This window comes from Cohnella rhizosphaerae, from assembly GCF_029525575.1.
GTDB lineage: Bacteria > Bacillota > Bacilli > Paenibacillales > Paenibacillaceae > Cohnella > Cohnella rhizosphaerae.
The window spans coordinates 288,358-403,700 of the sequence record NZ_JAPDIA010000009.1 but is presented as its reverse complement, the minus strand read 5'-3'; the positions used below and the strand labels follow the sequence as shown (position 1 = coordinate 403,700).

The following is a 115,343-nucleotide window of genomic DNA, read 5'->3' as shown; positions in this document are numbered from 1 at the left end:
GCAGCCTGGGCGGCCTTCATCTTCTGGTCCCAGGCGTCGCCCGGCACGATCGTCAGCTTGATCTGTACGTTATTTTGCGATTTGTTGTACGCGTCCACGTACTTCTTGAACCAGGCGTCTGTCGTGTCCTCGAACTTCTGCGCCCAGAAATCGATCGTCACCTTCTCGGCAGGCTCCGCGCTCTCGCTCGGAGAGGCGCTGGCGGAAGCGCTTGCTCCAGCGCTTGCAGAAGGGCTGTTGCCGCCCGAGGCGCTGGGGCTCGCGTTGCCGTCTCCGTTCGATCCGCCGCAGGCAGTCGCAGCCAGGGACAGCGTCAGAAGCGCGGAAGACAGGACCGTCAGGGATTTGAGCTTTTTGCCGTTTTGAAGTTGCATGGGTGAATCCTCCCTTTTATTTGTGTAAGGCTGCTATTTAAACGCAATTTGCGCTTAAACCGAAGGCGCTTTCATTTTTCCAGCGAAGCCTTGAACCAAAAAACATTGTACGGGTCCCACAGCGACAACGCAAAGTAGATCGTCTTTCCGTCCTGCGCGTTGTACCGGTCGTTCATGAACGGACCGTACAAGCCGGGCTGCTGCTCCTTCGTCACCAGGTCGAGCGGCTCGCCCCAAGGCCCCCAGGGCGACAGTCCTTCCCGCATGACGACGCCGCGCCCTTCCTTCAGATAGGTCATGAGCCACCGTTTCACGTACGGGTTCCACACGACGGACAGCTCGCCGACGGTGTCGTCCACGACCGTCTCCGCCTCGTTCATGTCCGCGCTCCAGCGCGGCTTTCCCTTGTCGTCCTTGCCCGTATAATAACGGTAGGCATCCTGCCGCTCGATGTCGGTCTCGGCGACCTTCATCAGCTTGACGCCGCCGAAGCGCCCTGCTGGGATGCACCAGAGGTAAATATCCGGCGTACCGTCTTCGTTTTTCACTTTGTAGGGACTCACTTGAACGAACGCGCTGTCCCCGGGCCACTTCGGCGCATCGAGCAGCGTCCAGTTCTGCGCGTCGTCCGTCGACTTCGCGATGCCGGCATAGCCCGCATCCCACTTGCCGGGGTCTCCCCAATGACTGACCGACATGTAATACAAATAAAGCGCGCCGTTCGCCTCGACGCCATGCGTCGGGATCTTGGTCATCTCATCATAGTCGATCTTCTTGGACGGCAACAGCTCCTTGGCGGTTCCAATTTCGTCCACGATCATGCCGTCGAGCGCGATGCCGTCCTCGGGCGTCTTGTCTGTCGTGTAGCCGATCGTATTGGACCGCCAGTAGCTCCCGCCTCCGCCGATCTGATCGGCCGGCCGTTCGCCGAACGTATCGCCGAAGACGAAGTACGTCCGATCGCGCGCGTTCATCATCGAGCCGAGATCGGTGCCGTAGACGGCGTAGCGATCCGTCTTGTTCGGCGACTCCGCCCCGGTGATCTGCCCCACCTGCGCAAGTCCCGAGATCCCCTTGAGCACGAAAGGCTCGCCGGAAACGCCCAGCATCGGATTCTCCTTCGCGCCGCCCGCGCAGCCGCTTGCCGCGAACAGAAGAATTGCCGCGGCTGCCGCGGCCAGGCCCGCTTTGGGCTTCACGCTACCACCTCCTTCAAAAAATAGGGACGACTCAAGGGTTCTGATGTCCGAAAATGCGCGACAGCGTGGCCGGGTTCATCGGCTTGAGATCCGGCAGCGGCAGGCGTCCCTGGACCTTGGGCAGCGCCGGGAACGATTGATGCGGCTCCGACTGGTACCAATAAGCGGTCGAGGACACGTCGTCGCTCCGATGGTTGTTGTGTCCGTGCTCGATCGTGACCTTGATGCTCCGGTCGAACATGATCGGATCGAGAATATGATAGCGGTACGTCGAGATTTTGCCGCTCCAGTTCGGACCGCCGCCCAGAATGATGCCGTGGTAAGGCGTGCATACCTCCTGCTGCGGACACCACGCGGTATTGAAGTAATCCTCCATGCCCGTGCCATGCAGCGTCGGCGGCCAAGGCTCGCCGTCGATGAAAATCATGTCGTCGCCTTCGCCGTACCAGTTCCACTCCCGCGTCTCGCGCAGGTTGTGGACGTTGAAGTTGCAGCCGACGTAGTGACCTTGGCCGACCGCGTCCAGGATGACGTAGTTGCCGTCGCCCGTCGTGTTTTTGCCGCCGAATTCGAACTCCGCGTTGTCCACGCCCTCATCGGGGATGCCGTCCGTCGGGCATTCGCGGCGCCACTGCGCATGGAAACGGAGTTCGTCCGCGGGCAGGCTGTCGTACGCCTCGTAGTCGACGTAGAAGTAAAATTTGATCGGCTGCTCCGCTTCGCTCTCGACGGCGATGCGCGCCCCCTGCGCGAACGGCATCCGGAAAAAGCTGTTGAACGCCTTGCCATCCTCTGGACTCATCATGAGCGCCGCCGACGTATAGTTTTTGGTGATGCCGTGGCCCATCCCGAAGAAGTCCCCGATCGGCGCCTCAACGCTCGGCTCGGTCTCCCCGTCCCAATACATGCGGAGCACGATCTTGCGGGGCAGGTACGCCTCTTCCGCGGGCGCGTCCGTCGCCATCGTCATCCAGATGTGGGTGATGGCGCCCGCGCCTGGAATGTCGCAGACGACCGCGTTGTCTCCCGGCCCGATCGAGAAGTAGTCCTTGTTTCCCCCCGGTGCGGTCATAGCTGGATTCGCGTTTTCTTTTTGCCGGTTCTCTGTTGGCTGAGAGAGGTCAAGCTTTGCTGCATTTCCATGGGTGAATGCGCTCCTTTATGTCTGGATTTCTTCTGCCCGGCTGTATTTCGGCGGATTTCGGCAATCGATTGCAGTCGGCGGGTAAAAAAAGGAGCGAGCGGCTGTGGGGCGGGCCGCGCAAGGCCAGGTTGCCGGATCGGCTAGCGGTCGGCTACGGGCTCGGCTTGCGCTCTTATAGCCCTTCGCACATCATCGATATAGGGGCTACCGCGCAAAAGTGCACGATAGAGATCCGCACCCGTTCGTCGCTCCGCCTACCGTGCAAAAGTGCACGATTTTGACCCGTAGCCTCCCGATTTCTCGCTGAAAGAGACGTGCTATCGCGCACTTTTGCACGATAGACCGCAAAAACGCTCCATACCCGCCTTGGATGGTGCACTTTTGCACGGTAGCTTTAGGCTGGTGTGTCGGGCGTGACGAGCGTCGGCGGCTGCATCGAGTACGGCTATCGTACAACCTACCGCTGTCGTCGCGACCATTGGTTCATTCGGTTAGCGGTTGGCTACCGTATCGAGTACAGCTAGCGTCGTTACTGCAACCGGCGCGGCCAGCGTCAGCTACCCTCGGGCGCGGCTAGCGTCTGCTACCCTCGAGCGCGGCCAGCGTCGGCTACCCTCGAGCGCGGCCAGCGTCGGCTGCCGCATCAGGCGCGGCTAGCGTCGGCTTGCCGCTTCTCGCTTCCCGCTTCCCCCCCATCCCGCAATCGATTGCAGTTTTGGCGAGAAAGCACATCCGTCAATGCGGATGGCTTTTTTAACGCCTTTAATCTTTTCATGACGCCGCTCTCGCGGCCGAAATAATCGTGCAGCTCCTTGTAGTCGCGGTATAGCTGCTCGTAAACTTCGACGCTCGCCGGGTTCGGCTTGAACGTCTCCTCGCGGATGCGGGCCATGCGGACCGCGGCCTCCGCGACCGAATCGAAGCCGCCCGCTTCGGCGCCTGCCGCGACCGCGCCGAACATCGCCGCGCCGAGCGCGGCCGTCTGCGTCGAATCCGCGATCCGGATCTCGCGGGCCGTCACGTCCGCATAGATCTGCATAAGCAGCCGGTTGCGCTGCGGCAGTCCGCCGCAGGCGTACAGCTCGTCGATGGCCACGCCGCCCGCTTCGAACGCCTCGATGATTCTGCGCGTGCCGAACGCGGTCGCCTCGAGCAGCGCGCGGTAGATCTCGGCCGGCTTCGTCGCCAGCGTCAGCCCGACGATAAGCCCCGTCAGATCCGCGTCCATCAGCACCGAGCGGTTGCCGTTCCACCAATCGAGCGCGAGCAATCCGCTCTCGCCGGGAAGGGCTGTGGCGGCCTGCCGCTCCAGCCACTGATGGACGCCCATGCCGGCGGACTCGGCCTCTTGCTTCACGTAGGCGGGCACCGCTTCTTCCACGTACCAGGCGAAAATGTCGCCCACGGCGGACTGTCCGGCTTCGTAGCCGTAGTACCCCGCCACGATGCCGTCCTCGACGACGCCGCTGACGCCTTCCGCCAATACTTCGTCTTGGGTCAGCAGCAGGTGGCAGGTCGACGTTCCCATCGTCAGCACGAGCTTGCCCGGCGTCACGACGCCGACGGCCGGCACCATCGCGTGCGCGTCGATATTGCCGACCGCGACCGCGGTGCCCGGCGCCAGTCCCATCGCCTCCGCCATCTCCGCCGACAGGCCGCCCGCCCTGGCGCCGAGCGGGAGGATCGGCCCTCTTAGCTTCGTATCGGGCAGGTCCGCGAGCCGGGGATCCAGCGCTTCGAGGAACGCCGCCGAGGGGAAGCCGTCCCGCTTGTGCCAGAGCGCCTTGTAGCCCGCCGTGCAGCTGTTCCTGGCAAGATTGCCCGTCATCTGCATGACGACCCAATCGGCCGCTTCCATGAACAGATCCGCGCTGTCGAATACGTCCGGCGCCTCGTCGAGAATTTGCCAGATTTTCGCCAGCATCCATTCGGAGGAGGTCCGGCCGCCGTAGCGGGCGAGGAACGCTTCGCCACGCGCCGACGCCGTCTCGTTGATCTTGTTCGCCTCGTCCTGCGCGGCATGGTGCTTCCACAGCTTCGTCCAGCTATGGGGATTGTCCCGCCATTCGGGTTTCAGACACAGCGGCGTGCCCGACGCGTCGAGCGGCATCATCGTACAGGCCGTAAAGTCGATGCCGATGCCAATCACGCTGTCTGCGCTCGCACCCGCTTCCCGCAGCACGGCGGGCACGGATTGTCGGAGCACCTCCATATAATCCTCGGGGTGCTGCAGCGCCCAGTCCGGCTCGAGCTTAAGCCCGGCGCCCGGCAGCGCCTCGTCGATCACGCCGTGACGGTAAGGCGTCACGTGCGTCGCGACTTCTTCGCCCGTCGCGATATCGACGAGCAGCGCCCGCCCCGATTCGGTGCCGTAGTCGACGCCGACCGCATACCGCTTGCTCATTTTCAAGCGCCCCCTTACTTGTAGAGCGGCCCGAGCGCCGCGCAAGCGCGATAATCCGCGCCGACCGGCTCGAGACCCCCCGAAAGCCGTCCAGTAGCTGGGCCGGAATACTTGATCGTCCGCGACGTTGTGCATGCTGACCGGAATCCGCAGCATCGAGGCCAGCGTGATCAGATCGGCGCCGACATGACCGTAGCTAATGGACGCGTGGTTGGAGCCCCAGTTGTTCATGACAGTATACACGTCCCTGAACAGCCCCTCGCCGGTCAGTCTCGGCACGAACCAGGTCGTCGGCCACGTCGGATTGCTCCGCTGGTCCAGCTTGTCGTGCACCTCGTCCGGCAGTTCGACCGTGAAGCCTTCGGCCAGCTGCAGCACCGGGCCTGCGCCTGCGACCAGGTTGACGCGGGCGATCGTGACGGGCATGCCGGCACGCGTCGTGAAGTCGGTCGAGAAGCCGCCGCCGCGGAAGAAGTCCACCGCCGGACACCATTCCGTCGCCTCCAGACAATCGCGCACCTCCTGGTCCGTAATCTCCCAGAACGGCTTCATGACCGGCTCGCCGTCGCGCGTCTGGCGTCCCGTGCCATCAAGCGCGGCAGGGCCCGAATTGATCAGGTGAATGACGCCGCCGGCAGCGGGGCCTTCCAGCTCGTAGCCAGTCACGCGCTTCACCGCTTCAGGGCTCCAGTACGTGCGCACGTCGGCGAAAATCTGCGCCGCGTTCGTGAGCAGGTGGCCGAAAAGCATCGTCACGGCGTTCAGCGTATCGTTTTCGGTAGCCAGCATGTACGGCTCGCGAATGCCGTTCCAGTCGAAGGAGGAAGACAGGATCGCCTCCATGAAGTCGCCGGTCGGGAAGTAGTCCGTCCAGGAGCGCTGCCCTTGGAAGCCGGCCGCGATCGCGTTGCGGCCGAGCGCTTCTTCGCCGAAGCCGAGCTCGGCGAGCCGCGGATTGCCGACCATCAGGTCGCGTGCGATCAGCGTCATTTTGACGACCGTCTCCCAGTCCTTCTCCTTCTGCTCCTCGGAGCGCTTGAGGTGCGCCGGATTGACGTCCGCGCCGGGGCGGCAATTCTCCTTGACCCAGGCGAGCGCCCGTTCGAACTCCTCTTTGTCGTAGATGCCAAGCTCCATCCGCTTGACGAACTCCGTCATGTCGGCGTATTCGTTGCGCAGACCGAGGTAGCGCTGGAAAAACGGCTCATCCACGATGCAGCCCGCGATGCCCATCGAGACGTTGCCCATCGACAGATACGACTTGCCCCGCATCGTCGCGACCGCAAGCCCCGCCTTCGCGAACCGCAGCAGCTTGGCCTGTACGTCCGGCGTAATCTCGGTATCTCCGATATCCTGAACGTCCTGTCCGTAGATGGAGAAGGCCGGCAGGCCCTTCTGATTGTGCGCGCCCAGCACCGCGGCCAGATACACCGCGCCCGGACGTTCCGTGCCGTTGAAGCCCCAGATCGCCTTCGGTCGCGTCGGATGGGTATCCATCGTCTCCGTCGGATAGCACCAGCTCGGCGTCACGGATATCGACAGGCCCACGTTTTCGCGCTCGAACTTCTCCTCCGTCCGCGCGGCCTCGGCCACGCCGCCGATGCAGGTGTCGGCGATGACGCATTCGACCGGCTGGCCGCCGCTATGGCGCAGATTTTCCGACAGAAATGCCGCCACGCTGCGCGCCATGTCCATCGTGACATCCTCAAGAGATTCCCGGATCCCGCCGCGCCTGCCGTCGACGATCGGACGAATGCCGATTTTCGGAAGGCTTCCCTGCAATCGATTGCAGTACGCTCCGCTTTGATTCATTTCCAAGCCCATCCTCTCATTCAATTGTATTAATCTCGTTGCGAAATATTTCTTGTATCGGCGCTTGCCCTTCCCCGTCCTTGCCGAGGCGCCGCAGGAGAATCTCTCCCGCCCGCTGGCCCATATCGTAGGGATGCTGGTCGATGTAATAGAGCTTAGGCGCCTTCAGCAGCGAGCCCGCTTCGACCTCCCCGAACGAGGCCACGGCGATATCGTCCGGAATGCGCAAGCCCTGGCGCACGATCTCGAGCAGCACGCCGAGACTCATGCGGTTATTGAGCGAGACGATGGCCGTCGGCTTCGGCTCGGCTTCGAGAAACGTGCGGACGGCCCGAATGCCGTCTTCGGTCGAGAAGTCTCCGTTGTAAACGATCGGTTCCCGCTCGATCTCGCGCTCCCGCATCGCCGCGATCACGCCTTCGTAGCGTTCGCGTCCCGTGCTGACTCTCGCCGGCCCGTTCACGACGCCGATGACGCGGTGCCCGTCTTCGAGCAGCCTGCTCATCAGACGCTTCGCGCCGTCCTCATTGTCCTCGGCGACCAGATCCAGATCCGCTTCTCCCGACAGCTTGCGGTCGATCAGCACGACCGGCAGACCGGATTCGGCGAGCGCGGATACCGTCTGCTCGTTGCCGCCGGCGGTCGCGAGCACGATCGCGTCGACGCGCTTTTCCTGAAGCAAGCCGAAGCAGTCTCGCTTCCTTGCCGGGATTCTCGTCCGAGCTGCAGAACATGAGCTGGAATCCGTCCCGGCCCACGACATCCTCGATCCCCCCGCGAGATGCCTGCGAAGTACGAGTTGGAAATATCGGGTACGATCACGCCGATCATATACGTCTTGTCTTGCTTGAGGCTGCGGGCGATGGCGCTCGGCTGATAGTTCAGCCGCTCCACCGCCGTCATCACGCGCGCGCGAATCTCGTCGCTCACGTACCCGCTATCGTTCAGCACCCTGGATACGGTCGCCGTCGATACGTCCGCTTCCGCCGCCACCTGCTTGATCGTTGCCTTCGGCACTGCCTTCACTCCTGCCGCTTGCTATGACTGTCAATGGAATCGTTTACGTAATCGATTACACACACATCGTAAAACAAATCGCAACCGTCGTCAAGCGGATTTTAACGAGGCTGTCGGATTTTAAAAAAAGCGCTTCGATACTCGTTACGGATGCCAGCCTAAGCCTGGAGCGAATACATCCCTGTCGATCCGAAAGCTGCGCCATCCGCAACGACTCTATTTTCCGACTGTATAAAAAGCCGACTGCGGCCTTTGGCTGGCGCATTCCTATTCAAGCGTAAATGACGGACTGGGTGGCCGTTATTGTTGGTCAAATCCCTGTTTGCAGCCCCTCCGCGGACACAGGGGCCGTTAGTTCGGAATCGCCGGCATTGTTTAGACTTGATCCGAGTAAATAACATCCGTCCAGTCCGCTACGACCCCCATCTGGACCGATTTTTACGAAATAGCGCCTCCTGAGTCCTGTGCCCAATGCCTGGTTCTTCAGTGATTCCTCCGTCCTTTTATACTTTTCTGAATCGTTAAAAAAGCTTGCCCGGCCTCACCTTTCTTTGAGGCGATGCGGACAAGCTTCGTTCACCGCCGCCCGTTGATCATCCGCAGCAGCGTCTTGCGGCCCGGACGGATCTCGTCCGCTTCGCGCAGCGACCGCGCGACCAGCTCGCCCTCGATGCCGAGCGCTTCCGGCAACGCCGGCCCGCCCGCAGTCCGCAGCAGCTCGCGGATGCGCGGCGCGTCGGGCAGCTCGCCAAGCCATCCCGCGACTTCTGGCAGCCGGTCGCCTAGCTGGGCGGCCAGCGCCGCGGCCGGACCCGAGGCGTCGGCCGCCGCGGCTTGCCCGAGCCAACGGCGGTAATGCTCGACAATGACGGCGCATGCCGCGCCGACCTTCGCCCCGTGGAGCACCTGCCGGCGACCTGTCCGCAGCAGCTCCATCTCCCAATAATGCGACAAATGATGCTCGGCGCCCGACGCGGAGTGCGACTGGCCGAAGATGAGCATCGCGAGTCCAGACACGATCAGCGCCCGCGTCAGCGTCTCGATGCCCGCCGGAGTCCGGGCGCCGATCGCTTCGACGCTCGCAACGCATTCATTAAGCGCCATAGCGGTCAGCTCGGCGACATAGGGGTCGTAGTCCTCGCCGCCGAGCGCATGTCCGACCTTCCAATCGAACAAGGACGTGTACTTGCCGAGCATGTCGCCGAAGCCGGCCGCAACCATCGCGCCCGGCGCCTGCACCAAAATGTCCGTATCCGCGAAAATCGCCGCAGGACCGATCGCGGGAACGGTAATCTTATCGCCGCGGATGAGCAGCGGCGCGCCCTTCGAGGTGAAGCCGTCGACCGACGGCGCCGTCGGCACCGAGACGAACGGCAAGCCTGCCGTATAGGCGGCATATCGCGTGATGTCGTGCAGTGTCCCCGCGCCGACTGCTATAGCGACGTCTGCTCCGTGCTGCTGTATGTCCAGCAGCGTCTGCACGATCGTCGCTTCGTCCGCCACGACGTCGCCCGCCGCGTTCGGCTTCACGAGCGTCGCCTCGGCGGCGATCCCCAGCTCGCGGAGCGCATCGGCCAGCTCGTCGCCGTTAGCGGCAGCCATCGTAAGGGGGTCGCCGACCAGCAGTGCCCGACGATGGCCTTTCTCCTTCAAGTAGGCCGGCAATCGCTCAGACGCACCAGGCGCTAGGACGATCTCGTCCGGAAATGCCACTTCGGACAAGCGAATGCCCCTAGTCTCGGCCCCATGCTTGACGAAAGCAACAATATCGGTATGTGAGTTCACGGTGCCGCCTCTCCTCCTCCAAATCCATCGAACTTCCTCCACCTAGTAAACGCCTATTCGCTCTTCGGCGCAAGCGCAAGCTTGCCTCACGGCCGGCCGACGTCCATGTACGATCTGAATTTCGGAAAATGAATCGTAAGCCGCGTGCCCGCACCCTGCTCGGAGCTGACGGACAGCCGGTGCCCGAGCTTGCGCGCCATCTGCCGCGCCAGGTAGAGGCCGAGGCCCGTGGACTTCGCATGGACGCGGCCGTTCGTTCCCGTGAAGCCTTTGTCGAAGACGCGGCCAAGCTCCTCGGGCGGAATGCCGATCCCGTCGTCCTCAATCCACAGCCGCTTTTCCGCCGCATCCTCGTCCCAGCCGACCGCGATTCTTCCTTGTTCCGGCGTATATTTAAGCGCGTTCGCCATAATCTGTTCGACGATGAAGGCCAGCCACTTGCCGTCGCTGTGCGCCCTGATTTCTCCTTCCTGTATGTCGAAGGCGATCCGTTTGTTGATGAACAGCTTGGCGTATTTGCGCACGCTCGCCTTGACGACCGTCTGCAGCGGCAGCTCGGCGATGAAGTAGTCTTTGGAAAAGGAATCGATGCGCGAAAAATACAACGCCTGCTCCACATAGCTGTCGATCTTGGCGATCTCGTCCTCCAGCTTGTCCGCGAGCGGCTCGGGCAGCGTCTCCTCTCGCTCGAGCAGCAGCCGCACGGCGGAGATCGGCAGCTTCACCTCGTGAATCCAGGACATGACGAAGTCCTGATGCTCGCGCATCTCGGCCCGCAGACTGCTCAGCCGTTCTTCGTGCTCGTCCTGCCGATGTCGGACGAAGGACAGCAGCCGCGCCTGACCCCGCGTCTGCGGCTTCGGCAGGTGATCGACCTTGACGTCCTTAACCTTCGTGCTTAGCTCGATCTCCCGGTAGAATCCTCTCCGGTACAGATAACCCGCGCAGGCATACGCGATCGTATAAACGATGCAGGCGGATGCAGCGTACAGGACGGTGCCCGAATCGACGCCGCTGACTGACATCATCAAGGCGGCGAATGCCGTCAAGCCTGTCGCGAACGCAAAAAAAAGGCACTTTGTCTCTGGCGTATTCCGCGAATGTCATGGCACCACGTACCCCTGCCCTTTGCGCGTCGCGATGAAGTCCTCCCGGCCCAGCTCCGCCAGCTTCCGCCGCAAGCGTCCGATATTGACGGTGAGCGTATTCTCGTCCACGAAGCTCTCGTCCTCCCAAAGCGCGCGCATGATCTTTGTTCGGCTGACGATGGCGCCTTTGTTCCGCATGAGCAGGCTCAGGATGGCGAACTCGGTCTTGGTCAGCTCGGCCCTACTGTCGCCTCGGACGACCGTCCCGTCCTTCAGGTCGAGCACGATGCCATCGTGCTCGATGACGCTGGGCTGCGCGTCCAGATAAGTATACGTCCGCCTGAGCAGCGCCTGGATCTTCGCGACAAGCACGTCCATATGAAACGGCTTCTGCACGAAGTCGTCCCCGCCCATATTCATGGACATGACCATGTCCATCGGCGTGTCCCGCGAGGAAAGGAAGAGAATGGGCACCTTCGACACCTCCCGGATCCGACCGCACCAGTAGAAGCCGTCGAACGAGGGCAGGTTGATGTCCATGAGCACCAAATGCGGCGCTTCCCGGACGAACGCCGCCAGCACCTGGCCGAAATCTTCCGCGAGACAGGTCTTGAAGCCCCACTTGCCGAGCGCTTCCGCGATCAACTCCCTGATCGTAGGATCGTCCTCGACGATCATGATTTTCATGCTCATACCGTGCCTCCCCCTGGCCGCTCGCCTTTTCGCTTGAGTCATTCATACCATCCCCGCCTGTCCCGCGCAACACGCCGTATGTGACAATATTGTTAGTTTGCGCGCCCCGGCTGTTCGGTTGAACGCATAACGGTTCCTGTACAATAAGTATCGCAGGCCTGACGCTCTTGAACGACCGAGATGGAGGAATCGACGATGAAAACGATCGTGGAAGCGAGAAATGTGCAAAAAACGTACGGCGCGAGAGGCAATCTGTTCACGGCGCTGCAGCGGATCGACCTGACCGTCGCGGAAGGCGAGTTCGTCGGCATCATGGGGCCGTCCGGCTCGGGCAAATCGACGCTGCTCAACCTGCTGTCGACGATCGACAGACCTACCGCGGGCGAGATCGAAGTGGACGGCGTCAGCATTTTAAATATGGATGAGGCTCGGATGTCGGCATTCCGCAGAGATCGGCTGGGCTTTATTTTCCAGGATTTCAATCTGCTCGATACGCTGACGGTCCGGGAAAACATCGTTCTGCCGCTGGCGCTGGCTCGCGCCAATATCAAGGAGCTCGAATGCCGCGCGATCGAGATCGCCGAGCGCTTCGGCATTCGGGACATTCTGGACAAGTACCCGTACCAGATCTCCGGCGGGCAAAAGCAGCGCACGGCGGCCTCCCGCGCCATCGTGGCGAAGCCGAGCCTCGTCCTGGCCGACGAACCGACCGGCGCGCTAGATTCGAAGTCCGCAACGGACCTGCTCGAGTGCCTGCAGGAGCTCAACCTGCGCGAACGCGCAACCATCCTCATGGTTACGCACGATCCGTTCGCGGCCAGCTATTGCTCCCGCGTGCTGTTCATCAAGGACGGCAGCGTCTTCACCGAGATCGGCAGAGGCGAGACGGCGCGGTCGCTATTTTTCAAAAAAAATCATGGACGCGCTGTCGGTCCTCAGCAGCGGCGCGCCGGTCGTCGAATGATCCGCCGCCCGATTGCGGAAAGGAGAGGCTCGCCATGACGCCATGGGATTTAGCCAAGAAAAACATGAAAGGCAACGCCCGGAACTACGGGATTTATTTCTTGTCGATGCTGATCAGCGTCGTCATCTACTTCACGTTCGTCAGCCTTCAATACAACAAGGACATCGAAGCGGGGATGGCCTCTTCGCAAAACCTGCGCACCGTATTCATGGGCTCGTCGTTCGTACTGGCTTTGTTCGCCGCCGTATTCATCGGCTACTCCAACGCCTTCTTCACGCGCAACCGCAAAAAAGGAAATCGGACTGTATGCGCTGCTCGGCGTGCGCCGCAAGACGATCGGACGCATGTTGCTCTACGAAAACCTGATCCTGAGCGCCGTCGTGCTGGCCGCAGGCATCGGGGTCGGCACGCTGCTGTCCAAGCTGTTCGGCATGATTCTGGTTCGGCTGCTCGGGATGGGCGCGTCGACGTCCGTCGGCTTGGGGCTCTCGCTCGAGGCCGCGGGGAATACGATCGCCGTGTTCGCACTGATCGTCCTGGCAACCTCGCTCCACAGTTACCGGATTATCTATAAGTTCTCGCTGATCGAGCTGTTCAGAGCGGATAAACAGGGCGAGCCGGCGCCCCGCGTCTCGGTATGGGCCGCGCTCGCAGCAGCGCTACTGATCGCAGGAGGCTATGTCTCGGCGCTTCAGGAGATTCATACGACCGAGCAGTTCGCATTGAATATGGGCATCGCGCTCGTCTGCATCCTGCTCGGCACCTGGCTGCTGTTCCGCGCGGCCGTGCCGGCGCTGCTCGCCGCCTGGCGCAGCAACAAATCCCGTTATTACCGGGGCACCGCCATGATCGGGGTATCGCAGCTGTTGTTCCGCGTGCGCAGCCATGTCCGTACCTTTTCGATGATCGCGCTGCTAAGCGGCATCACACTCGGCATTTTCAGCATCGTGTACATCCAATACTACTTCGCAGAACGCAGCACCACCGAGAGCCGGCCGTTCAGCTACGAGCATGCGTCCGTCGATCCCGCGTTCGACGAAGCCGTCAGACATGTCATCGACGCAGACAAGGGCCACCCGGTCGTCTCGCATCTCTCGATTCCCGTCGTCGAGCTGGACGCGAGCCTGACCAACCTGCGCGATATTCCGATACACTACTATTCGTTCGCCGAGCCAGGGAAGACGGTATCGATCCTGTCCGCGAGCGCCTATAATGAGGCGTCCAAGGCGCTCGGGAGGCGCGAGACGGTCCGGCTGGCCGCAGGAGAAGCGGCAGCGATCCGTCCGATGCTGGACGATCAAACCTATGCGGAATATGCCGGGCAATCGCTTGAACTGCGCATGGAAGACGAGAATAGAGCGCTGCCCTTTGTGGCCTTGCTGGAAGGCCGTGTGTTGAGCTGGCGGTTCCCCGATTTGTTCGCGGTCGTGGACGACGTCACCTGGTCAGAGCTCGCGAAGACAGCCGCGCCTACCGTATTCGAGGTCTACAGGGTCGAAGGCCAGGAAAAGGCCGGCGTGACCGCGGACCGGCTAAACGCGCTGGCCGCGGACCGTGAAGACGTCCGCCTGAGCACCTTCTACGCGGAATACAAGCGCACGCAGGAAGAGTCGGGACTGTTCCTTTTTATCGTCGGCTTCCTCGGTCTCGTCTTCCTCGCGGCCACGGGCAGCATGATCTACTTCAAGCAAATGACGGAGGCGCAAGCCGACATCGGGCGGTACGCGGTGCTGCGCAAGCTCGGTGTCAGCCGCCGGGAGCTCCGACGGACGATCGCCTGGCAGACGCTGTTCGTCTTCGTTATGCCGCTCGCGGTAGGCACCGCGCACGGCTACGTAATCATGAAGGTGTTCACGGCCGGACTCGTCGGCATGAACTTCACGATCCCGATCCTGCTGTCGATGGGCGCTTATATCGCGGTGTACTCCGTTTATTATGCGGTATGCGTCTATTCGAACGACCGGATGCTGAATCCGGCGTGAATTAAAGGCGCTTCACTTCGCCCGGCCCGACACGGACTGGCTGTCCGTCCGCTTCGAGCCACACCTCGCGTGCGGACGGATTGTGCACGATCGAGCAGTCCGCGGAAAAACGCAGCCGGTCGATCGCCTGCTTGTACGCGACGATCTCGGCATTGGTCGCCTTCCATACGTCGTCCGCGCCGGCGAGCATCTCGCCGACGGCATCGACGAGATCCCAGTTGTCGTCCGAATCGAACTCGTAGCTGTGCCCCCACACGTAAAGCAGCGACATTCTGCCGAAGCGATCCCGGCGGCTCAGAAAGTCCTCCGTTCGTTCGACCATCTGCTTGTGGTGACAGGTCGGATGCCAGCGCAAAAAATCCGCGGGCAGCTCGAAGCCGCCGTGGCTCTTCGTCGTGCGGGCGTATTCGATGCCAAAGGCGGGCAGCGCCGCGACGACCCGATCGTCGTACGTGCCGAACGGATAGCTCATGCCGCGAACGGGATACCCGGTCAAGCGCTCCAGCGCCATGCGGTCCTGCCAGATCTCCCCGGCCAACGCGTCGGTCGGATACAGGTCCAGGAACGGATGGTTGATCGTATGGGCCGACACTTCATGCCCCGTGAAAAGGCCGGCGACCTCATCGGAACCGATATAGCCATCCAAGCCAAGCTTGCCTGCGTTCAGGTGAAAGGTCCCCTTGAGGCCATACCGGTTCATCGTCTCGACCAGCCTGCGGTCCTGCGTCCTGCCGTCGTCGAAGCTGAACGTGACAGCCTTGCGCCGGCCTCCCGGAAAACACTTGAATTGAACGCTCACGCGCTCCATCTCCTTTGCGCCATTAACGGCTTTAATCCTTCACCGCCTTAATATATAAGCGCATGAATCTGCATGTCAAACGGTTTGCCCGCCCGTTAACCGCCCGCGAGCAAACGGCCGATCTGTTCCTCCGCGAACAGTTCGCTTAAGGCGAACGAGATGCACGGCAGCTTGTCAGACACGACGTGGTCTTCGCCTTCGAACAGCTCGGTCAGCGCGAGCCGATCCCCTTCCTGCTCATAGCGATCCAGCGTGCGGGCGTCGGGATCGAGGATCCAATACTCTTGCATGCCATGCTTCCCGTAGATGTCCAGCTTGCGAACCTTATCCCTGTGCCTGGAGCCCGGCGACAACACCTCCACGACGAGATCGGGCGCGCCTTCGATACCGCGCATCGTCATGATGCCGGTCCGGCTCCGGTGGATGAAGATGACGTCCGGCTGTGCGACATTCCGCGGGCTTAAGATGACGTCGAGCGGGGCGGTTAAAATAAAATAATCAGAGCCGCAGCTTTGCGTCGTGAGATAGGTCAGCTTGGCGCCGAGCATCTGATGCACGAGCGACGGACCCGACATCAGCTCAAGCGCTCCGTCCAGCACCTCGTAACGCTGTCCGTCCTCCGGCAGCTCCGCGTAAATGTCGTACGTCACGCGCTTTTCTCTGATCGCCGCTTCCCATTCCTTTTTTTTATCCATGGCAAGTCTCCTCCTTAGCAAAAAAAGCCCCGTCAAAGCGACACGTAACGTGTTCGGCTCTGACGGGGCGCTTCCCCGCGTTCATTCTGCATTTATTATGGACAAGACTGGATAATCTGTCAACGAGTTTTTATGCGGTTATCCCGCGGCTATTGTTAGCGCTGAATCGGTTCGATCAGGTAGACGCCGCGCTCTGCGCCTGAATCTTCAGACGCCCCGGCCTCTTCCTCGCGAACGCGCCAACCGAACGACAATACGGACGCAAGCCGCGCTTTCTCGTCGGCAGTGAGCGAAACGCGGACCGCCTCGGCTCCCGCTTCCAGCAGCAGCTCCGGTTCAAGGCCAAGCGCGACCCCGATCCAGCTATGGATGCCGCGCACCGTGTTGTACTTGATCCGATAGCCTTGTTTGACGGCTGTCTCGAACGTCTCGGACTCCTCCGCCGCGAACGCGGAGAGCGCCTCGTACTTGAATTGGAACGGACTCTCGTCGACCGGCAGCTCGCCCGACCGGACGCGCGCGATCAGCTCCTCGTTCGTCCATCCTATCGCCCTTAAAGATTCCAACAGCAATGCGTCCCATTGAGACAGCTTCGCCTGATTCGTCGTGCTCATGCTCATCCGCTCCTTTAATGATGCTATGATGATGCTGTGAAAAGCTCGGCTCGCTTTATTCGCATCCGCGCAGCAAGCCGCGCTTTCCGCGCCTACAGCGCGCGCTATCGCGGCTTGCGCGATCTGCCGCTTGCTATGTTGCTTGCCGGGAAAATGCTGTAATGCTGTAGAGTAACTTTGCCCTTACTGCAACATTTCGACCATACCGCGAGATTGGAGAGTAACTTTTTGCCCGTACACCACCGTTTAGACCGGTCCGCGAGGATGTAGAGTAACTTTTTGCCTTTACACCACCGTTTAGACCGGTTCGCGAGGCTGTAGAGTAACTTTTTGCCCGTACAACACCGTTTAGACCGGTCCGCGAGGCTGTAGAGTAACTTTTTGCCTTTACACCACCGTTTAGACCGGTCCGCGAAGCTGTAGAGTAACTTTTTGCCTTTACACCACCGTTTAGACCGGTCCGTTAGACTGTAGAGTAACTTTTTGCCTTTACACCACCGTTATCGTATCACGAGGCTGCAACCGCGCTTTTTCGCTTGCACGCGCATTCCTTCGCCTTGCCAAGCTCCCTCGCCGGTCAGCGATTCACGGAATCGCGGCAAAATGCCCCGGCCCCACCTCGCGCAGCGGGGCGCCTTCGCCGGTCCATGCCGCCCGGTCCCAGGCGATCCGCTTGGACGCGGCCCGCGGGTCCGGCACCGGGATCGCCGACAGCAGCGCTTGCGTGTACGGGTGCAGCGGATTTTCGTACAGCTCGTCGCTATCCGCGACTTCGACGAGACGTCCGGCATACATGACGCCGATCCGGTCGGAGATGTGCCGGACCATCGACAGGTCGTGCGCGATGAACAGGTACGTCAGGCCGAATTCGGCCTGCAGATCTTCAAGCATGTTGACGACCTGCGCCTGCACCGACACGTCGAGCGCGGAGATCGGCTCGTCGCAGACGACGAACTCCGGCCGGACCGAGAGCGCGCGCGCGATCGAGAGCCGCTGCCGCTGCCCGCCGCTGAATTCGTGCGGGTAACGGGTCAGATGCGCCGTCTTGAGCCCGACTTTCACCAGCAGGTCCGCGACCGCCTCCTTGCGGGCGCTGCCGGCATGGACGCCGTGAATGTCCATCGGCTCGCCGATCAGCTCGAGCACGTTCATGCCCGGATTCAGCGACGAGTACGGGTCCTGGAAAATGCTCTGGATTCGCCGCCGAAACGGCCGAAGCGCTTTGTCGTCCAACGCGGACAGGGGCTGACCATCGTAGAGAACCTCGCCCTCCGTATAATCGTACAGCCGCAGCAGGCAGCGCCCTACCGTCGACTTGCCGCTGCCCGACTCACCGACGAGGCCGAACGTCTCGCCCTTGCGAATGCCGAAGCTCACGCCGTCGACCGCCTTCAGCACCTGCGTCGTTCTGCCCCAGACATCCTTGTCCTTGGCGAAATGCTTTTTGAGCCCCCCGAACGTCGACGAGCGTCTTGGCCGCCTTATCCATCCGAATCCCTCCCCGCGTTCTCGCCGGCGCCGTTCTCCGCGATACCTGCTCCGCCGGCACGCTCATCATCGATTGCGGCTCCGTCCGCATTCGGCTTGTTCCCGCTCGATTCGCCTTCCGCCGCCGCATGCTCCGCATCGTGCAGCCAGCACAGCGCGCGGTGACCGTCGCCGAGCTCGAACAACGGCGGCCGCTCCGCGCATTTGCCGAAAGCGTGCGGGCAGCGCTCGATGAACGGACAGCCCAGCGGCGGATCCAGCAGATCCGGCGGCGTGCCCTCGATCGGCACCAGCCGCTCGCGCGTGCCGCCTCCGCGCTTCGGCACCGATTTGAGCAGCCCTTGCGTGTACGGATGGCCCGGGCGGTAGAAGATATCTTCCACGGTCCCTTCCTCCATCACCATGCCGCCGTACATGACGATGACCCGCGTGCACACCTGGGCGACCACGCCGAGATCGTGCGTGATCAGCACGACGCCCATGTTCGACTTCGCCTTGATATCCTTCAGCAGATCGAGGATCTGCGCCTGAATCGTCACGTCGAGCGCCGTCGTCGGTTCGTCCGCGAGCAGCAGCTCCGGCTCGCAGGAGAGCGCCATCGCGATCATGACCCGCTGCCGCATGCCGCCGCTGAACTCGTGCGGATATTGCTCCAGCCGGCGTTCGGGTTCGGCGATGCCGACCTCGCGCAGCTTGGCGGCCGCCTCCTGCCTCGCGGCCTCTTTGCCGAGCCCGCGGTGCCTGCGGATGACTTCGATCATCTGCGCGCCGATCTTTTTCACCGGATTAAGCGCCGTCATCGGATCCTGGAATACCATCGCGATCCGATTGCCCCGAAGCTTGCGCCAGCGGCTGTCCGACCAGCCCAGCAGACGCTCGCCGCGGTAGCGGATGTCCCCGCCGATCACGCGGCCCGGCGGACCGATCAGACCGAGCGCCGCCTTCGCCGTCACGCTTTTGCCGCTGCCGGACTCGCCGACGATCCCCACCGTCTCCCCCCGCGTCGACGTGAAGGCTCACGCCCCGCACCGCCTGATTCTCTCCGCTCCGGGAGTAGAACGACACGCGAAGATCCTCCATTTCTAGCAGCCGTTCCGTCATGTCCCGTTCCCTCCTTTTACATTGGATGATGTCTAGCATTTCACTGCATCGCTATGCCAAGTTCCTATTGCAGCTCCATACGGACCCAGCATCCGCTATTTCACTTTTGGTCGACCAAATTCAGCCCATCGCGGACTCAGGATCACTAGCGTTGCATAAACGCTGACGTACATTAATCATTTCCCTCAAAAAGTTTCTTAGCGTAAAATTTTACATCCCCTTTTCGCTCCACTTTCCAAAAAGAGAAGAGGTGAGATAAAGTAGGTTGCGAAATCCAAAAATTGGGTTTTATCGTCTTTTTCTTTTCGACGGCTTCGTTAGCGCCACATCGCAGTGTTGCGGCTGTAACGGCGGAGCTGGTGTTTTACGAGCTTGGCGACCTTTGGTCCTTCCTCTTGGCACCTTGCTTGCGGCTTCCAGGAAGCCACGCCAACTTCGAAACGCATAGACACGTATCAGCCGCAACAGTTGCCACGGTGTTTGGTTCGCCTTGGTTTGCATCTTCAGCAGAAAGATCAAGCTATACGCAATCATGGCCAGCAAGATGTGGTTCCAAACCGCTTGCGGCTTGTAGCTGTAGAGCTTGGCGAACTTCAGATGCTGCTTCATCCAGCGAAAGAAAAGCTCAACCTGCCATCGCTGCCGGTATAAATCTGCGATTTCCCGAGCGGATAAATCAAACCGGGAAGTTGCGATTCGGTACAAGCGTCCCTTTTCATCACGAAACTCGACGAGCCGCACGGGATGCTCCATCCATCGAAAAGTGCCGCCCAGATAGACAATGGCATCCCGGCAGAGTCCCGGATCACTTGCATCGGTCGGATACGCTTCGAGCACTTGTTTAACCAAGTGGTGCGTGTTGATCCGCAGAACAAAGTGGCAATCTCGTTCGAGCCACTGATCCATCCGTTTGTAGGAGACGTAGCCACGATCCAGCAGGTAAGTGGCATCGGGATCGACGACAAGCAGATCCGAGCCCTCATAGTCGCTTACATTGCCCGTCGACGGTACAATGCGATCTGGGAAGCAGTTCCCATCCGGCAAAATGGCTAGGCGTGTGTGCACCTTAACGCCGCTGCGGCTTCGAGTCACATAGGTCCAGTCGGCCAATTGCTGCGGCAACCGCAGGTTGGTTGAATCGACAGCGTAGAGCTTAGCCGAAGGCCATTTCTTTTGCCGCACCGTGTGGTGATGAATACGGGAAAGCAAGGCATGAAAGAGGGCCTCAAGCACGCAGCTGAGAAAATCGTCGATGCGCCGGCAAAGTTGAGAAGCTGAGATTGCACAACCAAATTCCTGCTGCAGCAAAGGGTCCGCCGCGATTTCCAGCTCGATTCGGCGAAGCGAGTCCCACCCGCAGATTTGGGCAGCGATAAACACTTTAAGCAAGTTCGCACATCGGAGTTTGCGAACGCGATAATCCAAACAGGGAGCCGAGAAATCGGCCAGTGGCAACATAGACAAGCATTGACGCATTGTTGTAGAATCCGTTACACTCAAGGACGCAGGTCTCCTTTGTATTGGTGTACGGATTGCAACCTACACACCTCTACAATAGGAGATTTTTTCATGCCTATCCACGAAAAAGTAACACGGAATGGAAAATATAGTAATTAATTGGAGCTAAATTTAATGCGTTAGTTTTAATGCAACGCTAGTGACTCAGGATACGCTATTTGCTCCAAACGTAACGAATTGTGTGTACAAATCCGCGTTTAACGGCTCTACAGTCCGCCAATCGCGAGAAAGCGGCATTTTCGACAAAATAACGGATCGTGTGTCCGAAACTTGGCCTTGTCCTGCCTTCTACCACGCCTTCGCCCGCGCCTTACCCTGTACCCCGCCCTACCGCTTCACCAGCTTCGGCTCGAAGCCGACGCGCAGGATGTCGCCCAGCACGTTGAAGCTGAGCACCGTGAGCAGGATGAACAAGCCGGGGAACAACGCCAGATAAGGCGCCTGCGCGATCAGGCCCTGCGCGTTGTTCAGCATGCTGCCCCATGTCGCGTTCGGCGCCTGGACGCCGAAGCCGAGAAAGCTGAGCGACGACTCCATCATGATCGCGGACGCGATATTGTTCGTCGCCCCGACGATGACGACCGGCATCAGATTGGGCAGGATGTGTCTGCGGACGATGCCGAAGGTACCTTGGCCCGACGCGCGCGCGTACAGCACGTACTCCCGCTCCTTGAGCGACATCGTCTCCGCCCGGACGATCCGGGCCATGTTCATCCACATGAGGAGCGAGATGATGACGATCAGATTGCCGACGCTGGGCTTCAGGAATACGCTCAGCAGCAGCAGGATAAGAAAAGACGGGATCGACATGACGACTTCGACGAGCCGCATGAGCAGGTTGTCGATCCATCCGCCGAAATAGCCGCTTACGACCCCGACGACGACGCCGATGCCCGTCGCGAGGATCATCGACGCAAAGCCGACGGTCAGCGAGACGCGGCCGCCGTACAGCGCTCTCGTGAAGTAGTCGCGCCCGTAGTCGTCCGTCCCGAACCAATGCGCGCCGCTCGGCGGCTTCAGGCGCTCGAGCGCGTTCAAGGCGTTCGGGTCGTGCGGGGACAAGAAAGCCAGCGCGGCCGCAACCGTAAATAGGATAAGAATAACGATGCCTGCGATGCCGAATGCGCTCGAACGCAGCTCCTCCGCGACGCTTCGCCATTTGCTCCGGTTCATAGGTTCACCTCTTCGAATTGATTCTGGGGTCCGCTGCGCCGTACAGCAGATCCGCGGCCAGATTGCCCAGGATGAGCATCATGGAGGAGAACAGCGTAATGCCCATGATGACGGGATAATCCATGCCCCGGACCGCCGTCATGCCGAGCGAGCCGATGCCCGGCCAGGAGAACACCGTCTCCGTCACGATGGCGCCCGCGACCAGCTCGCCCATCGACATGCCGAGCAGCGTGATGATCGGCAGCAGCACGTGCTTCAGCACATGGCGCACCAGCACGATGCGCTTGGTCGAGCCGTACGCATATTGAATTTGCACGTAATCCTCGCGCAGCTGGCCGATCGTGCTGGATCGGATGTATCGGACGTAGATCGCGAGAAAGCTGAACGCGAGCACGACGCAAGGCATGATGCCGTGCTTCAGCACGTCGAGGGCGCTATGGACGCCGATCGTGCGCATGCCCATGCTCGGGAGCCAGTGCAGGTGGATGGAGAAATAGTAAATCAGCAAAATGGCGAGCCAGAACAGCGGGACCGAGATACCGACGTAGGCGACCAGGTTGACGAGCTTGTCGATCCAGCGCCCGCGGTTCGCGCCGGCCAGCAGGCCGAGCGGAATCGCCAACAGCACGGCGAGCGCAAGCGCGGCGCCCATCAGCCCTGCAGTCGCCGGCAAGCGGTCCAGAATCTGGTCCATGACCGGCTGGTGATTGACGAGCGAGTAGCCGAGATTGCCGGTCACCGCTTCCTTGATCCACAAAAAAGTACTGGATATAGGCCGGCTTGTCCAAGCCGAGATTGTGGCGAATCCGCGCGATGTCCTCCGCGTGCATGTTCGGCGTGACGAACGACAGCACCGGATCGCCCGGCGCCAGCTTGATCATCGCGAAGCAGACGATCGAGACGAATATCAGCAGCGGTATCGTCTGCAAGAGCCTTCTAATTAAGAGTTGTCTCATTCGGTACGCTCCCCCGGGACGGACGTACAAAAAAATAAGCTGGCGAACCAGCTTATTTTCTTGAACGCCCGGTATTCAACAGCGCTTATTTGAGGTAGAGCTTGGACGGATCTTCGAAAATGACGACCGGCTTCAGCACGGCTTCGTCAAGACCGCCGTAACGCTTGTCGACGGCGACGATCGTCTTGGTGTAAGCGATCGGGTAGATCGCCGCGTCTTCCGCGATGATCTTCTGAACGTTCTTGTAGATCGCTTCGCGCTTCGTCGCGTCGCCTTCGCCGGCGCCTTGCTTGAACAGAGCGTCTACTTCGGCGTTTTTGTAGTGCGAGTAATTGGACGAGCCGTCGGACGTAAACAGCATGCTGTACGCATCCGGATCGAAGCCCATGATGTAGCCGGTGATCGCCAGTTCATAGTCGGTCGCCTTCGGATCGATGAACTTCGCGACCCAAGCCGAGGAATCCATGCTGTTCAACTCGATCGTGATGCCGATGTCCTTCAGCTTCTGCTGCACGTACAGGGAGATCGCTTCCTGCACCTTGTTGCCGCTTTGCACGATAAAGCGCAGCTTCAGGTTGCTCACGCCGGCCGTCTTCAGCAGTTCCTTTGCCTTGGCGACGTCGTTGTCGTAGGTCGGTACGTCGTTCGTCTGGTACAGCACGTCCGGCGTCAGGAACGAATGGGCCGGATCGGCATACTCGGCGGACGTATACGCAACTTGGATCAGCTCTTCGCGATTGAGCGCGTAGGCGATCGCTTGGCGAACTTCCTTCTTGTTCAGGACGCCCGTGTCGCTATTTTGGTTAAACATTATATATGCCAGACGGCCTTCGCTATATGGCTGAATGTCGAAGTTGCCCGTGGCTTCGATCGTGGACACGTCCTGCGGATCGAGATACTTCACGTTGATCTCGCCGTTTTGAAGCGCGAGGTTCGCGGCGTTCGTATCTTTCGCGATCCGGTACGTGATCGAATCAAGGTGCGGCTTGCCGCCGAAGTAGCCGTCGAAGCGTTCGAGCGTCAAGTACTCGCCGGTCTTGTACGCTTTGAACTTGAACGCGCCGGAGCCGACAGGTTTTTTTGTTCTTGTCGCTCTTCTCGATGTTGGCTTCGTTCTCGAAGATGTGCTTCGGAATAGGGGACACCTGTACAAGCGTCGCTTCGAAGCCTGGCGCGACCTGCGGCAGCTTGAGCTCTACCGTCGTGTCGTCGACCTTCACCGCTTGAATCGGCTTGCCGCCGATGATGAAGTTGCCGCGCAGGAAGCTGTTCTGGGACTCGTCGAGGATCTTGTCGATCGTGAACACGACGTCGTCCGCCGTCAGCGGCTGGCCGTCATGCCAGGTGAGGCCGCTCTTCAGCTTCAGCGTATAAGTAAGCTTGTCCTCGGACAGATCGAGGCTGTCTGCCAGGTAAAACGTCTTCTTGCCCTCGTTCACTTGAAAAAGCGGCGCGTAGAGCGCTTGGTCGATCGTCAGGCTGACGCGGTCGCCGGCGTAGTTCGGGTTCAGCACGACCGGGTCCGAAGCGACGGCGACGATCAAGCTTCCGCCGTCCTTGGCCTCGCCGCTCGCCGCCGGCTGCGAGCCGGAAGCCGAAGCGCCGGCGGACGCGGTGCCTGAGGCGCTTGGCGAAGCGTTGTTCGCGTTGTTGCCGGAGCACGCGCTGGCGAGCATGGCGAGCAGCGTAAGAACGACGATGCCGGTAAATCGTTTTTTGTTGCGGTTTAGCATAGGTTCACCCTCCACGAAATCTCTGTATCTGTTTTTGTAACAGTTTGATTATATTACATCGGGTTAGTCGGATTTGCAAGTTTTATTTCAAAACAATTTGTCGAATCTGATAGAATATGCCGAAAGAATTGTATTTTATCGATCGTGCCGCTATCGATCGTGCCGCGCTTCGGCAATCGAATCGGCGAAATGCGCCTACGAATGATGGTATCCCACAAATCGGATGGAAGTATGCGCGCGATGAAGGCCGCAAAGCGAAGAAGACCCTCTCCCGTACCGGCGGGAGGGGTCCTCTTCAAGGGAAGTTTGATCGCTGAAATCGCGGATAGGAACAAACGTGTCCGTTCTCTCGGCATTGCGCCTCGCAGGTCTCAACCAGGAACAGCCCTGTCCGTTCGCGCTGCCGTGCCTCCTCGCCGGTCCCGGTTAGGAACAAAACTCGCCAGTTGCGCAGTCCGTTCCACCGCTGAAGTTCCGTGTAAGAACAACTTCGGTGCCTGTTCCTTTACGATATAGTCTCAATCAGCAGCAACCTGTCAGCTTCGCATTTCGTTCCCGCCCAAGCGAGGGAAGTCAATTTAACGCAGCCGAATAAGGAACGTCTTGATCTCGTCAGGGCGCCAGCTCGAAACGCAGCGGCTTGTCTCCGTCATGACGATCGCCGATCGGACGCTCCAGCAGGTCGCATTCCTGCCAGGAAGCGATCTCGCAGCCCGGCGTCAGCGTCGTCAAGCCGCGGCCGCCCGCGTATTCGTGCAGCCGGACGACCAGCGCGTCCTCGTCCTCCGCTTTTTTTGATCGCGTCGAAGGCGATATGCGCGCCGTCCGCGCGCAGCAGCGACTTGCCCGCGAACGCGCTCGCGCCCGGGACCGCCAGCAGCGGATCGTTGAGCGCCCACGCCGCCGTCGCCGTTCCGCCGGACGCCCAGTCTCCCGCGTGCGGATAGAGCGAATACGTAAACAGATGCTCGCCCTGGTCGGCGTTCGGATCGGGATCGATCGCGGATTTGATGAGCGACAGGCGGATGACGTTGTCCTTGATGTCGTGGCCGTATTTGCAATCGTTGAGCAAGCTGACGCCGTAGCCGCGCTCGGACAGATCGACCCACTGGTGGCCGACCGTCTCGAACCGGGCATGGTCCCAGCTCGTGTTCCAATGCGTCGGACGTTTCACGTTGCCGAACTGGATGTCGTAGGTCGCTTCCGTAGCGCGAATCTCCACGGGGAACGCGACCTTCAGCAGCTGTTGATGCTCCCGCCAGTCCACGCGCGTGACGAAGTCGATTCGCCGGTCGTCCGCATAAACGACAAGACGCTGCTCGATAACGGAAGCCCCGTACGCCCATTCCAAGCGCAGAACGGCGCGCAGCGCGCCGCATTCGACGAGCTCGAGCTTCCTCAGGTCCGTCACTTCGCGCCGCTTTTCCTGATAGAACAAATCGATATCCCACGCTTCGAACATTTTCGGCTTGTCCTCGAATACTTGCAGCTCGTTCGCGCGCGCTCCCCGGGGCAGCACCTCGCGGGACAAACCGCGGTCGTACAGGCGGACAAGTCGGCCGGCTTCGTCGAACGCGAGCTCGTAATGCGGCGTCCGGAGCACGCCGTCCGCCCATTCGAACGCTTTGACCGACGTCTGCTGCCCGGCGGACGGATCGAAGCGCAGCGTCGCCGCGCCGGTCGCCGGCACGTCCTCCGCCAGCACGAGCCAGCGGCTGCCGTCGAATTCCGCCCGAAGGGGCCGCCCTGCTTCGCCGAGCCATCCGCCTTGCGAGCCGATGCCGGCCTGCACGGGAATCTCGACCAGCTCGGTCCGGTCGAAGGCGGCTCCGTTATATACGCTGACGACGGCGCCTTCCGCTTGCCCGGCCAGCCGCTCGGCCGCCGCCTGGATCGCCTCCTTGCCCAGGCGCTCCGCTTCGGCATACTCCGCTCTCGCATCCTGATAGACGGCGCCGATCGAAGAGCCGGGGATGATATCGTGGAACTGGTTGCGCAGTATCGTCGTCCAGCCTTCGTACAGCGCCTCTTTCGGATATCCGGACCAATCCCCGCCGCCCGCGACGGCGCCGAGCGAATGCAGCCATTCCGCTTCGCGGTACATCAATTCAAGCTTGCGGTTCATTCTTTTATTGTAGGCTTGGCTCGTATACGTCCCGCGGTGGTACTCCAGGTACAGCTCGCCGTCCCACGTGTGGACGTACCGGTCCGTGCCCGCTACCGTTTCGTGCAGCTTGTCGAAAAAGTCTCCGGCCCGCCCCGGCACGACCTTGGGCAATCCGGGCATCTCGTCGAGCCGCCGCCGCATCTCCAGCATATGCCGGTTAACGCCGCCGCCCCCGTCTCCGTAACCGTATGAGAGCAGGAGTTCGCGGTTGATATCCTTGTCGCGGTACGTGTCCCAGATCCCCTTAACGGTGAACGGTTCGATCTGGCCGTTGTAGGTGTACCACCAGACGTTCGGATCCGCGACCTCGGGCGTCGTGATGAAGTGCGTCAATATTTCCGAGCCGTCGATGCCCCTCCACTTGAACGTATCGTGCGGCATCCGGTTGTACTGGTTCCAGCTGATCTTGGTCGTCATGAACGTCTTGATGCCGGACTTGCGCAAAATCTGAGGCAGCGCCCAGCTGTAGCCGAATACGTCGGGCAGCCACAGGTAGTCGCATTCGACGCCGAACTCGTCGCGGAAAAAACGCGTGCCGTGCAGGATCTGCCGCACGAGCGACTCGCCGCTCGTCAGGTTGCAGTCCGCCTCGAGCCACATCGCGCCGCCGGCCTCCCAGCGCCCTTCCTTGACCCGCTCGCGAATTTGCTCGTAGATCTCGGGATAGTCCTTTTTCAAATAAGCGTAAAGCTGGGGCTGCGTCTGGAGGAAGAGGTACTCCGGATACTTCTCCATCAGTCTCAGCACCGTGGAAAAGGAACGGGCGGACTTCTCCCGCGTATGCTTGAGCTGCCATAGCCAGGCGACGTCGATGTGGGTGTGTCCGATGGCGCGGACGGTCACCGGATGTTTGTTGTCCAGCTCGGATAACGCCGTGCGGAGCGCGTCCGCAGCCAGGCCGACCGAGACGTAAAATTCGTCCGAGCCCGGACGGGACCAATCGAGCAGCTTAAAAGCTCGGTCCGCAGCCGTCAACAGGTCGTGCTTGGACGGGTTGGATTCCTCCAGAATCTTGGCCGTCTCAAGCGCAGCGCGCCCGGTAAAGTACAGATCGTCGGCCGCCGCGTCCAGCACGGCGAGCTCGGCGCGCTTGAACTGATGCTCCTGATCGCGCGGACCGCCGCCGCCTTCGAGTCCCGACCAGAGCCGGAAGACGAGCTCGATCTCGCTGCCGGCGAGCTCCGCCGGAACAAACACTTCCTGATGGTTCGTGTCGACGCCTTGAAAGGGACGGCCGTTCAGATAGAGCAGCGACTCGAAGGCCGCGTTGTTGCCCGCCCCGGTCAGGCCGAAGTCGAACAGGCCGACGACCTCCCGGCCCTTCCAGTCTTCCGGTACGCGCACCTTGCGCCGCAGCCAGACGTACCGGTCGTAACCGACCCAGCGCTCTCCCTTGCGCATGCGAAGCTCGCCCGTCAACTCCGGCGGACGGCTGACGCCGTTCGCGCCCGCCTCGTCCTCCTGCATCTCCCACTCGTCCAGCGGCAAAGCGTGGCGGTAACGGTACGCGGCCAATTCTTCGATTCGTTTCTGAAGCTTCTCCACGATCCAAAACATGAATGAAGACCTCCTCCAATAAGTTATGACACGTGTTATGCACTTCCGTAAAAAAAGCGGCGTCGTCATCCGCGTGAGCGCTCGGGAGCGCTGTCCCCGGGTCTGATCGACGCACGCAGCCAGCGCTTGGCGGCAGGCTCGTCCTGCGGGGACTCCAACAGCAAGCGCACCGCTTCCTCCCCCCATCTCGGCATACGGGATCTCCACCGAGGCAAGCGACGGCGTCATGTACGCGTTGCTCCGGCGGGTGTTGTCTCCCGCCATGAGAACAAGCTGGTCGCCGATCCGAATGCCCTTCTCCCAAGCCGCCTTGTACAGCGGCACGGCGCCCACGGACCAGTTGATCAGAATCGGCGGCAATTCGTTGCCGCCGGCGGCCGCTTCTTCCAGGTACCGGCCGAGCCACGCTTCGTCGCCCACGTGAAAGCTGCGGATGACGGGCGCAAAGCCTCTCTCCCGGCACCATGCTTCGTATGCCGCCTTGCGGTCGCGCTCCGCCCAGTTCAGCCCGGGCCCCTCTTCGTACGCTTCGAGGTACGCGGGATAACGGTCCGCCGTGCCCCCCAAATAATCCAACGCCTCACGAATGCTGTCGCGGTAGTCGGCGAGCACGGAAGCGACGCCATCCGTCTTCGCATAACCTTCTACGGACACGTAAGGGACGCAGGACTCTCGGACCCGCTCGATCCATGCGGCGCTCTCGTATTCCGTCACGTCGAGCGTCACGATCCCGTCGATTCTGCGCTGGCGGTACAAGTCGAGCATGTTCAGCCTGTCCTGGTCGTCCTCGCTCTCACCGCTGATCAGCACGTGGTAGCCGCGCTCCGCGCAAGCCTTCTGCATGCCCTCGAGCACCTGCAGGAAAAGCGGATTTTTCATGTCGCCGAACGCGGCCACGCACCGGCTGAGCCCGGTCTTCATCGCCCGCGCCTGCGCGTCGACCTGGTAGTTCAGCTCCTTGATCGCTTTAAGCACCTTCGCTCTTGTCTCAGGTCCGACGCCAATGCCCGGCGTGCCGTTGATGACGGCGGACACGAGGCTTCGCGATACGCCCGCGGCTTTGGCCACGTCGAAGCTCGTCGTTCGCTTGCCGATATTCGGCGTCTTGCCTTTGCCTGTCATAAGTCGCACCTCACCGTGAATATAACACGTATTATAACCGCGCGCAATCGGCTGTTTTTTCGCCGTTTGAACGGTATCCCCTTCGATCAGGAACGCGCCCTTTTTCGCCGTTTGAACGGTATCCCCTTCGATCAGGAGGGCGCGCGTTGGCCGAAGCCCGGACCTACTCGAACAGCGACAGTCCGAGAAAGATCGCCGCCCCCCCACATGATCAGGGCGGAGATTTTATTCAGCGCGAGGAGGAAACGGCCCGAGGGATCGGCTTGGCCCGCGATTCTGCCCGCGAGCGCCAGACCGTGGAACCACAGCCACGAGACGGCGATGCAGGTGACGGCAAAAACGAACTTCTCCCAGCCGTCGTAGCGCAGCGCGCTCGTGCCGATGACGCCGACCGTATCCATGATCGCATGCGGATTAAGCAGCGACAGCGAGGCGGTCAGCGCGATCTGGCGCCACGCGCCGAGCCGGTCAGCCTGTCCGCCGTTCGCGGCCCTTGGCTTGCTCCGCCAGATGACCCAACCCATATACAGCATAAACAGCACGCCGACGGAAACGAGCGACGTCTTGATCCAGCCGATGCCGAGCGCGACTGCAGACAAGCCGAATACGGCGAGCGAGACGAGCAGCGTGTCGCAGACCGAAGCCGTTAGCGTGATCGGCAACGCGCGGACGTAACGAGGCTGCAGCGCTCCTTGGCTGAAGACGAATACGTTTTGCGCCCCGAGCGGGAGAATGAGTCCGAGCGCGAGGAGAAAGGCGTTGATGACGACGTGCGGCATGATGCGGTTTCTCTCCGTTCTGTATGAGGCAATACGATCCCGGCAAAGAGAAAGAGGCCGATCCGCGTCGCGTTATGCGACGGCATGATCGCCTCCGGCTCTTGCCGATCGGATGCTCGAATGGCTTCAGGGAACTTCCCTCGATAGCGCAGCCTCGTAGATCAGCTTAAGGATCGTCGTCTTCGTAATCCGGCCCACGACTTCGGCGACCGGCGTTCCGCCGTGCGGATGCGCTTGGACGACCGGAAGACCGTCTACCTCGTGCGTAATCATCTTCCGCATCGCGTCGAGGATCGTATCTTCCGGCGCGACGGTGACGATATTGGGGAACCGGGTCATCACCATGCCCAGGACGACGGCGTCCGCGTGCGCGTTGCCGACGGCGACCTTAAGCAGATCCTTGCGGGAGACGATGCCGGTCAGCGAGCCCGACGCATCGACGACGATCAGGCTGCCGACGTTTTCGAGGAAAAGCGAGACGACGGCGTCGCCGACGGTCGCCGTCTCGCGGAGGACGACGGGCACGCCCATCACTTCCTTCACGCGCATCCGCAGGACGGCATCCTGCCCGGACGAGCCGGCATCGCCGGACGCGGCGGCCGGGAAGTAGCCGACCTTGGGCTTGGCGTCGATGTATCCCAGCATCGCCAGCAGGCCGAGATCCGAGCGGATCGAAGGGCGGGTAACGCCGAGCGCCTCCGCGATCTGTTCGCCGGTGATCGGCGCGCGCTTGCGAACCAGATCGACGATCTCAAGCTGGCGCGTTGATAGTTCGAGCATGGCAACCTCCAGGCTGGACGACTCTTTTCCCCCATTGTAACCGATCCGCGTCCCGCATCACACCCCTCCGCGCAAAGGCGCCCGATCTCGACGATTTTCCTTTACGGCCCGGTTGCCCGCCTCTCTTCCATATCTATTCAGATCGCCTGAACGGTCCGGCTCTTCTTCTCCTCGGCCGCGCTTTCGATCGCCGCCTGCGCGGCCGCGATCCGCGCCATCGGAATGCGGTACGGCGAGCAGCTTACATAATCGAGTCCCGTGCGATGGCAGAACGCGATCGAATCTTTGTCTCCGCCATGCTCCCCGCAAATGCCCGTCTTCAAGCCCGGCTTGCGCGAGCGCCCTTTCGTCGCCGCAATTTCGATGAGCTGCCCGACGCCGTCCGGATCGAGCACCTGGAACGGGTTGTGCGGCAGCAGCTTCTGCTCAAGGTAGTGCGACATGAAGCCGCCCTCCGCGTCGTCTCTGCTGTAGCCATAGGTCATCTGCGTCAGGTCGTTCGTGCCGAAGGAAAAGAAGTCCGCATGGGCCGCGATGCGATCCGCCGTCAGCGCGGCGCGCGGCACTTCGATCATCGTACCGACCTTGTACCCGCAAGCGCTCATGCCAGCCTCGCCGAGCACGCGATCCGCGGCACGTTCGACCCGTTCGCGCAGCAGGCTCAGCTCGCTCGCGTCGCCGACAAGCGGAATCATAATCTCGGGATGCACGGAGATTCCACCGTCCATGCATGCAGCAGCAGCCCGGAAGACAGCCTCGGCTTGCATGTCGTAAATCTCGGGATAAACGATACCCAGCCTGCAGCCCCGCTGACCGAGCATCGGGTTGGCCTCGTGCAGCGCATGTACCTTGCGAATCATTCGCCGCAGTTGCTCCTGCTCCTCCTCCGTTCCGGCCGCCTGCAGCTTCTGCTGCAATTCACCCGCATTCGGCAGAAACTCGTGCAGCGGCGGATCGAGCAGCCGAATCGTAACGGGCAATCCGTCCATCTCCCGGAACAGCCCTTCGAAGTCTGCCTGCTGCATCGGCAGCAGCAGCTCGAGCGCCGCCAGCCGCTCCTCGCGCGACTCCGCCATGATCATCGCCTGCATGACGGTCAGCCGCTCCGGCGCAAAAAACATATGCTCCGTCCGGCACAGCCCGATGCCTTCCGCGCCGAAGCCGCGCGCGATTCCAGCGTCGGCCGGCGTATCCGCGTTGGCGTAAACGCGCAGCCTGCGAATGTCGTCCGCCCAGCGCAGCACCTGCTGCAGCTCATCCGTCACCGCCGCTTCCTTAAGCGGAATGCTGCCCGCGTAAATGCGGCCGCTCGTACCGTCGAGCGTCAGCCAGTCCCCTTCGGCGATCGTCCGTCCGCCCGCCTCCGCCTGCCGCAGCGCCTGATCGATCCGCATTTCCTCGCAGCCGCATACGCACGGCTTGCCCATGCCTCGCGCCACGACCGCCGCATGGCTGGTCATGCCGCCACGGCTGGTGAGCACGCCCTCCGCGGCGAGCACGCCGTGAATGTCCTCCGGCGTCGTCTCGGCCCGCACAAGGATGACGGGCTTGCCCGCCTGCGCCCACGCCGCGGCCGTATCCGCGTCGAACACGGCCAAGCCGACGGCCGCGCCCGGAGACGCGGGCAGACCGGAAGCGATCGGCTCTCCCGCCGCTTGCTCGTCAATGCCGCGGTGGAGCAGCTGCTCCAGATGCGATACCTCGATCCGCATCAGCGCTTCCTCGCGCGAGACGACGCCTTCGGCCGCGAGGTCCACGGCGATCCGCAGCGCCGCCTGGGCATTGCGCTTGCCGCCGCGCGTCTGGAGCACGTAGAGCTCGCCGCGCTCCACCGTGAACTCGATGTCCTGCATGTCGGCGTAGTGCAGCTCCAGTCTATCGCACAGCTCGGCCAGTTCCTCGTAGACCCGCGGCATGACGTCCTTCAGGGTCGCGATCGATTGCGGCGTGCGCACGCCCGCGACGACATCCTCGCCCTGCGCGTTGGTCAGATACTCGCCGAACAGCGCGCGCTCGCCGGTGGACGGATTGCGCGTGAACACGACGCCGGTGCCGCAGTCGTCCCCTTTGTTGCCGAACACCATGCTCTGAACGTTGACCGCCGTGCCCTGCTCGTCGGGAATGCGGTTGATCTTGCGGTACACCTGCGCCCGCTGGTTGTGCCAGGACTTGAACACGGCTTCGGTCGCAAGCGTGAGCTGCTCGTGCACGTCCTGGGGAAAATCAATGCCCGAGAACGTCTTCACGCATTCCTTGTATTCGCCGATCAGCTTCATCCAGCCCTCGGCCGACACTTCCTGGTCCTGCTCGATGCCGAGCTCGCGCTTCAGGCGGCGCAGCAGCTTTTCGAAACGGATCGATTCGATGCCGAGCACCACCTGGCCGAACATCTGGATGAGCCGCCGGTAGCAATCGTAGGCGAAGCGGTCATTGCCCGTGACCGCGGCCAGGCCCTTCACGGTCTCGTCGTTCAATCCCAGATTGAGGATCGTGTCCATCATCCCGGGCATCGAGTCGACAGAGCCCGACCGGACGGAGACCAGCAGCGGGTCGGCGGCATCGCCGAGCCGCTGACCTTTCTTCTCCTCCAGCCGGGCGACGGCTTCCCTCATTTGAAGCTGAAGCTCGCCCGAGATCCGATTGCCCGCCCGGAAAAAAGCGCGGCACGCCTCGGTCGTAATCGTAAACCCGGGAGGCACCGGAAGTCCGACGCGCGTCATTTCCGCCAGATTGGCGCCTTTCCCGCCCAGCAGCGTTCGCATGCCGGCATTTCCTTCTTCAAAGCTATAAACCCAGGATTGCATACTCATCAATCTTCGCCCTCGCTCGCCTCGACCGTCTCCAGGCAGCCTTCCTGCCCGCACACGCCGTATATTTTTTTCACACCGTTGGTCGGAATCGTATACATGAGCTGCTGACAGTGCTTGCAGATGACCATACCCAGTTCAAGAGCCGGAGCGGTTCCCTGTAAAGCGTTCGTCGCGTTCGACATGCTGCTTCTCCTCCCGGCGGTTCGGAATAATGCCGCCTTTTAAAATTTATTGTGTGTCACAATTATATATATGCGTCATTAATATTGCAATAAGCTACACGAAAATAATAAAAAATGATTAATGAGACCTGTAATCAGGGTAAATGAGTCACAATAAATCGCGAGTTAGAAGTAAACCGTGCAACTGGGGCCGTTAGCGCGGCGAGTGGGGAGAATTAAACGGAAAAACCGTGCAACTGGGGCCGTTGGCCCGGTTGAGGGGCGAGTTGGCCGGGAGACGGAAAACGTGCAATTAACAAGCAAAAAAGGTACAGCCCCGCGTTTTCGCGGGACTGTACCTTTTTACGTTATCGCGCCGCTTCGCGGGCGAACTTATTTGCCCTTGATGCCCAGCGCCTGCTTCAGCTTCGTGAACACTTCGGTATTCTCGTAGATGCCGGTGAAGAGCTGCGCATTGCGACCCATGGCCGTGATCGGAACGTCGACGGCCGTGTGGCCCGACGTCGTCCAGTCGACGACGAAGTTTTGCTTCGTGCCCACGATCTGGAACGGTCCGTCTTCCTTGGAGATACCGTCGCCGGATTCGTCTTCCGCGTTCGCTTCCTCGATCGAGAAGCCGCCGGTCTCGTGATCGGCGAGCACGAGCACGAGCGTCTCCGGATGCTTCTTGGCGTAGCTCTTGGCGACCTGGACGGCCTGGTCCAGCTGTTGGCCGGCCTTGATCGTCATTTTGGCGTTGTTCTGGTGCGCGAACTCGTCCGTGCCTTCTTCCTCGACCATCAGGAAGAAGCCTTTTTTTGTTCTTGGACAGCGTATCGATCGCTTTTTTGGGTCATTTCGGGCAGAGAGACGACCGGGTTGTAGATGTCGCCTTCGCCTTCGGGCTTTTGCTGGAACATCTCTTCGTTGGAGAAAAGCCCGAGCAGCTTGCCGCCCTTCGCCTTTTGCAGGTCCGCCTTCGTGGAAACGTAGCTGTAGCCAAGCGATTTGGCTTTGTCGACCAGGTTGCCCTGCGTGCCCTTGCTCTTCTCCGAAGGATCCTCGGCAGGCTCGTCCTTGAACTTGCCGGGGTTGCCCGCCGGATACCAGAAATCTTCCCCGCCGCCGAGGATGACGTCGATCTTGCTCTTGGTCAAATATTGCAGCGCGATGTCGCTCTGCTTGGAGCGGTCTTCGACATGCGCGCCGAAGGCTGCGCCGGTGGCGTCGGTGACTTGGCTGGTCGTGACCACGCCGGTCGATTTTCCTTTTTCCTTCGCGTATTCCATGATCGTCTTGACCGGCTTCTTGTCGGCATCCATGCCGATTGCGCCGTTGTAAGTCTTAACGCCGCTGGCATAGGCGGTCGCCGAGGCCGCCGAATCCGTGACCGGCACCGTGGAGCTCGTATGAATCAATCCGACGTACGGCATCGCGTCCATCGCCAGATTGCCCTTCTCGCCGACCGTCGCCAGGCGGATGGCGTCGCGCTGCGCGGCGCCCATGCCGTCGCCGACGAACAGGATGACATTTTGCGTTTGAGGGGATGCGGCGTCCGCGCGGTCGTTCGGCTGAGCGGTGACTGCGCTGGCTGTCAGAATAGCTGCCGTCATCGTACCGGCCAGCGTGGCTTTGAACACTTTCTTGTCTCGAAGTTTCATCGTTTCCCCTCCACATTTGGTATACAATCCTATACTAGAACGGCTTCGTTAAGCGCGTGTTTAGATTTTGTGTGCCGCACGTAAAATGCAGACGATTTTCGGTTTACAACAAGCCGGCACCTGTTACAGTAGAGAGTGCGCTTGCGGCGAACGGCCGCAACCGATAGGAAGCCATGAACTGAGGGACTGGCAAGTTGATACGAAAACGATGGAAATGGGCGGGCATGATCGCCGGCGGCGCGGCCATTGCCGTCGCCGCGACCTTGTACGCCCTGACGTATACGGGTACGAATATTTATCCGAACAAGGACAAACGTCACGCCATACTGCGGCTCGAGGATATCGGTCCCGGCGGCGAATACGGCACGCCAGAAAATCTGGGCAAGCTGCGCGCGGTGCTGGATTATATCGAATCCGAAGGCATCCCTTTTCAAATGGCCGTCATCCCGCGGAGCATCCGCCTTGGAAGCGACGGCGTCTGGCAAGAGCGCGGCATCGACGATCCGCAGCCCGACGCCCTTACGCAATCGCTGATCCGACTGCTCAGACAGGCCGAAGACAACGGCGGCGTGCTGGGCATGCACGGCTATACCCACCAATACGGGGATACCGTCATGAAGGGCGACGGCCAGAATTCCGGCACCGGTTACGAATTCAAAGTTCCGGGCGCGTCCGAGACCAAGGATGCCGGCTATGCCGCCGCCCGCATCGAACGCAGCCTGGCGGCCTTCGAACGGGCCGGGCTACGTCCCGCATTCTGGGAATCGCCGCATTACCGGGATACGCGAGCGCAGGAAAAGGTGTTCCGCTCGTACGTCGGCATCCTTTATCAGCCAGACCTGTTCTCCCTTCGGTCTTTCAAGGACATGAACGTATACGAGAGCCGCAATACGTACGGGCAGGACAGTCTCGGTTCGGTCTACGTGCCCGCTCCGCTCGACTATATTACGGACGATGCTTCGGTCGACAAGCTGCTGAGAAAGGCGAAAACGTTCGACGGGCTAGCCTCGCTCTTTTTCCACCCGTTCCTCGAGTTCCCCGCGCTCGAGGCGGTGACGGGCGCGGACGGACGGACGCAAATGTCGGACGGTCTGCCGGTCTATCGTTACAAAGAAGACGGCGCGTCATCCAAGCTGCACCGGCTTGTGGAAGGGCTTGAAAGGGAGGGCTACCGGTGGATGTCGCTGAACGAGGTCGTCCCCTTCACGCCCGCTCACCGGGTGACGCTCCCGCTCGGCACGACCGCGGAAGACGTGCTGTCGGGAGACGTGACCGGGAGCGGCCATGCGGACGTCGTCGTACGCGAGGCGCATCGGATCTCGGTCATTCTCGGCGACTACGGCACCCCCCGCAACCGGCCGCAGGCGGCGGCGCAGGTTTGGCTCAAAGCCGCGTTTCCGCCGCAGGAGCGGCTGCTGCTGGCCGATATGAACGCCGACGGCAGACAGGATCTCGTCGCGTACGATCCCGTGACGGGAGCGGTGCGCGTCAGCATGGCCGAAGACGGCCGGTTCGCCGATCCCGCGCCCGCGGGCAAGCTGCCGACAGGTCTTGACCGGCTGCTGCCGATTCGGACGCAGGACGGCAGCGTTGCTTTTGCGGCGAGCAGCGACGGCAAGCTCGTTTCCGATTCGTACAGGGACGGCCGCTTGGCCTCCTCCGCCGAACAGTTGACCGCTCTCCCCGCAGACGCCGTGCTCTATGCGGGCCGCTTCTTGAGCATGGAGAGCGACGACGCGCTCTATTCGTCGCTGTCCGAAGGCGGCTTGTCCATCGCGCCGGCGGACGCGCGAGATTCGACCAGGGGCCCCGTTATCGCCGTAAAGGGAGTTCCCTTGAAAAAGGGCGAACAGTTGCTCGTCGGCGACACGGACGGTGACGGTCTCGACGACTTGATCTCGTATACCGCTAAAACCGGCGTCTGGCGCGTCTACGCAAACGAAGGCGCCGGCCGATTCAAGCCGATAGACAACGCCTACGGTCCCTGGGCCGCGGGACGCGGCCGCATCGGAATCGCCGCCGACTTCGACGGCAACGGCAAGACCGATATCGCCGCATACGACGCCAGATCGCGCGCGCTTGATCTTTCTCTTTCATTTCGCAAGCATGTGTCGGAACCTTAACCCGAGAGGAAATGCTCGGGCGCACCTATTATAGACTGCGCAGGAACGGCGGAGATTCAGTTCGAGGAAAGCAACCGCCGCAGGGTCGGATCGTCGAACAGTCCGGCGACCGTGAACGACACGCAGGGCAGCCTGTCCGACGAGACTGTATCTTCGCCTTCGTATACGCGGCTGAGCTCGAAGCGGTCGCCCTGCAACAGATGCTGCTCCAGGGTCTGGGCGCCAGGGTCGAGGATCCAATACTCAGGCACGCCATGCTTTTCATAGATTCGAAGCTTGCGGACGCGGTCCCGGTGACGCGAGCCGGGCGACAGAATCTCGACGACCAGGTCCGGCGGCCCCTCGATGCCCCGCTTGGTCACGATATCGGCGCGCTCCGGACGAATGAAGATCAGGTCGGGCTGCACGACGTTGGTAGGACTGAGGATGACATCGAGCGGCGCGCTTAAAATGAGATATTCCGCTCTGCAACTGCCAGCTAGCGTAAACTGCAAATTGTAACTCAGTATCTGATGCGAAGTGTTCGGTCCCGGCGACATGAGCTCCAGCGAACCGTCCAGTACTTCGTAGCGCAAGCCGTCGTCCGGCATCGCAGCATAAACGTCGTACGTCACCTGCTGCTCGCCGACCCGATCCTCCGGTCTTTTTTTTGTCTTCCGGTCGTTTTTTTGTCATCCATCCCAGGCATCCTCCTGACAGAAAAACCCCGTCAAAGCGACACGGTTCGTGTTCGGCTCTGACGGGGCGCTTCCCCGTTTCTTTCTTTGATTCGATTATGCTCAAAAATGGAAGATCTGTCAACGGAAAATCAGCTGACCCCGTTTACAAGGCAGCCGACGCTTGCCGAAGCAAGTCCGCCAGCGCCTCCTTGTCCACGTCCTGCGCCTTCCCGATCTTGATCGTCTTGCGTTCCGGCGGACCGCTCCAGGCGCCTTCGGGGAACGCGACGCCCGCTGCGTTAAAGACCGTGTAGCTTACCGCGTCCTTCGACGTCGAAATGACGGCGGCGTACTTGCCGTTTTTGAGGTAATGGGGCTTCTTGTACTGCATGCGCTCCAACGCGTCCGGAATGACCGCAAGCGTAAGCTCCCGCAGCGCATTGCAGCGCTCGGCCTGCCAAGGCTCTTTGAGATCGGCGATAAATTGCGCGACTTCAGGGTTCATGTCAACAGCTCCTATCGTGTGCTTATTCGTGCGAATTCCTTAAAGCGCCGATCTGGTCGCGCAGGTCGGCCTCGATCGGGTTCAAGCTTGCGGCGAACGGCGGCACGGCCGTATCGCGAAGCCGGCGCAGCTCGATCCCGCCTTCTCCGAAGCCATAGGGGTCGGGCATTCCCGCCGCCCAGGCGTATGCCTCCCGTTCCGAGTCGGCCTCCAGCAGCATGTACCCCGCGACCTGTCCTTCCGCGTCGCAGAACGGTCCCGCCGTCATCGCCGGCGGACCTTCCGCTTGCGAATACGTCAACCGGAGCCCGTCGGCGCTGGGCAGCAGGCTGGCGGACTCGATGAGGACGCCAGCCGCCTTCATTTCCCGGAGGTAAGCCGCAAAAGCCGCGGCCCGTTCGCCAGCCGGCCCGATGCCAGCCTCGAAGCGCGCGTTCGCCCTGATCAGGATCATAAATCGCATATGCATCGCCTCCTTGAGTGAATTTCAAGCGACGGCTCAGGCGAGGAAGAACGACTTCAGCACCGGCGCGAGCGCGTCCATCGACCGACCGCATCGTAGGCGATCCGCGTTCCGTCTTGGATATCGCCAAACCGTTCCGTACGGTTCGAGTCGCTCTTCACCGTTCGTCCAATCCTCGCTTCTATATGGTTATTGTCGCTCCGCGCATTCCGCCGCGCGCCTTCGCATCAGCTCTTGCTCCGGCACATTCTGCGTCATGGAGGCGGCCCGCTCGAACGCCGCGCGCGCCTCCTCCATGCGCCCGAGCTTCGCGAGCAAATCCCCGCGAACGCTCGGCAGCAAGTAATAGTCACGCAAGGCGGGCTCGTCGTTCAGCTCGTCGACGATCCGCAGCCCGATGGCCGGTCCGAACGCCATCGCGATCGCGACGGCGCGGTTCAGCTCGACGACGGGCGAAGGCGCGACGCGCGACAGCGCTTCGTAGAGCGCCGCGATTCGGGCCCAGTCGGTGTCCCCCGGCGCCTTTGCCTGCGCATGGCAGGCGGCGATCGCGGCTTGGAGCGCGTACGGCCCGAGCGGACGGCCCAGGCTGCGTGCGCGCTCGAGCGCAGCCAGACCTCGCCGAATCAGCAGCCGGTCCCAAAGCGCGCGATTCTGATCCATGAGCAAGACCGGCTCGCCCGACGGACCGATGCGCGTCTTAAAGCGCGACGACTGGATCTCCATCAGGGCGACAAGACCGTGCACCTCCGGCTCCCCTTGCACCGCCTCCGCCAGCATCCGGCCGAGACGCAGCGCCTCCTGGCAGAGCGTCGGACGAATCCAGTTTCCGCCCGACGTTGCCGAATATCCTTCGTTGTACATCAGATAGACAACCTCGAGCACCGAGGAGAGACGTTCCTCCAGCGCCTTCCCCTCGGGCGCGTCAAACGTCGCGCGCGCCGCGCCTAGCGTCTTCTTCGCGCGGACGATCCGCTGCGCGACCGTCGGCTCGGGGACGAGATACGCATGCGCGATCTCTTCCGTCGTAAGCCCCCCCCAGCAGGCGTAAAGTCAGCGCCACGCGCGATTCGCGCGAGAGCGACGGATGGCAGGCGGCGAAGATAAGTCGGAGCAGCTCGTCGCCGATCTCCCCCGACTCCTTTTCCACATCGTCCTCCGTATACAAGGGGCTGGCGCGCCCGTATTCCTCGTACTTGCGTTCCCGCAGCTTGTTCCTCCGCAGCAAGTCGATCGCCCGTCGCTTCGCCGTCGTCATAAGCCATGCCCCCGGGTTGTCCGGAATGCCCGTCTCCGGCCACCGTTCGAGCGCGATCAAGAGCGCGTCCTGCGCCAGGTCCTCCGCCAGGCCGACATCGCGAACCATCGTCGCCAGGCGTGCGATCAGCTTGGCCGACTCGATTCGCCAGACAGCGTCGATCGCGCGGTGCGCGGCCCGGTCGCTCACGTCCGGCGCGGTCCTTCAAGCCGCTCGCGCAGCGCATGTTCCTTGGCCAGCATCCCCGGATCCTGCGTCAAATCGCTCATGTCGAAAATCTGCCGAAGCTCGATTTGACCTTGCCCGAACCCGTGCGGATCCGGCATCCGGAGCGCCCACTCGAGCGCTTCTTCCTTCGACTTCACCTCGATCATCGTAAATCCGGCGATAATCTCCTTGGCTTCGGTGAACGGTCCGTCCGTAATCTTGGGCTTGCCTCCCGCCTCCGGGTAGGAGATCCGAATGGCCGACGAAGTGGGATGGAGCCCGTCGGCGGCCACCAGGACGCCTGCCTTGGCAAGCTCTTCGTTGTACCGCTGCATCGCCGCGACCAGCTCCTCGCTCGGCATGACGCCCGCTTCCGAATCCGACGTTCCCTTGACGATCATCATAAAACGCATTTTGTTTTCCTCCTTTGGATGGGAACCGGCAGCTTCATCGGCTGGCGTTTCCTTCGCTTACATAAACACGACGAACGCCTGGCGGCCGAATCGACATGCATTCAAAAAATTTTTTTTGCCGGACCGCCCGGACGTCCGTTCACAGCCGCAACGCCATAAAATCCTCGTCGAAGTATCGCCCGCCGTACTTCAACGCGCGCCGTTCCACGCCGTACGGCTCGAAGCCGACGGAGGCGTACAGCCGCTTGGCCGCCAAGTTGTCCGACATGACGGCCAGATTGAGCTGCTCCAGTCCGTCGAGCGCGCGCGCTTGGCCGATGAGATCGAGCATCAGCGCTCTGCCGACGCCCGCGCCTCGCATCTCCGGCGCCACGTACACGCCGTACACGTTGCCTTTATGCGAGGTCTTTAAGCTCTCCTCCCGGACGAACGACGCGATGCCGGCCAGCGTCCCGCCGCCTCCGTCGCCGACAGCGCCCAGCGTGAACCGTGCGGCGCCGGGCTTGATCCGTTCGGCGAACGTTTCCAACGCGAACCGCGCCTCCCGCTCATAGGTCGATCCGTACGCGTCCGGATCGGTCCTGAGCGCGGTTAAACGAATTTGCCGATAGACGCTTGCATCTTCCTCTTCGAGTACGCGAATAAGCAAGCCGTTCCCTCCTCGGGAGCTCCGATTCCTTATGAGTAAAATGATAGCATAGAACGCTCCTTTCGACGCGCTTTGCGCGATTCCGGTTTTCAGGCAAGGAGTGCTATAATCGTATAAACGAGCATCAAGTCAGACACATATTCGAGCGAGAATCGGAGGAGAGCGCATGGCCGACCGCACCAGGCTTGACCGCAAGCGTCACGTTTCCCTGAAGGATTTCGATCCCCGCGATACGGGCGATATCGAGAGCAAGGAACAGGCTGAAGCGGAGATGGAGGTTCTTCGCGACAGACTGCAGGAAGCGCAGGAAAAGCTGTATGCCAGCCGTTCGCACGGCGTGCTGATCGTGTTCCAGGGGATGGACTGCAGCGGTAAGGACGGCACGGTAAAAAAAGGTGTTGTCCGCGCTCAATCCGCAGGGCTACCGAGCCGAGAGCTTCAAGACGCCGACCGCGGAGGAAGCGGCCCACGACTTCCTGTGGCGAACGCACAAGCTGGTCCCCCAAAAGGGATACATCGCCTCCTTCAACCGCTCCTATTACGAGGAAGTGTTAATCACCCGGGTTCACGGCCTCATCGATAAAAAAAGAAACCGAACGGCGCCTGGCCCATATCAAGCACTTCGAAAAGCTGCTCGCGGACAGCGGCGTGCTGGTCATCAAAATTTTTCTCCATATCTCCAAGGAATTTCAGCTGGAAAAGCTGCAGGATCGGCTGACCCGGCCCGACAAACTGTGGAAGTTCGATCCGAACGACCTCAAGGAGCGGCGGCATTGGGACGAATACGTCCGCGCTTACGAAGACGTCTTCGAGGCGACCGGCACGAAGCGCAACCCTTGGCATATCGTCCCTGCCGACAAGCGCTGGTACCGCGATTACCGCGTGCTGAAAATTATAACCGAGGCGTTCGAGTCGCTGGACCTCGCGTATCCGGAGATCGATATCGAGCATTTCGGAGAGCTGGATCTGGACGAGGAAACGCGGGCCAAGCTGTTAGCCGCCAAGCGCAAGGATGCCAAGGGCGGCGAGCGGCGGGATGCCGAGGGCGATGGCCTGCAGGATGCCAAGGGCGATGAGCGGCGGGATGCCAAAAGCGATGGCCTGCAGGATGCCGAGAGCGATGAGCGGCGGGATGTTCCGGAGGCAGCGGCTGCGGAAGCCCTGGCGACCGGGGCCGGCGGCGAAGCGGCGGGCGAGCGGGAAGCGAGCGGCGGGAACGAAAAAGCCGCCGTCGACGGGGAAGCCTTGCACAGCGAACCGGCGGACGCTGGCTCGGAGACGGCCGAAGGCGTGCCTGCGGATGTCGGCCCGAAGACTGCAAAGGGCAGAGCGCCCCGCGGCGGCAGGAAACCCGCCGCCGACAAAGCGCCGAACACCGGCCGTCAAGCGGCGAGCAAAAAAAACGGCGGCGGCAGGCGAGACGGCGGCTGGTGGAAAACCGGCAAAGACTGGCGAAGCGGCGCCGCGTGGAAAATCCGCGGAAGCTGGCGAGACAGCGACGGGCGAAAAATCGGCAGCGGCGGGCGCGACAGCGGCTTTGGGAACGCGGAAGACTGCCGGGAGAACGCGGGGTACAAGGAAGCAGGCCGCCGCCGAAGCCGAGGCACCGGTACAAGCCGCGACCGAGGATGTGCCCAGCGAGCCGACCGCGCCGAAGCCGCCGAGCAGACGCGGCCGGAGGCCGAAGGAAGTTTAGCATACTTAAGAACCTGCCGTCGTGCCCGGCAGGTTCTTTGTTTTTCGCGGCACACACTCGCCCCCCTTCAACCCCGCCGGCCCGCCAACTGTCGATCTACGTGCATACTTGCGGTACTTTAACCCCATCGACCGGCAAACTGTCGATCTCGATCGACGATGTACGCCGTGTTGTACAAGCCTCCGAAAATATTGTTCGCCCACCGCTTGTCCACCCTGTTATTTCCAATTGCAACGTGGTGAAGTATCAGTATTCAGCTGGCGCGGCCAGCAAAAAACACAATGGAGGCGATTGCGATGCATACACCGGTCGTTGGAACGTTTAGAAACGAACAGGACGTCATCGGCGCGATCGAGGCGCTGAAGGCGGCAGGCTGGAACAAGGACGATATCTCCGTCGTCAGCCATAAACGCGAAGCCGTCCATCGCGTAGACACGGTCACCGGCACGAACAGCGCGGAAGGCATGGTCACGGGCGGCGTGGCGGGCGCCTTTCTCGGCGGAACCGCCGGACTCCTGGCCACGGCTGGCCTGCTGTTCATACCGGGTCTCGGTCCGCTGCTCGCGGCCGGTCCGATCGCGACCGTCATCGCCGGCGCGGCCGTCGGCGGCAGCACGGGCACGCTCATCGGCGGCCTGGTCGGTCTCGGCATCCCCGATCGCGAGGCGGAGATCTACAAGACGCTGGTCGAGCAGGATCATCTGCTCGTCATCGTGAAGGCGAACGCCGAGGATCGGGCGCACGCAGAGCGCATCTTCCAGACCTTCGGCGCCGTCGGGCCCCGTTCAACGGCCGTCTCGTACGTGCAGTCTCCGCTGCCGGCAGCAGCCGCTCACGAGCCTGCCGACGAGATGCGCGTCTATATCAATGCCAAGGACGGCGACGTACAGACGCCCGTGAAGGAACTCGTCATTCCCCACGATTCCAGGGAGGTCTGACCGATGCGCGGCAAAAGCGCGGCGCTCGCTTCGATCTCCCTGTCGGTCTTCGTCGTCTACGCCGTCAAGACGATGAAAAAGACGATGGCGACGCTCGACGAAGCGAATCGCACGCTCGTCGACGTCAAGACGTCCGCCCTTCAGGCTACGCATGAGGCGACTGCGTTAATTCATACCGTTAACCGAACCGTTAGGGACGTTAAAGGGCGCATCGATACCGTCGATCCGCTGCTCGAGACGACGCAAGAGGTGGGCGACGTCTTGCACACGATCGCGCACTCGGTGAAGGAAGCGCTCAGTCCCGGCGAAAATGAACGCAGGGGCGTCGACGCCCCCGTCCGCGCGCGGGATATTGCCGTTCGCATCGGGGGAAGGGTCAGTGCCGCAAGCCGGCGGCGCACCCTCCCTTTATCATAAATAGATTCACCTCGTTAAATGAGGCCATGCGCCGCCGCGTCAGAGCTTGGTCGACGCGACCAAAAGGAACATCGGGCGGCGCGCCTCCTCCGCCCATGCCGGATGCCGCTCCAGCATGTCTGCCGTCGGCTTCAGCTCGGACAGCTTGTCGACGTGGAAGCCCGTTTCGATTAAAGGATTCAGATAGCCGGCTACGGTCCTGTGGTACTTCACGACGTCATGCCCCAAAAATCTCGCGAGCCGCGGTCCTTCCTCATGGTAGCGGTCAAGCGGCCAATGCAGCTTCTCCCCGTTCGGACCGTAGTGCCAATCCTGCCCTTCCAAAGCCGTAAACGTCGGATGCTCGACGGTGAACACGAAGGCTCCGCCGGGCGAGAGGCAAGCGCGTACGCCCTCGCAGATCTCGCCGAAGTCCGCCACGTAATGCAGCGCCAGCGAGCTGACCACGACGTCGAACGCACCAATGGGAAATTCGAAATCCTCGATGCCGCTTCGCACATACGCGATCGCGGGATCATCGGTCATCTCCCGCGCCCGCTCCAGCATCTTCTCGGACAGGTCGACGCCGACCGCGGACCTTGCTCCCTGCTCCCGGGCGTACCGGCAATGCCAGCCGTAGCCGCAGCCCAAATCCAGCATCCGCTTGCCCGCCAGATCCGGCAGCATCGTACGCAGCTCGTCCCACTCGCCTGCCGCCTCCAAGCCGCCGACCGATCGCGGCATGCGGCTGTAATTTTCAAAAAAACGCGGGTCGTCGTACTTGTTCTCCTTCATGCTCCAGCGCCTCCTCATCCGTTGACGATGTTCATCTGGTTTAAGTATAGCAATCCGACGCGCAGCGCAAAAAGCCCCTGCAGCCGGCGACCGCCGGAGGACAGGGGCTTACGTTTTTTAAGTGACGCGCCTAGCGGCCCCGCACGGCCTCGAATTCCGCCCACTGCGCGGCATCCAGGCGAGCGCGAGCTGGGCCAGCGACAAGCCGAAGTCGGAATCAGATCAGTCCAGCGATCCGCCCCGTTCGGGCCAGCGCGTCCAGCGCGAAGTCGAGATCCTCGCGCGTATGCGACGCCGTCACGATCAGTCTCACTCTCCCCTTGTCCATCGCGACCGTCGGATAGACGATGCCCTGCGCATACACGCCTTCGGCGAGCAGCGCATCGGAGAACCGCATCGTATCCGCGGGCGAGCCGACGATGATCGGGATGATCGGCGTCTCGCTCATCCCCGTGTCGAAGCCGAGCGCGAGCAGCTTTTCCCTGCAATAATTCGCGTTGCTCCACAGCCGCTCGATCAGCTCGGGGCTGCGTCCGAGCACCTTCACCGCGGCCAGGCAAGAAGCGGCGACGGCCGGCGTCTGCGACGTGCTGAACAGAAACGAGCGCGCCTTGTGAATCAAATAATCCTTGAGCAGCGCGGAGCCCGCCATATATCCGCCGGATACGCCGATCGCCTTGGACAGCGTGCCGACCTGGATGTGCACCCGCCCGTGGAGGCCGAAGTGATCCGTCGAGCCTTTGCCGTTGCGTCCGAGGACGCCGCTCGCATGCGCATCGTCGACATACACGACGGCATCGTACCGCTCCGCGAGCTCGACGATGGCCGGCAGCGGCGCAATGTCCCCGTCCATGCTGAACACGCCGTCGGTGACGACGACGCGGGCGCGGTAGGACGCGCTCTCCTTCAGCGCCTGCTCCAATTGGTCGAGATCCTTGTGGGCGAACACCTTGCGGCTCGCCTTGGTCAGCCGGATGCCGTCGATGATGCTGGCATGGTTGAGCTCGTCGCTGATGACGACATCGTCCGGCCCCAGGATCGACCCGAGGATCCCCTGATTCGTCGTGAATCCGGATTGGAACACCAGCGTCGCCTCGGTGCCCTTGAACGCGGCCAGCTCTCGTTCCAGCTTCCCATGAATGTCGAGCGTGCCGGCGATCGTGCGGACGGAGCCGCTGCCGACGCCGTATTTTTCGATCGCTTCGATCGCGGCTCGCTTCAGCTCCGGATGCGCGGTCAAGCCCAAGTAGTTGTTGGAGGACATCTGCAGCACCCGGCGTCCGCCGAGCGTCATCCAGCTGCCCGATCCGCCCTCCCATTCCGTCAGCGGCCGGTATCGGCCGTCCGCCTTGAGCTGCTCCAGTTCCTTCGATAAAAAGTCCAGGTTTGCCATCGTTGATCTGTCGGCCCCTCTCTTATCGTTCGTTTCCATGCGCGACTAATGCGTAAATACGACCTTGCCGCAATTGCCCGACTTCACCAGCTCGAACGCCTCTTCGTAACGGTCCAGCGTGAACGTATGCGTGACCAGTCCGTCAAGCCGCAAAGCCCCCGAATCGAGCAGCCCTTTCATTTGGTACCATGTCTCATACATGCGGCGGCCGGTAATGCCGTGAACGCTGATGCCTTTGAAAATCAAGTGACGCGCCAGGTCGATCGGCACGTCGTCCGTCGGGATGCCGAGCAGCGAGATGCGGCCCGCGTTCGCCGCCGCCTCGAACCCGCCCCGGATGGCCGCCGGGTGGCCGGACATCTCGAGCACGACCTCGGCCCCTTCGCCGTCGGTGAACGCGCGAACCGCTTCGGCCATCGGCGTCTCCGCGCTGTTGACGAGCGCGTCGGCGCCCATCTGCCTGGCCATCTCCAGTCGGTTGGCGCGGACGTCGACGGCGATGATCTTGCCCGCGCCGCATGCGCGCGCCACGGCGATCGCCATCAAGCCGATGGCGCCCGTGCCGATGACGGCGACGGACCTGCCGACGATGTCGCCGGCGAGCACGGTCTGCACGGCATTGCCCAGCGGATCCTGCAAACATGCCAGCTCGAACGGCATCTCGGGGCGATTGTGAATGACGTTGCCGGCGGGCAGCACCGCATACTTGGCGAAGCAGCCCGGCGCCGAGATGCCGAAGCTGCGCGTGTTGGCGCATACATGCCCGTTCCCCGTCCGGCAGGCCTTGCAGTGGCCGCACACGATGTGTCCTTCGCCGGACACGCGGTCTCCGACCTTGACGTTGGTCACCCGCTCGCCGACGGCTTCGACGACGCCCGCGAATTCGTGTCCGAAGACGTTCGGCGTCACGACGGCGCGCTCGGCCCAGGCGTCCCAATTGTAAATATGCAGATCCGTGCCGCAGATGGAAGACGCCTTTACCCGTACCAATACCTCTTCGGGACCGGGCACCGGTACCGGCACCTCCATCAGCGCCGCGCCCGGCCCCCGGTCCTTTTTCACCAGGCCGAGCATCGTTTTCTCCCGCATGGTCATCACCCTCGTATCGAGTTAATTCCGCTTTATACAACATATTATACAATTGTATTATATATTGCACAATGAAATTATTATGGGGTTTATATTCGCGTGGCGTTCGGTATAATGGAGAGAAAATAAAGGGACTTAGGTGGATATAATGGACGCCATTCATAAGAAAGTCGGCAAAAACCTGCAAGCCGTGCGCAAATCCCGCGGTCTCAGCCTGGACCAGGTAGCCGAGCTGACGGGCGTCAGCAAGGCGATGATCGGCCAGATCGAGCGGGGCGACTCCAATCCGACGATCTCCGTGCTATGGAAAATCGTCAACGGCTTAAAAATTTCATTTACGTCGCTCATTGAAGAGACGAAGGCGGAAGTCACGTTCGTCGACATGGCCGGGATCGAGCCGTTTTTAGAGGAGGACGGCGCCTATCGCTCGTTCCCGATGTTTCCTTACGACCAGCGAAAAGGCTTCGAAATCTACGCGGTCCGCATGGATCCCGGCTGCAGCCACGAATCGGAACCGCACAACGAAGCGGTCGAGGAATACATCGTCGTGACGGACGGCTCGCTCGACGTCGAAGTCGGCGGCGATACGTACGCGGTGGCCGCGGGCAACGCCGTGCGCTTCCCCGCCGACCAGCCGCACGCGTACCGGAACAATACCGGCCAGGTCACTACCTATATTACGCTCATCCATTACCCCTCATGATGCGCAAAGGCCCGCTCTCCCGGAATTTCCGGGGAGCGGGCCTTTTCTTCGGGCTTCGCTGCCGTTATAACTCGCCTCATGCTCCGGTACCTAGACCTCCATCCGCCTCCACATCATAAGCGCGGCGCCCGTGGCGACGGCGTCCTCGCGCAGCTCGCCCTTGGTGAATGCCGGCTGGTACGCCGGATAGTAGTATACGTGCCGGCGCGCGGTCTCGATGGCTGCTTTGTAAAAGCGTTCATCCGAGTAGATAAGCGCCCCGCCCAGAATGACCGTCTCCGGATGGAACATGTTGATCATATTGGCGAGGCCGATGCCGAGGTATACTGCCGCGCCGTCGAACAGCTCGACGGCCGGCGGATGCCCCTCTCTCAGCGCCTGAAGCAGATCGTCGTAACGGATCTGCTCCGGCGCGATCCGCAGCCGCTCCGTCCAGCCGCCGCGTCCCAGCTCGGCCTGCGATTGCGCCTGCTTCTCAAGCGCCTGAATGGAGGCGTACGCCTCCAGGGCGCCGAAGTTGCCTCCCTCGTGCAGCCGCGTGCCGTCCGCCTGAACGATCATCTGTCCGACGGCGCCCTCCAGATCGATCGAGCCGTGGACGATCCGGCCGTTCGACATCATCGCGGAGCGCAGCCCGATCCCGGCATGCACGTACAGCATATGCTGGGGATTGGAACGCCGCAGCGCCCAGCGCTCGCCCATGAGCGCCGCGTTCGCGCCGTTTTCGAGGCGCGCCGCGAACCCGGTCGCTTCCTCGGCCATTCGGCGGATCGGGACGTCCTGCCAGCCCGGCGCCGCGAAGTGGAGCGGCCGAAGCACGATGCCGCGCTCGCGGTCCAGCGGTCCGACGGCGCCGATGCCAAAGCCTCTCACCTGGCCGGGCTCGATCTTGTGATCGAACAGGATGGCCTTGACCGATTGCTCGGCATGCGCGATCAGCCTGTCCGGCGTCATCGCCTCGTCCATGCGCCAGCGGGTGAACGACATCGGATTCATGCGGACGTCGAAGAAGCCGAGCGAAGCATGGGAACGTGAAATCTCGAGACCGAAAAAATAACCGAATGCCGGGTTCGTCTCGTATACGATCGGCCTTCTGCCGCCGCTGGACGGGCCGAGACCCGATGCCTGAATTAGCCGGTCCGCGATCATCTCTTCAAGCGTCCGCGTCAGCGTGCTGCTCGGAATCCGAAAACGATCCAGCAGCTCGGCCTTGGAAACGGCGCCCTGCTCGGCGATATGGCGGTAGATCAATTCCTTAGACGTAAGCACTCGATTCGCGCGATCCATCGATGGGGCACATCCTCACTCGTTCGTTCGGCTCTCATCATTTCTATCATTATAACGAAACGCCCTGCGGCGAGCCATACGAAGACCCCATACTTTATTCCATTTTGGTTTTAAGATGCTATACTATTGAAGACGGGAGGCTCTGCCATGACCGACAAAAGAAAGCTCCATCTCTCACTCTTCCTCGTATTTTTGAAAATGAGCCCTTTAACGTTCGGAGGCGGATACGCGCTGATTCCCGCCATCGAACGCGAGGTCGTCGAAAAGAAAAGCTGGCTGCGCCGGGAGGAAGTCGCCGATTTATTCGCGGTATCCGGCACCGTGCCGGGCGCCGTCGCGGCGAATTCCGCCGCCTTCATCGGCTATCGCATCGCCGGCGTCTCCGGCGCGATCGCGGCGCTGCTCGGCATCTGCCTGCCCACCTTCGTCCTCATGATCGTCTTGTCGGTCTTCTACGTTCAATTCAAGGACAATCCGAAAATCGAGGCGGCGTTTACCGCTATACGAGCCACGGTCGCCGCGCTTATCGCCTTCGCGGCGATCAAGGTCGCCCGCTCCTCGATCGTGGATTTCGCCTCCGGCGCGCTCGCGACGGGGGCCGCGCTCCTGCTTTTTACCGGCATTCATCCGCTATGGGTCATCGCCTTGGGCGCAGCCGCAGGCATGCTTTGGGTCCATTTCCGAGCGTTAAGGGGAAAGGAAACGAAAATCAAGGACAAAGAGCCCGTGTACGATTACATGATATAATCTGAGCAAATGAGGTGGAGGGCATGCTGATCCATCTGTTCGCCATGTTTTTCCTGGTCGGGCTCGTCTCGTTCGGCGGCGGCTATGCGATGATCCCGCTCATTCAGGAAGAGATTCTAAACCGCTATCGCTGGATGGAGGCGGGCCAGTTCGCGGACATCGTAGCCGTCGCGGGCATGTCTCCAGGTCCGATCGCCACGAATATCGCGGTCGCCGTAGGCTACCGGCAGGCCGGATGGCTCGGAGCGGCTTTGGCGGCGCTGGCCGTCGTGCTGCCTTCGTTCGCGCTCATTCTCGCGGCGGGCAAGCTTTTTTTCCGCTATCGCGACAACCCAAGGGTGGCGGCGGCCTTCTACGGCTTGCGGGCCGTCGTCGTCGGACTCGTCGCGTATGCGGCCGTATCGTTCGCGCGGCACGCCGGCATGGTGACGGCAGCGCCGGATTGGCGGACCTGGTGCCAGCTCGCGATATTCGTCGGCTCCCTGTTCGCGCTCATCTATTTGCACAAGCATCCGTTCGTCGTCATTCTCCTATCCGGCCTGGTCGGCATCGCGCTGTACGGCTAGCCGCATTTAAGCGCAACCTTCAAATCCCCGAACGACGAAAAGGTGAAAGGCGTAGGACCCGCCGAAGCGCTCCGCCTCGGAGACGTAGCCCGTCGCTACAACAGAAGCTTTGAATTGGACGTTGGTAACCGACCGAGGCCGAGTGGGAGTATGCCGCCAGTGGCGGACTGGCCCGCAAGACTTGTCCTTGGGGGGGGACTTACTTACCCTTCCCTTGCTATACCAGTGCCGCTTACCGGGTCAAGCCGCTTCGATATTCGTGCGGCGAGCGTCCCTTCTGCTTTTTAAACGCCAGATAAAACGTCTTGTAATCCGCATACCCGACGTCCAGGGCGATCTTCGCCATCTTTTTTGTCCGGGTCCTGCATCATCCTGCATGCCTCTTCGATACGCACCTGCTGCACATATTGCATCGCGGTCATGCCGGTCGTTTCCTTAAACAGCTGGCTGAAGTAGTTTTTACTGAAAAAGGTCCGCTTGGCCAATTCCGCGAGGCGGAACGGCTCGCGGTAATGGGTATCGAGATATCGGAGCACCGCCTCGATCTCGGATTTACGCCTGGGCTGCCGCTCATCGGCCGCGCTTCTCCGCTGGTAGCCCCGCATCATTTTGACGATCAGCTCGATCATATAAGCCCGCAGCACCGCGTTGTACCCCTCAAGCTGACCGTTGTACTCCCGCTCCATCTTGCCGATCAGCTCGTCGAACTCCCGCTGCTCCTCGGCATTCAGGCGAAGATTCTCCCGTACGCGTCCCTCGGTCCAGCTGTCCTTGAACAGATAGGACATCGTCAGACTCGTGAAGTCCTGGAACGGCAGCAGGCTGTCGTCCATGAAGCCCGGAAGAAACAAAAGGTTGTAGGTAATGAGCTCTTCGTCCTCCGGATCGCGGTAAAAGGCGTGCTTGACCTCATAGTTGATCAGGAACAGGTCTCCCTTGGCCACCCGGTAGATCTCTTCGCCGACCTCGTGATAGCCCGCACCCGCATAGACGTAGCAAATCTCGACAAAGTCGTGGGCGTGAGGCCGCTGCCCGCCGATGACCGCTTCCGAGTGTTTGACGATACGAAACGATTCTCCCGGCCTGAAAAACTGCTCTCCCAGGTACACGGCGCCCAGCGTCATGCTCACCCCTCCTCTGCCCTCTTTGTTTTCTTGTACGATATCGGTATATCGGTATATCCGCCATCCGAGTCTGAATAATTGCCATCGCGATTTGCCCGGTAGGGGGCTACGATAACAACGTACAGCTTCATTATAACGAAAGGCGGCTGGAAAGCGATGAAAGCATTGGCAGTAACGGAGCTCGGCAAGCGGGCGGAAATCATGGAGATGCCGGACCCTGTGATCGACGACGATTCGATTATGATCCGGACCGCCTATTCCGGGATCAGCATCGGTACGGAGATGTGGATCGCCGAAGGAAGACGGCAGGATTATGGCCCGCCGCCCTTCGTCAACGGGTATCAGGCCAGCGGCACGGTCGTCGAGGTCGGGGCGAATGCGGCCGACACGGTCAAGATCGGCGACTTCGTGACGGTATTCTGCAACGGCGCGCATGCGCAGTATGTGAAGGCGAGCAGACATCATGTGCACGCGCTCGCTTCGGAGGCTTCGCTGCGGGATTGCGCGATGTTCGTCCAGCCCTGCGTCGCCGCCAACGCCTGGAACCTGGCCAAGGTCAATACGGGCGACACCGTGTACGTCGTCGGGCAAGGGCTGATCGGCCAGTGCGCGGCTATGCTCGCCCGTCTGCGCGGCGCCTATGTCGTGGTCTCCGACATCTCGGCCGATCGCCTGGCGCGGTCCCGGGCGTACTGCGCGGACTGGGCAATCGACGCCTCGGTGCAGTCCGTGCCGTCGGCGATCCGCGCCCGGTTCCCCGAGGGAATCGACATCGTCGCCGAATCGACCGGCTTTGAGGCACTGCTGGACGATGCGCTGGACGCCTCTCGGCGCAAGGGAACGTTCGTCTTCCTCGGCTGGTATCCGGACCGGGTCGGATTCCGCTACGACGTGCCGCACAGCAAGCAGCTGAACGCAATCTTCCCCCTGCTTCATCGGCGACCGCCCCTCGCGCGAAGGCGTGATCCGGCTCATCGAATCCGGCAGTCTGAACCTGGCGGGCCTGATCTCGCATGAAGTGCGGTGGGACGCTTCGCCTGAACTGTATAACCAACTGTTCACGAAGCAGCGCAACGCATACAACGGCATCGTTATTAACTGGGAGCAGGTGAATTAGCATGGCGATCCTGATTACCGGAGCGACCGGGTTCATCGGCCGCGAGCTGGCCCCGCGTCTGGCCGGCAGCCATGAAGTCGTCTGTCTGTCGCGCGGCGGCAAGGCGTTGGAACGGGACGATGCCGGGTGCGTCCATGTGCGGGGTTCGTTCGATCGGTTCGAGGACTTGCGGCAGTTGGATGCCTATCGAATCGATACCGTTATTCATCTGGCTGCGGTGACGGGCGGCTGCAGCGAGGAGGACGGCTTATCCGTAAACGTACTGGGTACGAGGCGGCTGTTCCGTTACTTGCTCGACAGGGGCGCCGAAAGGTTCGTCTCGGCCAGCTCGGTCGCCGCTCCCGGTTGTCTCGGCAGCGGTTTCCTGCCGGAGCGGCTGCCGATCCCGGACGAGCACCCCTGTCTGGCGACGGACGCCTACGGCCTCAGCAAGGCGATGGCCGAGCAGGTAACGCACTATTTCCATCGCCTGCATCCGGACACGCGCTTCGTCAATCTGCGATTAGGCGCAGTCGTGGGTGCAGACTGGACGCCGCAGCCGGTAGACGCCGGAACGAAGTTGACGATCCCCTTCGTGCGCCTGAGCCATGTGTACGTCAGCGACATCGTCGCGGGTATCGTTCGCACGGCCGAAGCTGAGCTGCCGCCCGGCGTCCATACGTGGAACCTGGTCGGCCCCGACAGCAGCTGCAGCATTCCTACGGCCGACATGCTCCGCTCGGTGCTGGGGGACCGTGCGGCGGACTACGACCTGTCCTACTACGAACAGCCTGGCCACGCGCACAAGCCCGTGTTCGACATGCGCGCCATCGCAGACGCGATTGGATTCTACCCGCAGCGCTCTATGCGTGCGCAACCGGCTTCCCGATGAGCTTGGGCGCACGCATAGGAAAAGAGCCGTACCCGCATCGATATCAGGTGTCTGCACGGCGAAAGTTGGAGTTGCGTCCCGTGTCCAAACTGCGAGCTCGGCCTGATCTTCGCATTTTGGACATCGTGCAATAATTTACGCGTCTTAGGATCACTCCTCCCTATCAACCGTCTTCGTCGTCGAACAGCTCGTCCAGCACCTTGTCCCGGTTTTCCAAAAACCGCTTGGTTACGATATAGTGCAGCGTGTCCTCGTACCGGACCTCCCGGATCGGCGCCTCGTCGAAGCTCAGGATTCGGGCCCCCCGGATAGCCGAGGAGTATCGGGGAATGCGTGGCCACGATGAACTGCGCATCCTTTTCCAGGTCCTTGATGATTCGCATAAGCGCCAACTGCCTGGCCGGGGATAACGCCGCTTCGGGCTCGTCGAGCAAATAAACGGCCCTGCGGCCGAACCGGTGCTTGAACAGCGACAAGAACGCCTCGCCATGCGACTGCCGGTGCAGCGAGCGTCCGCCGTAGGCGCCCAAGCTCTCGGGCATCGTATCCAGATGGGAGGCAAAGTGGTAAAACGTCTCGGCGCGCAGAAAAAAGCCGTTCGTCACCTTGGGCATCCAGGACAGCCGAATCGCGTCGCCAAGCGCAGAACCGGCAGCCTCCACCTCGTACAGGTTGTTTCTGCTGCCGCCTGCCTGGTTGAACCCGCATTGGTAAGCGATCGCTTCCAGCAGCGTCGATTTGCCCGATCCGTTTTCTCCGACGAAGAAGGTGACGTTTGACTCAAAAGCGAGCGAAACGAGTCCGCGTATCGCCGGGATGTCGAACGGGTAACCTTCCCGATTCGCTTCGCCTGCACCGATCACCGACAGACTGCGCAAAAACATCCGATCCTCTCCCGCCGTGCGATCTGTTTGTATACGATAAACGTAACGATTGTTCGCGCCCGGGTCAACCGTCCCGGGGATCGATATAAGGGCATCCGCGGGAATCATCGAAGCACTCGCATAATTTCGGCCCGACGCCGATCTCAGCCGTAAAAAGAAAAGCGCCTGTACCGGGCGGTACGGGCGCTTCTTCTCGTTGTCGCATGCCCTTCGCCGCATTTGAACGATATCCCCTTCGAACAGGAGGCATCCATGCGCAGCATCGAGGACGTTCCTGAACGAAGGGGATACTGTGCAAATGAATAAAAGCATCATGCCTGATCGAAAGGGATACCGTTAAAACATGAAAAAGAGGCTTGTGCTATAGCCCGTACTTGCGGATCAAATAAGTCGGCGTGCAGCTCCACGCGTGACAGTAGCTGTTGATGAGGTGGCTGCCGTACGGAGAGAAGCTCTTGTCCTGCGGATCGTACAGCTCCCAGAACGTGTCTGCGCCGTCTTCAAGCATTCCGCCCCAGTACTGCTTAAGCATCGCAACCGCATCGTCCCGGCAACCCGTCAGCAGCAGCGCCTCGACGATGTGATGGTACATGTACGGCGTGGTCGGGCCGATGTCCGGCGACTCGGCGAGCAGCCGCAGCATCAGCGCTTTATTCTCCGCGGGGGGCAGCACCTCCGCCAGCGCCATCCAAGCCTGCGACGCCCAGGACACCTGCCGGTCCGCGCCGCTGACGAAAAAGCCGCGTTCCGCATCCCACAGCCGCGCCAGCGTCGCGGACTCGACTTCGGCGAGCCGCGCCGACAGTCCGGCCGCCGAATCGCAGCCCACCCGCTTAGCCATGGCGATCGCGCGCTTCAGCGTATAGATTAGCACCCCCTGCGCGGGCGCCTGCTTGTTAAGCGACTGGTGCCAGTCGATGAACGCCCACCAGGATTCATCGTCCCGTACCATGTCCGACTCGTCGAGCCGCTCGAGTCCCAGCTCGACCTGCCGGCGCGCGAGCGGCCACAGCTCCCGCAGCGTCTCTTCATCGCCCGTTGCCTCCACATAGTCGTGCAAGGTTGCGGCGAAAAACAGCGAGTAGTCGTACAAGTACGTATCGTCCGCGATCAAATCCGGCTCGACGAACAGATTCGCCGTCACCCGTCCCAGCTCGTCGGGCACGGCCGCGAACAGGAAGAGGCAGCGCTTGACCAGGTCGTCGCCGCGGAACGTCTCGTAGTTCGCCAGCGCCTGAAGCCTCAGGTCGCCCAGCCACAGCCTGCGGTCCCGCTTCGGCCCGTCCTCGAATACGTCCTGCATGCAATCCTGCAGCGTCTTGACGCTCACGCGGTCGATCTCCCGAAGGACGGGATCGGGATGCGCCAGCTCGCTCACTGCGGAAGCGTCGCCGGATGTGACGGTGCGAACCGCCGCATCGCCGAAGGCGATACGATACTTTTGAGACGTATCCAGCACCTCCAGCTTCAGATAGCGAAAGCTGTATCTTCGCGGCAGCGAGATCCGCGCCGGCAGCACGTCGACGATCAAGATCTCCTCCTGCAGCCAGGAGCTGCTGATCCAGCCGTTATAAGAGGAGAACGGCTCCGCCATCTCGACCGGCATCTCGCCGAACGTCAACTTCAGCTTCAGCGGTGCGTCCGGCGGACTGCCGACCGGGCGGACGCCGAGCGAGACGAAGCCGACTCGATGATCCCCGAAGTCGAGCACGACTGCATCGCCTTTTTTGAATTCGCGGATCTCGAGCGCCTCAATCGGTGCGGCCTCCCTCGCGCGCCAGCCGTGCATGGCCTCGGCGTCCGCGACGACCTCGACGATGCGCGCCGCCTTGACCGCCTCCTCGAGCAATACCGGCTTTAGCGCCTCCGCCTTGCTAACGTAAGCTTCGCTGCGTACGATTCTTACCTGCGCCGTTTGCATTTTGATCGTATCCGACATTTCCAGGCTCCTCCTTCAATCGCTTGTACGATCCGCTGTATCAGTCAACCTTGACTCGCTTATAGAACCGTAAATAGCGCGCGCCTACCTCATTTGACGCGACACCTACCGCCCCTCCGTAGCGCGATCCGCCTCCAACTGCCGCTGCAGCTCGCCAAGATAGTCCTTCGGCGAATACCCCGCACTGGTGACGAGCAACTGCGCATTGTCCCAGGCCAGAAGCTGCGCCTTGGTGCTGAAGCGGGCCTCGAACCACAGCGCTCCCTTGGTGACCTCGCCGATCTTGCTCTGAACCATTTTTGTGAGCGGCGGCGCGTCCTCGGGCACGTCCTTCACGTTAAATCCCGTCACCATGCCGAGCTCCGACATGGCACGGTCTCCGTACCGCTCGAACACGTACTTCATCCAATCGCCGACCTCGGGCGTATACGAAGATTTGGAAAAGGAAGTGGTCAGTCCGGCATTCACCGGATATTCGTCAAGCGAGCCCCTTCCGTCCCGAACTAGCGGGATGCTGAAAAAGCCGACGTTGTCCGCCCCGATCTTGTTCTGCGTCGAGTCGTTAAAAGCGCGCAGCTGCCAGCTGCCCATGTAGAACATGGCCGCCTTGCCCTGCAGGAACAAATTAACCGACGTGCCCATGTCGATCGTGTTCACGCGGGAGCCGAAGTATCCCTGGAGCCCCATCCGCTGCACGGCATCCGCCGCCTCGACGAAGCCGGAATTCGCGAGCGACAGATCTCCCTTATCCACTTTTTCCATTGCGTCGACGCCGAGCTTGCGTATCGCGTACGCGTTGATCAACCGGGTGATCGGCCACTTCTCCTTGCCGGCCACGGCAAACGGCTGGATGCCCTCGCGCTTGAACGTCTCCGCCGCCGCCAGCATCTCGTCCCAGGTCCGGGGCTCTTGCAGGCCGTATTTTGCGAAAAGCGCCTTGTTGTACCAGAAGCCTTCGATGTTCATCTCCAGCGGCAGGGCGTACAGTCCTTTTCCTTCCGCGTACGCCTTGAGCAGCTCGACGGCCGCGGGATTCAGGCTGTCGGCCATGCCGAGCTCCGCGAACGTCCGCTCCAGGTCGAGCGCCGCGTTGCTGGCGATGAGGTCGAGCAGCGGCTTGCCCGATTGATAGCTGAACAGCACGGGCAGGTCGTTGCTCGCCGCAAGCAGCTGCACCCGCTGGCTCAGGTCGCTCTCCGACACGTTCTCGAACTTGTAGCGGACCGACGGATGCGCGTTCTGATATTCGCGAGCGAGCTCGCTGATGATTCTGGAGCTGCCTTCGTTTTCTTTATTGGAGGAAAGGTACAGTATCGTCGTCGCATCGTCGGAAGGGACGAGTGCTGGCGTCGGCGTGCCGCCGCAGGACGTCAACAGGAGCGCGGATATCGCCGGCAGCGTCAGGAGGAAAACCGGCAGCCTGATCAAGCGCTTCCATCCCTTTTGCCGCATGCCGCTCACCTGCCTCTCCCGGTTGAACGGTATTGTCCTGGCGTCATGCCGGTCTGCTTTTTGAACACCTCGGCAAAGTGCCGCGCGTGATAGTACCCCACCCGTTCGCTGATCTCCTGCGTCGGCATGCCTTCCTCCAGCAGCGTCTTCGCTTTTTCCATGCGCAGCTTGGTCAAATATTTGATATAAGAGAGTCCCATCTGCTCCTTGAAAAGCAGGCTGAAATACGCGGCATTCATCTCTACGTGGGCCGCGACCTCCTGCTGGGTCAGATCCCTGCCATAATGCAGCTCCATGTAGGCAAGCGCTTTCTCCACTGCCGAATGCTTCGTGCGCTGTCGCACGCCGCGTATCCAGTCCGCGATCCGTTCGATCTCCTCGCGAAGCCAGGCGGCCTGCGCCGACCTCGTCTCAAGCTGACGCAGTGTCAGCTGCGGCGGCTCGCCGGCGCCGTCAATCTCGGAGGCGTCGCCTCCCGTTTCCCTGGCCGCTTCGAAGGCGTGAAGCAGCAGCTTCAGCAGCTCGAGCTCGGCGATCTCCGGATCGACCTTGCCCTGCTTGAATGATGCCAGGTAGTCGTCCAGCTTTTGCATAAGGCTGTCCTTGTCTCCGAGCCGCAGATCAAAGAGAATGCCTTCCTCCAGATCGGACAACGCCGGCGCAGGCGAATGTCCGTCGCCGAGATCCTCGTACCGGGTCCAGCCGGTGCCCTCGAGGTATTTACCGTATCGGAGCGCCCGAAGCGCCTCGCGGCAGCTGACGGCCGCTTCGCCGACATCGGCATGCGTCGCTCCCGAGCCGACGGCCGTCCGGTCCCATGCCTGCAGGGCGTTCGTCCAATCGCTGCCGACCGCGCCCAGGTGGAACACGGCCTGCAGAAATTCGGCGCCGTTGCGCACCGTAACCACGCGGAAGCCGGGCCCCTCCGGCAGCTCGAACGCCGAATCCGCGCCGGCGACGACCGTGACGCCCCGTACGTCCTCCGCTTCCGGACCGAATTGCGTTCGCCACTCCGCTTCGGCGTCGCGCCCGTAGAGGAGCAGATCGAGCGTCGCTTTTTCCAGCAGCCCCTCCTGCCATCTTCGCTTTAGACTCGACATCTCGCTTCGCTCGCCGATACGCGCGACCGCCTTCTCGATCCCTTCCCGGATCTTCGAGATCGTGATCGGCTTCTCCAGATAGTCGACGACGCCGAGCTTGATCGCGCGCTTGACGTAGTCGAACTCGTTGTAGCCGCTGAACACGATGCACACCGTATCGGGGGCTTCCTCGCGGATGCGTTCGATCAGCTGGAGTCCGTCCATGCCCGGCATGCGGATGTCGGTCATGACGATATCGGGCCGCAGCGCCTTGAACAGCTCCAGCGCGGACAGCCCGTCCTTCGCCGTCCCCGCCAGCTCGACGCCGTGCTCGCGCCAGTCGATGAGCCGCTCCAGCCCCTTCAGCACGATGAATTCGTCGTCGAACACGACCGCCTTCAGCATGTCTACTCCTCCTTGTATAGCTTGTGCGGGAAGCGCAGCTCGATCGAGGTGCCCTCGCCGGGCCGGCTGCGAATCGTAAACGAGCTCGTCGGCCCATAGTAGATCTCCAGCCGTTCGCGCACGTTGCGCATGCCGTATCCTTCCTCCGTTTTCCGGATATCCGCCATGCCGACCCCGTCGTCGATCACCGTGAACGACAGGAACTCTCCGTCCATTCTCCCGGTCAGCCGCACCGTTCCTTCGCCGACCTTCGGTTCGAGCCCGTGATAGATCGCGTTCTCGACGAGCGGCTGCAGCATCAGCTTCATGATCTCATAGCTCATGATGTCCGAATCGACCTCTTGCTCGTACTTGAAGCGGTTGTCATAGCGCAGATTCTGGATGATCATATAATGCTCGATGTGCTTGAGCTCCTTGTAGACCGGGATCGTCTCCTTGCCCTTGTTCAGGCTCAGCTTGAAGCTCTCGGACAGCGACAGCGCCATCTGGGCGATATCGTGCTGCTCCTCAAGCATCGACATCCAGTAGATCGAATCGAGCGTATTGTATAAAAAGTGCGGCTTGATCTGCGCCTGCAGCGAGCGCAGCTCGGCCTCCCGCTCCTTGAGCTGCGCTTGCAGCAAGCCGCTCGCTCAGCACCTGATAATCCGCCGTCACCCGATGGAACGTCTGCCCGATGACGCCGACCTCGTCCGCGAGAAACGCCTCGCCCGCGTCGGCAGACGAATGGCCCTTGGCCCAGTCGCCGATCATTTTTTTCAGCTGCAACAGCGGCTTCGTGATCGTCCCCGAGACAAAGTAAGACACCGCGAGCGCGATGCCGGCCATGAGCGCGGCGAGCAGTCCCGTCGTCAGCGTGATGCGCTGGGACTGCTGAAGCAGCGCCTTCGCTTCAACGAAGTGAACGAACATCCAACCGCTCGTCGCGTTCCGATATTGGCTGTACAGGTAACCGGCCTCGCGCATGTTCGCGAACGTCGCGTCCAGGCTGCCGCCGACGCCGACGCCGGCCGTGAGCTCGGGACGCAGATCGTACACGACGACAGGATTCGTCTCCCGCGTATCCAGCACAAGGAAGCCGCTCTCGTCGCTCTCGTTGACCGTCTGCTCGAAGATCGACTTGCGGATGTTGATGACGAGCAGGCCGATCTTGTCCCCGCTCAGCCGGTTCGGGTCCCGCAGCAGCTTGACGCTTGAAAATGCGTTGCCGTACGGCGACTCCTCAAGCACGTTATAGCCGAAAAACACTTCCTTGCCCCTGGCCTGCTCGGCCTGCGCGTACCAGTCCGTGCGCTCGATCAGGCCGCGCGTTTCCTCGGAGCCGTACTTGCCCGCCTGCTCCGAGCGTCCGTAGCAGACGGACCGGAAGTTGCGGTCGAACAGGCAGATCGAGTCGATGTTCTGGATGTCGAACAAGTTAGACACGACGATATTTTGCAGCAGGTTGGCCGTGCGCACGTCGATGACGCCTTCCCCGTCCGCCTTGGCCTCGCCGCTTTGGTACAACTCCTGCCGGAGCTGGTCGTTGGACAGGATGATGCGGTTCATGTTGATGATGTTGCGCATGAGCAGATCGGCGACCTCGCTGGACGTCTTAAGATGGTCCGCGTTGGCCTGTATATGGTTTTGCACGAGCATGTCTTTAGAAATGTTCAGGGAGACGTATCCCAGCACGAACAGCGGCGGAAGCGAAACCAGAATCATGGCCGCCAGAAATCGGCTGCGGATTCGCGGCGGCCTGAGCTTCAGCAGAAAACGGCGGAGTCTCGTAATCATGGCAAGCATCCTTTACGGGCGTCGCGGGCGCCTTGTAAGCGGAACCAAAGATGCTTTCCGCCCGGCTCACCGCACTTTTGGCGCATCGCGGATGACGGTGCGGCCGCGGCGCGAGCCCGTTTCCTTTCATTGTAACCAATCGCGCCTTCAATATTAAGGTGCGTTTTTTTTGGGAAAGCTCCGCGTTTTTTAGGAGAAGGGCTGCTGCGATCCCGTTGCGATTCGTCGCTGAACCCGAAACCTCTCAATCCCGATCCGCGACACCGCTTAACCGACGCCGATTCGTCTCTCATCGCCGCCGATCCGCCGATCCTCCTCCGACCTACGGATCCGAAGATCCGCCTTAGACCCTTCGCCCCGCCTCCCTACTTCTGCCACGTCCGGCCCCCGCCGCCTCTCACTGCCTTTCGACTCTGCGCAAAAAAAACGCCAAGCCCGCAGGCTTGGCGCTCATTGCGTCGTTCTTGCACGACTTTACTTTTGCAGTAAATTGTACACCGACTGCGCCGCTTCGGCGCGGGTCGTCACGCCCCGCGGCGCGAACCGCCCTTCACCGCGGCCCGACAGCAGGCCGAGCGACGAGGCTTCTGCCACGTACGGCGCCGCCCAGGCCGCGATCCGATCCGCGTCGGCGAAGCTCGCGCCTACGCCGGACGCTGCCGCGTTGCCGTGCAGGTAGCGGTAAGCCTTCACGATCATCGTCGCCATCTCCTGGCGGGTGATCGCGCCGCCCGGGTCGAACGTGCCGTCTCCACGGCCAGATACGATGCCGGCTTCCGCCGCCAACGCGATCGGCTTGGCGTACCAGGCGCCTGCTGCGACGTCGGCGAAGGACTGCTTGCCTTCGTCCGTCAGCTTCAGCGCGCCTGCCAGCAGCTGCGTGAACTCGGCGCGCGTGATCGTGCGGCCCGGCTCGAACGTCGTCTCGCTCGTACCGCCGACGATCTGCTTGGCCGCCAGCTCCTTGATCACGTCGATCGCCCAGTGCGAATCCGGGACGTCGGCGAAGTTCTTGGTTACTTCCAGTACCGCATACTTGCTAAAGTGTTGAATCTGCGCGACATAGGCGCCGTCGACATACTTGCTGTCGACATACTGGCGCTGTCCGTTACCCGCCAGATAGAAGATGCCGCCGAGCTTCGGATTCGCGACGCCGTCCGCCTTCAGCGTCAGCGTGATCGGCGCGTCGAACGTCGTCACGGCCGTGTTTGCGTCGCCAACGACGACGGTCAGCGTAAACTCGATAACGTCGCCTGCAAGACGCACGTTCGTCGCGTCGGTCGAAGCCCCGACGGCTTGCGCAGCCGCAGCCGCGTCTACTGCCTTAAACGATACTTGCACCTGCGCATCGCTGAGGCGATCCGCCGGAATCGCGGCCGCAAGCTGCTTCACCACCGCTGCAGGCAGCGTGAGGGACAAGCCGTCAGCTTTGAGCTCCAGGCTCTTGCTTTCCGCTTTGCCCAGCAGGCCTCCCGGCAGCAGCGCCGTCTTCGTGCCGGCCGGCAGCGTCACGGTTGCGCCCGTGTCGCCAACCGTCAACATCGATTCCGTCACCTTCAACTTGCCTTCGGCATCCGGCTGACTCGTCTCCGTAACAGGCGTCGTCACCGGCGGGACGTACGGCGGTACATAGATCGGCGCGATCGTGAGACTTGCCGCCACCGTTGCCGTACGTTCTTCCGCATCCTTCGCCGTGATCGTCAGCGGGAAGGTGCCACTGCTCGCCGGCGTACCCGTGATCCGCAAGGTCGCCGGATCGAACGTCAATCCCGTCGGCAATCCGCTTACGCTCCATACGTACGGCTCCATGCCGCCCGTGGCCGTCAGCGTCAGCAATTGATCGTACGCGCTGCCTTCATTGCCAGATACGATCGCACTTCCCGCAACCGGCGCTACAATCGCCAGCTCCTCCGTACCCGGATCGACCGGATCCGACGGCGAGACGGTCAGAGATGCCGTCATTTCCCGGGAAACATTGGCGGAATCCGTCACGCGAATGACGACTTCGTACGGGCTGTCCGCATCCGTGCCCGCAGCCGGTACGCCGCTAATCTTTTGCGTCCCGGCATCCAGCGCCAACCCTTCCGGCAGTCCCGTCACCGTCCAGGTGTAAGGCTCGGTGCCGCCATAAGCCGCCAATTGCACGCTGTAGTCCGTGCCAACCTTGGCCGCCGGCACGGCTCCGCCTTCCGGCGAGCCGATGCCCAGCATGTCGCCGATGGCCAGCGTGTTCGACACCGATACCGTCTCGTCGTTCGCGTCCGTCGCCGAGATCGTCACCGTATAAGGACTGCTATCCACTGCGCCGTCCGCCACGGTGCCCGTGATCTTGCCCGTCGCGGCGTCGAAGCTCAGTCCCTCGGGCAGTCCGGTCACGCTCCACGTATAAGGAGCGGTGCCGCCGCTTGCTTCGAGCGCCAGCGTCTGATCGTATGCCACGCCCGGCTTCGCGGCCGGCAGCGCCGCGCCGTCCATCGGCTTGGCGATGTTCACGGCCGTCTGCGTCACCTGCAGCGAGTCGATGCGCAGGTCGGCGGCTTCGAACACGACATACACCGTGTGCGTACCCGCAGGCGCCGTCGCTACCGCAGCCTCGACTTTCGCATAACCCAGCTCGTTAACCGTCTGATCGGCGGCCGTCGGCATGACATAAGTCGTCTTGCCCGTGATCGGCACGGCGATCGTCGCGAACGGCTCGGCCGTCGGCGAGTCCGCCCGCAGCGTGATATTGCCGCCCGCTCCGTTCGTGCCTACGCTTGCTTCAATTTTTTTCGCGCCCGTGAAGTCCGCTTTCGGCAGCGCGACCCAGGAGTCTGCCCCCCTTGGACATGACTGCGTAGTATTCGCCCGCGATCCTGTCGTCGCGCAGGCTCTCCACCGTACGCGCCTTCGAAGCTTCTCGGTAGGCGACCGCATAAGAGTCGTACGCATGGTCGAATACGTTAAATGCCGTCTTGGCATCCAGCGTCGCGAGCGAGTCTCCGGAGATCGTAACGTCCTTGGTCGACCGGATGTCCTTGGAGGAACGTCCGATCATGAACGTATAAGCGCCGTCTTCGACGATATAGTCGCCCTTGTTGACGTCCCAGATCGCGAGGTCCTTCGGATCGACGCTGAGCGTGACGATCTTGTGCTCACCCTGGGTCAGCTCGACCTTATCATAGGCGACCAGCTTTTTGGCGGGCACTTCTTCGCCGTAGGCGGAACCGTTTTTCCGCGCGTACAGCTGCACGACCTCGGAGGTCGTGATCGATCCTTCGTTGGTGAGCTCCACGGATACGTTGAATTTCTGATTCGCTGCCGCCGTCGTCGGCGCCGTGAACTCTTTATACGTGAATTCGCCATAGGAAAGACCGTAGCCGAACTCATAAGTAACCGGCGAGTTCGTGTACATGTACGTCAGCTTGGCTTCGACCGGATCCGCGTTGAACATGTCGGATACGAAGCGAGGGTCCAGCTGGTCGACGACCGAGATCGTCGTGTTGCCTTCCGGAATCGAATACTTGTCGATCGCCGGCAGCGCGGACATATCCGCGTACCAGGTCGCGGACAGGCGGCCGGTCGGCGCGTAGTCGCCGAACAGAACGTCCGTCAGGCCCTGCGCGTCGAACTCGCCGGAGTATGGCTGCGTGATGACGGCCGATACGTTCGGGTCCTTCTGGATCTCTTCCATGATGACCGGCGAGCTCGCGAGAAGTACGACGATCGTCTTTTTGTTTTTGGCCGCGAACGCCGCCGCGACGTTGTGCGCGATCTTGTAATCGTCGGCGCCCAGGTACAGGTCGGCGCGGTCGGAGCCTTCGCCGCCGCTGTTGTTCGGATGCGCGCCGACGAAGACGAGCGCGTAGTCCTGCGTGTTCGCCATCGCGGCGATATCGGCGCCCGAGCCTGCTTCCTGCACGATCGTCTTGTCGAACTTGGCGCTATTATCCCGCGCGTTGAAGTTCGCGATCGTGCCGATCGTCGAAGCCGCGGTCGCGATGGCGCCGTCGGTGCCGGTCGTCAGCAGGCGGCCGTTGAAAAGGCCTGTCTGAATGGCCAGGCCGCCCGAGACGATCGACACGGAGCTGCCGCCGCTCGTTTCGAAGCGCAGCTTGGCGGGCACGGTGCTGTTGTTGCCGGTAGTTGCCAGCGTCGTCCAATCCGGATTCGTGAGCAAAAGGTTCGCGGCAGCGGTATTGCCTACGCTGGCGCTGTTGGCGGTCGGCGCCGTCACCCAGAGGCCGTTCGCCTTGGACTTCAGGCTGGCGGCATTCTGGCCCCAGTCGTAATATTCGAACAGCTGCGCATCGGTCAGCGCGTTCGCGGCGCCCGCAAAGCTTGCGTTAAGCTGCGCGCCTGCGCCGGTACCTGCCGTGACATACTTGCCGTTCGAGTCCGACTTGAGCGCGACGATCGCACTGCCGGTCGCGAACTTCACGTTGCCTGCGCCGATCGTATTCAGGATCGAATACAGCGGCGTCTTGCCGGCATTCGGGAGCGTCGTAGGCGTCGCTGCCGCGTAGCCCGGCCGCATTCGCATGTCGGCGTAGGCGCCGATGACGGCGGCCTTCTTGTTCTTGGCCAACGGAAGCGCTTCGTCCGTGTTCTTCAGCAGAACGACAGATTCGCGCGCGGCTTGCAATGCCACCTCTTGATGCGCCGGCGTACTGAAGCTAGTCAGCGTAGCGGCCACGTCCTTCGCCTGACCGGCGAACGGATAGTTGATCGGCACGCCGCTTACGTCGACTTCGTTAAAAATGCCAAGGCGCGCGAGCTGGTTCACGATCGGACGGCCGGCTTCCTCCACGTCCTGAAGCGTGATGCCGTACAAGCCTTCCTTGACCGCGTTCGCCAAGGTGACGACATCCGTCTTGTCCGTGCCCGAAGCGCGTACAGACTCCGAATGCGCCAGGACCATCAGCGCGAGCGCGTGCTTGCGATCGAGCGTGTATTGGGTGTCGAACCCGTTGCTGAAGCTCGTGTTGAACAGATGATTCTCGCCGTTAAAGTCCGGCGAAGAGTACATCCCATAGCGGGCGAGCTGGCTGCCCAGAATCATGTATGGCGAGATAATGTTCGGAACGCCGTTCGTACGGCCGAAAGACGTCATGACGCCGGCTACCGAACCCGACTCCAGCCCCTTGAACGCCGACGGAATCTGGTACTCGTAGATGGCCCGCGCGCCGGCGTTCGTGCTCGATGTCTGGCGAAACCACTCTGCGTTGTACAAGGAAAAGTGCTTGGTGCCGACGACCGCGCGCTGCCAGAACCCGTCCTGGCTCGCTTCCTGGTCAGTGCCGGCAAGGCCCGAAGCCATGTTATCGATCAGCGTAGCGGATAGATACGGATCTTCGCCATAGCCTTCCGGCGTCCGCCCGTTAAGCGGATTGACGCGTACGTCGGAAAGCGCGGTAAAAGCGATCGATCGCGACGTGTTGGAACCGTTATGGATGTTGGCCGTTCCCTGCTTGACGTTCAACTGGCTGATTTTCTCGCTGCCCATCACCTTGCCTACTTGCGAAACGAGCGACTTGTTCCATGTCTGGCCCAGACCGACGAGCGCAGGAAAATCCGTCGATACGCCGTATACGTTGTCGGCCGCCGCGAGACCGCCGGGGACCGTTTTTCCTTTGTGCCCGTTGTTGTCGGCATCGTCCATGACGAACGTATAATTGTCCCGGATGCCCGTTGCGTAAAGCGCGGCGCCCTCAAGCCCGATATAATCGTAGTAAGTGTCCACAAAGGCATCGAGGTGACTGGGGTTGCCGTCGAACAATGGCATGCCGTCGAAGATGCCGCCCGACTGGGTCTTGAAGGAGATTGCGCCGCCCGGCTCCGCCGCCGAGGCCGCCGGCGCATGCCCGCCAAGCGCCAGCCCTGCGGTCAGCACGCCTGCCAGCAGCGCGGATACGCTCTTTTTGCCCGTTCGGAACTTTATTTTGTTCATTTGCACACCTGCCGTTTCTATAAGTATGGATCGATCGTTTCCTGCCGCCGCTTCAAGCCGATGGCCTTGCGTTCTTCATCACTCCTCCGTGCCGGTGCAGGATCGCCGATGACAAGTTTAATTGTAAGCGGTTGCTCGCCAGGTCATAAGTGCGCCATATTTTAGTTTTAGTCCTCATTTTTAAGACAAAAAAAAACCGCCTCCCGAGGGGAAACGGAATGGGAATTGACAATCGCTCCAGGCTTAAGCCTGGGTCAGCCGGAGCGGCCGTTCAGTGCCGCCTGAAGTTCGTTCATATAGTCTGTCGGCGTATAACCGCTACCTTGAATCAGCAGTTGTGCGCCGTTCCATGCCGTCATCTGGGCGTGCGTATCGAAGCGCGCCTCGAACCAGAGCGCGGTTCGCGACGCGCCATCGAGCTCGCGCTGTACCATCCTGGTGAGCGGCGGCACGCCCGTGCCCGTCGTATCTGCCTTGAAGCCCGTGATCAGGCCCAGTTCGTCCATCGAGCGCTGGCCGTACCGTTGGAACGCGTATTTGATAAAATCGCCCAGCTCCTCATTGTACGCCTCGCTTGAAAACGACGTGGTGAGTCCCGCATTCACCGGATATTCGTCGAGCGAGCCCGAGCCTTCCGGCGCAAGCGGAATGCTGAAAAAGCCGATCGCTTCGGGAGCGATTCGCCCTGCCACGGTCTTGTTCAGGTCGCGGATCGCCCAACTGCCCGTGTAGATCATCGCGGCTTGGCCTTGCGTGAACGCTCGCATCGCCGAGCCGATGTCGATCGTGTTCGGATCCTGCCCGAAATATCCTGCCTGCGCCATACGCTGCACCGCACCGGCAGCTTCGACGAATCCCGGGTCGGTCAGCCTCAGCTCGCCGCGGTACACCCGTTCCATCGCATCCGCACCCAGCTTGCGGATGGCATAAGCGTTGATCAGGCGGGTAATCGGCCATTTGTCCTTGCCGGCGACGGCGAACGGCTGAATGCCCGCACGCTTGAACACGTCGGCTGCCCGCTCCATATCGTCCCAGGTACGAGGCTCGTCCAGACGATAACGGGCGAACAGGGTCTTATTGTACCAGAAGCCCTCGATATTGAGCTCGAGCGGCAGCGCGTAAAGCCCCATGCCGTCCGTCATGCGCTTAAGTAGATCGACGGCGACCGGATTGAGCCGGTCCGCGATGCCGAGACGCTCGAACGTTCCCTGCAGCTCGAGCACGGCACCGCTGCGGATCAGGTCCAGGAGCGGCTCCCCAGACTGATAGCTGAACATGGCCGGGAGATCGTTGCTCGCCGCGAGCAGCTGCATTTTCTGCGACAAATCGTTGTTTTGCACGCTCTCGATCCTGAACTTGAAGTGCGGATGCGTCCCGGCGTACTCCGTCGCGAGCTCTCGGATGACGCCTGTGCTGCCTGAACCCGGATTGCCGGCGGTCATATAAAGCACGGGGACAGTCTCGGCGGAAGGCGCCGGCACGACCGGGTTCGCGCCTGATCTGGCGCACCCCGCAAGCGCCGCCGCGCAGGCGACGAGCAGCGTAACGCGCGCCGGGCGGGGCGTCGGTCGGCTCCAATTGATTTTCATCGATTCATCCTTCATTCCGTTAAAAAAGTAACACACAGTAAAAAGCACGCCGCTTATTGAAATAGCTGTTAGCCGTTATTTCCCTGTTTAAAACAAGCGCTGGTTTTTACGATTGAATCGCACAAAAAAAGACTCCGTCCGGAGTCTTCTCATGATAGCTCAAATTCGGCCGAAAGCATAGCGGACCCGCGGGATGATTAAGAACCGGCCCGTTGCGCTCAGCCCTTCACCGCGCCGACAGTCATGCCGCCGACGAAGTACTTCTGCAGCGCGAGAAACGCGAGCAAAAGCGGCAGCGCGCACAGGATGCAGGCCGCGAACAGCACGTTCCACTGCGCCGGATTCTGCTGGTCGCCGAGGAAGCCGAGCATGGCGACCGGAAGCGGCGCCGCCAGCGTTTTCGTAATAAACACCATGTTGAAGAAATAGTCGTTCCAGATCCAGACGCCCTGCGTGATGACGACCGAGACGGTCACGGGCAGCAGCAGCGGGAACACGATCTGCCAGTATCTGCGGAACATCCCCGCCCCGTCGATGTGCGCCGCCTCTTCCAGCTCCTCGGGCACGCCGCTGCGAATGAAGCCTGTGTAAAGGAACGTGGAAAACGGCAGACTGCACGTGATGAACATGAGGATCGGCGTGTACTGGTTCATCGGGATGCCGAACGACTTGATCATCTGAATGATCGGAATGAGCACCATCTGGCCTGGCACGACGAGGCCGGACAGGAAGAAGATGTACAGAAACTTGCTCGTCCGGCTGCGGATGCGCGCCATCGGATAGGCGGCCATCGCGGCCAGCAGGACGACAAAAACGACCGAGACGCCGGTCAGCACGACGCTGTTCCACAGCGCGGTCGGGAAGTGCATGCGCGTGAAGGCCGAACGGAAGCTCGCGAACGTGAATTCGTTGAACCAGTTTAGCGGGTCGGTCATGTTCTTCGGCGACCGCAGCGAGCTGGACAGCACGATGATGAGCGGCACCAGGTTGACAAAGACGAGCGCGAGCAGCGCGATATGCGTGAACGAACGTTTGGCCAGCGTGGCGGAGGTCATGCGGAGATCTCCCTTCTGTTCAGCGTAAAGACGAAGGCGGCGGTGATGACGATGATGAGCGCGAACGAGATGATGCCGAGCGCCGAAGCTTTGCCGAACAACTGGTCGGTGAACGCCATTTTGTACATGGCGTAGATAAGCGTGTTGGTCGACGTGCCCGGGCCCCCCGTTGGTCATGACGAACGGATAGTCGAACGCCTTCAGCCCGTTGATGACGCTAAGGGTGACGTTAATCGTGACGGACGTCGCGAGCAGCGGAATCTTGATGAAGCGCACGAGCTTCCAACGTCCGGCGCCGTCGATTTTCCCCGCTTCGATCAGGTCCATCGGTACCGTCTGCAGCCCCGCCAGGAAGATGATCGTGCTCGTACCGATATTTTTCCAAATATCGACCGCGATAATGGAGTAAAGCGCCTTGTCGTAGCTGCCGAGAAAGTTCGTATCGACGCCGTTCAAACCGATCTTATGGAGAAAAGAGGCAATCAGTCCTTCGTCCGGCATGTACACGTAGCTCCAGATGAAGCCGACGACGATCGCGCTGAACAGCGTCGGAATGTAAAATGCCGAACGATACAGACCTTTGGCTCGAATATTCGCATTCAGCAGAAACGCGATCGCTAGCGCGACGATGTTGCCCAGGATGACGGTGACGAACGTATAAATAAGCGTATTGCGGACGGACAAGCCGAGGATCTCCTCGTGAAACAGCGTTTTAAAGTTGGAGAGGCCGACGTAGTTGAACTTTTGGACATAGCCGTTGTAGTCGGTGATGCTGTACTGGAACAGCTTGAGGATGGGAAAAACCCAGAACAAGCAGTAAAAAAAGGAGGGCCGGGAGCACGAACCAATACATCGTTTTTTTCATCACGGCACTGTTCATGATGCTTCTTTCCTTTCGGCGTGAATTGCATCAAGGGGGGAACCTCGCTCCCCCTTGATCTCGCTGGCGATCAGCCTTTATAAAGTTCTTTGTACTTGTCCTGCATCGCCTTGGTGACGTCTTCGGCCGTCGTCTTCTTGCCGCCGATGATCTCGCCGAACTTGGACTGCATGACGTCGCTGACGCCCGCCGGCCACATTTGATTCGAGAAGTAGAAGGCGTGACCCGTGCTTTGAATCTCGGTCAGGACGTCCTTGAAGATATCGTTCTTGAGCGTCACGCCGTTAAATACGCTGATGGACGGATTCGACTCCACCCACGCCTGGAAGAGCGGCGATTGGCCGTCGTACAGGTAGTCGAAAATTTGCTTGCCGACGTCGAGGTGCTTGGACTTGGCGTTCAGCGCGTAGCCCGCCGCCGTTGCCGCGGATGCGTACACCGGCTCGCCCGCCTTGTTGCCCGGGAGGGAGAAGAAGCCGCGCTCGAAGTCGGCCGCGCCTTTGGCGGTGACGCCGGGCAGATCCCAAGTGCCCGTGAAGATCATGGCCGCCTTGCCGTCGACGAACTGCTGCATCGCCTGTGCGCTGGCCATGCCGAGCGAGTTTTTGGACACGTAGCCTTTGTCATACAGCGTCTTGTACTGGTTGACCGTCTCGACCCATTTGGCGTCGGTCAGCTGCGTCTCGCCGGTCTGCAGCTTCTTGTCGAAGTCCGGATCGGACGGGTAGACCGTGTTGGCGGCGAGCTGGTACATGCCGAACTGCACGACCCACGGGTCCTTGTCGCCCATGACGATCGGCGTGACGCCCGATGCCTTGAGCTTCTCGGAAGCGGCCAGGAAGCTGTCCCAATCCTTCGGCACCTCCGTGATGCCGGCTTTGGCGAACAGATCTTTGTTGTAATAAGTGCCGAGGATGTCCATCCCCTTGGCGACCGCGTACGGCTTGCCTTCGTAGCTCATATCGTTCATGGCGGCCTTGCTCACGTTGTTCCAGAAGCTGAGGCCGGACAGGTCGGCCGCGTAGCCGGCCTTCGCTACTTCGATCGCGCCCATGTTCGCCATGTTCGGGAAGACGAGGAAAATGTCAGGGCCTTCGCCTGCCGCCAGCTTCGTCTTGACCGACGTGTAATACTGCTCGTCGGGCAGCTTCTGGACTTCGAGCGTGACGTTCGGGAACTTCTCCTTGACGAGCTTCGGCAGCGTGTCGAGCTCGAAGTCGGCGCCGTCGGCGGCCTTGGAGCCGGAGACGAGCATCGTGAGCGTGACCGGATCGGCGCTCGGCGTACTTGCGGACGGACTGGCCGATGCGGATGCGGACGCCGACGGGCTGGCTGCGGACGAGCTCGCGGCGGACGGCGATGCCGTATTATTGTTATTGCTGCCGCACGCGGCGAGCGCGACGGTGAACAGCGACGCTACGGCGACGCCGGCGACTTGGGATTTCAATGACTTCATGTTTGACTCCCCCTCATGATCTAGCAGCTTGTTAGCCGCTTACATTTTTCATTGTAAGGGCCGCCGGCCGCCGCCATAAGCGCGTCATTTTTTAGTTTGATTCCTTATTTTTAAGAGCGAATCGGGGATTTGGCGGTCGGAAATGCATTCACTTGCGATACCGCAGACGCCCCGAGGTAGCGCACGGACCCAGGATCCTCTATTTGCGCCAACAACGGCGTTTGAGAAAGTTACCGGACACAGAGGACGCTATTTCGTGTAAAAGCGGCGTTTCGGGCCTCGTCTGGAGGAAATAGCGGAACCACGGTCCGCTAGCACCTCCATATTCGCATAACGCGTATAAATAGCGGAATCAGGGTCCGCTGCGACTGCCCTCATCGTACAGGTGTCCAATTCTATCTTCCAGTCCGCCGCCAAGCGCCGCAAATCCCCCGCACAGACTTTGCAACACGACAAAAAAAGGACCGGGAAACTTCCCTCGGTCCTGTCGAAGTTTGTTTCCGCGATCCCTACTCGTAATAGCTCCGCACGACGATGTCCTGATCGTAGTTGCCGAAGCCCTTGCCGTAGAGCGTGAGACCGCCCCGGCCGCGCCCGGTATCCTCGGCGGCGATGCGCAGCGTCCAGTTCATCGCGTCCGTCTCGATATCGCGCAGGCCGACGTCGGAGATTTTCTGGCCGTCGACGTAGGTGCCCTTCTCCTTGATGCGAAGCACCTTCAACAAGCCGTACTGATTGACGTCCGAATGCCACCACTCCGGCGTCAGTCGTCCCCGCCGGTCCCCGAAGTCGCCCGGGCTTGTCCACACCCCTACCGTCTTGCCGCCCAGATCGAAGCGGATGTCCGACGGCCAATTCTCGTTCACGCGAGGCGCCTCCGACCCAATCTCGAGCGAGATCTCGATCTCGTGCAGCCGCTGGTCTTTGTACAGATAGTTGGGCAGCTTGTATTCGACCCATCCCTTGGCCATCCACAGAATGCCGGCGTTCACCCGCTCCGGGTCCATGAAGCAGACCGGATTGTCGAACTGGCCTATAATCTTTTCCAGCGTCGCAATGCCGCAGGTTGGCCAAGCCTCGTAGTCGGTGTACTGGCCGATCGGCAGGGACAGCTCGTGGCAGCCGAGCGAAGCGGGCGCGTCGGGAGACAGCTTGATCTGCATGAATTCCGTTTTCACGTAACAAAGCTTGTACGTCCCGCCGTCGATCCGCTTCATCCTGCTGCCGACGATGCCGGCCTCTTCGAGCTTGCGGATATGTCCGCTGACGACCGCGTTGCTCAGGAACAGCTCCTCCGCCAGCTCTTTTACGTGCCGTTCTCGTTCGTACAATTTATCGATGATTTTTAACCGGACCTCGCTGGCCAGCGCCTCGTAGATGCGAAGCGCGTTGGAATCGGTAGAGAGTATCACTTGCTCACCATCCGTTAAGGATTTTGTTTTAATTAAATCCTGCAATAAATGATTGTCTGCTAAATTCGATTATGTTACGAATATTATCAGATTTCAACATTTAAATGAATTAAGTTTAAACTTAATCCTAAGGTGGTCCACTTATGACAATCCGCTCTCATATGCTGATCGACAAACATTTCGCCATCTCCGCCGTGGATCCCCCGGATGTACGGTTCCTTTATCGAACATTTGGGACGCGCCGTATACGGAGGGATTTACGAGCCCGGTCATCCGACTGCGGACGAGAACGGCTTCCGCCGGGACACGCTAGAGGCGATCCGCGCGCTTCAGGTCCCGATCATTCGCTATCCTGGCGGCAACTTCGTGTCCGGCTACAACTGGGAGGACGGCGTCGGCCCCAAGTCCGAGCGCAAGCAGAAGCTGGAGCTGGCCTGGTGGACGACCGAGACGAACGCCGTCGGCACGAACGAATTCGCGGATTGGGCCAAGCTGGCCGGCAGTGAAGTGATGATGGCCGTCAACCTCGGCACGCGCGGCCCCGACGCCGCGAGAAATCTCGTCGAATACTGCAACCACCCTTCCGACTCCTACTACAGCGACATGCGCATCGCCCATGGCTATCGCGAGCCCCATCGCTTCAAGACGTGGTGTCTGGGCAACGAGATGGACGGTCCCTGGCAGATCGGCGCGAAAACCGCGGTCGAGTACGGACGTATTGCCAACGAGACGGGAAAAGTGATGCGCTGGGTCGATCCGACGATCGAGCTCGTCGCCTGCGGCAGCTCCTCCAGAGGCATGCCGACGTTCGCCGAATGGGAAGCGACCGTCCTCGACCTCGCTTACGATCAGGTCGACTATCTTTCGCTGCACGCTTATTACAACAATAACGCGGGCGATACGGCCAATTTCCTGGCCAGCTCGCTAGATCTCGACCAGTTCATCGGGGGCGTAGCTTCGATCGCCGATTACGTTCAGGCGAAAAAGCGCAGCAACAAAAAAATCATGCTGTCGCTCGACGAATGGAACGTCTGGCACTCGATCGGCTCAAGCCGCGCGAGCGAACGCTGGCAGATCGCGCCGCCCGAGTTCGAGGACGCGTACACCTTCGAAGACGCGCTGGCCGTCGGATGCTATCTGATCACGATGCTGAAGCATGCCGACCGGGTGAAAATGGGCTGTCTCGCCCAACTGATCAACACGATCGCGCCGATCATGACGGAGACGGGCGGTTCGCTCTGGCTGCAGACGACCTACTATCCGTTTCTCCACGCTTCGAACTACGGCAGAGGCACGGTTCTGCAATCGATCGTCTATTCTCCAAAGTACGACGCCAAGGATTTCACCGACGTTCCTTACCTGGAATCGGTCAGCGTGTTCGACGAAGAACAAGGCGTCCTGACGATTTTTGCAGTGAACCGTCACCTGGAAGAATCGATGGCGCTCGACGTCGACGTACGCAGCTTCGGCGAAACGCGTCTGCTGGAGCACATCGTGCTGGAAAGCGACGATTTGAAGGCCACCAACACCAAGTCAAATCCAAACCGGGTCGTTCCCCGGAAGGGCGGCGAGTCCAAGATCGATCAAGGACGTGTGCAAGCCGTGCTCGGCCGCGCTTCTTGGAACGTTATTCGGATCGCGACGACGAAGGGCTGATCGAAAAAAACCAAAAAAGACCGGAAACGGCGTTGGGAAATTGATCCCCGACTGTTTCCGGTCGATGATGCGGACATATGCGATGTTACCGCACAACAGCGTTCGGCACGCCTGCGACCTACCGCCCGCACTCCTCACTTGATGCCGGAGCTGGCATGGTTCTGCACGAAGTACTTCTCCGCGAACAGGAACAGCGCCAGGATCGGAATCAGGCTGATCAGCGCCGCCGCGACCATGAGCTGCTCGTTGCCGACCCATTGCCCGCCGAGGGACAGAATGCCGATCGGCAGCGTGAACTTCTCGTTGGTCGTCAGATAGATGACTGGCGCGAGAATCTCGTTCCATTTGCCCATGAAGGTGAAGATGACGAGGGTGGCGATCGTCGGATTGGCCATCGGGACGAAGATGCGCAGATAGATCTGGAAGGGATTGCACCCTTCCATCTTGGCCGACTCCTCGTACTCCTTGGGTATGTTCATGAACGCCTGCCGCATCAGGAAGATGCCGAACGGCTGGGCCAGCCACTCGATGACCCACAACGGGGTCAGCGTGTCCAGCAGGCGCATATTGTTGAAAATAATGAAGTGCGGAATGATGATGACGACGGGCGGGATCATCATCGTGCCGAGCACCATGACGAACAGCGCGCTCTTCATCGGGAAGCGAAGCCTTGCGAACGCATAGCCTACCAGCGAGCAGGAGAATACCGCACCCGCCACGGACAGCGCCGCGACGTACAGGCTGTTCAGCGTATATTGGCCGAAGTTGCCGAGCTCCAGCACCTTCGCGTAGTTGGACCACTGGAGCGTCTCCGGAATCCATCTGGGCGGCACGGAGGTATATTCCTTGTAGGTTTTGAGCGAATTCATCAGCGTCGTGACAAAAGGCACGATCATGATCAGCGAGCTGATCGCGATGGCGAGGTAAGCGGCCGCTCTGGACCATCTCTTATGCTTCATATGCCGATCTCCTTCCCGCCGCGGGTCCTAATCGTAATGGACCCACTTTTTTTGCCCCCACAGCTGCAGCATGGTCAGGGCGAACAGAATCATGAACAGCACCCAGGCGATCGCGGACGCGTAGCCCATCCGCATATAGGTGAACCCTTCGCGGTACAGGTCCAGCATGAGCACCATCGCGGCGTTGTTCGGCCCGCCGGCCGAGCCCATATCGCCCCTGCCCGTCAGCACGTAGATCTGCTCGAACGCCTGGAAAGTCGAGATCGTGCTCATGATGACGACGAGGAAGGTCGTCGGCGAGATCATCGGCAGCGTGATGGACTTGAACTTGCGAAGCGCGCCAGCCCCGTCGATCTCGCCGGCCTCGTACAGATCGCCCGGCACGCTTTGCAGTCCCGCCAGATAGATGACCATGATGTAGCCGATGCCCTTCCATACGGCGATGATCACGAGCAGCGGGATCGCCAGCGCCTCGTCCTGCAGCCACCGCTGCGGGTCCAGTCCGAGCCGGGTCAGCAGCGCGTTGGCCATGCCGAACCGCGGATTGAAGATCGCGTCCGCAACGTATAGAATGACCGTCCAGGAGGAGATGACCGGAATGAAGTGCGCCATCCGGAACCACTTGAGTCCCTTGAGCTTCTGGTTGAGCACGACGGCCAGCACGAGCGCCAGCAGCGTCTGCAGCGGCACGAACAGCACGGCGAAGTATAACGTGTTCCACAGCGACCGCCAGAAGAGCGGATCGTCCGCCATCCGCGCGAAGTTGTCCAGCCCGGCCCACTTGGGCGGGTTCAGCATGTCGTAGTCCGAAAAGCTGAAGTAGAGCGAGGCCGCCAGCGGCCCCGCGACGAATACGAAAAAGTGTATCAGGTAAGGGGAGACCATGATCAGTCCCCACCTGCCCTCCGAAGAGAACCGCTTCCGCCTGGCGGCCGGGAACGCCCGGGAATCCGGTCGTCCGGCCTGCTTGATCGTCTGGTCCATCGGAATTCCGCCTCTCTAAGCTAGCTTTACTTGTTGAGATAGAAGTCGTCGAGCACCTTCTGCACGTCGGTATTGGCGCTCTTCAGCGCATCGTCGATCGACGTGTCGCCGAGGAAGGCCTTTTGGGCGTTGTCGTTGAACTTGCCGACCCACTCTTCCCATACGGCGTTCACGTCCAGCGTCTGGGCGAAACCGAGGCTGTCGAGGAAGGCTTGGCGGTTCGCCGGCTGCGCGCCCGCCTTCAGGAAGACATCGGAGTTCGCGACGGACTTCTTGACCGGGACGGCCTCGCCGAGCTCCGCCCACTGCTTCTGCACGTCGTCCTGCGTCGCCCAGTATTTGATCCATTCCCAAGCGGCCTGCGCCTTGGCGTCGCTCGACTTGGCGTTGACGACCCAGGAGTTCGCGATGACCGGCGCGACGCGCTTGCCGTCCGGGCCCTTGGGCAGCACGGTCACGTCGTAGTTCAGTCCGGCTTCGTTCGCCGCCAGCACGCGGGCGTACAGGCCGATCCGCATCGCCGCCGATCCGCTCGGGAAGACGGCCGTATTGCTCTGGAAGCTCTTCAGGTCGACGGGGTCGGTAACGATGCCGCGGTTCATGCCGTCGACGATCCATTCGAACGCCTGCTTGTTCTGCGCGGAGTCGATCGCCGATTTCTTGCCGGTCTCGTCCAGCACGCCGCCGCCGTAGGATTTAAGCACCGAGAACCAGCCTTCCGTGATGCTGAAAAAGGTGAGCCCGAACTGATTCACGTTGTTTTTGTCGAAGCCGCTCTCGCCTTCCGTCATGCCCTTGGCGTCGATCGTCAGCTTGGCGGCATTGGTCTTCAGATCCTCCCACGTCCAGTCGTCCGTCGGATACGCGACGCCGGCTTTGTCGAACATGTCCTTGTTGTAAAAAAGCACGCCGACCTGGATGCCCTGCGGTACGCCCCAGTATCTGCCGTTCGCGTCCTTGTTGTATTCGAGCCCGTAATAATCGTCGGCCTTCAGGTCCTTGGCGATCCAGTCGGTAAGATCCTTGGCCGCGCCCCGCTCGGCGTACTTCATGACGTAGACGCCGTCGGAGAGCCAGACGTCCGGGGCGGTGCCGGCCGCGATCTGCGTGTCCAGCTTCTGATAGAACTGGCCGTACGGCGCGCTCTGGGTCTTGACGTTGATATTCGGATGCGCCGCGGTGAACTGGCCGATGAGCTCCTTCATCTTCGAGTCGGATTTCTCGTCGGAGTAGTAGCCGAGCAAGATGTCGACCTTCTCGCCGGAGGCGGCGGACGCCGAAGCGGATGCGCCGGTGTCGGACGAGGAAGCCGGTGCGGATGCGCTCCCGCTCGCTCCTTCGCTGCTTGCTCCGTTGTTCGCATTGTTGCTTCCGCAGCCGGTTGCGGCCAGCGTCAGCGTCAAGGACGCCGCCAGCATCGTTTTTTTCCAGGTAATCGCCATCGTTCAATCATCTCCTATAGGTAAGGTGCGTGCGAGTTGATATATTTGCGAAACCTAATATGTCAGGACGGCCAGACCGTCGCAGGCGCTTCCTTGGTGTCGTAGGCCGAAGCCCAGTAGTAGCCGGCGGCCAGGATACGCGTCGGCGCGAAGCCGATCTCGCCGGAGGCGGCCGATATCGTCTCGGACGAAGCGACGTACGTGCCGCTCGCGCCCGCCGTCCCGTCTACGAACCGTCCGGCCATCGCCGTGAATCTGCCGTGCACCGAAGCCGGGATGCCCGCGCCCGTCGCGAGATCGGACACCCGGAGCGTGACCGTCGCCTTCGAGGCGGCATAGACGACGTCGATGTCGCTGACGATCATCGGCTTAAGCTCGGTGACGGCCGTGCGGGCCGAGACAACCGCAGATGCAGGTCCTTCGTGGCCCGCCAGATCGACGGCGGCGACTTTGTAATAATAGACCGTATCCGGCAGCAGGCCCGTATCCTTGAAGCCAAGCCCTCTGGAGGTGCCGGCGAGCCGCTCGGGCGACGGTAAAAAGTCGGGACTGTCGCCGCGGTAGATGCGGTATTCCTTCAGTTCACCGTCGTCATAAGCTCTGCCGTACGCGAGGTCGATCCGCTGGTAATCGAAGGCCGTCGCCGTCGGCGTACCGCCGATCGCGGTCGGCGCCTGCGTATCGGCGGGCGGCTGCCAGTAGACGGCGCCCGGTCCCCATGCCGACGGCAGCAGCAGAAGCGAGTCGTAGTGATGCAGCGCGATGCCGCCGAATGCCGGGTGGCTGCCGATCGCCGCGTAGACTTCATCGAGCTCGGCCTCCATATAGGCGCGTCCTTCCTCGTTGAAGCTGATCGTCTCCGGATCGCCGCCGTCGGCGATGTCCTTCGTTTCCACGCCTACGACGACCGACTTCGGCTTGCCGATCGACAGCGCATAATCGAGCTCGCCCTGGGCTTGCTGGATGATGCCGACGCTGCCTTCCGCCTGATCCCGATAATCCATGATGGAGATATAATCCGCCGTATCTTGGATGTGCTGGGACATCCACTTGACCGCGCCGTGCCAATCGATGCTTGCGGCCGAGGCCGACGAATCGTACCACCTCGGGATGGCCGCCCCTACGGCGAGCCCAAGACCCGACGCTTGCTTGCGCTGCATGAGCGCCTCCAGCATGTCGAGATACTGAATCTGCACGTCGGGATAGCTTGTATGAAAATCCGGCAGGCTGTAAGGCTCGGTATCCAGGTTGATGCCGTCGAACCGCTCGCCGTCAGCCGAAGCCAGATTGTAGTTCAGCACCTTTTCGAACTCGCGAACGGCCTGTTCCCGGTAACGCGCGTACGTCCCGAAGTACGGCGGATTCGTGCCGCCTGCGATCAGCGCCTGTACTCGGTACCCGCGATCATGCGCCCAGGAGACAAAGCTGCGAACGCGGTCGCGCTCGTCCTCCAGCATATCGATGCCGTCATAAACGCCTACGCCCAAGTATAACGTCGTCACCGCATCCTGTCCGAACGTCGTCGTGTCGGACGCCATGGCGTCCAGCACCGTGCGCGAGCCGGGATTCAGTATCAGGTTGTAAGAGGCGTTCTCCCAGATCCACATCGACCGGTCCTGATCGGCCGGCACAGTCGTCTCATGCGAGCCCGCGCCGGTGTCCACGTAGGTCGTGAGGCTGCGGCCGATGTTGCCGTTGCGGTCGATCACGCGGGCCTCGATGCTGTGCGTGCGGTCACCTTGACCGGAAGCGTTCCAGGCGTAGACGTACTGTTTGCCGCTTTTCGCCGCCTCCAGCCATTGTCCGCCGTCGATCCGCACCTGTACGCGCTGCACCGGTTTGACCGCATCCGGTTCGGTACGAATCTGCACCGTCCCGCTCACCGCGGCGCCGTCCGCCGGAGCAACAACCTCGATCTCAGGTGCGCTTGCCTGCGGATGGACGGCTCTGAACCGCAGGAAATCCGACCATGCATTGTACCGTGTGGCGACGTCCGCCGCGCGTACCGCCAGCTCCACCTCTCCGTGATAGGCCGACGTGTCGAGATCGTAATACCAGGTGCCCGACTCGTCGCCGTCCGGGTCGACCATGTGCGTATCGAAGATCCGCTCGCCGTTGACCACCAGTTGAACGTTGTAGGCACCTGCGTAGGTTCCTTCGATCCGCTTGATGTCCGACGTCACTACGGCTCCCTCCTGGAGCGAGTCAATCGTCAGTACGGCAGCCGCTTCCGCCTTGGGCATCGGCAAGAGCGCGCCTGCGGGCAATACCATCGTCATCAGGCACAATCCTAATCGTTGAACGCTGCGATGCATGGACCGTCCTCCTCTGCCTATCAATATGTTAGTTAAAATGACGTGAATAAACGCTATCGATCCTCCTCTGATCCTCCCCGTTATAAATGTCAGAGTAAAGCGCTATTATAAAGCGCCTTCTTCTTTTTCTTGTTCAGAGTATAAAAAAATGTTTGCTTATCTTACATGTATTTTCATATACAACTTGTGTTTTTTTGCTATAATGTGAGACATTCATTCGATAACAGGCATGCCGGAGGGGAATGAGCCGCGGCGGTGGAGGAGCAGGTTAAGCACCGTGTCACGTTGACGATCCATCAGAGACTGCTCATGCTGATCGTCTGTTTCATCTGTTTTCCGGTGCTCGTCATCGGGTGGTCCTGGTATCGCTCCTCGACGGAAACAATCGAGCAATCGGCGATCGAAGCCAACCAACGCATCATTGAGCAGACGAACGATTATCTCGACCTGTACGTGACGAATCTGGCCAACTCGACCTACCCTTTTCTCAACAATGCCCTGATCCAGACCTTGCTCGCTTCCCCGTCGCTCACGCCCTACGCTTATTTCCAGCTGTCGGAAAAGGTGGAGGACGATCTGTTCGCCCAGATGGTCTACGGCAGATCCGACATTGTCGGCATCTCCCTGATCACGAGCTCGGGTCGGCAAATGCACGACTTCAGCGAAGCGGACCAGCTGCTCGACATGAAGGAGATCCGCATTCGCAACGCCGGCTATATGACGCGGATCGGCGAGATGGACGACTTCCAGGTGCTCGGCACCGGCAAGGTGGGCACGACTCCGGTCTTTACCGTCGTGCGCAAGCTGTACAGCAATACGACGTACCGATACGAAGGGCTGCTGATCGTCGACCTGAATCTGCGGCAGATCGAGCATATCAGCCGCAATGTGTCGCTGGGCAGCTTCAACGTCTGGATCGCCGACTCTAACGGCTCTGTCATTTACGATTCCGATCCCGCATTGACGGATACGAGCCTGCCGCAGGAATTTATGGACCGCATCCAGGGCGAACGCCGCAATACCTCCTTTCGCCTGCGGCAGTCCGGGGAGGAAAAGATCGTGCTCTATGCCTTCTCCGGCTCGACGGATTGGATTATCGTCGCCGATATCTCCCTGCACGACCTGATCGGCAATATGATCCGGATGCGCAATCTGTCGCTCGTCGCCGCCGCTATCCTCCTCTTGGTCGCCATAGCCGCCGTCGCCGGCTTTTCATTCTCGTTCACCCGGCCGCTCACCAAGCTCCGACGGCTAATGGCCAAGGTCGAGGCCGGCGACTTTACCGTCCCCAAGCCCGGCAGGCGACTCAAACACGACGAGATCGGCTCCGTCTTCCGCAGCTTCTACCGGATGGTGGGCGAACTGAACCGGCTCGTGCTCGAGGTCCACTCCGCCAGGCTGAAGGAGCGGGAGCTCGCGATCAAGCACAAGGAGTCCGCGCTGCAGGCGATGCAGGCGCGCATTAATCCGCATTTCCTGTACAATTCGCTCGAGATCATCAACTCCGAAGCGATCGTCAGCGACAACCGGGAGATCAGCCGGATGACGACGGCGCTGGCCCACTTGTTCCGCTACAATCTAGGAAATTCCAGGCAGCATGTGCCGCTGCAGGAGGAACTGGCCCATATTCGCTCTTACTTGAGCATTCAGCAGGCCAGGTTCCCCAAGCTGCAGGTGGACGTCGCGATCGGCGAAGCGGACGCCGCCAGGGTACAGGCGCTGCGGCTGACGCTTCAACCGATCGTCGAGAATGTGTTCATGCACGGCTACAAGAACAAGAAGCCGCTGTATATCGGCATCGAGGGGACGGCGGAGGACGACGCCTACTGCGTGACCGTCGCCGATCGGGGCGTCGGTATGACGCCTGACCGGCTGGCGTCGCTGAGACGGCTGTTGGAGACGGCGGACGCGGATGCCGGCGATTCCGGAGCCATCTATGAGACTGCGGCCGGCGGCGACTTGCGAAAGCGGGTTCACGCGGAGGCTGGATTCCGCGAAGAGGATGCGCTTGAAGAAGATGCCCGCGACGGCGAACGTTCTTCCGCCGGCATCGGCCTGCTGAACGTGCATCAACGCCTGCGCTTGTATTACGGAGCGCCGTTCGGCGTGAGCATCCGCTCCTCGTCGCCCGGGGAAGGCACTGCATTTGTCGTCCGGCTGCCTTATGAGACTGGCCTAACCCTTCGGGAGGTGGAGAAGACCGATGTATCGGATGATGATCGTAGAGGATGAACCTGCCATTCACCGCAGTCTAAGGAAGCTCGTCGAGACCTCGGGCTTTGACGTCCGCATCGCGGGAGAAGCGGAGGACGGAGCCGAAGCGCTCTTGCTGCTGGAAGAGGCCGCGCCCGATATCGTCGTGACGGATATTCGCATGCCCGAGATGGACGGATTGGCTTTTATCAAGGCCGCCCGGGAAGCTTCGCCGCACATCCGGTTTATCATATTGACAGGCTACGAGCGCTTCGACTATGCCCGTGAGGCACTGCGGCACGGGGTGTCCGATTTTCTGCTCAAGCCGATCGATCCCGATCAGTTCGTGCAGACGCTCGGCAAGCTGCTGCAGGAGCTGGCGGACAGCGAAGCGCGTCACGCGAGACATAACGATCTGTTCCTGCAGCAGCAGGAGCAGATTAAGGAGCTCGCGGAGCGAATCTGGGCGACCGACGCCGAGGGCGCTTCGGCGAAGCTGAGCGAGATTCTGGCGTCGCACCGCGAGACCGCCGATGCCGATACGCGCGCGGGCCATTGGGCCGGCCACGTCATGCGGTCGGTGGATCAGGAGCTCCGCGCCAGAGGGTACGAGGGATCGGAGCCGGAGCAGGCCGATGAAGACCAACCAGTCCGGGAGGCGGACTGTCAGCAATGGCTGAAGGAAGCCTGCCTGCAAAGGCTTGCCGATGTCAAGGGCTCCCGCAACTTCGGCTCCCGTCAGACGATCAACAAGGCCGTTCGCTATATCGAGACGCATTATGCCCGCGAAGATCTATCGCTGCCCGAAGTCGCTGCCTCGCTCGGCATGTCGGTATCCTATTTGAGCCGAAGCTTCAAGGAGGAGATCGGCGTTCCCTTCGTCCAGCATCTGATCGGCGTGCGGCTAAGCACGGCGCAGCGGCTGATCCGCGAGACGTCCGAGCCGACGTCCGAGATCGCCTTTCGCGTCGGATTCTCGGATTACGCGCACTTCAGCAAGACGTTCAAAAAGCATTTCGGCATGACGCCGTCGGAGTACCGCAAGCTGCCGCATGCGGGCGGCGGACTGCCAGATTAAATTGGGGCACACGTGCGCTGCCAATTTTGCCTGCACCACGTTAGTCGGCACACCAAAAAGCCGCTTATCACGCGGCTTTTTGGTGTGCCCTGAAAGTAACGCCCGTCAGCGTTTCTTTGACCCGCCAACACCCTCGTGACCCGAAAGTAATTCCCGTCAGCGTTTCTTTGGCCGCCAACCTCCTGTTCAGCAAGAAAAACAGAAAGAGGCTGCTTCTTCGCCGCCTGCATTTAGGCCCGCCCGGTCTGCTGCGGAGCATTAGCCGCGGGCGCGGACGCGTCTCGACGCAAGTTCATCAGGACCAGCACCAGCGCAAGACCCGCGAGGAAGACGCCGAGCAGCCGGAAGCCGGCAAAGCTAAACGTCCCGCCCATAATCATGCCGGTGAGCAGCGAAGATAGAATCGTTCCGAGGTATCTGGATGTATTGAAGAGTCCCGAGGCTACGCCGGCAATTTCTTTGGGCGAGCTTCTGAACAAGGCCGCTTGCATGCCGACGGCGTTCAGCCCGTTGCCGATTCCGAAGGCTGCCAACGCCAGGCTTACGCCGATCACAGGAGAAAACTTACCCAACGCCACAAGCCATAAAGACCCCAGCAACATGAGCAGGGCGGCCGCAATTAACGCGGGTCTCGGTCCCGACTTGTCGATCCATTTGCCCGCGAACGGAGAAGCGGCGACCGAGCAAAGGCCGAGCGTCAGCATCAGAAGCCCCGTGTGAAACTCGCTGACCTGACGAACCGTTTGCAGATAGGAAGGAACGCCGAAAAAAGAGCGCATAAAAGAGCAGATTGACGAGCACGAACTGCACATTGACCCAAGTCATCGCCGGATATTGGGCAAAGGTCCGCAGCGGGACAAACGGCGACGCCGTCGTCAGCTCGCGACTTGCGAATAAAATCAGCGACACCAGGCCGATCCCCCCCGGCGACGATGCTCTGCATCGGGACGTGCCCGGCCGTCTTGATAGACAGCAAGCCGATGAGCAAACCTAGCAATCCCGCCGCAAAAAGCAGGATCCCGATCGCATCGATCTTCTCCGCCCATTTTCGAAGAGACAGCTTGCCTGCGGCCGCCGGAGCGTCCTCCGGAATCGCGTGGCGTGCCAGCAGGAAGCTCGCCGCCACGAACGGCACATTGACGATAAAGATCGCGTGCCAGTCCCATCGCTCCAGCAAGACGCCCCCCCGCAAAAGGGCCGATCGCCGCCGCTCCGGACAAAAATACCGACAGCACGGACAGCGCCGATGCCTGTTTTTCCGTCACGTGAATTCTGACGATCGCCATGCCGACCGCGACCAGCATGCTCGTTCCGATCGACTGCGCGACGCGCGACGCGATCAGCCATCCGAAGCCCGGCGACAACGGGGCCAGCATCGAGGAGAAGAAGGATACGACGAGCCCTGCGAGAAAGATTTTTCTGCGGCCGAACAGATCGCTGACCTTGCCCATGACGGGCTGGGCGATCGCGCTCGCCAAATAAAAAGAAAAGATGATCCAGGATACTTCCGTATAGTCGAGCTCGTAAACCTGCTGCAAACGCGCGATCGCGACGGCGATCATCGAAGAATTTAACGGATTTAACAACACGCCCAACCCGACTGCGATCAACAGCTTTCTGCTGCGGACATCCATTTATGCTTCCCCCTCCAACAACCTCGCTACAGCCATCTTACTTCATGCCATTCATTTACTCCAACGCATTTTAAGCTATACTAATATTGACTAGAAGGAATGAATCGAGCTGGAGCAAGGGAAGCAGGAGCTCGGCGAGCTGTCGGATCGGATGGAAGGTACGCTTAAGCTGGCAATGACGACCGCGAGCACGCTGCCCGGCATCTTAAAGGCGTTTCGGGAAAAGCGTCCCTCGGTCCAGTTTCATGCGCAAATGGCAAACCTGACGGAGATGATCGCGCTGCTGCGTCGCGGGGAGGTCGACTTCTGCATCACTTCGCCGCCTGTCGAGGAAGAGGACATTCACTGTCAGGTCGTGTTCCTCGATCCCTTCGTGCTGGCGGTTCCCAAGGGGCATCGGTTGGCGGATCGCGGCAGCGTGTCGCTGGGGGGGAGCTTAGAGACGAATGGTTTGTCGGCGTAAAAAAAGGGCTACGGCACGCGCGATTTGCTGGACGTCGTCTGCGATGCCGCCGGCTTCGCGCCCCGGTACCTGTACGAGGGAAATGAACCCGCAAGGCTGAGCGCTCTCGTAGAGGCAGATATCGGCGTGGCCTTTATGCCGGGCACGGCCAGATACCCGCACGCCAATGTCCGCTATCTCCGGTTGGAGGATGCCGGATTGACGCGGGAGATCGCTTTGTTGTGGCACAGGAGCCGCTACCTGTCGCAGGCGGCGCTGGATTTTCGGGAGGTCGTGCTCGCCTATTTTGAAACGCAGTCCTAGCGTTCGTTCAGGGGCTGAATGATCAACGGGGCATAAAAAAAAAGGAAACCCTCGGGAAGAGGATTTCCGCAGCTTGCATTAATTGTTTGTGCCCCATTGCTCTCGGCCATCGGCATCCGTCGTGTACCGGTGCGTTACCGACGCTTCGAGGATGTCGGCGTACGCCCAGTGCGTGCCGGGAACATCTCGCCATGTCGTGTCTGCCGCAGACGCGGATGAACTATCGCGACCGAGCAGCTTGTTCACGATCGCGACCGCCTCGGCGCGCGTCACGGGCTTGTTCGGACGGAAGCTGCCGTCCGCATAGCCCTTGATGATGCCGGCGCTTTGCACCTGCTTGATCGCCGCTTCCGCCCACGTGCCGGCGGTGTCCGCAAAGCCTGCTCCGGCAGCCGCAGCTGCATCGCCCGTCGCGGCGCCTGCCATCAGCTTCGCTGCCAAGCTGGCGAGCTCGGCGCGCGTAATCGGCTTCTCCGCGCCGAACGTGCCGTTCGCGTAGCCCTTCATGAGCCCCATCTTCGTCGCCGACGAGATCGCGCTTTTTGCCCAGTAGCCGCTCGCCATATCGCTGTAATCGATATCGGCCGTCGCAGCCGGCAGCGTCACCGTCCGCGACAGAATCGCCGCGATCTCCGCCCGCGTGATCGTCCGCTCCGGACGGAACGTGCCGTCCGCATAGCCTTGCACATAAGCCTCGTGCACATCGCCCGCCGTCTTCACGAGCGTGAACGTGCTGAACTTGCTCACCTTGAATTCAATGCCCTGTGCGCCGCTTTCGTCGGTGACGAGCTTGCCGTGCAGAAGCTCCTTCGTCCCGTCGCCGTGCTCGACGTAGATGCCCAGATTCGCAAGCTCCGCCTGGCTCAACGAGGTGCCCTTAAGCGGCATGATCAGCGTCACTTCGCGGTTTTGCAGATTCGTCTCGATCGTCATCGGCCGCCCGACGACCGTGACGCCGAGCTCGCCTGCCGCCGCCTTCACGGCCGCATCCTGCTCGGCGCGCGCCTTCACCTCTTGCTTGCCCGCCTCGCTCTTGATCGGCACGAACCGGAAGTAGAGCTCTTCCGTGAAGTCCTGCAGCGACGCTGCCGGGATCTGTACCTTCACGTTGTCCGTCACGATGCCGAGGCCGATCTTCGCATCACGGATCAGTTGGCCCGCTTCCTTCGGCACGATCACATTCACCTCGGACACTTCGTCCTTCGTATCCGGAATGACGATGTTCGCCATCTTCGATCCTGCGGCCACGATGCTCGCCACCGTCTGCTTCGCCTGATCCGCCGTCAGCACGACCTTGTCGCTCTTCGTGCCATCCGCTTTTTTCGTCCGCTCGATCTGCGCCTTGGCGACCGCGCCGCCGTTCGCAGCGCCCGCATCCTTCACGTCGACGTAGATGATCTCCTTGTCCGGCTGCCCCGTCGACGGCGCGTAAACCACTACGTTGCCCGCGGTCAGCGTCTTCGCCGTCTCGTAAGCTTCGACGTCCGTGACCGTGAACTGCCGCAGATCCGCCTCGTCGGCGACCTTCAAGGCGTAGTTGCCATACGCTGCGTCCGTCTTGATTTTAAACGTCACCGTAAACAGCTTGTCTCCAACCTTGAGCGCTCCGTCGCCGCCCGCAAGATCGGCCCAGGCCGTTCTCAGCCAGCCCGCTTCATTGTCATAGCCGCTGTCGAACAACTCGCCGCCGGGTCCGGCAATGCCCGTCACCTCAAGCGCGGCCGGGTCGAACGCGAGCTTCATGCCGTACGAACCGACATCCGCCGAGGCGTCCGTCAGCGTCACCGGCACCTCGACGGTCGCGCCCGGCTGGCCCGAAGCTTGACCGATCGTGACCGCGGCCGTCTCCCTTTTAGCCTCTACCGGTCCTGCCGCCGCACTAAGCGCCGCAGCGCCTGCAGTCGCTCCGCCCGTCGCGATCGGCGTCACCTCGAAGAATACGTACTTGCCTGCCAAAGCAGCAGTCGTCTCCAGCGTATTCGACGTTGCGCCTTCGATTGCCGTCTTATCCGTACCTGCGGCATCGGTTGCCATGTACCATTGATAGCCAGTGGCGCCTTCTGCGTTGCCCTCCCGGTCCGCGTATACGTAGCCGCCCGTCAGCGTCCGGCCGACCGCCGGCATGCCGGAGATCGCGACGTTCTCCGCCGTCGGCGCGTCGTTCATTACGCCAACCGTGCCCGACGTCAGGGACTCGATATCGACCGGATCGGCTTCAATCGTGTAGGATGCGGACGTCAGCGAGACGGCAGTGCCGCCCGGCGCCGCGTCCTTGTTAACCGTAAAGTACAATGTAGCGACCTTCTGCCTCTCGAAGACGAAGCCTAGATCGCCGAACGTATTCGCTTCGATGCCGACCGTGCCGGCCGTAGACGTATCCGCTTCGAAATGTTGCGCAGCCGCTTCATCGGCTACGGGAGCCGACAGCGTCAGCACATTCGTATCGTAGGTCAGATTCAGCGAATACGCCCAAAAGGCATCGTCGTAATCCGCAAGGCGTCCGGGTTCCAGATAGACCGAAATGGCGACCGACTGGCCGCCGATGCCTGCTGCATCGGCAATCTCGGCTTTGAAGCGCTGCACCGGCTCCGCCTGCGCCGCAGGCAGCAGGCCGAATATCAAGCATAGCGCCATTGCCAGCGCGGTCAGTCGGCGATAGACGGATCGCTTGTTTGTCACGCGTTCGATATTCATCGATCCTTACGCCCCCTTGCCGTTGTAAATGTTAAGAATGAGCTTGGCATCGTTCGCGTCTATCTTGCCGTTGTCGTCCATGTCCAGCATGAGCTTCTGCTCGTCGGTCAGCGTCAGCTTGCCGGATACGTACTTGGTGACCAAAAGCGCATCGGCAGGCGAGATGATGCCGTCGCCGTTGGCATCGCCCTTAAGGACGCCGACGGGTCCAAGCGCCTCGCTCTCGACAGGCGTGCCCGGCGTCGTGCCGGCCGACGCGGTCGGCGTTACTTCAAAACTCACATATTTGCCGTATTGGGCCGCCTTCAGCTCCAGCTTGATGCCGCTCGCGCCGGCGATGACCGTCTTGTTCGAGCCGCCGGCGTCGTCAGCCGCGTACCATTTGAAAACGGGCAAGCCTTCTGCATCGCCTTCCACGTCCGCATAGGAATAAGAACCGGTCAGAACCTGACCTAATTTAATGCCGCCGGTGATATGGACATTGCTCACAACCGGCGCTGCGTTCGCAGCGACCGCCGAAGCGCTCGTGTACGACACCGGCGTGCCCGTCGTCGTACCCGCGGCCGCGACCGGCGTCACTTCGAAAATAATATACTTGCCGACCTGCTCACTCGTCAGCGCCAGCGTGGACGCCGTCGCGCCCGAGATCGCCGTCTTGCCCGTGCCTGCCGCGTCCGTCGCCGTGTACCACTTGAACGTCGTCGCGCCCTCCGCGTCTTGTTCCGCGTCCGCGTACGTGTACGCGCCGGTCAGCGTGTTGCCGACCTTCAGCGTACCGCCGAAGCTCACCGCGCTTGCCGTCGGCGCCGCGTTGTCCAAGACCGCCGCCGCGCTCGTGTACGACACAGACGTGCCCATTGCCGTGCCCGCCGCCGCAACCGGCGTCACTTCGAAGATAATATACTTGCCGGCATGCGCGCTCGTCAGCGCCAGCGTGGACGTCGTCGCGCCGGCGATCGCCGTCTTGTCCGTGCCCGCCGCGTCGTTCGCCGTATACCACTTAAAAGCCGTCACGCCTTCCGCGTCGCTCTCGGCATCTGCATACGTGTACGTTCCCGTCAGTGTGTTGCCCACCTTCAGCGTGCCGCCGAAGCTCACCGCGCTTGCCGTCGGCGCCGCGTTGTCCAAGACCGCCGCCGCGCTCGTATACGAAACCGGCGTCCCCGTCGTCGTGCCTGCCGCCGCGACCGGCGTCACTTCGAAGATGATATACTTGCCGACCTGCGCGTTCGTAAGGGCCAGCGTGGACGCCGTCGCGCCCGAGATCGCCGTCTTGCCCGTGCCTGCCGCATCATTCGCCGTGTACCACTTGAACGCCGTCGCGCCCTCCGCGTCGCTCTCGGCATCCGCGTACGTGTAAGCGCCGGTCAGCGTGTTGCCGACCTTCAGCGTACCGCCGAAGCTCACCGCGCTTGCCGTCGGCGCCGCGTTGTCCAAGACCGCCGCCGCGCTCGTGTACGAGACTGGCGTGCCCGTTGCCGTGCCCGCCGCCGCAACCGGCGTCACTTCGAAGATAATATACTTGCCGGCCTGCGCGCTCGTCAGCGCCAGCGTGGACGCAGTCGCGCCCGAGATCGCCGTCTTGCCCGTGCCTGCCGCATCATTCGCCGTATACCACTTAAACGCCGTCGCGCCCTCCGCGTCTTGTTCCGCGTCCGCGTACGTATATGCGCCGGTCAACGTGTTGCCCACCTTCAGCGTTCCGCTAAAGCTCACCGCGCTTGCGGTCGGCGCCGCGTTGTCCAAGACCGCCGCCGCGCTCGTGTATGACACCGGCGTGCCCGTTGCCGTGCCCGCCGCCGCAACCGGCGTCACTTCGAAGATAATATACTTGCCGACCTGCGCGCTCGTCAGCGCCAGCGTGGACGTCGTCGCGCCGGAGATCGCCGTCTTGCTCGTGCCTGCCGCGTCATTCGCCGTGTACCACTTAAACGCCGTCGCGCCCTCCGCGTCGCTCTCGGCATCCGCGTACGTATACGCGCCCGTCAGCGTGTTGCCGACCTTCAGCGTACCGCCGAAGCTCACCGCGCTTGCCGTCGGCGCCGCGTTGTCCAAGACCGCCGCCGCGCTCGTGTACGACACCGGCGTGCCCGTTGCCGTGCCCGCCGCCGCAACCGGCGTCACTTCGAAGATAATATACTTGCCGGCATGCGCGCTCGTCAGCGCCAACGTGGACGTCGTCGCGCCGGAGATGGCCGTCTTGCCCGTGCCCGCCGCGTCCGTCGCCGTGTACCACTTAAACGACGTCGCGCCCTCCGCGTCGCTCTCGGCATCCGCGTACGTGTAAGTGCCGGTAAGCGTGTTGCCGACCTTCAGCGTGCCGCCGAAGCTCACCGCGCTCGCCGTCGGCGCCGTATTGTCCGGTCCCATCAGCTTCACGCGCAGTTGATTGGCTGTACCGTTCGTTTCTTGAAAAACGACATATAATTTAGTAACACTATTCTCCGAAACGGAAGCCAGGTTTGTGTTCATGGCGGCCTTGGTGGAATCCTTGTTCAAGCCGCCGGTACCGTTGCCGTCAACCGATACCCACGCGTTGTCGACATATTTCTTGGCGCGAATCCGAGACGGCGAGCCCTCGTACCAGCTTACAAACAGCGTGCCGTCCACGACGGCCATACGAGGCCTATATGCGCTCGTAGTCGTACTTTGGTTAATGCCGAATCCCGGCGCGCTGCCTTGAAGAAGTGTCCACGAGGTGCCATCGTACTTTTTTGACATAAATTTGATTTTGGCCGTCGCTTGTCTCGTGCCATGCGATATAGAGAGAAGTGCCGTCCGTCGCCAGGTCCGAGTTTTGCGCCCATTTGCTCGCATCGACATTCAGACCGTTATCGTCGTTGCCGTCAATGTAGCTCCATGACGATCCGTTGAATGCTTTTACATGCAAATTAATGGAGGAATCCTTGTTCTCGGACCAGGCGACGATCAGCTTGTTGTTCCACACTGCAACGCTGACGATCTGGGCAGAGTTCGAGACGCTTCGGTTTAGCGCGGAGCCGCCGTTTTCCTGCCCCCAGGAGGATCCGCTGCCGCTATACTTTTTTGACTCGCATCTGCGTGATGCCGCTGCCGAGCGCTTCGTCCCATAATAGATAGAGCGAGCCATTATACGCTGCAAGCTTGGCATTGCGGGCATTATTGCTCGTATTATAATTGAGTCCGCCGGCGCCGTCTCCGTCCACGGATACCCAGCCCGTTGCCGTAAGCTTCTTAACCCGAACCTGCCAATAAGGTGAGCCGGCCTCCTGCCATGCGGCGTACAACGTTCCGCCTAATACAGCCAGCGTCGGATTTTGCGCATCCTTGGCCGCGTTCACGTTAAGCGGCGTGTCGTTGTCCGCCGTCGACCATGTGCCTGAATCGCTATCGTACTTTTTGACGCGGATCTGCCCGTTGGTGCCGCTAGACTCCGCCCAGGTTACGTATAGGCTGCCTCCGAAATTGACCATGTACGGCGTCGAAGCCGCCTTCGACACATCGTAGTTTAATCCCGTCGTCCCGTTGCCGTCTACGAAGCTCCATGTCTCGGCCAGCGCCGCCGGAATGCGGAAATTCATAAGGATGATTAATATTGCCAATGCGCCCGCCATGACGGAAATCTTTCTGCTCTGGACGACTTTCAAGCGGATTCCTCCCCTTTTTCATATAACGGCGCTTCCGGTACGTGAGTCGCCCGTTCGCCCGCATTCGACAAAATGAAGCGCATTCTACGAAGCGATATGAAGTATAATAGATACGATAGACTACGCCTAGTATCGGAAAGACATCCCATAAGTGACTTTTAGTCACCTTGGCCAACGGAAGCCGCGCAACTAGAAAGGACGAACAACGTGCCTGCACAAAAGTGGAACGTATTGATCGTAGAGGACAATGCTCTGCTTCGCGGGGGGACTGCAGCTGGCCATCGACAGCGAGGAGGACCTTCGTGTCGTCGGCACGGCCGCCGACGGCCTCGAAGCGCTGGAATGCTGGGAGCAGCTCCAACCCGACATCATCCTCATGGACGTGCAGATGCCCAAGATGGACGGGATCGCGTGCATCAAGGAGATTCGCAAGCGAGACGATCGGGTGAAGATCGTCATTTTGACGACGTTTAACGAAGAAGAATATATATTCGAAGGCCTGGCGAGCGGGGCGAACGGATACTTGCTTAAAAGTCTGGATATCGACAAGCTGATCCGGACGATTCGCGATGCCGCGAACGATGCGTTCGTCCTGCCGGCGGAGGTCGCGGCCAAGGTCGCCCGCTACGCCGTCAACAACTCGCAGTCGGCGCGGCAGCAGCAGATGATGGACAGGTTCATGACGCACGATACGCTGTTCACGCACAAGGAGCGGCAGATGATCTCGCTGCTGATGCTCAAGCTGTCCAACAAGGAAATCGCGGCCAAGCTCTCTCTCACCGAGGGCACGGTAAAAAACAAGCTGACCGTCATTTACGATAAATTAAACGCAAACAGCCGGTACGATGCCGCCCGGCTGCTGAACGAATATATTCACGGCTTTGATTCGGGCAACTGAAGCGAGCGTTCCGCCTCGGCGGCCGACAAGAGCGGCAGCGCGATGCTGAACGTGCTTCCCGCGCCCTTCTTGCTGTCGACGCCGACCGAGCCTCCGTGCCGCTCGACGATTTCCTTGACGATCGCCAGGCCCAGGCCGCTGCCGCCTTCATTGTTCTCCCGCTGCGTGTAAAATCTGCGAAATACGTGCGACAGCTCCTCCTCCGCGATGCCGGTGCCGTAATCGCGAACGGCGATGACAAGCATGCCTCGCGAATGCGCCGGATCCGGGCGGACGTATGCCTCGAGCTCGATCGTATCGCCGACGCCTCTGCTGAACTTGACCGCGTTGTCGATATAATTCTGCAGCGCCTGCGCGATGCGGCCCGAATCGATCGCGGCGACCGCCTCTTCGCCGTTCTCCGCCGCCGTGCTCCACATGCCCCGGCGCAGCGTCATGCCTCCGTGTCTCAGATCCGACTCGAGCTTGCGATACGCCGCGTCAAGCCAAGGCCCCATAACGACAGGCTCGAACTGGAACGCCTGTCCGCCCGATTCCAGCTTGGACAGCTCGAACAGGTCGTCGACCAGACGTTTCATATACCCGGTATGATCGAGCAACTGCCGCGTCAGCGCTTCCCGGTTCGCCCCGGCTTTCCCTCGCAGCATCAGTTGCAAGTAGGTCTGAATGCCAACCAGCGGCGTACCCAGATCGTGCGCGATATTGAGCAGCATCTTCGTCCGGGTATCGTTCGCCTCGCGGAGGCTCCGCGTGCGCAGCGCCACTTTGTGCTCCAGGTCCGCGTTCAACCGGTTCATCTCCGCCAGCAGCATGTTGTTGCGCGCCGACAGCTGCGTATAGCGGTACGATACGATGATCGCCTGCGCCATGATAAAAGGAACGACGCTGTAGCCGAGCAGCTCCGGCGTGTCGGCCAGTCTCAGATAATACAGCATATCGTTTATCGAAGCCGCCACGATGATGCCCAAAGCGATCAGATGGATAAGCGCGCCTTCTCTTTTTCTCAAATAAGCCCGCACGCCGACATAAAACAAAAAATAAAGCAGTACCGCCGCCTTGACGACGGTCTGAAGAAGCATCGTCTCCGTGTAGACGCGGGCGGGCGTAAGCGCGACGAACAGCGCCAGCGCCAGTGCGACGGTGAGCGAGATTCTCACCATCCACCGCCCGGCCTCCTGCGGATATAGCCGTTTCATCAGGAAGATGCAGGCGACGAGGCCGCCGATCTCGCTCATATATTCGAGCTTGACGAGCAGCTCCCAGCTCTCGATGCCCAGCAGCTGCGTAGACACGTAGCCGTTGATGAACAGCGTCCGCAGCGACACGGCCAACGCCAGCAGACCGACCCAAAGCGTCGCTTGGTCCCTCCTGCGCATGGCGAAGAGGATCAGATGGTATACGCCGATCATCAGAAAGCCGCCGATGACGCAAATGTCGATGAGCAGCTCCTTCAGCACGAAAGGAATCAGCGCGGCGGTATCCCCGTACATGATGTCCCGGTTAATCCCGCCTTCGCGGAACGAATAGTTGGACACCTGCATGACGATCTCCACCGTCCGGTCGCGCGGCTGAAAAAAGACCATGTTGATGTGCGCTTGCGGTCGCTCTTCGCCCAGCGCGGTTCCCACTTTGCCCAGCCCTTCCATCTCCGCGCCGTCGATCCACAGCCGGTAGGCGCTCCCGACGGAACGGATAAAGAGCGCCTTGCCCTGGCCGACATCCGAAGCGGGCACGCGCAGCTGTAGCCGGTAGGTGCCGTATCCGTGCGTGTCCCATGAGGAAGGAACCGTCCGATAGGACGGCTGGATCTCGTTTAATTTCAGATCCTGCGGTTCGAGCAGCCTGTTCCAGTAAAACGCCCACTCGCCGTCAAGCGCGATCCTCTGTCCGCCGGCTTCGGCATCGTCACCGATCTGCAAGGCGCCTTCCGCCGCGTGCGGCTGCGATTGCGACTGCGTTTTCGGTTGCGGCTTGCTGCGATCCGGCGTCGCCCGCCGCGAACGCGCGCTGCGGAAGCGATGCCGCGGCGGCTGCCAGCGTCAACAAGATCAACAACGGGGCCAGCTTCCCCATCCATCTTCCGGGTATCCCTCTTCCGTGCATCCGATCCCGCCTCTTCGTTCGACAAAATACGCGATTATGCTGTAAGCATACTTCACGCTTGCCTGCGGGTAAACGAATTTTACCGGAAAATCAATTGAAGCCGCCGTTCACGCGAATCGTCTGTCCGGTGATCCAGCGTCCTCTGTCGCCTGCGAGCAGCTCCACCGCGTTCGCGATGTCTTCCGGCTCTCCCAGACGTCCGAACGCGTTCATCCGACGGAACGATTCGACCAGCTCTTCCGACTTCCCGGCAAGAAACAGCTCGGTCGACACCTGTCCCGGCGCGATGCAGTTGATCGTGATGTCCCTGGGCCCGAATTCCTTGGCCAGTTGGCGGGTCAACTGCTCGACGGCGCCCTTGGTCGCCGCATAGACGCTGTACGTCGGCAGCATCGCGCCAGAGACCGAGGTCGAGAAGTTGATGATCGATCCGCCCGGCGACATATGCTTCATCGCTTGCTGGCAAGCGAAGTACGTCCCTTTCACATTGATGGCGAATTGACGGTCGAACGCCGCCTCCGTCACGTCCGCGATCGCCGCGTTATCCATGATGCCGGCATTGTTGACGACGATGTCGACGCGGCCGTATTGCCCGAGCGTCCGCTCGAACAGCGCTTCGACGTCGCTTACTTTGCTCACGTCGGCGCCGATGGCGAACGCTTCTCCACCGGCTTGCTTGATCGTCTCTACGACTTCGTCCGCCTTGCCCGGATTCGAAGCATAATTGACGATCACCTTCGCGCCGGAGGCTGCCAGTTGAATGGCGATCTGCCGCCCGATTCCTCTCGAAGCCCCTGTGACGATCGCGACTTTTCCCTGCAATTCCATATCGAATCTCTCCTTTGGGTTGAACTGGCCGTTTTGCTGAATGCGTCGACCTTGTGAGTTCATTATAGAAAAGGTTGGCCGGCGCCGGGTAGAACAGACGTATTCGATTCTTGCCTATTTCTCTTCGGACCGGGTATGATAAAAAAAACGCGAAGCGCGCGGAAAGGAGCCGTTGACCGATGAATGAACCTTCGCGCCTGGAGCAGGCCCGGCAGCGATTGGCGAATGCGATTCAGCGCCATGCCCCGAGGAGCGGCACGCATCGAACGGCCATACCGGATTTGACGCTGCTGCACGCTATTAGAACGTCCGAACCGCTGGAGTCCGTCTACAAGCCCTCGATCTGCATCGTGGCGCAGGGCGCCAAAACGGCTGCCGTGGCGGACGGCACCTATACTTACGACCCGATGACCTACTTGGTGACTTCCGTCGAACTGCCGATCTTCGGCAAAATCGTCGAGGCTTCGCCCGAGATTCCCTATTTAAGCCTGAAGCTGTGCTTCGACGCCGACGTCATTCTGGACGTCGCCGGCGAGATCCGGCGTCCCGAGCTCGTCTCTTCGGAGCCGGTCCGCGGCATTACCGTGAGCCGCATGTCCCCCCGCCCTGCTCGAAGCCGCCTGTCGGCTGGTCGAGCTGCTCGATGCGCCGGAGGACATCCCGGCGCTCGCTCCCCCTCGTCATCCGCGAGATGCTGTATCGCCTGCTCCAAGGCGAACAAGGCCCGCTCCTGCGGTCGTTCGCCACGGTCGGCAGCCAATCGCATCTCATCGCCCAGTCTGTCCGATTGATCAACCGGCAATACGAGCGTCCGATACGCGTCGAAGAGCTGGCGGACGCCGTCAACATGAGCGTGTCGGCTTTCCATAAGCACTTCAAGCGCGTCACCGCCATGAGCCCGCTGCAGTATCAGAAGACGGTGCGTCTGCAGGAAGCGAAGCGCCTGATGCTCTCGGAAGCCGTATCGGCGTCCGAGGCGGCTTTTCGCGTAGGCTACGAGAGTCCGTCTCAATTCAGCCGGGAATACGCCCGCTTGTACGGTCGGCCGCCGATGCAGGACGTGCAGGAGCTTCGCGAGGCGGCAGCGAGTGGGGCGGGCGAAACGGGTGGCGGAACGGGTGGCGATACGAACGGCGCTGGCGGCGACGCGGTTGGCGAAATCACGAACGGCACAGGCGGCGACACGGGTGGCGACACGAACGGCGCAGGCGGCGACACGGGTGGCGGAATGGTCGTAGGCGCGGCGAGCAGGTTAGAATAGTGGCGCTAGACGTTCTTTCGAGGGTTGCGACGGTGAGCCGCGCGCGATAGATGCAAATATGCAGCTTTATAACGCAAGGGGGAATCGAGGTCTGAGAAAATACCTGCGAATGTGCAGGTATTTTCTTCGACTAAGCCCGTTTGGCAGCGAGCGGGCTAAAATACCTGCATTTTCGCAGGTATTGGACGCATACTGGGGCATTCGGGCGAAAAAAGATGTACTTTAAGTCAATTTCATAATTCAAACCCCTTGCTACGACTGACTTTTTTTGGCGCACTAAAGAGGAGTACCTCCCCACATTCTCGAAATTAAGGTTAGCCACCCAAAACGAGAAAGAAAGGAAGTACTCCTACGATACCAATTCGACAGGAAGAGCTCTTTTCCTTTGAGACCCTTCTAAAAATGTCCCCGGCGTCAAAAGACGACCTCATTTTGGAAGAAGTTCCTATTGCGAAAATCTTGTACGCCATCAGTAGCTTCAAACGACGTGGTCGGCCCGAAAGCTTGAACACCAGAGCGATGATCTTTTCGCTTATCCTTTGCAAAATCGAGCATATTCGCTTCATCAAGGACCTGGTCAACCGTCTGAAAAGCAGTGCAGAATTCAGATTGCGCTGTCACTTTACAGGCTCTGATCGGGTACCGAGCCAAGCCGCCTATTCCAGGCTTTTCACCAAACTTCAGCAGTCCGGTATCCTGCATGAGGTCATCGATATTACGGTGGATGCAGCGATTACAGAAGGCTTCCTGAAAGGTGAAAGCATGGCGGTGGACTCTTCGCATGTGGAAGCCTTTGACCGAAACCCCAAAATTGACGCGTCTAAACCGGCCCCGTCCATTCTCCCCAAGGAGGTAGAAGACAGCGAAGAGCCTGCTTTTCTGGACGCCGTCAGCCATGTCCCGCAGCCAGCTCCCAAGCCCGAGAAACCCAAGCGTGTCAAACGCGGGCGCGTCCCCAAAGCCGAGGAGGCCGCGTGGCGTGCGCAAGTCGAGGCCTATGAAGCTTCGTTAACACACTTCGAAAAGGAAGTTGCGGGGATGTTGTCTTGCAGCTACGAGGAACTCATCGCGGACATGCCGACCTATCCAAGTGTAGGAGCAAAAGGCGATCCCCGCGGAAGCGGACGCGTAAAATATTGGTACGGCTACAAGCTCAATTTGTTAGTGGATTGCCAGAGTCAGTATATTGTGACTGGCGTAAACTGCTCGGCTCATGTAAACGACCAACGTCCGGCGATCGTGCTGCTTAAACGATTAAAAGAGCGGTTCCCAACACTCCAGCCTAAGTACGTGTTAGGCGACAAAGGTTACGATAGCGAGCCCGTTTACCAGCAAGTTAGAGATGTAGGTGCATGTTCGCTTATTCCGCTTGTTCATCGCACCAAACTGCCGGATGGTGTAGATAAGCACTTGCGCCCAACGTGCAAACAAGGTCATTCGTACCGCTACGATAGCTATGATGCGACTCGGGATACTGTTAAATTTGTAGCACCCAAAGAATGCGCAGCCTGTCCGTTTCAAGCCGACGGCTGCCAAAAGGTGATAAAAAAACAAGTAAAAGAGGATGTTCGTAGATATACTGCACCTGGGCGAGGCAGTGAAAAGTTCCATCAATTATTTAAACAGCGGACCGCGGTTGAGCGTGTCTTTGCCTATTTAAAACTTTATCTGGAATTAGGCACGACGCGAAAGCTTAAAAGACGTGCATTCGTAGATATGGACTTAAGTTGTCTCACATACAATGTATGCAAACTTGCAATAGATAAATTAAACAAGCGCATCCGCGAAGCAAAACCAGCCGCTTAACCTCAAAAAAAAAGGACTTCCCCAACATTGGCCTCATGCTTGGCTCCATCACCAAATGAATTCTGAAATTGACTTCTTTTGCAGGTATTTCCGCTTGTCGCTCAACACCCCCCTCTTGCTCGAAACCTGCAGCCGGATCCGCACCCGCACTTCTGCTCGCACTTGCAAATCTACTCGAACCCGCACTTGTACTCGCAACTACATCTGCACTTGTATTTGCACTCGCATCCGCACCTGCACTTATATCGCCTGCACCTGTATCGCCTGCACCGACGCCGCCACCTGCACCTACATCGCCAGCCCGCCCCTCCTCCGCCTACGCGCCGATTTATTAGTAACCGCGCCGCAAACAGCCCTTGGCCGCTCCATTCGGGAACGGCCAAGGGCTGCATTGACTGACTTACGTCTACTGGAACGTTAAGGCATCCACTTCTACGTAATAGTTCGTCGATCTCACGTTTTTACTGTTTTTCGCGACCACTTTGATCGTGTGCGTGCCACCCGTCAGGCCTTGCTTGCGATAGACGGCTACGTCGGTAAAGCGCTCCTCGCTGTACAGATCGACCGTCTGGTCCAGCACGCCGTCGATATACACGTCGGCCATCCCGTGATCGGCGTCCGTCTTGCCGCGCCATTCGACGCTCGTTCCCGTGAAGCTGGCTTGCATATACGCGCCGGCCGCCGTCGTATGATGGCCGGTATCGCGATAGTAGCCGGTGCCGGTCGAGATCCCGGTGCTCCACGTGCCGGAATAAGCCAGCTGCGAGTTGCTGTCGTCCCAGGTGACGATCGGCGTGCCCTTCGAGCTGTTCAGCCGGTCGACTTCCACGTAATAATCGGTAGATGCCGCGTTCTTGTCGCTGCGCGCGACGATCTTGATCGTATGCGCTCCGTCCGAGAGCCCGCGTTTCACGTAGATTTGGTTATCGACATACCGGTTGGCATTGTAGAGATCGACGGTCTGATCGAGCGTGCCGTCGATATACACGTCGGCCTTGCCGTGATCCGGACCGATGACGCCGTACCATTCGATGCTTGCCCCGTTAAACGTATATTGCGCATAGCTTCCGCCTGTCGTCGTGAAGTGGCCCGTGTTGTTCCAATAACCGGTGCCCGAAGGGATGCTGTTCTGCCATGTGCCGGCGTAGGTGAATCCTCTGGCCCAATCGTCGACGACCGTCGGCGTCCCCGTCGTAATGTTGAAGCGGTCCACTTCCACGTAGTTGCCCGTCGAAGCGCTGTTTCTGTCGCTCCTGGCGACGATCTTGATCGTATGCGGGCCGTTCGTCAGACCGACCTTGGAGTAAATCTCCGTATTGACGAAGCGATGGGCTGCGTACAGAATCGACCGAATTGTCCAGCGCGCCGTCGATATAGACGTCCGCCGTGCCGTGATCGGGACCTTTGACGCCGGACCAGACCACGTTGGTGCCGTTAAACGTATATTCCGAGTAGCTGCCCGCGGTCGTCGTAAAGTGACCGTTGTTCCCGGAATATCCCGTCCCCGACGGCACGCTGGTCAGCCAGGTTCCCGAATAGGCGATGCCTGCGTCGTTGTCTTCGACCACGGTCACGCCCGGCCCTACGCCCGCGATCGCGTTATGCATGTTGACCAGCTGCGCATACTGCGGCGCATTGATATGGCCTTCCTTGCTCACGTTCGGCCCGATGGAGATGACGCCGCTCTGGTTGGTCACCGTCGAAAAATAGTTGGTCAAGTCCAGCGTCGTGTACTTCATGCCGTTCCGCGCCCAATCGTAGCCCTGATAGGCCGTCTCGCTCCACTGGACCCCGCCGATCCATCTGGAATAAGGCGCCGCGTTGTATTGGGAAGGCACGTACTGGAGCAGGTTTTGCTCGCCCGTAATATAATCCGCGTAAGTGGTCATCGGCGCTTCTACCGACAGACCCGGATCGAAGGAAACGATCGCGTCGGCATTGCCGTGCTTGGCGGCCGCGGCGAAGGTCTGAAAATTGTGCGCCGCGGTGTAATCCGTGTACGCCTGCGAAATATCCGGCTTGCCGTACATGGCGCCGTTGTTGTAGGTCCCGTCGAACCACCAGCCGGCGACTTTCGAGCCGTAACGGTCCGACCATTCCTGAACGACGCTCTCCCACTTGGCCTGGAAGGCTTGCGGCGCCAGATGGTCGTAGATCGGCGTCGGATCGCCGAGCGCCGCGACCGCGTCCGGATCGTCCGAAGGCGAACGGGCGGGCAGGTACAGCATCAGCTTAATGCCGTAAGGATTCAGCGCGTCGTACAGATCCGCCGGCAAATCCCGCGTCGACATCTTCGACGTCGAAGCGGTGCGCCCGACAAGGCTGTCGTACGTCGCATTGGGCGATGCGAAGTAACCGCTGTTCTGACCGAGCGTAAAAATGACGTACTTCGCGCCGGTCTCGCTCACTTGCTTCGCAAAATAGTCGACGTCGAAGTTGTCGACCAACGTGTTCCAATCGCCCGTAATATCCCCGCCGCCGTACAGCCACTGGACGAACAGCCCGAATTTCCCCTGCATGAACCAATCCGTGTTGGCATTGTACGTCTGGGCCTGCGCGCGATGAGGCGGGATGAGCGCGAGAACGACCAGTAAAGCCAGAACCAACGCATACGTACGATGAGAACGTTTAAATGGACTTTGACGTGTCATCATGCTTGAACCCTCCCTTGGCGGATCGCCTGCTTAATGGCTTGCAGCTTCTCCCGTTGTTCCCCATCCAAATGACCGAACCGGTTGACGTGAACGTCCAGCGCGATGACGCCCTGCATCTCGATGGCGGACTTGACCCAATCCGTCAACTCACCGGTCGGCCAGTTCAGCCCTGTATTGCCCCAGCCCGCCAGATCCGTGACAAACCGCCCCAGGAACGTCCAATGGAACCACTGCACGCCTTCCCGTTCATCGGCCCATCGCCCGTTCGGGGGCAAAGGACCGATCTCGTTGGTCTCTCCCGCCGTATAGTCCTCCAGCCGCGAGTTGACGAGCCGGTCGCGGAAGATGCCGCCGTTAAAGGCCACGATGCGCGACGGGTTGCCCGACTTGGCGGCGCCGGCGAGACTGTACCAGTTGCAGGGCAGCGTCAGGTCGTCATAAGCTTCCTGAAACCACATGCCGTCGAACCACCAGCCCGCCAGCTTTTCCCCGTACCGGTCCGACCATTCGCGGATGACGGCCTGCCACTTGGCCTGCGTCTCTTGCGATGGCGCGACCTCCACCGGATAATCGAATGCCCGGTTGATGGCGTTATCCCCGTCTTCCAGATGCGCCTTGCTCGGCGGATTGGCCGGCACGTACAGGATCAGCTTGATCCCGTGCGGCGCCAGGGCGTCGGCGATCTCAAGCGGCAGATCGCGCGTCGAGGCGCGTTCGCCCGGCTGCAGGCCGGCGATGCGATCGTAGGTCGCGTTGGGCGAGAGCAAGTAGCCGCTGTTCTGCCCGAGCGTCAGGATGACGAAGCCGGCTCCGCTCTCTACGACCTGCTCTACATAACGATCGACGTCGAAGCCGGCGATCACCTCGTCCCAGCGCTCCCCGTCCCGCCATTTCTCGTCGTCGATCGGCGCCACCCGGTTCATGAACTCCGCCAGCAAATGGTGCGAGATGCCATATCGAGCGTCATGCAGCCAATCCGTATTCGGATTTCCTTCCGCATCGGCAATGGGGCCGATCGCTTCGCCGGTCAAGACGAGACGCTCCTCTCCGCTAACAAGCGCAGCCTCGCAACGGACATATCGGCCGACGGCGGCCGCGGAGAGCGGCAGCACATCGTAGTAAGCGCCGGCGATTGGCGTATAAATCCCATCCTTGGCATCCGAAGTGAGCCAACGGTAGGATGGCCCCTCGTGCCCCTCGTGCCGGGCGGATTCCCGCTCCGGCAAAATGATCCTGGCTTGCAGCGCTCCCTTCTTGCGGGGCAAGCCCGATATTTCGACGCGCGCTGCCTTCAAGCTTTCATCATTGGACGGCACGGGCTTCCGCTCCTCTTATTTCTTATTAAGCTGGTCCAAGGTCGCCTGCGCTTCGGCCAACACCTTGTCGCCTCCGGCCTTTTTCCAGTCCGCTACGTACTTGTCGAATTCGCTAATCGGCCGGCGGCCGGTGATGAAGTCGATAAAGCTCTTGATCGTAAGCTGCGTCAGCGCGTCCTGGAACTCGTCGTAGGCCGGCTTGGCCAGCGGCGTCATAAAGTCGTACTTGCCGATCCCTTTGCTCGCGGCCGCTTCCTTGACCGGCATCAGGTCGCCCCGGGTCATGAACGGCGCCTGGAAGTCATAATCGTTGAAGCTGGCCGGCGCGTGATAATAGTTGCCGATGCCGAACTTGGTGCGCGCCTCGTCCGTGTCGTAAGGCGGGATGTAGGCGTAGGTGCCGTCGCTCTTGATCTCGAACGTCTTGCCTTTTTCTCCGTAGTGGATTTTCGTATACAGGTCGAGATCGAAGGAGGTCGCGTCGAACATTTTCAGATAAGCCGCCATCTTCTCGGGATCCTTCTCGAGCTGCTTGCCGAACTGAATGCCCGTTCCGAGCATCGGATTGCCCTGCGTGATGCCGAAGCTGCCGCTCGGACCCTTCGGACCGCTGGACAGCGCCCAGTCCGCCTCCGGCACGTTTTTGCGCAATTGGGCGTAATATTTCCCCTCATAAAACGCCTCGGGCTGGATGAACTCCCACCAGGATCTCTGTACGGTACCGACTTTGCTGGAAATGACCTTGTCGTCCACGTTGGAGTCTTTGTTGACGAAAAATTCCGGATCGATCAGATCGGCCTTGAACCACTTGTTCAACGTCGTCAGCGCTTCCTTGGCGCCCGGCTCGATCTCGCCCCGCACCGCCTTGCCGTTTTCGTCAACGGTAGCGCCCGGATACACGCCGTACGCGCCGAAGACGGACGAGAAAATCGTCTGAATCGTCGTGGCGCTGGCCGTCATGCCGTAGGTATCCTTCTTCCCGTTGCCGTCCGGATCGTCGTTGCGGAACTTGGTAAGCGCCGCTTCCATCTCCTCGACGGTGTCCGGCGTCTTGGCGATGCCGACCTTCTTCAGCCAATCCTGGCGATAACCGATGATCTCGGAGGAGGAAGCGAGCGTCCACAGCACCGGCAGATTGTAGATCTTGCCATCCTCATGGCGGACGAACCGCATCGGATCGGCGCCGAGATTTTTCTCCATCCAGGCCATATACTTCGGCGCGTTCTGCTGCAGCATATCGATCGGAATCTCCGCCGCGGCCCCTTGATCGGCGAACTTGTCGGCATCCGCGAACGGCACCTCCTTCCACCAGTCCGGGATGTCGCCCGAGGCGATCTGAAGCAGCAGCTTTTCCTTAATGGCCGCCGCGTCGTTCGTCGAGTTATAGAAGCCGATATCGACGCCGAGCTTGTCGCGGATCGCGTTCATCGCATACCCGTCGAGATTCGTCTTGTCCGCGTCGAAGTTCCATACCATCAGCTTCATTTTCTCGCCGGATGCCGACGCCGACGCCGAGGCCGTTGATGCGCCGGACGATGCCTCGGCATTGCCGTCATTGTCGTTGCCGCATGCCGTCGCCGTCGTCGCCAGCAGCGCCGCCCCCAGCAGCAGCGTGATTGTTTTCTTCCGTTTATCCATCTGAACCGCTCCCTCGCATGTCTTTTTCGAATCTGTATATAAAAGGCTCAGCCTTTTATAGCGCCTACCATGACCCCTTGAACGAAATATTTCTGCGCGAAGGGGTAGACGACCAGCATCGGCACGATCGACAGCATGACGACCGCCGCTTGCAGCTGTCTGTCCGTATATTCGCTGTGCGTATTCATCTTCTGAATCATCGCGTTCATGTCCGCCGTATCGTTTTCGATGAGAATCTTGCGGAGGACGACCTGAAGCACCTGCTTGTGTCCGTCGGCAATATAAATCAAACTGTCGAACCACGCGTTCCAGTGACCGACCCCGACCCACAAGGCCAGCGTCGCCAGTACCGGCGCGGACAACGGCAGAATGACCGAGATGAATATTCGCAAATAACCCGCGCCGTCCACGCGCGCCGACTCCTCCAGGCTCTCCGGAATGGACCGGAAAAAATTGCGCATGACCAGCGCGTTAAAAGCGCTGAGCGTCCCGGGCAGCACGAGCGCCCATACCGAGTTCAGCAGATGCAGCTCGCGAATCAACAAGTAATTCGGAATCAGGCCGCCGGTAAAAAGCATCGTCAAAAGCAGGAAGCCGGTAAAGGCGCGATTGAAGGGCAAATCCTTCTTGGACAAGGGATAGGCGGTCAAGGAAGTCACGATGAGCATGCAAAGCACGCCGAGCGCGGTTCGGACGATCGTATTGAGGTACCCCGTCCACAGCGGCTTAAAGTGAAAGGCCAGGCGGTACGCCTCGAGTGAAACTTGCTCCGGAACGAACATCAGGCGGGTCGTATAGACGGAAGCGCCCGATTCCAGCGAGGTAACCAGCTGCATCCAAAACGGATAAAGCGTAATCAGCATGAGCAGCGTCATCGCCGCATACAGGCATAGATCCGCAGCCATGCCGAGCCGCGTTTTACGATACACCATCTTCTCACCTCTTCTCGTACGTTGGTCTACCAAAGCGTGTGATCGCTGCCTCCGACGGCTTTGACCAGACGGTTGACGCTTAGCAGCAGGATTAACGCCACCACCGACTTGAACATGCCGACCGCCGTTGAATAGCTGTAATCCGCGTTGATGAGCCCCAGCCGGTACACGTAGGTGTCGATCACGTCGGCAACGCCGTACACCTGCGCGTTGTACATGTTAAAGATCTGATCGAAGCCGGCATCCAGAATCGTTCCCATCGAGAGAATGAGCATGATGGAGATAACGGGCGCCAGCATCGGCAGCGTAATCTGGATCATTCGCCGGAAGCGGCCGGCCCCGTCCATGATCGCCGCCTCGTGAAGCTGCGGATCGACGCCCGCGATCGCGGCCAGAAAAATGATCGAGCTCCAGCCGAAGCTTTGAAAAACCGAGGTGCCGACCAGGATGCTTCTGAAGTAACGCTCGTCGGCCATGAAGACGACCGGCGCATGACCGAACGCCTTGACGAGGGCATTGACGGGTCCGTCCAGCGAGAACAGCGTCGTGAAGATGCCCGCAAGCACGATCCAGGAAATAAAATGCGGCAAGTACGACACCGTCTGCACCCATTTGCGGAAAAGCGGACGTCTCATCTCGTTAAGCAGCAGCGCGAACGCGATCGGCGCCGGGAAACCGAAAATCAGCTTATAGACGCTGATCAATATCGTGTTCTTAAGCACCACGTAGAAATGCGGATCGTCGAACACCTTGTTAAAATGCTTCATGCCGACCCAGGGACTGTCTAGAATGCCCGAGGTAATGCGGAAATCCTTGAAGGCGAGCACCAGCCCGTACATCGGTGCGTAATTGAATACCAGCAAGAAGATAAAACCGGGGACGAGCATTAGAAACAACATCCGGTATTGCCTGAACTTGTTGAACCGTCCCTTCGCCCGACCGCTCGAACGGGTCTGGACGGCGGATTCCGTTGCGGTTGCCTGCATCGCTCGCTTCCTTTCCAGCGCTTGCCGAACGCCCTGTGCTTGTGCCTTGCATGAGTAATATTAGCAAGCCCGAATGGCTTTGTATCGTTCTCATTTCTTCGATTCGTTTCAGTTTTATTCGTTGTTGGCCGATGATGCCGCGTAGCGCTTGACGCCTTTTCTCCGGGTAAGCAATAATCGATTAAAGCGCTTACGCTAACCTGCAACGGAAAGAAGGCTGGCTATGTTCCGCATCCTGATCGTCGACGATGAGCCTTTCGAACGCGACGGCGTCGTCTATCTCATTCGCAAGTTCGGACTGGATCTGTCGATCGCCGAAGCGGAGAGCGGCGAAGAAGCGCTTGCGTATATGCAAGCGCATGCCGTCGATATTCTGCTGACCGACATCCGGATGACCGGGATGGACGGTCTCCAGCTGGCGCGTCATGCGCGGGACCTGCAGCCGAACGTTAAAATCGTCATCCTGAGCGCCTACGGACAATTCGAATACGCGCAGCAAGCGATCGACCTGAAGGCCGTTCAATACGTGCTGAAGCCCGTCGAAGTCGAGAGCTTCGTGAAGGCGCTTCGTCAAGTCGTCGATCTGTGCGCGGAGGAACGGCTCGAGCTGGAACGGCAATCGAAGCTTCAGCAGGTGTACCGCCGCGGCATTCAGTCGGAGAAAATCACGCTGCTGGCCGATCTTATGGGCGAAGGAGAAAACAGGCCCTTGTCGGGGGAAGACGACCGCGGCGAGCTGCTCCGGTTGAACCGCTTGTTCGCCGGCCCCGGCGTTTCCGAGGATCGCGCGTACCGCTTCTTGATGCTGGATACGCGCATGCGGTTTTTCGATACGGTCGACGCCGGATTCGAAGCGCTGCTGGGCGAACGGCTGGACAGCGAAGGTTCCGTCATGGTCTTGAACGAATATCAGGCGCTCGTTCTCCTGGAAGCGCGCACCGGGGAGACGGAGCGTTCGCTGGCGCGGATGTGCGAGGATTTGGCGCGCTGGTTCAAAGGGCTTTACGGCAAGGAACTAAGCATCGTATGCAGCGGCGCGTTCCAGGACTTCGCGCAGATGCGGGCCGAATATCGCAAGCTGGAGTCCATGCTCGAGAGCAAGTTTTTCTACGAGGAAGGCTTCGTCTTGTTCGCCGACGCCGCCCTGCCGCAGCTGCAATCGTCCGCGTTCGCGGAGCGGGCGATCGCGGATATTTCCCAATGCCTGTCGCGCAAAGAGTGGGATGTCGCCCAAATCCGCTTCGTCCAGCTTTTCGACGATTTAAAGAAGGGCGGACATTTCTCGGTCATCTACGTCAAATACATCTGCTCCGAAATTATCCGTTCGCTCCTCCAGACGATGCGTAAAGGGGACTCCGACGACTTCCGGGGGACGCTTGAAGCGATCTTCCGCACGACCGCGCTGAAGGAGCTGCGGCAACTGATGCTGGACCTGTTCAGGGAATGCGGCGCCCGCGCGGAGCCGGCAGCCCCGCCGGAAGCGAATCACAAGATCGTGGACGAGGTCATTCAAATCATCGAGCGGGAATATCATACCGATCTGTCGGTGGACACGATCGCCGAACGCGTCTACCTGACGCCCAGCTATCTAAGCCACCTGTTCGCCAAGCAGACCGGCGTGAGCCTGATCAAATATTTGACGATGCACCGGCTGGAGAAGGCCAGACAGCTGCTGAAGGAAACCAACCGCAAAATCGTCGATATCGGCGCCGAAGTGGGCTATGCCAACTACCCGTATTTTTGCTCGCTGCTCAAAAACTATTACGGCAAGACGCCCACGCAAATCCGGGAGGAAGGGCGGACATGATCGCCCGAATCCGGCATGCGGTCGATCGGCTTCGGTTCAGGCAGAAGCTTGTGCTGTCCTACTTGTTTATCAGCTTGATCCCCATCTTGTTTCTGGGGACGTATTCTTACAATCAATCGAAGCACTTCCTGAACGACCAGGCGATGGACGACTTCCGCGGCAGCGCGGGCATCTTCGCCGAAAGCATCCGCGCCAACATGGACCGGTACGAGACGATGGCCAGCCTGGTCTTGTACAACGATATTATTCAAAAGATTCTGTCCAAACGTTACCTGGACCTGTTCAATTTGTACGATGACTTGACGGAGTTCTTGAACCCGTATTTGAACATGCTGCTCAACCTGAACAAGGACACGCTGCAGCTCACGATCTACACCGAGAATCAGATGCCCGAGTACGGCGACTACATCAATCGGATCGAACGCATCGAAGACATGCCGTGGTATGCGGCGCTGCAGGACGGCAACCGGCCGCAGTGGTTCCACGAACCTAACCAGCTGTTCCTCGCGAGCCGCTTCCCGAAGCTGAGGCCCGCGGGCAATGCGGACAAAGCGGCAGGAAGCGCCGGCGACGAAAATGTCCTCTACATCCGCGTCAACAACCGCAACTTGTTCGCGAGCCTGCCGGACGCGATGAAGGACCAGTGGGTATTCCTTGTGGATGCCTCCGGAACGACGGTCTACGCCAATCAGAACATGGACGAACAGATGACGCGTACGCTCGCCGGCATCGTCGACAGACCCGAGGGTCATCTGAAAATCGGCGGAACCGATATGATCCTGATCAAACAGCCCGTTCCCGCGACCGATTGGCTGCTGTACTGCCTCGTTCCCTATCGCAACCTCGCCCAGCATTCGGGCAGCATCGTGCGTGCCACGCTTATCGTCGCGGGACTTTGCCTGCTCATCCTGATCGTCATCATCGCGGTGTTCGCCAAATCGATGATCCGGCAGATCTACAAGCTGAACAACTGGATGCGGCGCGTCGAAGAAGGAGAGCTCGAGCTGAGAATCAAGAGCACGTCGCAGGACGAGATCGGCGAGCTGACGCGAAGGTTCGGCAACATGCTGCAGCGGATCAACGAGCTGATCAACGAGGGCTACAAAAACAAGATCAAGCAGAAGGAAGCGGAGCTGAGCGCCTTGAAGTCGCAGATCACGCCGCATTTTCTGTACAACACGCTCAGCTTCATCAACTGGAAGGCCGTAAAAAAGCGACGATCTCGAGCTCAGCCGGATGGTCACCAGCCTGTCCAAGTTCTATCGGACCGCGCTTAATCGCGGAGACAATATAATCTCCGTGCGCGATGAGATCGAGAACATGAAGTCTTACGTGGACATCGTGCTCATGACCAGCGGCCACCGCTTCGACGTTGTCTGCGACTTGGACGAGAGCTGCTACGACTACGGCACGATCAATCTGATCCTGCAGCCGCTCGTCGAAAACGCGGTCAAGCACGGCATCAACAAAAAAGTCGGACGGCAAAGGCCTGCTCGAGATCAAGCTGCGCGCAGACGAGGACACGATCGAATTCAGCGTTCGCGACAACGGGCCGGGGATCGAACCGCATCTGCTAAGCGAGCTGCTAACCAAGCCCACGGCCGGCTACGGCTTGAAGAACGTGGACGAACGAATCAAACTAATGTTCGGCGCCGAATACGGACTGCTGATCGAAAGCGAGGCCGGCCGGGGAACGTGCATGCGGGTCGTGATCCCGAAGCAGGCGATGCAGAGCGGCGGCGAGGGTAACGGCGGTGAGGAGTAGCTGCGGACAGGGGTCTTTTGGCACTTATCGGCGCACCCCTGAGCTCCATCGGGGCAACGATAGTGCCTTTTGGCACTCATCGGCGCCCTCCAGAGCTCCATCCCCGCCGCGATAGTGCCTTTTGGCACTCATCGGCGCCCTCCAGAGCTCCATCCCCGCCGCGATAGTGCCTTTTGGCACTCATCGGCGCCCTCCAGAGCTCCATCCCCGCCGCGATAGTGCCTTTTGGCACTCATCGGCGCCCCCCGAGCTCCATCCCCGCCGCGATCCAACGGCGGTGAGCGGTAGCGGTGGTTAGTTGGACGGCCTGGCGTGCTGTGAAGTAGAGTGCCGCGGGCAGGACTCCGCCCGTGCGCGATAGATGCAAATATGACTTTTGCTGTTAATGCCTTTAGAGCAACTACTCCGTGACAAGCCCTCAGTCGCTCCCACCGGAGCGGCCCAGCGCAAAAAAAACTCCCCCGGAGGGGAGTTCAACGGTTCGCGGCTTCTTCGCCTGCCATCGAGCGGATGTAGAAGTAGCCCAGCACCGAGCAGAGCAAGAAGGTAAAAAAAGGCCATGGCCGCCGCCTGCTCGCGTTCCTGGAAGACGCCGAATACCTGCTGCATGGATACGCCGAGCATCTGCGGCGCGTTCGGTCCGAGCAGGAACGGCGCGGTGAAGGAGCCGATGACGCCCATGAACACGAAGGTCAGCGCGACGAGGAACGTCTTGTAGGACAAGGGGAAAATGAACCGCAGGAAAATGCGCAGCTTGCCCGCCCCCGTGTCGCGGGCGCTCTCGATGATCGAAGCCGGGATGCCCGTCAGCGCCGAGCTGAGCAGCATCGTGGCGAACGGGATGTTGAACCAGATGTTCGCGATCACGATGCCTTTCTCGTCGAAAATGAGGCGGGGCAGCGTCATGCCGAGCGGCAGCAGCATCCGGGCCAGCCACCCATGGTTGCCCAGCAGGTTCATCAGCCCGTACGTGGCGATCACGCCCGGAATGAATAACGGGATCATGTACGTCTTGCGGATCCAGTCGACCAGCTTCCCCCGAGCTGAACCGCATGTACAGCGCGAGCGAATAGCTGACCAGCAGCACCAGCGCGCAGGAGACGACCGTTACCTTAAGGGTAAAAAAGGATGTTCGAACGCATTCCCTTGTCGGCGAACAAAAATTGATAACGGCTCAGATCGTACCCGCCTTCGCCGTTGCTTAAGCTCGTGACAAACGATTGAACGATCGGGATGACCACGATGACGAGCAGCAGAACGAAGGAAGGGCTGACCATGATCAGCCCCCCCGATCGCTTGTTTGACTTCCTTCCTCATTGCGCCGCGACGTCGCTCTGCCAGCGTTTATTGATTTCCGTGCCGAGATCGCCGATGTTGAACGTGCGGAAGCCTTCCGATACGCCCTTGAACTTATCCTGCATCGCCTGGGACATGTTCGAGAGCTCGATGCCCGGGAACCCGTTCATCTTGGTGACGATCACTTCTTGCGCCTCCGGGGACAGCACGAAGTCCAGGAATTGCTTGACGGCGTCCTGCTTGTCCGACAGCTTGTTGACCATCAGGTAGGTCGGACCGCCGTTGAAGCCCGGCGTAATTTGCTGCATCTTCACCGTGTCGGGCAGGAGCTTCTCGCCGAGCTGCTGGAGCACCATATCGGACCACGCCGGGATGATCTCCACCTCGCCGTTCGCCAGCAGGTCGAGCGTGCCCTGGTTTTTTTTCGGATAAATGCCTTTGCCGTACACGAATTTATTCAGCTCCTTGAGCTTGTTGAATCCCGCGTCCCATTTGGCCATGACGGCGGGATCGCTGTTGTGGATATCATCTTCCGACAAACCGTCGTACAGCACGGTCGTGACGAAGGAGCTGCCCGAGCCGCCGGTAGACGGGTCGTTGTACGCGAATTGGCCCGGATTTTGCTTGATCCAGTCCAGCAGCTCGTCGAGCGTCTTCGGAGGCGCGGACACTTTGGCGCTGTCGTACGCGAGCACGACCGCGGAGGAACGGTAAGGGACCGCCATGTTGGATACGTCGGTCATCGTCTTCGGGTCGATGTTGGCAAGGTTCGGAATGCCGCTCGTATCGAGCGCCGCCCATACGTCGTCCTTCGTGCCCTGCGCCACGACGTTGATGCCGTCCTCGTACAGATCGATGTCGCCCGAGCCCTTGCCGGCTTTTTTCGCCGCGAGAATCCGGTCGTAGGTCGGCTCGGCGCCGGCGCCGGACGGGATGTATACTTCCTTGACTTTGACCTTGTCGTTCTGCTTTTCGAACATCGGGATCAACGTGTCCCACAGGTCTTTGACGTTTTGCGAGCCGGTAAAATAGAAGGAGAACTGGACGGGCTCCGCGGACGAGGAAGGAGCGGAAGAAGAGCTGGATGGAGAGTCGGAAGACGAGCCGGAAGCGGCGGCGTTCGCATTCGCGTCGTTATTGCTGCCGCAAGCCGACAATGCCGCGACCGTCAACGTCAGCGCGGACAGCGCCGTCAAGCTTTTTTTCAAACGAACCATGGATATTCATCCTCCTCAGATGGTGTCAATCGTTTGGATAAGCGATCATGGAAGCCAAGGTTACGCGCACGTTTTCTCCCGCGCGCAGCTGCTCGATGGCCTCCTTGGATTGAAACGCCTTGAGCGTGCCGAGCTGGCCCATGTCGACCGATACTTCCGCGTAGTGTCCGAGAATCATGATTTGTTTGATTTTCCCCGGCAATCCCGGCCCCTGTTCGTCCTGATAATCCGAGCTCGCATTCAAGCCGACGTCCTCCGGTCTTACGGCCACCTTGACCTTCCCCCGAGAGACGCTTCGCGTTCGGCCACGACAGCTCGCCGACCCGAATACGCTCCCCGTCCACCACCCCCTCCAAAAAAGTTCATTTTCCCGATGAATTGCGCGACGTACAGCGTCTCAGGCTCGTTGTAAATGCGCTGCGGCGGCGCGATCTGCTCGATATGCCCGTGGTTCATGACGATGATCCGGTCGGACAGGGAGAGCGCTTCTTCCTGGTCATGGGTGACGAACACCATCGTGAGCCCCTTCTGCGTCTGGATGTCACGCAGCTCTTCGCGCATCTCGTGCCTCAGCTTGGCATCCAGCGCCGAGAAGGGCTCGTCCAGGAGCAGCACGGCCGGCTTCAGCAGCAGAGAGCGGGCGAGCGCGACGCGCTGCTGCTGGCCGCCGGACAGCTGCGTCGGATATTTCTTCTCCGCGCCCGGCAGCCGCACGAGACGCAGCGCGTCCGAGACGGCGCTCTTGATGTCGGCTTTGGGCATGCCGCGAATCTTGAGTCCGAATGCCAGGTTGTCGTAGACCGACATATGAGGCCATAAATTATAGCTTTGGAACACCATCGAGGTCGGACGTTTCTCCGGCGGCAGCTGGGTCACGCGCTTGCCCTCGATCAGAATCTCTCCCGCATCCGGCTCGAGGAATCCTCCGATGCCGCGGAGCACGGTCGTTTTGCCGCAGCCGGACGGTCCGAGCAGCGTCACGAGCTCGCCCTTGTTCACTTCGAGGTTAATGCCGGTGACGCCCTCGCCGGTCTTGTAGCGTTTGGTCAGGCCGCGCA

At 60.6% G+C, this 115,343-nt stretch carries 78 protein-coding genes and 20 pseudogenes (2 of these 98 only partly in view); 25 read left to right on the top strand and 73 right to left on the bottom strand.

Annotated elements, in window-relative coordinates; all coding sequences use genetic code 11:
- The 9 genes and pseudogenes from OMP40_RS36115 to OMP40_RS36070 all read right to left on the bottom strand — a co-directional run.
- Window positions 1-374, bottom strand: partial view of an ABC transporter substrate-binding protein gene (locus OMP40_RS36115; RefSeq protein ID WP_277538759.1) — the 5' portion only. Its footprint begins 1,063 nt before the window's first position; 374 of the gene's 1,437 nt are visible here — the first part of the coding sequence; it begins with the start codon at window positions 372-374; its stop codon lies off the left edge, out of view.
- A 71-nt stretch (window positions 375-445) separates the two neighbouring features.
- Window positions 446-1,573: a DUF4185 domain-containing protein gene (locus OMP40_RS36110; RefSeq protein ID WP_277538755.1), complete on the bottom strand. Its 1,128-nt coding sequence runs from the start codon at window positions 1,571-1,573 to the stop codon at window positions 446-448.
- A gap of 31 nt (window positions 1,574-1,604) precedes the next feature.
- On the bottom strand, window positions 1,605-2,645 hold the full coding sequence (locus OMP40_RS36105; protein ID WP_277538753.1) for a glycoside hydrolase family 172 protein: 1,041 nt from the start codon (window positions 2,643-2,645) through the stop codon (window positions 1,605-1,607).
- Between the two features lie 820 nt (window positions 2,646-3,465).
- Window positions 3,466-5,121: pseudogene (locus OMP40_RS36100) on the bottom strand (ribulokinase); the annotation flags it as partial.
- A gap of 14 nt (window positions 5,122-5,135) precedes the next feature.
- Window positions 5,136-6,933 (bottom strand): annotated as a pseudogene (locus OMP40_RS36095) (L-fucose isomerase).
- Between the two features lie 16 nt (window positions 6,934-6,949).
- Window positions 6,950-7,950 (bottom strand): annotated as a pseudogene (locus OMP40_RS36090) (LacI family DNA-binding transcriptional regulator).
- Window positions 7,951-8,526: 576 nt separating this feature from the next.
- On the bottom strand, window positions 8,527-9,735 hold the full coding sequence (locus tag OMP40_RS36080; RefSeq protein ID WP_277538749.1) for a sn-glycerol-1-phosphate dehydrogenase: 1,209 nt from the start codon (window positions 9,733-9,735) through the stop codon (window positions 8,527-8,529).
- An 86-nt stretch (window positions 9,736-9,821) separates the two neighbouring features.
- Complete coding sequence (locus tag OMP40_RS36075) at window positions 9,822-10,763, bottom strand: sensor histidine kinase (RefSeq protein WP_277539721.1); 942 nt, start codon at window positions 10,761-10,763, stop codon at window positions 9,822-9,824.
- A gap of 75 nt (window positions 10,764-10,838) precedes the next feature.
- Entirely contained in the window at window positions 10,839-11,510 is a 672-nt protein-coding gene (locus tag OMP40_RS36070) for a response regulator transcription factor (RefSeq protein ID WP_277539720.1), read from the bottom strand.
- 201 nt (window positions 11,511-11,711) lie between these two features.
- On the opposite strand from OMP40_RS36070, the gene OMP40_RS36065 reads away from it, so the two are divergent.
- Window positions 11,712-12,518 carry an ABC transporter ATP-binding protein gene (locus OMP40_RS36065; protein ID WP_277538747.1) on the top strand — a complete coding sequence of 269 codons (807 nt, stop codon included), beginning with the start codon at window positions 11,712-11,714 and terminating at the stop codon, window positions 12,516-12,518.
- Window positions 12,519-12,529: 11 nt separating this feature from the next.
- On the opposite strand, the gene OMP40_RS36060 is transcribed toward OMP40_RS36065, so the two are convergent.
- Window positions 12,530-12,826 carry a hypothetical protein gene (locus OMP40_RS36060; protein WP_277538745.1) on the bottom strand — a complete coding sequence of 99 codons (297 nt, stop codon included), beginning with the start codon at window positions 12,824-12,826 and terminating at the stop codon, window positions 12,530-12,532.
- Between OMP40_RS36060 and OMP40_RS36055 the strand changes: the two genes are divergently transcribed.
- On the top strand, window positions 12,825-14,462 hold the full coding sequence (locus tag OMP40_RS36055; protein ID WP_277538744.1) for an ABC transporter permease: 1,638 nt from the start codon (window positions 12,825-12,827) through the stop codon (window positions 14,460-14,462). The two genes, OMP40_RS36060 and OMP40_RS36055, sit on opposite strands and share 2 nt — an antisense overlap.
- 1 nt (window position 14,463) lies before the next feature.
- On the opposite strand, the gene OMP40_RS36050 is transcribed toward OMP40_RS36055, so the two are convergent.
- From OMP40_RS36050 to OMP40_RS35975, 16 genes and pseudogenes are all read right to left on the bottom strand, one after another.
- Entirely contained in the window at window positions 14,464-15,270 is an 807-nt protein-coding gene (locus tag OMP40_RS36050; RefSeq protein WP_277538742.1) for a polysaccharide deacetylase family protein, read from the bottom strand.
- Between the two features lie 86 nt (window positions 15,271-15,356).
- On the bottom strand, window positions 15,357-15,956 hold the full coding sequence (locus OMP40_RS36045) for a Uma2 family endonuclease (RefSeq protein ID WP_277538740.1): 600 nt from the start codon (window positions 15,954-15,956) through the stop codon (window positions 15,357-15,359).
- Between the two features lie 155 nt (window positions 15,957-16,111).
- Window positions 16,112-16,570, bottom strand: coding sequence for a hypothetical protein (locus OMP40_RS36040; protein WP_277538738.1), 459 nt, complete (start codon window positions 16,568-16,570; stop codon window positions 16,112-16,114).
- Between the two features lie 585 nt (window positions 16,571-17,155).
- Window positions 17,156-18,059: pseudogene (locus OMP40_RS36035) on the bottom strand (ABC transporter ATP-binding protein).
- 118 nt (window positions 18,060-18,177) lie between these two features.
- A pseudogene (locus OMP40_RS36030) lies at window positions 18,178-19,159 on the bottom strand (ABC transporter ATP-binding protein); the annotation flags it as partial.
- 288 nt (window positions 19,160-19,447) lie between these two features.
- Window positions 19,448-20,617 carry an IS4 family transposase gene (locus OMP40_RS36025; RefSeq protein ID WP_277539719.1) on the bottom strand — a complete coding sequence of 390 codons (1,170 nt, stop codon included), beginning with the start codon at window positions 20,615-20,617 and terminating at the stop codon, window positions 19,448-19,450.
- 387 nt (window positions 20,618-21,004) lie between these two features.
- Window positions 21,005-21,850 (bottom strand): ABC transporter permease, encoded by an 846-nt coding sequence (locus tag OMP40_RS36020; protein ID WP_277538736.1) that lies wholly within the window; start codon window positions 21,848-21,850, stop codon window positions 21,005-21,007.
- Between the two features lie 4 nt (window positions 21,851-21,854).
- A pseudogene (locus OMP40_RS36015) lies at window positions 21,855-22,806 on the bottom strand (ABC transporter permease).
- An 85-nt stretch (window positions 22,807-22,891) separates the two neighbouring features.
- A pseudogene (locus tag OMP40_RS36010) lies at window positions 22,892-24,539 on the bottom strand (ABC transporter substrate-binding protein).
- Between the two features lie 578 nt (window positions 24,540-25,117).
- Window positions 25,118-28,263 (bottom strand): annotated as a pseudogene (locus OMP40_RS36005) (glycoside hydrolase family 38 N-terminal domain-containing protein).
- 192 nt (window positions 28,264-28,455) lie between these two features.
- Window positions 28,456-29,385, bottom strand: a pseudogene (locus OMP40_RS36000) (LacI family DNA-binding transcriptional regulator); the annotation flags it as partial.
- Window positions 29,386-29,516: 131 nt separating this feature from the next.
- Complete coding sequence (locus OMP40_RS35995) at window positions 29,517-30,164, bottom strand: LysE/ArgO family amino acid transporter (protein ID WP_277538734.1); 648 nt, start codon at window positions 30,162-30,164, stop codon at window positions 29,517-29,519.
- A gap of 126 nt (window positions 30,165-30,290) precedes the next feature.
- Entirely contained in the window at window positions 30,291-30,944 is a 654-nt protein-coding gene (locus OMP40_RS35990; RefSeq protein WP_277538732.1) for a helix-turn-helix transcriptional regulator, read from the bottom strand.
- 137 nt (window positions 30,945-31,081) lie between these two features.
- Window positions 31,082-33,748, bottom strand: a complete 2,667-nt coding sequence (gene ppdK / locus OMP40_RS35985; RefSeq protein WP_277539718.1) for a pyruvate, phosphate dikinase — start codon at window positions 33,746-33,748, stop codon at window positions 31,082-31,084.
- A 5-nt stretch (window positions 33,749-33,753) separates the two neighbouring features.
- Complete coding sequence (locus OMP40_RS35980; RefSeq protein WP_277538730.1) at window positions 33,754-33,936, bottom strand: GapA-binding peptide SR1P; 183 nt, start codon at window positions 33,934-33,936, stop codon at window positions 33,754-33,756.
- 372 nt (window positions 33,937-34,308) lie between these two features.
- Window positions 34,309-35,576 (bottom strand): annotated as a pseudogene (locus OMP40_RS35975) (alkaline phosphatase).
- A gap of 194 nt (window positions 35,577-35,770) precedes the next feature.
- Here OMP40_RS35975 and OMP40_RS35970 point away from each other — a divergent pair.
- Window positions 35,771-37,699 carry a DUF2334 domain-containing protein gene (locus OMP40_RS35970; protein ID WP_277538728.1) on the top strand — a complete coding sequence of 643 codons (1,929 nt, stop codon included), beginning with the start codon at window positions 35,771-35,773 and terminating at the stop codon, window positions 37,697-37,699.
- 56 nt (window positions 37,700-37,755) lie between these two features.
- Here the strand turns inward: OMP40_RS35970 and OMP40_RS35965 are convergent, their stop codons facing one another.
- From OMP40_RS35965 to OMP40_RS35940, 6 genes and pseudogenes are all read right to left on the bottom strand, one after another.
- Window positions 37,756-38,313, bottom strand: coding sequence for a Uma2 family endonuclease (locus OMP40_RS35965; RefSeq protein WP_277538726.1), 558 nt, complete (start codon window positions 38,311-38,313; stop codon window positions 37,756-37,758).
- Between the two features lie 208 nt (window positions 38,314-38,521).
- Window positions 38,522-38,863, bottom strand: coding sequence for a DUF1801 domain-containing protein (locus tag OMP40_RS35960; RefSeq protein WP_277538724.1), 342 nt, complete (start codon window positions 38,861-38,863; stop codon window positions 38,522-38,524).
- A gap of 22 nt (window positions 38,864-38,885) precedes the next feature.
- Window positions 38,886-39,326: a YciI family protein gene (locus OMP40_RS35955; protein ID WP_277538723.1), complete on the bottom strand. Its 441-nt coding sequence runs from the start codon at window positions 39,324-39,326 to the stop codon at window positions 38,886-38,888.
- 189 nt (window positions 39,327-39,515) lie between these two features.
- Window positions 39,516-40,773: pseudogene (locus tag OMP40_RS35950) on the bottom strand (RNA polymerase sigma factor).
- Window positions 40,770-41,204, bottom strand: a complete 435-nt coding sequence (locus tag OMP40_RS35945; RefSeq protein ID WP_277538721.1) for a YciI family protein — start codon at window positions 41,202-41,204, stop codon at window positions 40,770-40,772. The pseudogene OMP40_RS35950 and the gene OMP40_RS35945 overlap by 4 nt, the downstream one beginning before the upstream one ends.
- A 139-nt stretch (window positions 41,205-41,343) precedes the next feature.
- Window positions 41,344-41,853 carry a GNAT family N-acetyltransferase gene (locus OMP40_RS35940; RefSeq protein ID WP_277538719.1) on the bottom strand — a complete coding sequence of 170 codons (510 nt, stop codon included), beginning with the start codon at window positions 41,851-41,853 and terminating at the stop codon, window positions 41,344-41,346.
- Between the two features lie 166 nt (window positions 41,854-42,019).
- Here OMP40_RS35940 and OMP40_RS40895 point away from each other — a divergent pair.
- The 5 genes and pseudogenes from OMP40_RS40895 to OMP40_RS35915 form a co-directional block, all read left to right on the top strand.
- Window positions 42,020-42,187: pseudogene (locus OMP40_RS40895) on the top strand (polyphosphate kinase 2 family protein); the annotation flags it as partial.
- Window positions 42,188-42,248: 61 nt separating this feature from the next.
- Window positions 42,249-42,389 (top strand): annotated as a pseudogene (locus OMP40_RS35930) (polyphosphate kinase 2 family protein); the annotation flags it as partial.
- A gap of 112 nt (window positions 42,390-42,501) precedes the next feature.
- Window positions 42,502-43,671, top strand: coding sequence for a polyphosphate kinase 2 family protein (locus OMP40_RS35925; RefSeq protein WP_420872114.1), 1,170 nt, complete (start codon window positions 42,502-42,504; stop codon window positions 43,669-43,671).
- A 174-nt stretch (window positions 43,672-43,845) separates the two neighbouring features.
- Window positions 43,846-44,487, top strand: a complete 642-nt coding sequence (locus OMP40_RS35920; RefSeq protein ID WP_277538717.1) for a YflT domain-containing protein — start codon at window positions 43,846-43,848, stop codon at window positions 44,485-44,487.
- A gap of 3 nt (window positions 44,488-44,490) precedes the next feature.
- Window positions 44,491-44,904, top strand: coding sequence for a DUF948 domain-containing protein (locus OMP40_RS35915; protein WP_277538716.1), 414 nt, complete (start codon window positions 44,491-44,493; stop codon window positions 44,902-44,904).
- Between the two features lie 39 nt (window positions 44,905-44,943).
- On the opposite strand, the gene OMP40_RS35910 is transcribed toward OMP40_RS35915, so the two are convergent.
- The 3 genes from OMP40_RS35910 to tdh form a co-directional block, all read right to left on the bottom strand.
- The gene (locus OMP40_RS35910; protein WP_277538714.1) at window positions 44,944-45,678 is read right to left on the bottom strand and encodes a class I SAM-dependent methyltransferase; all 735 of its coding nucleotides are present in this window, start codon (window positions 45,676-45,678) and stop codon (window positions 44,944-44,946) included.
- 217 nt (window positions 45,679-45,895) lie between these two features.
- The gene (locus tag OMP40_RS35905; protein WP_277538712.1) at window positions 45,896-47,071 is read right to left on the bottom strand and encodes a glycine C-acetyltransferase; all 1,176 of its coding nucleotides are present in this window, start codon (window positions 47,069-47,071) and stop codon (window positions 45,896-45,898) included.
- Window positions 47,072-47,116: 45 nt separating this feature from the next.
- Window positions 47,117-48,160, bottom strand: coding sequence for an L-threonine 3-dehydrogenase (gene tdh, locus OMP40_RS35900; protein ID WP_277538711.1), 1,044 nt, complete (start codon window positions 48,158-48,160; stop codon window positions 47,117-47,119).
- 148 nt (window positions 48,161-48,308) lie between these two features.
- Between tdh and OMP40_RS35895 the strand changes: the two genes are divergently transcribed.
- Window positions 48,309-48,863, top strand: coding sequence for a helix-turn-helix domain-containing protein (locus tag OMP40_RS35895; RefSeq protein WP_277538709.1), 555 nt, complete (start codon window positions 48,309-48,311; stop codon window positions 48,861-48,863).
- Window positions 48,864-48,953: 90 nt separating this feature from the next.
- On the opposite strand, the gene OMP40_RS35890 is transcribed toward OMP40_RS35895, so the two are convergent.
- Complete coding sequence (locus tag OMP40_RS35890) at window positions 48,954-50,132, bottom strand: ROK family protein (RefSeq protein WP_277538707.1); 1,179 nt, start codon at window positions 50,130-50,132, stop codon at window positions 48,954-48,956.
- 165 nt (window positions 50,133-50,297) lie between these two features.
- Here OMP40_RS35890 and OMP40_RS35885 point away from each other — a divergent pair, with 165 nt between their 5' ends.
- Together OMP40_RS35885 and OMP40_RS35880 are read left to right on the top strand one after the other, a co-directional pair.
- Window positions 50,298-50,897, top strand: a complete 600-nt coding sequence (locus tag OMP40_RS35885) for a chromate transporter (RefSeq protein ID WP_277538705.1) — start codon at window positions 50,298-50,300, stop codon at window positions 50,895-50,897.
- A 23-nt stretch (window positions 50,898-50,920) separates the two neighbouring features.
- Window positions 50,921-51,463, top strand: coding sequence for a chromate transporter (locus tag OMP40_RS35880; RefSeq protein ID WP_277538702.1), 543 nt, complete (start codon window positions 50,921-50,923; stop codon window positions 51,461-51,463).
- 39 nt (window positions 51,464-51,502) lie between these two features.
- Here OMP40_RS35880 and OMP40_RS43250 read toward each other — a convergent pair.
- From OMP40_RS43250 to OMP40_RS35865, 3 genes and pseudogenes are all read right to left on the bottom strand, one after another.
- A pseudogene (locus OMP40_RS43250) lies at window positions 51,503-51,601 on the bottom strand (formylglycine-generating enzyme family protein); the annotation flags it as partial.
- Between the two features lie 94 nt (window positions 51,602-51,695).
- A complete protein-coding gene (locus tag OMP40_RS42815) occupies window positions 51,696-51,794 on the bottom strand; it encodes a hypothetical protein (protein ID WP_420872134.1) in 99 nt (32 codons plus the stop codon).
- Entirely contained in the window at window positions 51,748-52,587 is an 840-nt protein-coding gene (locus OMP40_RS35865) for an AraC family ligand binding domain-containing protein (RefSeq protein ID WP_277538700.1), read from the bottom strand. Before OMP40_RS35865 ends, OMP40_RS42815 begins: the two co-directional genes overlap by 47 nt.
- Before the next feature lie 156 nt (window positions 52,588-52,743).
- On the opposite strand from OMP40_RS35865, the gene OMP40_RS35860 reads away from it, so the two are divergent.
- Together OMP40_RS35860 and OMP40_RS35855 are read left to right on the top strand one after the other, a co-directional pair.
- A complete protein-coding gene (locus OMP40_RS35860) occupies window positions 52,744-53,604 on the top strand; it encodes a zinc-dependent alcohol dehydrogenase (RefSeq protein ID WP_277538698.1) in 861 nt (286 codons plus the stop codon).
- Between the two features lie 101 nt (window positions 53,605-53,705).
- On the top strand, window positions 53,706-54,575 hold the full coding sequence (locus OMP40_RS35855; RefSeq protein WP_277538696.1) for an NAD-dependent epimerase/dehydratase family protein: 870 nt from the start codon (window positions 53,706-53,708) through the stop codon (window positions 54,573-54,575).
- Window positions 54,576-54,738: 163 nt separating this feature from the next.
- Here OMP40_RS35855 and OMP40_RS35850 read toward each other — a convergent pair.
- The 12 genes and pseudogenes from OMP40_RS35850 to OMP40_RS35795 form a co-directional block, all read right to left on the bottom strand.
- Window positions 54,739-55,459: pseudogene (locus tag OMP40_RS35850) on the bottom strand (AAA family ATPase).
- A 361-nt stretch (window positions 55,460-55,820) separates the two neighbouring features.
- Window positions 55,821-57,398, bottom strand: coding sequence for an alpha-L-rhamnosidase-related protein (locus OMP40_RS35845; protein WP_277538694.1), 1,578 nt, complete (start codon window positions 57,396-57,398; stop codon window positions 55,821-55,823).
- A gap of 105 nt (window positions 57,399-57,503) precedes the next feature.
- A complete protein-coding gene (locus OMP40_RS35840; RefSeq protein WP_277538692.1) occupies window positions 57,504-58,850 on the bottom strand; it encodes an ABC transporter substrate-binding protein in 1,347 nt (448 codons plus the stop codon).
- A gap of 5 nt (window positions 58,851-58,855) precedes the next feature.
- Window positions 58,856-60,334 carry a response regulator transcription factor gene (locus OMP40_RS35835; protein ID WP_277538690.1) on the bottom strand — a complete coding sequence of 493 codons (1,479 nt, stop codon included), beginning with the start codon at window positions 60,332-60,334 and terminating at the stop codon, window positions 58,856-58,858.
- 2 nt (window positions 60,335-60,336) lie between these two features.
- Complete coding sequence (locus OMP40_RS35830) at window positions 60,337-60,957, bottom strand: sensor histidine kinase (protein WP_277538688.1); 621 nt, start codon at window positions 60,955-60,957, stop codon at window positions 60,337-60,339.
- A complete protein-coding gene (locus OMP40_RS35825) occupies window positions 60,842-62,110 on the bottom strand; it encodes a hypothetical protein (RefSeq protein ID WP_277538686.1) in 1,269 nt (422 codons plus the stop codon). The genes OMP40_RS35830 and OMP40_RS35825 overlap by 116 nt, the downstream gene beginning before the upstream one ends.
- A 474-nt stretch (window positions 62,111-62,584) precedes the next feature.
- On the bottom strand, window positions 62,585-64,876 hold the full coding sequence (locus OMP40_RS35820) for an S-layer homology domain-containing protein (RefSeq protein ID WP_277539715.1): 2,292 nt from the start codon (window positions 64,874-64,876) through the stop codon (window positions 62,585-62,587).
- Window positions 64,872-68,039, bottom strand: a complete 3,168-nt coding sequence (locus OMP40_RS35815; protein WP_277538684.1) for a glycoside hydrolase family 3 C-terminal domain-containing protein — start codon at window positions 68,037-68,039, stop codon at window positions 64,872-64,874. Before OMP40_RS35815 ends, OMP40_RS35820 begins: the two co-directional genes overlap by 5 nt.
- Before the next feature lie 254 nt (window positions 68,040-68,293).
- Window positions 68,294-69,628 carry an ABC transporter substrate-binding protein gene (locus OMP40_RS35810; RefSeq protein WP_277538682.1) on the bottom strand — a complete coding sequence of 445 codons (1,335 nt, stop codon included), beginning with the start codon at window positions 69,626-69,628 and terminating at the stop codon, window positions 68,294-68,296.
- Between the two features lie 218 nt (window positions 69,629-69,846).
- Window positions 69,847-71,496 carry an ABC transporter permease gene (locus OMP40_RS35805; protein ID WP_277538680.1) on the bottom strand — a complete coding sequence of 550 codons (1,650 nt, stop codon included), beginning with the start codon at window positions 71,494-71,496 and terminating at the stop codon, window positions 69,847-69,849.
- A gap of 137 nt (window positions 71,497-71,633) precedes the next feature.
- Window positions 71,634-73,019: an ABC transporter substrate-binding protein gene (locus tag OMP40_RS35800; RefSeq protein WP_277538678.1), complete on the bottom strand. Its 1,386-nt coding sequence runs from the start codon at window positions 73,017-73,019 to the stop codon at window positions 71,634-71,636.
- Window positions 73,020-73,528: 509 nt separating this feature from the next.
- Complete coding sequence (locus OMP40_RS35795) at window positions 73,529-74,431, bottom strand: ArsR/SmtB family transcription factor (protein WP_277538676.1); 903 nt, start codon at window positions 74,429-74,431, stop codon at window positions 73,529-73,531.
- Between the two features lie 143 nt (window positions 74,432-74,574).
- On the opposite strand from OMP40_RS35795, the pseudogene arfA reads away from it, so the two are divergent.
- Window positions 74,575-76,087 (top strand): annotated as a pseudogene (gene arfA, locus OMP40_RS35790) (arabinosylfuranosidase ArfA).
- A 134-nt stretch (window positions 76,088-76,221) separates the two neighbouring features.
- Here the strand turns inward: arfA and OMP40_RS35785 are convergent.
- The 4 genes from OMP40_RS35785 to OMP40_RS35770 form a co-directional block, all read right to left on the bottom strand.
- Window positions 76,222-77,046: a carbohydrate ABC transporter permease gene (locus OMP40_RS35785; RefSeq protein ID WP_277538674.1), complete on the bottom strand. Its 825-nt coding sequence runs from the start codon at window positions 77,044-77,046 to the stop codon at window positions 76,222-76,224.
- A 27-nt stretch (window positions 77,047-77,073) separates the two neighbouring features.
- Window positions 77,074-78,030 carry a carbohydrate ABC transporter permease gene (locus OMP40_RS35780; RefSeq protein WP_277538672.1) on the bottom strand — a complete coding sequence of 319 codons (957 nt, stop codon included), beginning with the start codon at window positions 78,028-78,030 and terminating at the stop codon, window positions 77,074-77,076.
- A gap of 26 nt (window positions 78,031-78,056) precedes the next feature.
- The gene (locus OMP40_RS35775; protein WP_277538670.1) at window positions 78,057-79,472 is read right to left on the bottom strand and encodes an ABC transporter substrate-binding protein; all 1,416 of its coding nucleotides are present in this window, start codon (window positions 79,470-79,472) and stop codon (window positions 78,057-78,059) included.
- Window positions 79,473-79,534: 62 nt separating this feature from the next.
- Window positions 79,535-81,787: an Ig-like domain-containing protein gene (locus tag OMP40_RS35770; RefSeq protein WP_277538668.1), complete on the bottom strand. Its 2,253-nt coding sequence runs from the start codon at window positions 81,785-81,787 to the stop codon at window positions 79,535-79,537.
- 255 nt (window positions 81,788-82,042) lie between these two features.
- Between OMP40_RS35770 and OMP40_RS35765 the strand changes: the two genes are divergently transcribed.
- Both OMP40_RS35765 and OMP40_RS35760 read left to right on the top strand, forming a co-directional pair.
- On the top strand, window positions 82,043-84,019 hold the full coding sequence (locus tag OMP40_RS35765) for a sensor histidine kinase (RefSeq protein WP_277538666.1): 1,977 nt from the start codon (window positions 82,043-82,045) through the stop codon (window positions 84,017-84,019).
- On the top strand, window positions 83,991-85,058 hold the full coding sequence (locus OMP40_RS35760) for a response regulator transcription factor (protein ID WP_277538664.1): 1,068 nt from the start codon (window positions 83,991-83,993) through the stop codon (window positions 85,056-85,058). Before OMP40_RS35765 ends, OMP40_RS35760 begins: the two co-directional genes overlap by 29 nt.
- 230 nt (window positions 85,059-85,288) lie before the next feature.
- Here the strand turns inward: OMP40_RS35760 and OMP40_RS35755 are convergent, their stop codons facing one another.
- Both OMP40_RS35755 and OMP40_RS35750 read right to left on the bottom strand, forming a co-directional pair.
- A complete protein-coding gene (locus OMP40_RS35755) occupies window positions 85,289-85,870 on the bottom strand; it encodes an MFS transporter (protein ID WP_277538662.1) in 582 nt (193 codons plus the stop codon).
- An 87-nt stretch (window positions 85,871-85,957) separates the two neighbouring features.
- Window positions 85,958-86,692: an MFS transporter gene (locus OMP40_RS35750; RefSeq protein WP_277538660.1), complete on the bottom strand. Its 735-nt coding sequence runs from the start codon at window positions 86,690-86,692 to the stop codon at window positions 85,958-85,960.
- A gap of 151 nt (window positions 86,693-86,843) precedes the next feature.
- On the opposite strand from OMP40_RS35750, the pseudogene OMP40_RS35745 reads away from it, so the two are divergent.
- A pseudogene (locus tag OMP40_RS35745) lies at window positions 86,844-87,458 on the top strand (LysR substrate-binding domain-containing protein).
- 78 nt (window positions 87,459-87,536) lie between these two features.
- Here OMP40_RS35745 and OMP40_RS35740 read toward each other — a convergent pair.
- From OMP40_RS35740 to OMP40_RS35725, 4 genes are all read right to left on the bottom strand, one after another.
- Window positions 87,537-90,152, bottom strand: coding sequence for an S-layer homology domain-containing protein (locus tag OMP40_RS35740; protein WP_277538656.1), 2,616 nt, complete (start codon window positions 90,150-90,152; stop codon window positions 87,537-87,539).
- Window positions 90,153-90,158: 6 nt separating this feature from the next.
- Window positions 90,159-92,771 (bottom strand): dockerin type I domain-containing protein, encoded by a 2,613-nt coding sequence (locus OMP40_RS35735; protein ID WP_277538654.1) that lies wholly within the window; start codon window positions 92,769-92,771, stop codon window positions 90,159-90,161.
- A gap of 34 nt (window positions 92,772-92,805) precedes the next feature.
- Window positions 92,806-93,099 carry a hypothetical protein gene (locus OMP40_RS35730; RefSeq protein WP_277538651.1) on the bottom strand — a complete coding sequence of 98 codons (294 nt, stop codon included), beginning with the start codon at window positions 93,097-93,099 and terminating at the stop codon, window positions 92,806-92,808.
- A gap of 88 nt (window positions 93,100-93,187) precedes the next feature.
- Window positions 93,188-93,778 carry a hypothetical protein gene (locus tag OMP40_RS35725; RefSeq protein ID WP_277538649.1) on the bottom strand — a complete coding sequence of 197 codons (591 nt, stop codon included), beginning with the start codon at window positions 93,776-93,778 and terminating at the stop codon, window positions 93,188-93,190.
- Between the two features lie 247 nt (window positions 93,779-94,025).
- On the opposite strand from OMP40_RS35725, the gene OMP40_RS35720 reads away from it, so the two are divergent.
- Entirely contained in the window at window positions 94,026-94,676 is a 651-nt protein-coding gene (locus OMP40_RS35720) for a response regulator transcription factor (RefSeq protein ID WP_277538647.1), read from the top strand.
- Here OMP40_RS35720 and OMP40_RS35715 read toward each other — a convergent pair.
- The 3 genes from OMP40_RS35715 to OMP40_RS35705 form a co-directional block, all read right to left on the bottom strand.
- Window positions 94,652-96,595: an ATP-binding protein gene (locus tag OMP40_RS35715; RefSeq protein ID WP_277538645.1), complete on the bottom strand. Its 1,944-nt coding sequence runs from the start codon at window positions 96,593-96,595 to the stop codon at window positions 94,652-94,654. The two genes, OMP40_RS35720 and OMP40_RS35715, sit on opposite strands and share 25 nt — an antisense overlap.
- Window positions 96,582-96,779: a hypothetical protein gene (locus tag OMP40_RS35710; RefSeq protein WP_277538642.1), complete on the bottom strand. Its 198-nt coding sequence runs from the start codon at window positions 96,777-96,779 to the stop codon at window positions 96,582-96,584. Before OMP40_RS35710 ends, OMP40_RS35715 begins: the two co-directional genes overlap by 14 nt.
- 90 nt (window positions 96,780-96,869) lie before the next feature.
- A complete protein-coding gene (locus tag OMP40_RS35705; RefSeq protein WP_277538639.1) occupies window positions 96,870-97,607 on the bottom strand; it encodes an SDR family oxidoreductase in 738 nt (245 codons plus the stop codon).
- Between the two features lie 179 nt (window positions 97,608-97,786).
- On the opposite strand from OMP40_RS35705, the gene OMP40_RS35700 reads away from it, so the two are divergent.
- The 3 genes from OMP40_RS35700 (at window position 97,787) to OMP40_RS35695 (ending at window position 100,674) form a co-directional block, all read left to right on the top strand.
- Window positions 97,787-98,398 carry an AraC family transcriptional regulator gene (locus OMP40_RS35700; protein WP_420872113.1) on the top strand — a complete coding sequence of 204 codons (612 nt, stop codon included), beginning with the start codon at window positions 97,787-97,789 and terminating at the stop codon, window positions 98,396-98,398.
- The gene (locus tag OMP40_RS42810; protein WP_420872112.1) at window positions 98,395-98,868 is read left to right on the top strand and encodes a helix-turn-helix transcriptional regulator; all 474 of its coding nucleotides are present in this window, start codon (window positions 98,395-98,397) and stop codon (window positions 98,866-98,868) included. Before OMP40_RS35700 ends, OMP40_RS42810 begins: the two co-directional genes overlap by 4 nt.
- Before the next feature lie 402 nt (window positions 98,869-99,270).
- On the top strand, window positions 99,271-100,674 hold the full coding sequence (locus OMP40_RS35695; RefSeq protein WP_420871864.1) for a transposase: 1,404 nt from the start codon (window positions 99,271-99,273) through the stop codon (window positions 100,672-100,674).
- 406 nt (window positions 100,675-101,080) lie between these two features.
- On the opposite strand, the gene OMP40_RS35690 is transcribed toward OMP40_RS35695, so the two are convergent.
- The 6 genes from OMP40_RS35690 to OMP40_RS35665 all read right to left on the bottom strand — a co-directional run bounded on the left by OMP40_RS35690 (window position 101,081) and on the right by OMP40_RS35665 (window position 108,200).
- Window positions 101,081-101,503 (bottom strand): hypothetical protein, encoded by a 423-nt coding sequence (locus OMP40_RS35690; protein WP_277539714.1) that lies wholly within the window; start codon window positions 101,501-101,503, stop codon window positions 101,081-101,083.
- 214 nt (window positions 101,504-101,717) lie between these two features.
- A complete protein-coding gene (locus tag OMP40_RS35685) occupies window positions 101,718-103,328 on the bottom strand; it encodes an alpha-L-fucosidase (protein ID WP_277538635.1) in 1,611 nt (536 codons plus the stop codon).
- Window positions 103,325-104,644, bottom strand: a complete 1,320-nt coding sequence (locus tag OMP40_RS35680) for an alpha-amylase family protein (protein ID WP_277538634.1) — start codon at window positions 104,642-104,644, stop codon at window positions 103,325-103,327. Before OMP40_RS35680 ends, OMP40_RS35685 begins: the two co-directional genes overlap by 4 nt.
- Before the next feature lie 15 nt (window positions 104,645-104,659).
- Window positions 104,660-106,282, bottom strand: a complete 1,623-nt coding sequence (locus OMP40_RS35675) for a type 2 periplasmic-binding domain-containing protein (protein WP_277538632.1) — start codon at window positions 106,280-106,282, stop codon at window positions 104,660-104,662.
- Window positions 106,283-106,329: 47 nt separating this feature from the next.
- Window positions 106,330-107,214 (bottom strand): carbohydrate ABC transporter permease, encoded by an 885-nt coding sequence (locus OMP40_RS35670; RefSeq protein WP_277538630.1) that lies wholly within the window; start codon window positions 107,212-107,214, stop codon window positions 106,330-106,332.
- Window positions 107,215-107,240: 26 nt separating this feature from the next.
- Window positions 107,241-108,200: an ABC transporter permease gene (locus OMP40_RS35665; protein ID WP_277538628.1), complete on the bottom strand. Its 960-nt coding sequence runs from the start codon at window positions 108,198-108,200 to the stop codon at window positions 107,241-107,243.
- A gap of 223 nt (window positions 108,201-108,423) precedes the next feature.
- Between OMP40_RS35665 and OMP40_RS35660 the strand changes: the two genes are divergently transcribed.
- The 4 genes and pseudogenes from OMP40_RS35660 (at window position 108,424) to OMP40_RS42800 (ending at window position 111,772) form a co-directional block, all read left to right on the top strand.
- Window positions 108,424-110,007: a response regulator gene (locus OMP40_RS35660; protein WP_277538626.1), complete on the top strand. Its 1,584-nt coding sequence runs from the start codon at window positions 108,424-108,426 to the stop codon at window positions 110,005-110,007.
- Window positions 110,004-111,284 (top strand): sensor histidine kinase, encoded by a 1,281-nt coding sequence (locus tag OMP40_RS35655; protein WP_277538624.1) that lies wholly within the window; start codon window positions 110,004-110,006, stop codon window positions 111,282-111,284. The genes OMP40_RS35660 and OMP40_RS35655 overlap by 4 nt, the downstream gene beginning before the upstream one ends.
- A pseudogene (locus OMP40_RS42805) lies at window positions 111,256-111,315 on the top strand (hypothetical protein); the annotation flags it as partial. The gene OMP40_RS35655 and the pseudogene OMP40_RS42805, both read left to right, overlap by 29 nt.
- 181 nt (window positions 111,316-111,496) lie before the next feature.
- A complete protein-coding gene (locus OMP40_RS42800) occupies window positions 111,497-111,772 on the top strand; it encodes a sensor histidine kinase (protein ID WP_420872133.1) in 276 nt (91 codons plus the stop codon).
- A gap of 473 nt (window positions 111,773-112,245) precedes the next feature.
- Here the strand turns inward: OMP40_RS42800 and OMP40_RS42795 are convergent.
- From OMP40_RS42795 to OMP40_RS35635, 3 genes and pseudogenes are all read right to left on the bottom strand, one after another.
- Window positions 112,246-113,089, bottom strand: a pseudogene (locus OMP40_RS42795) (ABC transporter permease).
- On the bottom strand, window positions 113,086-114,285 hold the full coding sequence (locus OMP40_RS35640) for an extracellular solute-binding protein (protein ID WP_277538620.1): 1,200 nt from the start codon (window positions 114,283-114,285) through the stop codon (window positions 113,086-113,088). The pseudogene OMP40_RS42795 and the gene OMP40_RS35640 overlap by 4 nt, the downstream one beginning before the upstream one ends.
- Window positions 114,286-114,310: 25 nt before the next feature.
- Window positions 114,311-115,343, bottom strand: a pseudogene (locus tag OMP40_RS35635) (ABC transporter ATP-binding protein); it runs 19 nt beyond the window's last position.

What these genes read in the sequence shown, in the direction of transcription:
- OMP40_RS35815 (WP_277538684.1), bottom strand. Translation starts at nt 68,039, where the DNA reads ATGAACAAAATAAAGTTCCGAACGGGCAAAAAGAGCGTATCCGCGCTG.
- OMP40_RS35700 (WP_420872113.1), top strand. Translation starts at nt 97,787, where the DNA reads ATGAATGAACCTTCGCGCCTGGAGCAGGCCCGGCAGCGATTGGCGAAT.
- OMP40_RS35825 (WP_277538686.1), bottom strand. Translation starts at nt 62,110, where the DNA reads ATGATTACGAGACTCCGCCGTTTTCTGCTGAAGCTCAGGCCGCCGCGA.
- ppdK (WP_277539718.1), bottom strand. Translation starts at nt 33,748, where the DNA reads ATGCAATCCTGGGTTTATAGCTTTGAAGAAGGAAATGCCGGCATGCGA.
- OMP40_RS35665 (WP_277538628.1), bottom strand. Translation starts at nt 108,200, where the DNA reads ATGCAGGCAACCGCAACGGAATCCGCCGTCCAGACCCGTTCGAGCGGT.
- OMP40_RS35920 (WP_277538717.1), top strand. Translation starts at nt 43,846, where the DNA reads ATGCATACACCGGTCGTTGGAACGTTTAGAAACGAACAGGACGTCATC.
- OMP40_RS35775 (WP_277538670.1), bottom strand. Translation starts at nt 79,472, where the DNA reads ATGGCGATTACCTGGAAAAAAACGATGCTGGCGGCGTCCTTGACGCTG.
- OMP40_RS35990 (WP_277538732.1), bottom strand. Translation starts at nt 30,944, where the DNA reads ATGCTCGAACTATCAACGCGCCAGCTTGAGATCGTCGATCTGGTTCGC.
- OMP40_RS35835 (WP_277538690.1), bottom strand. Translation starts at nt 60,334, where the DNA reads ATGCTGAAGGCGGTCGTGTTCGACGACGAATTCATCGTGCTGAAGGGG.
- OMP40_RS36060 (WP_277538745.1), bottom strand. Translation starts at nt 12,826, where the DNA reads ATGCGTCCGATCGTCTTGCGGCGCACGCCGAGCAGCGCATACAGTCCG.
- OMP40_RS35660 (WP_277538626.1), top strand. Translation starts at nt 108,424, where the DNA reads ATGTTCCGCATCCTGATCGTCGACGATGAGCCTTTCGAACGCGACGGC.
- OMP40_RS36040 (WP_277538738.1), bottom strand. Translation starts at nt 16,570, where the DNA reads ATGAGCACGACGAATCAGGCGAAGCTGTCTCAATGGGACGCATTGCTG.
- OMP40_RS35865 (WP_277538700.1), bottom strand. Translation starts at nt 52,587, where the DNA reads ATGACGCTGGGCGCCGTGTACCTGGGAGAGCAGTTTTTCAGGCCGGGA.
- OMP40_RS35955 (WP_277538723.1), bottom strand. Translation starts at nt 39,326, where the DNA reads ATGCGATTTATGATCCTGATCAGGGCGAACGCGCGCTTCGAGGCTGGC.
- OMP40_RS35840 (WP_277538692.1), bottom strand. Translation starts at nt 58,850, where the DNA reads ATGCGGCAAAAGGGATGGAAGCGCTTGATCAGGCTGCCGGTTTTCCTC.
- OMP40_RS36070 (WP_277539720.1), bottom strand. Translation starts at nt 11,510, where the DNA reads ATGAAAATCATGATCGTCGAGGACGATCCTACGATCAGGGAGTTGATC.
- OMP40_RS36065 (WP_277538747.1), top strand. Translation starts at nt 11,712, where the DNA reads ATGAAAACGATCGTGGAAGCGAGAAATGTGCAAAAAACGTACGGCGCG.
- OMP40_RS35695 (WP_420871864.1), top strand. Translation starts at nt 99,271, where the DNA reads ATGTCCCCGGCGTCAAAAGACGACCTCATTTTGGAAGAAGTTCCTATT.
- OMP40_RS35685 (WP_277538635.1), bottom strand. Translation starts at nt 103,328, where the DNA reads ATGATGACACGTCAAAGTCCATTTAAACGTTCTCATCGTACGTATGCG.
- OMP40_RS35945 (WP_277538721.1), bottom strand. Translation starts at nt 41,204, where the DNA reads ATGCGTTTTATGATGATCGTCAAGGGAACGTCGGATTCGGAAGCGGGC.
- OMP40_RS35810 (WP_277538682.1), bottom strand. Translation starts at nt 69,628, where the DNA reads ATGAAAATCAATTGGAGCCGACCGACGCCCCGCCCGGCGCGCGTTACG.
- OMP40_RS36045 (WP_277538740.1), bottom strand. Translation starts at nt 15,956, where the DNA reads ATGGATAAAAAAAAGGAATGGGAAGCGGCGATCAGAGAAAAGCGCGTG.
- OMP40_RS36055 (WP_277538744.1), top strand. Translation starts at nt 12,825, where the DNA reads ATGTTGCTCTACGAAAACCTGATCCTGAGCGCCGTCGTGCTGGCCGCA.
- OMP40_RS35750 (WP_277538660.1), bottom strand. Translation starts at nt 86,692, where the DNA reads ATGGATGTCCGCAGCAGAAAGCTGTTGATCGCAGTCGGGTTGGGCGTG.
- OMP40_RS36075 (WP_277539721.1), bottom strand. Translation starts at nt 10,763, where the DNA reads ATGATGTCAGTCAGCGGCGTCGATTCGGGCACCGTCCTGTACGCTGCA.
- OMP40_RS35895 (WP_277538709.1), top strand. Translation starts at nt 48,309, where the DNA reads ATGGACGCCATTCATAAGAAAGTCGGCAAAAACCTGCAAGCCGTGCGC.
- OMP40_RS35785 (WP_277538674.1), bottom strand. Translation starts at nt 77,046, where the DNA reads ATGAAGCATAAGAGATGGTCCAGAGCGGCCGCTTACCTCGCCATCGCG.
- OMP40_RS35670 (WP_277538630.1), bottom strand. Translation starts at nt 107,214, where the DNA reads ATGGTGTATCGTAAAACGCGGCTCGGCATGGCTGCGGATCTATGCCTG.
- OMP40_RS35860 (WP_277538698.1), top strand. Translation starts at nt 52,744, where the DNA reads ATGAAAGCATTGGCAGTAACGGAGCTCGGCAAGCGGGCGGAAATCATG.
- OMP40_RS35910 (WP_277538714.1), bottom strand. Translation starts at nt 45,678, where the DNA reads ATGAAGGAGAACAAGTACGACGACCCGCGTTTTTTTGAAAATTACAGC.
- OMP40_RS35760 (WP_277538664.1), top strand. Translation starts at nt 83,991, where the DNA reads ATGTATCGGATGATGATCGTAGAGGATGAACCTGCCATTCACCGCAGT.
- OMP40_RS36105 (WP_277538753.1), bottom strand. Translation starts at nt 2,645, where the DNA reads ATGACCGCACCGGGGGGAAACAAGGACTACTTCTCGATCGGGCCGGGA.
- OMP40_RS36020 (WP_277538736.1), bottom strand. Translation starts at nt 21,850, where the DNA reads ATGAACCGGAGCAAATGGCGAAGCGTCGCGGAGGAGCTGCGTTCGAGC.
- OMP40_RS35675 (WP_277538632.1), bottom strand. Translation starts at nt 106,282, where the DNA reads ATGGATAAACGGAAGAAAACAATCACGCTGCTGCTGGGGGCGGCGCTG.
- OMP40_RS35735 (WP_277538654.1), bottom strand. Translation starts at nt 92,771, where the DNA reads ATGGCCGTCGTGGACGGCACGCTGTTTGTAAGCTGGTACGAGGGCTCG.
- OMP40_RS36025 (WP_277539719.1), bottom strand. Translation starts at nt 20,617, where the DNA reads ATGTTGCCACTGGCCGATTTCTCGGCTCCCTGTTTGGATTATCGCGTT.
- OMP40_RS35845 (WP_277538694.1), bottom strand. Translation starts at nt 57,398, where the DNA reads ATGTCGGATACGATCAAAATGCAAACGGCGCAGGTAAGAATCGTACGC.
- OMP40_RS35780 (WP_277538672.1), bottom strand. Translation starts at nt 78,030, where the DNA reads ATGGACCAGACGATCAAGCAGGCCGGACGACCGGATTCCCGGGCGTTC.
- OMP40_RS35755 (WP_277538662.1), bottom strand. Translation starts at nt 85,870, where the DNA reads ATGTGCAGTTCGTGCTCGTCAATCTGCTCTTTTATGCGCTCTTTTTTC.
- OMP40_RS36050 (WP_277538742.1), bottom strand. Translation starts at nt 15,270, where the DNA reads ATGGAGCGCGTGAGCGTTCAATTCAAGTGTTTTCCGGGAGGCCGGCGC.
- OMP40_RS35960 (WP_277538724.1), bottom strand. Translation starts at nt 38,863, where the DNA reads ATGAACCCTGAAGTCGCGCAATTTATCGCCGATCTCAAAGAGCCTTGG.
- OMP40_RS35710 (WP_277538642.1), bottom strand. Translation starts at nt 96,779, where the DNA reads ATGCACGGAAGAGGGATACCCGGAAGATGGATGGGGAAGCTGGCCCCG.
- OMP40_RS35770 (WP_277538668.1), bottom strand. Translation starts at nt 81,787, where the DNA reads ATGCATCGCAGCGTTCAACGATTAGGATTGTGCCTGATGACGATGGTA.
- OMP40_RS35995 (WP_277538734.1), bottom strand. Translation starts at nt 30,164, where the DNA reads ATGCCGCACGTCGTCATCAACGCCTTTCTCCTCGCGCTCGGACTCATT.
- OMP40_RS35705 (WP_277538639.1), bottom strand. Translation starts at nt 97,607, where the DNA reads ATGGAATTGCAGGGAAAAGTCGCGATCGTCACAGGGGCTTCGAGAGGA.
- OMP40_RS35720 (WP_277538647.1), top strand. Translation starts at nt 94,026, where the DNA reads ATGCTCTGCTTCGCGGGGGGACTGCAGCTGGCCATCGACAGCGAGGAG.
- OMP40_RS35740 (WP_277538656.1), bottom strand. Translation starts at nt 90,152, where the DNA reads ATGAATATCGAACGCGTGACAAACAAGCGATCCGTCTATCGCCGACTG.
- OMP40_RS35980 (WP_277538730.1), bottom strand. Translation starts at nt 33,936, where the DNA reads ATGTCGAACGCGACGAACGCTTTACAGGGAACCGCTCCGGCTCTTGAA.
- OMP40_RS35880 (WP_277538702.1), top strand. Translation starts at nt 50,921, where the DNA reads ATGCTGATCCATCTGTTCGCCATGTTTTTCCTGGTCGGGCTCGTCTCG.
- OMP40_RS35640 (WP_277538620.1), bottom strand. Translation starts at nt 114,285, where the DNA reads ATGGTTCGTTTGAAAAAAAGCTTGACGGCGCTGTCCGCGCTGACGTTG.
- OMP40_RS35885 (WP_277538705.1), top strand. Translation starts at nt 50,298, where the DNA reads ATGACCGACAAAAGAAAGCTCCATCTCTCACTCTTCCTCGTATTTTTG.
- OMP40_RS35800 (WP_277538678.1), bottom strand. Translation starts at nt 73,019, where the DNA reads ATGAAGTCATTGAAATCCCAAGTCGCCGGCGTCGCCGTAGCGTCGCTG.
- tdh (WP_277538711.1), bottom strand. Translation starts at nt 48,160, where the DNA reads ATGCGGGAGAAAACGATGCTCGGCCTGGTGAAAAAGGACCGGGGGCCG.
- OMP40_RS35905 (WP_277538712.1), bottom strand. Translation starts at nt 47,071, where the DNA reads ATGGCAAACCTGGACTTTTTATCGAAGGAACTGGAGCAGCTCAAGGCG.
- OMP40_RS35855 (WP_277538696.1), top strand. Translation starts at nt 53,706, where the DNA reads ATGGCGATCCTGATTACCGGAGCGACCGGGTTCATCGGCCGCGAGCTG.
- OMP40_RS35915 (WP_277538716.1), top strand. Translation starts at nt 44,491, where the DNA reads ATGCGCGGCAAAAGCGCGGCGCTCGCTTCGATCTCCCTGTCGGTCTTC.
- OMP40_RS35655 (WP_277538624.1), top strand. Translation starts at nt 110,004, where the DNA reads ATGATCGCCCGAATCCGGCATGCGGTCGATCGGCTTCGGTTCAGGCAG.